General features: G+C 64.8%; 100 protein-coding genes, 4 tRNA genes and 2 pseudogenes (2 of these 106 only partly in view). 53 read left to right on the forward strand and 53 right to left on the reverse strand.

Annotated elements, in window-relative coordinates:
• From murJ to ispH, 6 genes are all read left to right on the forward strand, one after another.
• On the forward strand, positions 1-1227 hold the 3' portion of the coding sequence (gene murJ / locus BLV15_RS07745; protein WP_090226236.1) for a murein biosynthesis integral membrane protein MurJ. Its footprint begins 312 nt before the window's first position; the window shows 1227 of its 1539 coding nt (coding positions 313-1539); its start codon lies off the left edge, out of view; the stop codon is at positions 1225-1227.
• A 105-nt stretch (positions 1228-1332) separates the two neighbouring features.
• Positions 1333-2271 carry a bifunctional riboflavin kinase/FAD synthetase gene (ribF, locus tag BLV15_RS07750; RefSeq protein WP_090226239.1) on the forward strand — a complete coding sequence of 313 codons (939 nt, stop codon included), beginning with the start codon at positions 1333-1335 and terminating at the stop codon, positions 2269-2271.
• Positions 2272-2361: 90 nt separating this feature from the next.
• Positions 2362-5196 carry an isoleucine--tRNA ligase gene (gene ileS / locus BLV15_RS07755; protein WP_090226242.1) on the forward strand — a complete coding sequence of 945 codons (2835 nt, stop codon included), beginning with the start codon at positions 2362-2364 and terminating at the stop codon, positions 5194-5196.
• A 68-nt stretch (positions 5197-5264) separates the two neighbouring features.
• A complete protein-coding gene (lspA, locus tag BLV15_RS07760) occupies positions 5265-5768 on the forward strand; it encodes a signal peptidase II (RefSeq protein WP_090226244.1) in 504 nt (167 codons plus the stop codon).
• Positions 5761-6198 carry an FKBP-type peptidyl-prolyl cis-trans isomerase gene (locus BLV15_RS07765; protein ID WP_090226246.1) on the forward strand — a complete coding sequence of 146 codons (438 nt, stop codon included), beginning with the start codon at positions 5761-5763 and terminating at the stop codon, positions 6196-6198. Before lspA ends, BLV15_RS07765 begins: the two co-directional genes overlap by 8 nt.
• A 114-nt stretch (positions 6199-6312) precedes the next feature.
• A complete protein-coding gene (gene ispH / locus BLV15_RS07770) occupies positions 6313-7257 on the forward strand; it encodes a 4-hydroxy-3-methylbut-2-enyl diphosphate reductase (protein ID WP_090226248.1) in 945 nt (314 codons plus the stop codon).
• Positions 7258-7278: 21 nt separating this feature from the next.
• On the opposite strand, the gene BLV15_RS07775 is transcribed toward ispH, so the two are convergent.
• The 7 genes from BLV15_RS07775 to BLV15_RS07805 all read right to left on the reverse strand — a co-directional run bounded on the left by BLV15_RS07775 (position 7279) and on the right by BLV15_RS07805 (position 15795).
• Positions 7279-7746 carry a type IV pilin protein gene (locus BLV15_RS07775; RefSeq protein ID WP_090226250.1) on the reverse strand — a complete coding sequence of 156 codons (468 nt, stop codon included), beginning with the start codon at positions 7744-7746 and terminating at the stop codon, positions 7279-7281.
• Positions 7746-12764, reverse strand: a complete 5019-nt coding sequence (locus BLV15_RS07780; RefSeq protein ID WP_139210694.1) for a PilC/PilY family type IV pilus protein — start codon at positions 12762-12764, stop codon at positions 7746-7748. Before BLV15_RS07780 ends, BLV15_RS07775 begins: the two co-directional genes overlap by 1 nt.
• A 23-nt stretch (positions 12765-12787) precedes the next feature.
• Positions 12788-13339, reverse strand: a complete 552-nt coding sequence (locus BLV15_RS07785) for a pilus assembly PilX family protein (protein ID WP_090226255.1) — start codon at positions 13337-13339, stop codon at positions 12788-12790.
• Positions 13336-14127: a PilW family protein gene (locus BLV15_RS07790; RefSeq protein ID WP_090226258.1), complete on the reverse strand. Its 792-nt coding sequence runs from the start codon at positions 14125-14127 to the stop codon at positions 13336-13338. Before BLV15_RS07790 ends, BLV15_RS07785 begins: the two co-directional genes overlap by 4 nt.
• Positions 14128-14137: 10 nt before the next feature.
• Entirely contained in the window at positions 14138-14686 is a 549-nt protein-coding gene (gene pilV, locus BLV15_RS07795) for a type IV pilus modification protein PilV (RefSeq protein WP_139210696.1), read from the reverse strand.
• Positions 14683-15171 carry a GspH/FimT family pseudopilin gene (locus BLV15_RS22270; RefSeq protein WP_090226260.1) on the reverse strand — a complete coding sequence of 163 codons (489 nt, stop codon included), beginning with the start codon at positions 15169-15171 and terminating at the stop codon, positions 14683-14685. Before BLV15_RS22270 ends, pilV begins: the two co-directional genes overlap by 4 nt.
• A 108-nt stretch (positions 15172-15279) precedes the next feature.
• Complete coding sequence (locus BLV15_RS07805) at positions 15280-15795, reverse strand: GspH/FimT family pseudopilin (RefSeq protein WP_090226262.1); 516 nt, start codon at positions 15793-15795, stop codon at positions 15280-15282.
• 116 nt (positions 15796-15911) lie between these two features.
• Between BLV15_RS07805 and thiO the strand changes: the two genes are divergently transcribed.
• Positions 15912-17003 (forward strand): glycine oxidase ThiO, encoded by a 1092-nt coding sequence (thiO, locus tag BLV15_RS07810; RefSeq protein ID WP_407072442.1) that lies wholly within the window; start codon positions 15912-15914, stop codon positions 17001-17003.
• Positions 17004-17039: 36 nt separating this feature from the next.
• On the opposite strand, the gene BLV15_RS07815 is transcribed toward thiO, so the two are convergent.
• Genes BLV15_RS07815 through BLV15_RS07825 form a run of 3 tightly spaced genes read right to left on the reverse strand, consistent with a single transcriptional unit; the run spans position 17040 to position 20189 of the window.
• Complete coding sequence (locus tag BLV15_RS07815; protein ID WP_090226266.1) at positions 17040-18377, reverse strand: sigma-54-dependent transcriptional regulator; 1338 nt, start codon at positions 18375-18377, stop codon at positions 17040-17042.
• A 2-nt stretch (positions 18378-18379) separates the two neighbouring features.
• Positions 18380-19927: a sensor histidine kinase gene (locus tag BLV15_RS07820; RefSeq protein WP_245728163.1), complete on the reverse strand. Its 1548-nt coding sequence runs from the start codon at positions 19925-19927 to the stop codon at positions 18380-18382.
• A 34-nt stretch (positions 19928-19961) separates the two neighbouring features.
• Positions 19962-20189, reverse strand: a complete 228-nt coding sequence (locus tag BLV15_RS07825) for a PP0621 family protein (protein ID WP_090226272.1) — start codon at positions 20187-20189, stop codon at positions 19962-19964.
• A 192-nt stretch (positions 20190-20381) separates the two neighbouring features.
• On the opposite strand from BLV15_RS07825, the gene BLV15_RS07830 reads away from it, so the two are divergent.
• Together BLV15_RS07830 and BLV15_RS07835 are read left to right on the forward strand one after the other, a co-directional pair.
• Entirely contained in the window at positions 20382-22013 is a 1632-nt protein-coding gene (locus tag BLV15_RS07830) for an NAD+ synthase (protein WP_090226274.1), read from the forward strand.
• Between the two features lie 124 nt (positions 22014-22137).
• The gene (locus BLV15_RS07835) at positions 22138-23430 is read left to right on the forward strand and encodes an MFS family transporter (protein WP_090226277.1); all 1293 of its coding nucleotides are present in this window, start codon (positions 22138-22140) and stop codon (positions 23428-23430) included.
• 144 nt (positions 23431-23574) lie between these two features.
• Here BLV15_RS07835 and BLV15_RS07840 read toward each other — a convergent pair whose 3' ends face one another.
• Positions 23575-24585, reverse strand: coding sequence for an outer membrane protein assembly factor BamD (locus tag BLV15_RS07840; protein ID WP_090226280.1), 1011 nt, complete (start codon positions 24583-24585; stop codon positions 23575-23577).
• A gap of 144 nt (positions 24586-24729) precedes the next feature.
• On the opposite strand from BLV15_RS07840, the gene rluD reads away from it, so the two are divergent.
• Together rluD and pgeF are read left to right on the forward strand one after the other, a co-directional pair.
• Positions 24730-25701: a 23S rRNA pseudouridine(1911/1915/1917) synthase RluD gene (gene rluD / locus BLV15_RS07845; RefSeq protein WP_090226283.1), complete on the forward strand. Its 972-nt coding sequence runs from the start codon at positions 24730-24732 to the stop codon at positions 25699-25701.
• Entirely contained in the window at positions 25698-26420 is a 723-nt protein-coding gene (gene pgeF, locus BLV15_RS07850; protein ID WP_090227410.1) for a peptidoglycan editing factor PgeF, read from the forward strand. Before rluD ends, pgeF begins: the two co-directional genes overlap by 4 nt.
• Positions 26421-26489: 69 nt before the next feature.
• Here the strand turns inward: pgeF and yacG are convergent, their stop codons facing one another.
• The 5 genes from yacG to pilB all read right to left on the reverse strand — a co-directional run bounded on the left by yacG (position 26490) and on the right by pilB (position 31200).
• The gene (gene yacG / locus BLV15_RS07855) at positions 26490-26690 is read right to left on the reverse strand and encodes a DNA gyrase inhibitor YacG (RefSeq protein ID WP_090226285.1); all 201 of its coding nucleotides are present in this window, start codon (positions 26688-26690) and stop codon (positions 26490-26492) included.
• Entirely contained in the window at positions 26687-27295 is a 609-nt protein-coding gene (gene coaE / locus BLV15_RS07860) for a dephospho-CoA kinase (RefSeq protein ID WP_090226288.1), read from the reverse strand. The genes yacG and coaE overlap by 4 nt, the downstream gene beginning before the upstream one ends.
• A gap of 115 nt (positions 27296-27410) precedes the next feature.
• Positions 27411-28283: a prepilin peptidase gene (locus tag BLV15_RS07865; protein WP_090226291.1), complete on the reverse strand. Its 873-nt coding sequence runs from the start codon at positions 28281-28283 to the stop codon at positions 27411-27413.
• A complete protein-coding gene (locus BLV15_RS07870; RefSeq protein ID WP_090226293.1) occupies positions 28283-29497 on the reverse strand; it encodes a type II secretion system F family protein in 1215 nt (404 codons plus the stop codon). The genes BLV15_RS07865 and BLV15_RS07870 overlap by 1 nt, the downstream gene beginning before the upstream one ends.
• Before the next feature lie 2 nt (positions 29498-29499).
• Complete coding sequence (gene pilB, locus BLV15_RS07875; RefSeq protein WP_090226296.1) at positions 29500-31200, reverse strand: type IV-A pilus assembly ATPase PilB; 1701 nt, start codon at positions 31198-31200, stop codon at positions 29500-29502.
• Positions 31201-31421: 221 nt separating this feature from the next.
• On the opposite strand from pilB, the gene BLV15_RS07880 reads away from it, so the two are divergent.
• From BLV15_RS07880 to BLV15_RS07890, 3 genes are all read left to right on the forward strand, one after another.
• Positions 31422-31892 (forward strand): pilin, encoded by a 471-nt coding sequence (locus BLV15_RS07880; RefSeq protein ID WP_090226298.1) that lies wholly within the window; start codon positions 31422-31424, stop codon positions 31890-31892.
• A 58-nt stretch (positions 31893-31950) separates the two neighbouring features.
• Complete coding sequence (locus tag BLV15_RS07885) at positions 31951-33636, forward strand: PglL family O-oligosaccharyltransferase (RefSeq protein WP_175534314.1); 1686 nt, start codon at positions 31951-31953, stop codon at positions 33634-33636.
• 77 nt (positions 33637-33713) lie between these two features.
• A tRNA-Thr gene (locus BLV15_RS07890) sits at positions 33714-33789 on the forward strand.
• A gap of 52 nt (positions 33790-33841) precedes the next feature.
• Here the strand turns inward: BLV15_RS07890 and nadC are convergent.
• Positions 33842-34690 carry a carboxylating nicotinate-nucleotide diphosphorylase gene (nadC, locus tag BLV15_RS07895; RefSeq protein ID WP_090226302.1) on the reverse strand — a complete coding sequence of 283 codons (849 nt, stop codon included), beginning with the start codon at positions 34688-34690 and terminating at the stop codon, positions 33842-33844.
• A gap of 295 nt (positions 34691-34985) precedes the next feature.
• On the opposite strand from nadC, the gene BLV15_RS07900 reads away from it, so the two are divergent.
• From BLV15_RS07900 to BLV15_RS22485, 5 genes and pseudogenes are all read left to right on the forward strand, one after another.
• Positions 34986-37292: a DUF1631 domain-containing protein gene (locus BLV15_RS07900; protein WP_090226305.1), complete on the forward strand. Its 2307-nt coding sequence runs from the start codon at positions 34986-34988 to the stop codon at positions 37290-37292.
• A gap of 181 nt (positions 37293-37473) precedes the next feature.
• Positions 37474-38034: a 1,6-anhydro-N-acetylmuramyl-L-alanine amidase AmpD gene (gene ampD / locus BLV15_RS07905; RefSeq protein WP_090226307.1), complete on the forward strand. Its 561-nt coding sequence runs from the start codon at positions 37474-37476 to the stop codon at positions 38032-38034.
• Positions 38031-38864, forward strand: coding sequence for a regulatory signaling modulator protein AmpE (gene ampE / locus BLV15_RS07910; RefSeq protein WP_090226311.1), 834 nt, complete (start codon positions 38031-38033; stop codon positions 38862-38864). The genes ampD and ampE overlap by 4 nt, the downstream gene beginning before the upstream one ends.
• Positions 38865-40035: 1171 nt before the next feature.
• Positions 40036-40239, forward strand: a pseudogene (locus BLV15_RS22480) (HAMP domain-containing protein); the annotation flags it as partial.
• A 153-nt stretch (positions 40240-40392) separates the two neighbouring features.
• The gene (locus BLV15_RS22485) at positions 40393-41097 is read left to right on the forward strand and encodes a methyl-accepting chemotaxis protein (RefSeq protein WP_407072445.1); all 705 of its coding nucleotides are present in this window, start codon (positions 40393-40395) and stop codon (positions 41095-41097) included.
• Positions 41098-41132: 35 nt separating this feature from the next.
• Here BLV15_RS22485 and BLV15_RS07920 read toward each other — a convergent pair whose 3' ends face one another.
• The gene (locus tag BLV15_RS07920; protein ID WP_090226315.1) at positions 41133-41915 is read right to left on the reverse strand and encodes a TatD family hydrolase; all 783 of its coding nucleotides are present in this window, start codon (positions 41913-41915) and stop codon (positions 41133-41135) included.
• Positions 41915-42916 (reverse strand): catabolite repressor/activator, encoded by a 1002-nt coding sequence (gene cra / locus BLV15_RS07925; RefSeq protein ID WP_090226318.1) that lies wholly within the window; start codon positions 42914-42916, stop codon positions 41915-41917. Before cra ends, BLV15_RS07920 begins: the two co-directional genes overlap by 1 nt.
• 140 nt (positions 42917-43056) lie before the next feature.
• On the opposite strand from cra, the gene ptsP reads away from it, so the two are divergent.
• The 3 genes from ptsP to BLV15_RS07940 all read left to right on the forward strand — a co-directional run bounded on the left by ptsP (position 43057) and on the right by BLV15_RS07940 (position 48681).
• Positions 43057-45942 (forward strand): phosphoenolpyruvate--protein phosphotransferase, encoded by a 2886-nt coding sequence (gene ptsP / locus BLV15_RS07930; protein ID WP_090226320.1) that lies wholly within the window; start codon positions 43057-43059, stop codon positions 45940-45942.
• Positions 45942-46886 carry a 1-phosphofructokinase gene (gene pfkB / locus BLV15_RS07935; RefSeq protein ID WP_090226323.1) on the forward strand — a complete coding sequence of 315 codons (945 nt, stop codon included), beginning with the start codon at positions 45942-45944 and terminating at the stop codon, positions 46884-46886. Before ptsP ends, pfkB begins: the two co-directional genes overlap by 1 nt.
• A 61-nt stretch (positions 46887-46947) precedes the next feature.
• Positions 46948-48681 carry a fructose-specific PTS transporter subunit EIIC gene (locus BLV15_RS07940; protein ID WP_090226325.1) on the forward strand — a complete coding sequence of 578 codons (1734 nt, stop codon included), beginning with the start codon at positions 46948-46950 and terminating at the stop codon, positions 48679-48681.
• 66 nt (positions 48682-48747) lie between these two features.
• On the opposite strand, the gene BLV15_RS07945 is transcribed toward BLV15_RS07940, so the two are convergent.
• The 4 genes from BLV15_RS07945 to BLV15_RS07960 form a co-directional block, all read right to left on the reverse strand.
• Positions 48748-48963, reverse strand: coding sequence for a hypothetical protein (locus BLV15_RS07945; protein ID WP_090226327.1), 216 nt, complete (start codon positions 48961-48963; stop codon positions 48748-48750).
• Between the two features lie 109 nt (positions 48964-49072).
• Positions 49073-49762 carry an energy-coupling factor ABC transporter permease gene (locus BLV15_RS07950; RefSeq protein ID WP_090226330.1) on the reverse strand — a complete coding sequence of 230 codons (690 nt, stop codon included), beginning with the start codon at positions 49760-49762 and terminating at the stop codon, positions 49073-49075.
• Positions 49759-50226, reverse strand: a complete 468-nt coding sequence (locus BLV15_RS07955; RefSeq protein ID WP_090226333.1) for an FAD/FMN-containing dehydrogenase — start codon at positions 50224-50226, stop codon at positions 49759-49761. Before BLV15_RS07955 ends, BLV15_RS07950 begins: the two co-directional genes overlap by 4 nt.
• Positions 50223-50648, reverse strand: coding sequence for a GNAT family N-acetyltransferase (locus tag BLV15_RS07960; RefSeq protein ID WP_090226335.1), 426 nt, complete (start codon positions 50646-50648; stop codon positions 50223-50225). Before BLV15_RS07960 ends, BLV15_RS07955 begins: the two co-directional genes overlap by 4 nt.
• 173 nt (positions 50649-50821) lie before the next feature.
• Between BLV15_RS07960 and BLV15_RS07965 the strand changes: the two genes are divergently transcribed.
• From BLV15_RS07965 to BLV15_RS07975, 3 genes are read left to right on the forward strand one after another with little or no spacing between them, the layout of a single operon-like run.
• Positions 50822-51256 (forward strand): thermonuclease family protein, encoded by a 435-nt coding sequence (locus BLV15_RS07965; RefSeq protein WP_090226338.1) that lies wholly within the window; start codon positions 50822-50824, stop codon positions 51254-51256.
• 27 nt (positions 51257-51283) lie between these two features.
• Positions 51284-51793, forward strand: coding sequence for an MOSC domain-containing protein (locus BLV15_RS07970; RefSeq protein ID WP_090227415.1), 510 nt, complete (start codon positions 51284-51286; stop codon positions 51791-51793).
• 26 nt (positions 51794-51819) lie between these two features.
• A complete protein-coding gene (locus BLV15_RS07975; RefSeq protein WP_090226340.1) occupies positions 51820-51993 on the forward strand; it encodes a DUF3094 family protein in 174 nt (57 codons plus the stop codon).
• A 74-nt stretch (positions 51994-52067) separates the two neighbouring features.
• Here the strand turns inward: BLV15_RS07975 and BLV15_RS07980 are convergent.
• From BLV15_RS07980 to BLV15_RS07990, 3 genes are all read right to left on the reverse strand, one after another.
• Positions 52068-52143 (reverse strand) — tRNA-Lys (locus BLV15_RS07980).
• A 6-nt stretch (positions 52144-52149) separates the two neighbouring features.
• Positions 52150-52226, reverse strand: a tRNA-Pro gene (locus BLV15_RS07985).
• Positions 52227-52239: 13 nt separating this feature from the next.
• Positions 52240-52315 (reverse strand) — tRNA-Asn (locus tag BLV15_RS07990).
• Between the two features lie 204 nt (positions 52316-52519).
• Between BLV15_RS07990 and BLV15_RS07995 the strand changes: the two genes are divergently transcribed.
• Together BLV15_RS07995 and BLV15_RS08000 are read left to right on the forward strand one after the other, a co-directional pair.
• Positions 52520-54820 carry a DUF1631 domain-containing protein gene (locus BLV15_RS07995; RefSeq protein ID WP_090227418.1) on the forward strand — a complete coding sequence of 767 codons (2301 nt, stop codon included), beginning with the start codon at positions 52520-52522 and terminating at the stop codon, positions 54818-54820.
• The gene (locus BLV15_RS08000; RefSeq protein WP_090226343.1) at positions 54813-55142 is read left to right on the forward strand and encodes a PilZ domain-containing protein; all 330 of its coding nucleotides are present in this window, start codon (positions 54813-54815) and stop codon (positions 55140-55142) included. The genes BLV15_RS07995 and BLV15_RS08000 overlap by 8 nt, the downstream gene beginning before the upstream one ends.
• Positions 55143-55200: 58 nt before the next feature.
• Here the strand turns inward: BLV15_RS08000 and clpB are convergent, their stop codons facing one another.
• From clpB to BLV15_RS22490, 3 genes are all read right to left on the reverse strand, one after another.
• On the reverse strand, positions 55201-57765 hold the full coding sequence (clpB, locus tag BLV15_RS08005; RefSeq protein ID WP_090226346.1) for an ATP-dependent chaperone ClpB: 2565 nt from the start codon (positions 57763-57765) through the stop codon (positions 55201-55203).
• A 201-nt stretch (positions 57766-57966) separates the two neighbouring features.
• Positions 57967-59550, reverse strand: a complete 1584-nt coding sequence (locus tag BLV15_RS08010; protein WP_090226349.1) for a peptide chain release factor 3 — start codon at positions 59548-59550, stop codon at positions 57967-57969.
• Positions 59551-59657: 107 nt separating this feature from the next.
• Positions 59658-60884: a methyl-accepting chemotaxis protein gene (locus BLV15_RS22490; protein WP_090226352.1), complete on the reverse strand. Its 1227-nt coding sequence runs from the start codon at positions 60882-60884 to the stop codon at positions 59658-59660.
• Positions 60885-61326: 442 nt separating this feature from the next.
• Between BLV15_RS22490 and BLV15_RS08020 the strand changes: the two genes are divergently transcribed.
• Positions 61327-62490, forward strand: coding sequence for a type III PLP-dependent enzyme (locus BLV15_RS08020; protein WP_090226355.1), 1164 nt, complete (start codon positions 61327-61329; stop codon positions 62488-62490).
• Positions 62491-62649: 159 nt separating this feature from the next.
• Here the strand turns inward: BLV15_RS08020 and BLV15_RS08025 are convergent, their stop codons facing one another.
• Positions 62650-63357: a tetratricopeptide repeat protein gene (locus BLV15_RS08025; protein WP_090226358.1), complete on the reverse strand. Its 708-nt coding sequence runs from the start codon at positions 63355-63357 to the stop codon at positions 62650-62652.
• The gene (locus BLV15_RS08030; RefSeq protein WP_090226361.1) at positions 63354-64034 is read right to left on the reverse strand and encodes a Fe2+-dependent dioxygenase; all 681 of its coding nucleotides are present in this window, start codon (positions 64032-64034) and stop codon (positions 63354-63356) included. The genes BLV15_RS08025 and BLV15_RS08030 overlap by 4 nt, the downstream gene beginning before the upstream one ends.
• A 255-nt stretch (positions 64035-64289) precedes the next feature.
• Between BLV15_RS08030 and BLV15_RS08035 the strand changes: the two genes are divergently transcribed.
• Positions 64290-66542 carry a TonB-dependent receptor gene (locus BLV15_RS08035; RefSeq protein ID WP_245728150.1) on the forward strand — a complete coding sequence of 751 codons (2253 nt, stop codon included), beginning with the start codon at positions 64290-64292 and terminating at the stop codon, positions 66540-66542.
• Positions 66543-66765: 223 nt separating this feature from the next.
• On the forward strand, positions 66766-69309 hold the full coding sequence (locus BLV15_RS08040; protein WP_090226366.1) for a sulfite reductase flavoprotein subunit alpha: 2544 nt from the start codon (positions 66766-66768) through the stop codon (positions 69307-69309).
• 103 nt (positions 69310-69412) lie between these two features.
• Here BLV15_RS08040 and BLV15_RS08045 read toward each other — a convergent pair whose 3' ends face one another.
• The 6 genes from BLV15_RS08045 to BLV15_RS08070 all read right to left on the reverse strand — a co-directional run bounded on the left by BLV15_RS08045 (position 69413) and on the right by BLV15_RS08070 (position 76325).
• Positions 69413-70384 (reverse strand): peptide ABC transporter ATP-binding protein, encoded by a 972-nt coding sequence (locus BLV15_RS08045; protein ID WP_090226369.1) that lies wholly within the window; start codon positions 70382-70384, stop codon positions 69413-69415.
• Entirely contained in the window at positions 70381-71349 is a 969-nt protein-coding gene (locus BLV15_RS08050; protein WP_090226372.1) for an ABC transporter ATP-binding protein, read from the reverse strand. Before BLV15_RS08050 ends, BLV15_RS08045 begins: the two co-directional genes overlap by 4 nt.
• A gap of 400 nt (positions 71350-71749) precedes the next feature.
• Positions 71750-72661, reverse strand: a complete 912-nt coding sequence (locus tag BLV15_RS08055; RefSeq protein ID WP_090226375.1) for an ABC transporter permease subunit — start codon at positions 72659-72661, stop codon at positions 71750-71752.
• 120 nt (positions 72662-72781) lie between these two features.
• Positions 72782-73792 (reverse strand): ABC transporter permease subunit, encoded by a 1011-nt coding sequence (locus BLV15_RS08060; RefSeq protein ID WP_090226377.1) that lies wholly within the window; start codon positions 73790-73792, stop codon positions 72782-72784.
• 79 nt (positions 73793-73871) lie between these two features.
• Complete coding sequence (locus BLV15_RS08065) at positions 73872-75488, reverse strand: ABC transporter substrate-binding protein (RefSeq protein ID WP_090226380.1); 1617 nt, start codon at positions 75486-75488, stop codon at positions 73872-73874.
• A gap of 129 nt (positions 75489-75617) precedes the next feature.
• Positions 75618-76325, reverse strand: a complete 708-nt coding sequence (locus BLV15_RS08070) for an SIMPL domain-containing protein (protein WP_090226382.1) — start codon at positions 76323-76325, stop codon at positions 75618-75620.
• Between the two features lie 255 nt (positions 76326-76580).
• Here BLV15_RS08070 and BLV15_RS08080 point away from each other — a divergent pair, with 255 nt between their 5' ends.
• The 3 genes from BLV15_RS08080 to BLV15_RS08090 all read left to right on the forward strand — a co-directional run bounded on the left by BLV15_RS08080 (position 76581) and on the right by BLV15_RS08090 (position 79513).
• On the forward strand, positions 76581-77840 hold the full coding sequence (locus BLV15_RS08080; RefSeq protein ID WP_090226387.1) for an ATP-binding protein: 1260 nt from the start codon (positions 76581-76583) through the stop codon (positions 77838-77840).
• Between the two features lie 31 nt (positions 77841-77871).
• Positions 77872-78432 (forward strand): response regulator transcription factor, encoded by a 561-nt coding sequence (locus BLV15_RS08085; protein ID WP_090226390.1) that lies wholly within the window; start codon positions 77872-77874, stop codon positions 78430-78432.
• A gap of 139 nt (positions 78433-78571) precedes the next feature.
• Complete coding sequence (locus BLV15_RS08090; RefSeq protein WP_090226391.1) at positions 78572-79513, forward strand: AEC family transporter; 942 nt, start codon at positions 78572-78574, stop codon at positions 79511-79513.
• A gap of 6 nt (positions 79514-79519) precedes the next feature.
• Here BLV15_RS08090 and BLV15_RS08095 read toward each other — a convergent pair whose 3' ends face one another.
• The 5 genes from BLV15_RS08095 to gatC form a co-directional block, all read right to left on the reverse strand.
• Positions 79520-79897 carry a carboxymuconolactone decarboxylase family protein gene (locus BLV15_RS08095; RefSeq protein ID WP_090226393.1) on the reverse strand — a complete coding sequence of 126 codons (378 nt, stop codon included), beginning with the start codon at positions 79895-79897 and terminating at the stop codon, positions 79520-79522.
• Positions 79898-79926: 29 nt separating this feature from the next.
• Entirely contained in the window at positions 79927-80325 is a 399-nt protein-coding gene (locus BLV15_RS08100; protein ID WP_090226395.1) for a septal ring lytic transglycosylase RlpA family protein, read from the reverse strand.
• A gap of 144 nt (positions 80326-80469) precedes the next feature.
• Entirely contained in the window at positions 80470-81918 is a 1449-nt protein-coding gene (gatB, locus tag BLV15_RS08105; RefSeq protein ID WP_090226398.1) for an Asp-tRNA(Asn)/Glu-tRNA(Gln) amidotransferase subunit GatB, read from the reverse strand.
• A 129-nt stretch (positions 81919-82047) separates the two neighbouring features.
• Entirely contained in the window at positions 82048-83499 is a 1452-nt protein-coding gene (gene gatA / locus BLV15_RS08110; protein ID WP_090226400.1) for an Asp-tRNA(Asn)/Glu-tRNA(Gln) amidotransferase subunit GatA, read from the reverse strand.
• Positions 83500-83508: 9 nt separating this feature from the next.
• Positions 83509-83796, reverse strand: a complete 288-nt coding sequence (gene gatC, locus BLV15_RS08115; RefSeq protein ID WP_090226403.1) for an Asp-tRNA(Asn)/Glu-tRNA(Gln) amidotransferase subunit GatC — start codon at positions 83794-83796, stop codon at positions 83509-83511.
• A 261-nt stretch (positions 83797-84057) separates the two neighbouring features.
• On the opposite strand from gatC, the gene mreB reads away from it, so the two are divergent.
• The 8 genes from mreB to tldD all read left to right on the forward strand — a co-directional run bounded on the left by mreB (position 84058) and on the right by tldD (position 95057).
• Entirely contained in the window at positions 84058-85098 is a 1041-nt protein-coding gene (gene mreB, locus BLV15_RS08120; protein WP_090226406.1) for a rod shape-determining protein MreB, read from the forward strand.
• Between the two features lie 100 nt (positions 85099-85198).
• Positions 85199-86197: a rod shape-determining protein MreC gene (gene mreC, locus BLV15_RS08125; RefSeq protein WP_090227420.1), complete on the forward strand. Its 999-nt coding sequence runs from the start codon at positions 85199-85201 to the stop codon at positions 86195-86197.
• The gene (gene mreD, locus BLV15_RS08130; protein WP_090226408.1) at positions 86197-86685 is read left to right on the forward strand and encodes a rod shape-determining protein MreD; all 489 of its coding nucleotides are present in this window, start codon (positions 86197-86199) and stop codon (positions 86683-86685) included. Before mreC ends, mreD begins: the two co-directional genes overlap by 1 nt.
• A gap of 41 nt (positions 86686-86726) precedes the next feature.
• Positions 86727-87335, forward strand: coding sequence for a Maf family protein (locus BLV15_RS08135; protein ID WP_090226411.1), 609 nt, complete (start codon positions 86727-86729; stop codon positions 87333-87335).
• A gap of 70 nt (positions 87336-87405) precedes the next feature.
• Entirely contained in the window at positions 87406-88863 is a 1458-nt protein-coding gene (gene rng / locus BLV15_RS08140) for a ribonuclease G (protein ID WP_090226413.1), read from the forward strand.
• A complete protein-coding gene (locus BLV15_RS08145) occupies positions 88860-92705 on the forward strand; it encodes a YhdP family protein (RefSeq protein ID WP_407072446.1) in 3846 nt (1281 codons plus the stop codon). The genes rng and BLV15_RS08145 overlap by 4 nt, the downstream gene beginning before the upstream one ends.
• Positions 92706-92751: 46 nt before the next feature.
• The gene (locus BLV15_RS08150; protein WP_090226419.1) at positions 92752-93600 is read left to right on the forward strand and encodes a carbon-nitrogen hydrolase family protein; all 849 of its coding nucleotides are present in this window, start codon (positions 92752-92754) and stop codon (positions 93598-93600) included.
• Positions 93601-93602: 2 nt separating this feature from the next.
• Positions 93603-95057, forward strand: a complete 1455-nt coding sequence (tldD, locus tag BLV15_RS08155) for a metalloprotease TldD (protein WP_090226421.1) — start codon at positions 93603-93605, stop codon at positions 95055-95057.
• An 18-nt stretch (positions 95058-95075) separates the two neighbouring features.
• On the opposite strand, the gene yjgA is transcribed toward tldD, so the two are convergent.
• Positions 95076-95597 (reverse strand): ribosome biogenesis factor YjgA, encoded by a 522-nt coding sequence (yjgA, locus tag BLV15_RS08160; RefSeq protein ID WP_090226424.1) that lies wholly within the window; start codon positions 95595-95597, stop codon positions 95076-95078.
• A 104-nt stretch (positions 95598-95701) separates the two neighbouring features.
• Between yjgA and pmbA the strand changes: the two genes are divergently transcribed.
• The 3 genes and pseudogenes from pmbA to BLV15_RS08175 form a co-directional block, all read left to right on the forward strand.
• Positions 95702-97048, forward strand: a complete 1347-nt coding sequence (gene pmbA / locus BLV15_RS08165; RefSeq protein WP_090226427.1) for a metalloprotease PmbA — start codon at positions 95702-95704, stop codon at positions 97046-97048.
• A gap of 1 nt (position 97049) precedes the next feature.
• Positions 97050-98108 (forward strand): J domain-containing protein, encoded by a 1059-nt coding sequence (locus tag BLV15_RS08170; RefSeq protein WP_090226429.1) that lies wholly within the window; start codon positions 97050-97052, stop codon positions 98106-98108.
• Positions 98109-98283: 175 nt separating this feature from the next.
• Positions 98284-98713: pseudogene (locus tag BLV15_RS08175) on the forward strand (ZIP family metal transporter); the annotation flags it as partial.
• A 15-nt stretch (positions 98714-98728) separates the two neighbouring features.
• Here the strand turns inward: BLV15_RS08175 and BLV15_RS08180 are convergent.
• The 10 genes from BLV15_RS08180 to BLV15_RS08225 form a co-directional block, all read right to left on the reverse strand.
• A complete protein-coding gene (locus BLV15_RS08180) occupies positions 98729-99001 on the reverse strand; it encodes an HPr family phosphocarrier protein (protein WP_090226432.1) in 273 nt (90 codons plus the stop codon).
• 10 nt (positions 99002-99011) lie between these two features.
• On the reverse strand, positions 99012-99869 hold the full coding sequence (gene rapZ / locus BLV15_RS08185; RefSeq protein ID WP_090226434.1) for an RNase adapter RapZ: 858 nt from the start codon (positions 99867-99869) through the stop codon (positions 99012-99014).
• Between the two features lie 9 nt (positions 99870-99878).
• Entirely contained in the window at positions 99879-100343 is a 465-nt protein-coding gene (gene ptsN / locus BLV15_RS08190) for a PTS IIA-like nitrogen regulatory protein PtsN (RefSeq protein WP_090226437.1), read from the reverse strand.
• 9 nt (positions 100344-100352) lie between these two features.
• On the reverse strand, positions 100353-100661 hold the full coding sequence (gene hpf, locus BLV15_RS08195; protein ID WP_090226441.1) for a ribosome hibernation-promoting factor, HPF/YfiA family: 309 nt from the start codon (positions 100659-100661) through the stop codon (positions 100353-100355).
• A gap of 134 nt (positions 100662-100795) precedes the next feature.
• Positions 100796-102295, reverse strand: a complete 1500-nt coding sequence (locus tag BLV15_RS08200) for an RNA polymerase factor sigma-54 (RefSeq protein ID WP_090226443.1) — start codon at positions 102293-102295, stop codon at positions 100796-100798.
• Positions 102296-102428: 133 nt separating this feature from the next.
• The gene (gene lptB / locus BLV15_RS08205) at positions 102429-103154 is read right to left on the reverse strand and encodes an LPS export ABC transporter ATP-binding protein (protein ID WP_090226447.1); all 726 of its coding nucleotides are present in this window, start codon (positions 103152-103154) and stop codon (positions 102429-102431) included.
• Positions 103154-103711 (reverse strand): lipopolysaccharide transport periplasmic protein LptA, encoded by a 558-nt coding sequence (lptA, locus tag BLV15_RS08210; protein WP_090226450.1) that lies wholly within the window; start codon positions 103709-103711, stop codon positions 103154-103156. The genes lptB and lptA overlap by 1 nt, the downstream gene beginning before the upstream one ends.
• Complete coding sequence (lptC, locus tag BLV15_RS08215) at positions 103698-104267, reverse strand: LPS export ABC transporter periplasmic protein LptC (RefSeq protein WP_090226452.1); 570 nt, start codon at positions 104265-104267, stop codon at positions 103698-103700. The genes lptA and lptC overlap by 14 nt, the downstream gene beginning before the upstream one ends.
• 9 nt (positions 104268-104276) lie before the next feature.
• On the reverse strand, positions 104277-104804 hold the full coding sequence (locus BLV15_RS08220; RefSeq protein WP_090226455.1) for a KdsC family phosphatase: 528 nt from the start codon (positions 104802-104804) through the stop codon (positions 104277-104279).
• Positions 104804-105778, reverse strand: a complete 975-nt coding sequence (locus tag BLV15_RS08225) for a KpsF/GutQ family sugar-phosphate isomerase (protein WP_090226457.1) — start codon at positions 105776-105778, stop codon at positions 104804-104806. Before BLV15_RS08225 ends, BLV15_RS08220 begins: the two co-directional genes overlap by 1 nt.
• 231 nt (positions 105779-106009) lie before the next feature.
• On the opposite strand from BLV15_RS08225, the gene BLV15_RS08230 reads away from it, so the two are divergent.
• The 9 genes from BLV15_RS08230 to hisD all read left to right on the forward strand — a co-directional run.
• On the forward strand, positions 106010-106819 hold the full coding sequence (locus BLV15_RS08230) for an ATP-binding cassette domain-containing protein (protein WP_090226460.1): 810 nt from the start codon (positions 106010-106012) through the stop codon (positions 106817-106819).
• Complete coding sequence (gene mlaE, locus BLV15_RS08235) at positions 106819-107616, forward strand: lipid asymmetry maintenance ABC transporter permease subunit MlaE (protein WP_090226462.1); 798 nt, start codon at positions 106819-106821, stop codon at positions 107614-107616. Before BLV15_RS08230 ends, mlaE begins: the two co-directional genes overlap by 1 nt.
• Complete coding sequence (gene mlaD / locus BLV15_RS08240) at positions 107616-108083, forward strand: outer membrane lipid asymmetry maintenance protein MlaD (protein ID WP_090226465.1); 468 nt, start codon at positions 107616-107618, stop codon at positions 108081-108083. Before mlaE ends, mlaD begins: the two co-directional genes overlap by 1 nt.
• An 11-nt stretch (positions 108084-108094) precedes the next feature.
• Positions 108095-108739 carry an MlaC/ttg2D family ABC transporter substrate-binding protein gene (locus BLV15_RS08245; RefSeq protein WP_090227423.1) on the forward strand — a complete coding sequence of 215 codons (645 nt, stop codon included), beginning with the start codon at positions 108095-108097 and terminating at the stop codon, positions 108737-108739.
• Positions 108736-109053: an STAS domain-containing protein gene (locus BLV15_RS08250; protein WP_090226467.1), complete on the forward strand. Its 318-nt coding sequence runs from the start codon at positions 108736-108738 to the stop codon at positions 109051-109053. The genes BLV15_RS08245 and BLV15_RS08250 overlap by 4 nt, the downstream gene beginning before the upstream one ends.
• A gap of 107 nt (positions 109054-109160) precedes the next feature.
• Positions 109161-109400 carry a BolA family protein gene (locus BLV15_RS08255; RefSeq protein WP_090226469.1) on the forward strand — a complete coding sequence of 80 codons (240 nt, stop codon included), beginning with the start codon at positions 109161-109163 and terminating at the stop codon, positions 109398-109400.
• 109 nt (positions 109401-109509) lie between these two features.
• The gene (gene murA, locus BLV15_RS08260; RefSeq protein WP_090226472.1) at positions 109510-110775 is read left to right on the forward strand and encodes a UDP-N-acetylglucosamine 1-carboxyvinyltransferase; all 1266 of its coding nucleotides are present in this window, start codon (positions 109510-109512) and stop codon (positions 110773-110775) included.
• 12 nt (positions 110776-110787) lie between these two features.
• Entirely contained in the window at positions 110788-111420 is a 633-nt protein-coding gene (gene hisG, locus BLV15_RS08265) for an ATP phosphoribosyltransferase (RefSeq protein WP_090226474.1), read from the forward strand.
• A 242-nt stretch (positions 111421-111662) separates the two neighbouring features.
• A protein-coding gene (gene hisD, locus BLV15_RS08270; RefSeq protein ID WP_090226478.1) for a histidinol dehydrogenase crosses the window boundary here: on the forward strand, positions 111663-112897 show its 5' portion. Its footprint extends 73 nt past the window's final position; the window shows 1235 of its 1308 coding nt (coding positions 1-1235); the start codon lies at positions 111663-111665; its stop codon lies beyond the right edge, outside the window.

Consider the following 112897-nt stretch of genomic DNA (forward strand, 5'->3'; position numbering starts at 1 on the left):
GCCGCGCCCTGGGTGGTGTGGATCAGCGCGCCAGGGTTCGCCGATGATGCGCAGCGCTTCGAGCTGACCAGCTCGCTGCTGCGGGTGACCTTTCCCTACATCCTGCTGATCTCGCTGTCCTCGCTGGCCGGAGCGATCCTCAATACCTGGAATCGCTTCGCCGTACCGGCCTTCGTGCCGACGCTGCTCAATCTGAGCATGATCTTCTTCGCCGTGTTCCTCACGCCGTACTTCGATCCGCCGGTCATGGCGCTCGGCTGGGCGGTGCTCGCCGGCGGCCTGTTGCAACTGCTCTACCAACTGCCGCACCTGAGGAAGATCGGCATGCTGGTGCTGCCGCGCCTGAACCTTCGCGACAGCGGCGTGTGGCGGGTGATGCGGCAGATGGGGCCGGCGATCCTCGGGGTGTCCGTGGCGCAGGTCTCGCTGATCATCAATACGGCATTCGCCTCCTTCCTGCCGACCGGGTCGGTGTCCTGGATGTACTACGCCGATCGCCTGATGGAGCTGCCCACCGGCGTGCTCGGCGTGGCGCTGGGTACCATCCTGCTCCCTGCACTTTCCAAGACGCATGCGCTGGGCGATCGCGGCGAGTATTCGCGGCTGCTCGACTGGGGCCTGCGCCTGTGCCTGTTGCTGGCGCTGCCGTGCGCGCTGGCGCTGGCGATCATCGCCGAGCCGCTGACCGCCTCGTTGTTCCAGTACGGCGCATTCAGCGCCCACGACGCCGCAATGACGCAGCGCGCACTGATCGCTTATTCGATAGGACTGGTCGGTCTCATCCTGATCAAGATTCTTGCGCCGGGCTTCTACGCGCGGCAGAACATCCGCACGCCGGTGCGCATCGCCATCTTCATTCTGGTCGTCACGCAGTTGATGAACCTGGCGTTCGTCGTCCCGTTGCAGCATGCCGGGCTGGCCCTGGCGATCAGCCTGGGCGCCTGCCTGAACGCCGGCTTGCTGTATTGGCAGATGCGCAAGCAGCGGATGTTCGACCTGCAGCCTGGCTGGCTGCCGTTCCTGGTCAAGCTGGTGGTGGCGGTGGGGGTGATGTGCGGGGTGCTGTTCGCGGGCATCCAGCTCCTGCCTGGCTGGGACCAGGGCGACATGCTGGTGCGCTTGGCGCGCCTCGGCGTACTGGTCGCCGCCGGGGTGCTGGCCTATTTCGGTAGCCTGGCGCTGCTCGGCTTTCGCCTGCATCACTTCGCGCGCCGCTCGCTGCACTGAAGCGTTGTCGTCCCGCGTGGCGAGCCGGCCGAATGCCGCCGCTGCGCCTGTCACCCGGCGCCCGCTGTGCGTATAATCGACCACTTTGTGAGCAAGATGCGCGCTATGCAGCTGGTTCGAGGCCTACACAATCTGCGGCCCCAACATCGGGGTTGCGTCGCCACGATCGGGAATTTCGACGGTGTCCACCGCGGCCATCAGGCCATCCTGATGCGTTTGCGCGAGCGCGCCGCGGAATTGTCGCTGCCTAGCTGCGTGGTGATTTTCGAGCCGCAGCCGCGTGAGTTCTTCACCCCGGATACCGCGCCGCCGCGTCTGGCCCGCCTGCGTGACAAGCTCGAGCTGTTCGCCGCGGAAGGCGTGGACCGCGTCCTGTGCCTGGCCTTCAACCCGCGTTTGCGCGAGCTGAGCGCCGAGGCGTTCGTCCGCCAGGTGCTGATCGACGGGCTCGGCGTGCGCCATCTGGAGGTCGGTGACGATTTCCGTTTCGGCTGCGATCGCGCCGGCGACTTCGCGTTTCTCCAGCGTGCTGGCGCGGCGGCCGGTTTCACCGTGGAGGCGGCGACCACCATCGAGGTGGACGGCCGGCGGGTCAGCAGCACGCGGGTTCGCGAGGCGCTGGCCGACGGCGACTTCCCGCAGGCCCAGCGCCTGCTCGGGCGCCACTACGTCATCGACGGTCGCGTGCTGCACGGGCAGAAACTGGCCCGGCAGTTGGGCTGGCCGACGGCGAACGTGCAGCTCAAGCGCGTGCGTGCGCCGTTTTCCGGGGTTTATCTTGTCAGCGCCTACGTGGACGGGCGCAAATGGCCGGGCGTGGCCAACATCGGTACGCGGCCCAGCGTTGACGGCGACGGCCGCGCGCATCTGGAGGTACATCTGCTGAATTTCGCCGGCGACCTCTACGGCAAGCGCATGCGCGTGGCCTTCCACCACAAGCTGCGCAACGAGCGCAGGTTCGCCTCGCTGGACGAGCTCAAGGCGGCTATCGCCGCCGATGTCGCCGCCGCCCAGGTTTACTGGCTGGGCGCGCCGCTGCAGTGAGCGCGCCGGCATCCGCAATACACACGATCAGCAGCACCGGCGGGGCCGCGGCCCCGCGCAAGCAGAACTGAATTTGAACAGGCCGATGACATGACCGATTACAAAGCGACGCTGAACCTGCCGGAAACGGCATTCCCGATGAAGGCCGGCTTGCCGCAGCGCGAACCCCAGATCCTGCAGCGCTGGGACGAGATCGGCCTGTACCAGAAACTGCGCCAGATCGGCGCCGGGCGTCCTAAGTTCGTGCTTCACGACGGCCCGCCGTACGCCAACGGCAGCATCCATATCGGTCACGCGCTGAACAAGATCCTCAAGGACATCATCACCCGCTCCAAGACGCTGAGCGGTTTCGATGCGCCCTACGTGCCGGGCTGGGACTGCCATGGCCTGCCGATCGAACACAAGGTCGAGACCACCTTCGGCAAGAACCAGCCGGCCGACCTGACCCGCGAGCGTTGCCGCGCCTATGCCAGCGAACAGGTCGCCGAGCAGAAGGCCGGCTTCATCCGCCTTGGCGTTCTGGGTGAGTGGGACAACCCGTACCTGACCATGAACTTCGCCAACGAGGCCGGTGAGATCCGCGCGCTGGCCGAGATGGTCGGCAACGGCTTCGTGTTCAAGGGCCTGAAACCGGTCAATTTCTGCTTCGATTGCGGCTCGGCGCTGGCCGAGGCCGAAGTGGAATATCAGGACAAGAAGTCCGATGCCATCGACGTGGCCTTCCCGGTCGAAGACGCCGACAAGCTGGCCGCCGCTTTCGGCCTGGAAAGCCTGTCGAAGCCGACCAGCATCGTCATCTGGACCACCACGCCCTGGACCATTCCGGCCAACCAGGCGCTCAACGTGCACCCCGAATTCACCTATGCGCTGGTGGATGTCGGTGATCGTCTGCTGCTGCTCGCCGAAGAGCTGGTCGAGAGCTGCCTGCAGCGCTATGGCCTGCAGGGTGAGGTCGTCGCCACGGCTCCGGGTTCCGCGCTGGAGCTGATCCGCTTCCGCCATCCGTTCTACGATCGGCTGTCGCCGTTGTACCTGGCCGATTATGTCGAGCTGGGCGCCGGCACCGGTGTGGTTCACTCGGCGCCCGCCTATGGCGAGGACGACTTCTACAGTTGCAAGCGCTACGGCATGAGCAACGACGATATCCTCAATCCGGTGCAGAGCAACGGCGTGTACGTCGACTCGCTGCCGTTCTTCGGCGGCCAGTTCATCTGGAAGGCCAACCCGGCGGTCGTCGCCAAGCTGGAGGAAGTCGGCGCGCTGCTCAGGCACGACGTGATCAATCACAGCTACATGCACTGCTGGCGGCACAAGACGCCGCTGATCTACCGCGCCACCGCGCAGTGGTTCGTCGGCATGGACACCCAGCCGAAGGAGGGCGGCACCCTGCGTGAGCGCTCCCTGGCGGCCATCGAGCAAACCAAATTCGTCCCGGCCTGGGGCCAGGCGCGCCTGCACAGCATGATCGCCAGCCGTCCTGACTGGTGCATCTCGCGCCAGCGCAACTGGGGCGTGCCGATCCCGTTCTTCACCCACAAGGAGAGCGGCGAGCTGCACCCGCGCACCGTCGAACTGATGGAGGAGGTCGCCAAGCGCGTCGAGCAGGAAGGCATCGAGGCCTGGTTCAAGCTCGACGCCGCCGAACTGCTCGGTGACGAAGCTGCTCAGTACGACAAGAGCCGCGACACCCTGGACGTGTGGTTCGACTCAGGCACCACCCACTGGCACGTGCTGCGCGGCTCGCATGCCGACCTCGCGCACCGCGACGGTCCGGCGGCCGACCTCTACCTGGAAGGCTCCGACCAGCACCGCGGCTGGTTCCATTCCTCGCTGCTCACCGGCTGCGCCATCGACGGCCACGCGCCGTACAAGGAGCTGCTGACCCACGGCTTCACCGTCGACGAGCAGGGCCGCAAGCAATCCAAGTCCCTGGGCAACGTGGTCGCGCCGCAGAAGGTCATCGACAGCCTGGGCGCCGACATCCTGCGCCTGTGGGTCTCGTCCACCGATTACTCGGGCGAGATGGCGGTGTCCGACCAGATTCTCCAGCGCAGCGCCGACGCCTACCGGCGCATCCGCAACACCGCGCGCTTCCTGCTCTCGAACCTCAATGGCTTCGACCCGCAGCAGCACCTGCTGCCGGCCGAGGACATGCTCGCGCTGGATCGCTGGGCGGTCGACCGCACGCTGTTGCTGCAGCGCGAGATCGTCGAGGCCTACGACGAGTACCGGTTCTGGAACGTCTACCAGAAGGTGCACAACTTCTGCGTGCAGGAGCTGGGTGGCTTCTACCTCGACATCATCAAGGACCGCCAGTACACGACTGCGGCGGACAGCGTGGCGCGGCGTTCCTGCCAGACCGCGATGTACCACATCGCCGAGGCGCTGGTGCGCTGGGTGGCGCCGATCCTGTCCTTCACCGCCGACGAGATCTGGCAGTACCTGCCGGGCGAGCGCAACGAGTCGGTGATGCTCAACACCTGGTACGAGGGCCTTGCCGAGTTGCCGCTGGGCTTCGACCTGGACCGTGCCTTCTGGGAGCAGGTCATGGCCGTGAAGGTCGCAGTCAACAAGGAACTGGAAAACCAGCGCAATGCCAAGACGATTGGCGGCAACCTGCAGGCGGACATCGTGCTGTTCGGCGAGGCGGCGCTGGTCGAGGTGCTGAACAAGCTGGGCGACGACCTGCGCTTCGTGCTGATCACCTCGCGCGTCGAGGTACAGCCGCTGGAACAGGCGCCCGCCGAGGCGGTGCAGAGCGAACTGCCGGGTCTCAAGCTGCTGGTGCGCAAGTCGACCTTCGAGAAATGCCCGCGCTGCTGGCACTTCCGCGACGACATCGGCGTCGACCCGGCGCATCCGGACATCTGTGGACGCTGCGCAAGCAATGCGTTCGGTTCGGGTGAGATCCGGCACTTCGCCTGATCGAACATCGTCCGATAGACGGGGCGCGCACGCGTGCCCCAGTACCCTTGGTTGCATCTGGAGACTGTATGACGTCCCGCTTCGGCAAACTTCCCTGGCTATGGATCAGCGTGCTGGTGTTCGTTCTGGACCAGGCGACGAAGTTCTACTTCGAGGGAACCCTGCGGCTGTACCAGCAGATCGTGGTGATCCCTGACTATTTCAGCTGGACCCTGGCCTACAACACCGGCGCCGCGTTCAGTTTCCTCGCCGACGAGTCCGGCTGGCAGCGCTGGCTGTTCGCGCTGATCGCGGTCGGCGTCAGCGCCGTGCTGGTGGTCTGGATGAAACGCCTGAAACGCGACGAAACCTGGCTGGCGATCGCGCTCGCGCTGGTGCTGGGTGGCGCGCTGGGCAACCTGCTCGATCGCATGCTGCTCGGCCACGTGGTCGACTTCATCCTGGTGCACTGGCAGAACCGTTGGTACTTCCCGGCCTTCAACCTCGCCGATAGCGGGATCACCGTGGGCGCCATCATGCTGGCGCTGGACATGTTCAAGACCAAGAAGTCTGGAGAAACCGTACATGACTGAGCAGCGTATCGGCTCGGACACCCGCGTCACCCTGCATTTCGCCCTCAAGCTGGCGAGCGGCGATGTGGTGGACACCACCTTCGACAAGCAGCCCGCCACCTTCAGAGTCGGCGACGGCAACCTGTTGCCGGGCTTCGAGCAGGCGCTCTACGGTCTCAAGGCGGGCGACAAGCGCAGCCTGACCGTGGAGCCCGAGCATGGCTTCGGCCAGCCCAACGTGCAGAACGTGCAAGTCATGCCGCGCGGGCAGTTCGAGGGCATGGAGCTGTCCGAAGGGCTGCTGGTGATTTTCAACGACGCCGCCAACACCGAACTGCCAGGCGTGGTGAAAGCCTTCGATGACCAGCAGGTGACCGTCGATTTCAACCATCCGCTGGCCGGCAAGCAGCTGACCTTCGATGTCGAGATCATCGACGTCGTCGCCCTGTAAGATCTATCGAGACGGTGGGTCGCGCGTAGCCTCGATCCACCGCAGCCCCTTTGAACCCAGGGGGAGCAGAGGCAGTTAAACTGCCCGTCCAAGCCCCGTGCGCCGAGATTCGTCATGCTCATCAAACTCGCCAATCCCCGCGGCTTCTGCGCCGGTGTCGACCGCGCCATCGAGATCGTCAATCGTGCCCTCGAGGTGTTCGGTCCGCCGATCTACGTACGCCATGAAGTCGTGCACAACAAGTTCGTGGTGGAAGATCTGCGTTCGCGCGGGGCGATCTTCGTCGACGAGCTGGATCAGGTGCCGGACAACGTGATCGTCATCTTCAGCGCCCACGGCGTATCCCAGGCGGTGCGCCAGGAAGCCGAAAGACGCGGCCTGAAGGTGTTCGATGCGACCTGCCCGCTGGTGACCAAGGTGCATCTTGAGGTCGCCCGCTACAGTCGCGACGGCCGCGAGTGCATCCTCATCGGTCACGAGGGGCACCCGGAAGTGGAGGGCACCATGGGCCAGTACGACACCGCCAACGGGGGCTCGATCTACTTGGTTGAGGACGAGGAGGACGTCGCCTCCCTGACCGTGCGCGATCCCGAGTCGCTGGCGTTCGTCACCCAGACCACGCTGTCGATGGATGACACCAGCCGGGTGATCGACGCCCTGCGGACGAAGTTTCCCGCCATCGGCGGCCCGCGCAAGGACGACATCTGCTACGCCACGCAAAACCGCCAGGACGCGGTCAAGCAGCTCGCCGCCGACTGCGATCTGGTGTTGGTGGTGGGTAGCCCCAACAGCTCCAACTCCAACCGCCTGCGCGAGCTGGCAGAACGCATGAGCACCCCGGCCTATCTCATCGATGGTGCCGAAGACCTCAAGCGCGAGTGGTTCGAAGGTTGCCAGAAGATCGGCATCACCGCCGGCGCCTCGGCACCGGAAGTGCTTGTGCGCGGGGTAATCGAGCAGCTCCATGCGTGGGGCGCCAGCGGCGCCGAGGAATTGCTCGGCAGGCCGGAGAACATCACGTTCTCCATGCCTAAGGAGTTGCGGATGAAGGCTATCTAAGCGCTTTACCCGCCTCGAAGATTATTTCCAGCAGTTCTTCGGGTCGGCACCGGAGGCACTGACGCCACGGGTGCCGATTGCATTCAGGGTTAGGTTCCCGCATGCGGTGTCGGCGGTCTGGGAGCCCTGCGGGGTGGCGGTCAACAGATAGCCACCGCTGCCGTTGGGGTTGCTCACGGTGAGCTTGTACTTGTCGGTTTCGGACTTGACGACGGTGTCGTTCCCCGAACCAGTCGTATTCTTGAGTTGCAGCTTTCCAATGTCGGATTGCGCCGTCACGTACGTATTGTTCTGTGCGAAATAACGCTCCTGGCGTGCGGCGGCATCGTTCAGCAGAGCCTGTGCCTCCGTCCGGTTGGCCCTCAATACATATTGCTGATAACTCGGATAGGCGATGGCCGCCAGGATGGCGACGATCGCTACCGTGATCATCATCTCTATCAGCGTGAAACCCGCATTACGGCGTTTGTTTTGTTCGGTGATCAGCATCAGAGTGCGCTCCCGGGTAATACACGCCAGCTTTGACGGCCGCTGGACCCGCTACCCAAATTGATATTGGTGCATTTGCCTGTTGAGTCGAGCAAACATGGAGCATCCGTTATGTTGGGGCCGGAAATGAGCGTGTTCCCGCCAACGTTGGAGGCACCCACACCGCTAATCGGCGTGCCGGACGAGTCCAGGCTATTCACCACGCCATCTCCGTTCAAGTCGAACACGTTGAATGTCGTACGGCCGCCCGTCGCTGGATTGATTCCGTAGTAGAAACCGTCCATCCCCGATTCGCAGGGGTCCGAGTTTGGCGTGCGGCTGCCGACGATCAACACATCGCCACGCTTGATCGGATCATCGACGATCCTCTCCCCATTGGAGCTGGTGGAGGCCGAGAGATCCAGTCGCCAGCCGTATTTACCCGACGTATTGGTTGTCGAATACCAACTGACTCCGGTGTTGCTCAGGATGCGCACATCCCGGGTTTCACTACCGAAAGTTGCGCCCAGACTCTCGGAGGTAATGGTTTGTTCCTGCAGCTTCGCGCGCGTCAGCGTGGGTGTGCTTCCGGCCTCTTCGCCTTTTGTCTGGCGATCCCACACGCCGTAGAGCGTCTGCATCTTGAACGGGCTGACCTTGTCGGTGGTGCCCAGATAGCGGCCGGTGCCGAACGCCACGATGTAGCCCAGTCGGGAGGGGTGGCGAATCAGCGCGGGAGCCGAAGTGATCGGCTGTGCATTCGAGTCCGAGTCCTTGGCGCTATAGAGCGGAGCCCCACCGAAAGCAACCCTGAATTGGTCGGCAATGCTGGATGCGTCTCCTGATCGATTAAATGGACCTAATGGGTCTGCTGTAGAGGGCGTGGTTTTCAGTAGATCGAATCGCCACATATTGCCCTGCAGATCCCCTGCATAGGCATAGTCCGCTACGCCATCGCTATTGTTGTCCGCCAGTTTCGGCGTCGACAAACCGTTGGTTCCGGTGGCTGCGAACGCATCCAGTTTTTTCAGCAGGGCTCCGGTCTGAATATCGAGGACAAACAGGACCGCCTTGCCTGAACCGTTGTTGGGGCTGTTGTAGCCATTTGGAATGACCGCTGCCCATGAGTTGGAGTGCAATCTCGCTACCACTGGTGTAGCCAGGGTTTGCCCCAGATCGCTTACGCAGTTGTTGGACGCATCGCAGCTTTTGCTTGCCGCCGTGTCGCTGGTGAACTCCCACAACAGTTTTATCGACTCGGGGTCCGTTACATCCAGTGCAAATACGCCCCGGCCGCCGGCCCCAAGCGTGCCCACGAGAACCGTGTGCCAGGCGCTTCCAAAGTAAACGTCGGTCACGCTTAACGAGCCATCCACATAGTAGCGATGGTTGTCGTTGGTTTGGCTCGTGTAGTCGCTGCGGGTAAGTTGATTCAATGTCGGAATAACAGGGGTGGGTATGAATGCAAAAGTTTCCGCACCCGTATTGGCATTGAAGCCATGCAGCATTCCGTCATTCGCGCCGACATAAACTATCGGGGTGCGTGCCGCTTGTGCCGTCTTGAATGACGCATAAGTCCCTGCAGCCCCGTCCAAACTGTCTGCGACATAGTTCAGATACTGAGCTCCGCTGACCAGAACAGGGCTGGAGCCTACGATGTCGCCGATCTTTTTATTGCGTACGCGGAAGGTGCCGCAGCCTGAAAGCCCGGTACAGCTTTCGCCTCTGATGAATTTCACCCTGGCCTGGCCGTATGCGCCGGCGCTATCGCTGTCCGGCTGATTGGTGACGGGGTTTATATTCAGCGAATCCCTCAGGTTGACGCCCGCAAAGGACTTTCCGTCCAATGTTGCCCAACTAAAGGCGCTGAGTTTCGAGCCCGTATTACTTCCATTGTTCATGTATATGTTGCGAGTGGCCGGGATGTTGGCGCTTGCCTTCCATACGCTGGTGATAGTGTTTGCCGAAGTGCGCGTTTCCTTTATCAGGTCGCCGCTCCAGTCGTCCGTGTCGAACTCGGTGCGGTAAGTTGCCTGCGTGGTCGCAGTGCTGTTGGATTGCGGCTCTCTTCCCGCCGCAGGGCGAGTAATGGACTTCTGCCGTTGATCCAGGTCTCCGAAGGCCTTGTCGAGTTGAGCCTTGAGCGTCAGCGCATTGGTCACGAGGAAATAGTTGTCCGGCGTCCCGTCGGAATCCGAGTCCCAGTTGGTTGCGGTCGTTCCGTATTTGGCGGCGTACCACAGTGGATCTTGCAGCAGCGAAGCACTTGGAGTCGCCGATGCTGAAAAGTTCCGGGTTGTGCTTATCGGCAGATTCTTACATTCATTATCATTCGTTCGTCCAACGCAGTAGTTAGGGGCTCTGCCGGGAGGGGTGTTGAGTTTATAGAACGTCGTCGTGCTGTTGCAGGTAGTGGTGCTGTCATTCTGCAGGTCACATATCTCTAAGTAGACGCCATCGTGCGTGGTTCCTGAAATAACATATCCCATATTTTGCAATGCGCTGCCGGCTGCGTACTCCGAGTCCAGGCGTATATCCAACGTACCTTGTGAGTTGACAGAAAGCGTATAGAGCGCAATGGCATCCATATCATGGTCGGCACCCTGCTCTACGTCTTCATAGTTGATTCTGAATTTTGCGTAGGGGCGGCCGCTATTGACCGATATGTTTGCGTTCTGTGTGTCAGTGTTGGCTATTTGTTCGACGTAGAAATCCACGATCTGGTTGGTGGGTGCATAGGAAGTTTGTACGGATTTTGCGAACGGAACGACCGTGACTTTTTTCCCATTTACGGGGAACTCGATCTTCGGCAGTGGTGAGGCAAGGGCGACGGAGTACGTCAGGAGTTTTTTATCGCCGCCAATGTTATGCCTGGCGCCAAATCGAGCCACCCCGGCCGAATAGTATGTACCGCTTTTCGTAGGTTCCTCAGGAGCAAGCCCTCTAACGGTGGAAAGGTTGCTGACCTCTTTCTCTGTGGGTGCTCCATCGCTTACACCATTCGATTCTCCGATAAATATAGACCGCGTGCCGCCACCTTCTGCCTCCCAGATCGCATCGACTTCCTCGGAAACATTGAGGGTGCTGATTGCAGTTGGATTGCCCGTGCTGGAAAACGCTGTGTTGTCCGCCTGCCAGCTTTGTTTCGCGCCTGGCAATTTGACATCGTAGGAGGGGTTGATATCACTGATAACGGTCATGGCGGGAACGGCGCAGCCTGGGTACGCATTTCGACCGCCATTGATGTTTGCGTATGGCGGGGTCCAATCGGGTTTGGGTAGGCCAATGGCGTTGTCGGGGCTTCCGCTGTCCGTATAGTCATAAGCGCTAGTGGGCGTCGTGGCGCCTGCGAAATAGCGCATGGTTTCATACATCATTTCGCCTATGGGGTTTCCCCACATATAGCAAGTGTCGCTCTGAATCATCGCTCGACTGTTTATGAAACCACAGCCGTACTCATGGCTGTTATACAAAAAGTCATAGGTTCTAAATTTATTTATTGTGTCGACGATGCCGGATACATTGCTTCTGAACTGGCCGTTCTGCAGGTCTAACTCGTTGGCGAAACTCTGAATGTTGCTGCGCAACGTCCCACCACTCATGTTCTTCTTGTAGGAGCCGGAAAGGAGCCCGAAATACATCCTGTTGGTTTCGCCGTAGTCATGGAGTATCCCAGTAGGTTTATATGCGCCACTTGGATACGCTTTGCAGTTCGACTCCCTTAACGTTTCATTGCTGGGGCAGGTTTCAACCCTGATAGTGTAGTCGACCATTCTGGATGCTACGGCATCGGCGGGCTTCCAGTAGAAACCCCACTCGTCGTCGCCGCTGCCTTCCTCGTGGCGGAACTTGATTGTGTAGTTCTGGTTAGCTACCAAGTCCATTGTGAAGGAATAGGTGTCGCTGCCGTTATGGTTAGCGCCATGGCCGTTGTACCAGCTTGCTTTAAGCGTTCCATTTATAAAGACATCGACGGCATCATCTCCATCTATGGAAAAGAGATAACTGCCGCTCGTTGTGGGTCTAAGCGTTCCTTCGATAAGAGTGTGATAATTATCGTTACTGCAGTTGCTCTTTACCCCGTTGAATGGGTTGCTATTCTTCGTGCCTGATGATTTTATGGTCGTTACACTCTGGCTGCCGCATTTATTGCTGTTGGCCGAGTTGGTTGCGTTGAACAGCGTATCCATCTGCGCGGTCGAGGTGGGGCTTGCGATATTGTCTGGCCATGTTGTCAGTGTAAGGCCTGAAAACTCGCTGCTCGGCACTACTGCCCAACCCGTCGCCGGTCCCCCGGTGGTGCAAGAAACTGTCGCGCGAGTGCTGCTCACGCATGTGCTGTCCGCAACGGTGCGCTCCTTGGAAACCCAGTTCCAGATTCGGAAGGAGGTGTTATTCAAGACCCGTAGCTTGGGGGCGGTGTTGTCGGTTGTGGAGGTTACGGCAAACAGGTGGTAGAACCCGTTGCTGGGGAGAGCCAGGTTTGTATAGCGCCTGATATCGTAACCATCCCTGGCTACACTCTGATATTCCTTACCCCAACTGTGCGCATCCTGAGGAATGAAGGCGCCTTGGAGGATTGTCTGGCTGCTGCTATCGGTAGAGCGATAGCCGCCATAAAGGACCTTTCTAAGTGCATCCATGCGCGAAGTGGTCAGATAGTTCAGGAAATCCCCACTCCATTGCCCCGAACACTCTTTGCCGTTATCGCCGCCTCCCAGTTGCGCCGGTGCGAAATACGTACCGTTATGGGTGTAACATACTTTTGAATTGAAGTATCCGTAATAGTCGATTCCGCCATTTGCTTTCGTCAGATAGCCCCGATATCCAACATCCAGCTTTCCGTCTCCATTGAGATCGGAAGCGTCGTTGTAGGCTTCGTAATACAGCTTGTGGTCGCGACCCATGACGAGCATGTTGAGCGGAGGTACGGCAGCGCTTACAAATACCGGGCTTTGAGCAATGTCGATATTTGCATGGGCATTCGACGTCAGAGAAAAGATGCCCATGACTGCAACTGCAGAGAAAAGTGCTTTCATTTTGCTCTCCGTTGGAGTGAGGGTCATTTGTTGTAGACCCGCGCTACAACGGAGCGTAAGCACACGACATCCGCAGTACAGGTAGTGGCCGAGGTCGTGCCGGAGGGAGCGTTATAGGCCTGGCTGTTGATTTCGTAGTAATACTTTCCAATCCCTTGTGCATAGGCGCCGTATTCCGGATCCTCGGCTTCGTTGTTGGCCCCGCCAGCATTGATGTTTTTCATGTACCAATGGACATTCCTGTTCATTGACGTATTTCCTTTGAGCCCGCTGTAGGCGTGAGCGCTGGAGAAGTCGGTGCTGTAGTTAGTCACGATTCCTTGTATGCAGGGAATGGAACCGCAGGTTTCCGGAGGAGCGATCGTGGCTGATAGCCTCCTTTCACCTTCTCTCAATCCTGCTTCCGCGCTGCCCATGAGCCGTTTGCTCTCGAGTCGGTTCGCGGTGATTCGGGCCTCCAGCGTCGTTTCTCGCATGCTGGAAACGGCGAGCAATGTGATAACCAGGAGCATGATCAGCGCGATAAAAAGCGCGGCGCCGTTCTGGTTATTCTTTATGCTTGATGGTGTTTTCATGGCATCTGGTTCCGTAATGTCATGGTGCTTTTCGCAATCTGGTAAATCTTCCCGTCGGTCGGCGCTGTAGCGTCTTCGCCATACCACTCTTTATAGGTTTTGAACTGCACGTCCTGACTGATATTTCCCTGGGATGTGGACATCAGTGCGGAGTAACGAACGACTCGAATGAAGTCTCCGCCGGCAGGGGTAACTTTGAAGCTCGTTACCTCTCTGTCCTCGGTCGTATTTACCCCGTAGTCGAAACGTATGTCGGTTATTCCATCGACAAGAACACCCGAGGTTTCGCCTGAAGCGTTCTTACTGGTGCAGATGAGCTGGCCGTTATCATTCACGCCAATTTTTTCGACGAAGTTTTCTACAGGGGAGGTGTAGGGCTGGGCGATGGCGGCGTTGTTTGCGGAGCGGCCGTTACCCAAACAATCCACTTCGGCGGTATCTCGGGGTTGATATCGGATGCATAGCGTTTTCGCGTTCACGCTTTTCACGGCTTCACCTGCAGCGAAAGCGCAGTCCGTTATCCCCGTTTGGGAGGCCGTGACAGCGGGGAAGGCAAAGTCGAGCTGATCATCCGGTCGGCGTCGAAAACCGGCTTTCGCCAATTGCTGCTCAAGCAACTGAAGTGTGAAGCGGCCATTTTCCTGGTTTTCTGACTGCCCCTGCTGAAAGAGGTAGTTGCGTTTGTTATCCAGGTAAATCTGGGTTACGCCAAGGATCAGGAAGCTGCTGATCGCCAATGCCACCATCAGCTCCACCAAAGATAAACCGTCCTGGCTATGTCCTCTCATTTCGGCGTCCTCATGGCTCACTACGCAGTCGGTAGTAGCAAATGGTTGTGTCTTCTGACGGCGTTTCCTCAAGGCATTCACCGCTTTTAACTTTCCACGCCAGTTGGATCTCAATAGCGGAACCGGCGGAGCCACATCCCGAGGGGCCCGGAGATGTAGAGCGGCAGACGTAGAATTCGCTGTTCAGTAAGTCGGAGGCACCCGGAAGCAGCTTGCTGGCCTCCTGCGCCCAGCAGGCGAGTTGCTGCGAGGCGGAAGAGGGTGTCGTGGCGCAGGAACTTGGGGCGCTGGGGAAATCGCTTCCTTTGGCCTTGTAGTAATCGCCAGTGCTCGCCTTCAGATTTCCGTCGGCCGACAGTATGGCGTCGGGATTCGCGCGTATGAGTTCGAATAGATCGTCAGCGAGCATCGCCGCAGTGTTTCGCTGGGAGGAGTCTTTCGTGTAGGCGATCGTCTTTCCCTGCAACGCGACCATCCCGAGAATCCCGATGGTTATCAGAAGAAAGGTCACCAACACCTCGATCATGCTGAAACCAGACTGGCGAGATATGTCATTCATGATGATGTGCAACTCGTGAGGGCGGTCGAGGAGTTGGAGGCGCTCTTGCCTCTGGCGGACATTCGGCTCATGCCTGTGGTTTGAACGATGATCTGAAAGCCGTTGGCCGCTTCATCGTTCGCGCAGATCGTGTAGGTCGCGTTGGCCGCGGTGCCGTCGGGCTTGAATTCGATGCTTGCCGGATTCGCCGATACCGCCACGTAGGTAGGAGTGAAGGTGCGCAAGCTGGTGACCGTCGAACTGCCGATGGTGGCTGACCAGGTGCCGCTGGAGGCGCTGACGGTCACTGGCGTGCGTCTGCTGACGGCGGTGCTCCGAGCGAACTGCAGAAGTGCATGGAATTCTGCACTGGCACCCTGCACGCGATTGTTATTGATCAGGGTGGTAAAGCTCGGCACCGCTATGGCCGCGAAGATGCCGAGTAATGTCACTACCACCATGAGCTCTATCAAGGTGAAGCCTGATAGATGGGCGCGCTTCGGCATGAAAAATCTCCAAGATTACGATTGGATATTCTTGCCTGGGAGGCGCGGCCTGTCGTACCCGTCGGGACAGGCGGGACAGCCAGAGGGATGACTGGTAACGCGTTGATATCAGCCACACAGGGTGCCGTGATTCTGTCCGCTTTCCAGCCCCTCTGCCTGGCGGAAGCGCCCTTGTCTGTTGATCACGATCTGCCAGAGCGCTTTTGAATCCTTGCTGCAGTAAACGAACCGGCCATTGCTCGCCGGGCTGGCACCGTTGCTGTTGTAGACGACGCTTTGGTGGTTGATCGAACCCGTCCACTTCAGGGTGCCGGTTGCCTTCAACGGTTGGAACACCAGGACCTCGCCCGTATCTGCATCTCGTACCATCAACCCGCTCGCCCAGGTGTTGTCGCAGTCGTTGGCTTGGCCGGAGCCGCAAAGCTCGATGTTTCTTCCCCTGAACACGGCCTGCCCACGCGCCGTTTGCAACTGGGCGAGTAGGGTGTTCCGCAATGTTTGCTGTTGGTTGCTTTCGATCAAATGGATAAACGACGGCACGCCGATACTCGCGGCGACTGACAGGACGCTGAGGGTTATCAGCAACTCTATTAATGTGAAGCCGAGCGAATCAGTGCTGTTCATATCGTGTTCTTCCTTGAGAAAATTTCGCAGCACTCCTGGCTGCTCTGTTTTTGTAGTTCGCGATGGAGCGATTTCAATAGGCGCGGGGGTGACCCGTTGACGCGTGGAGGATGGTTTTGAACAAGGTTCTGGTGGTAGGTGGCGGCGCAATCGGCTTGCTCAGCGCGCGCTTGTTGGCCGAGCAGGGTTATGACGTGAGCCTGCTCGAGAAGGGCGATGTCGGGCGCGAGTCTTCATGGGCCGGCGGCGGGATCGTTTCGCCGCTCTATCCGTGGCGCTACAGCGCGGCGGTGACGGCGCTGGCGCACTGGTCGCAGGACTATTACCCGCATCTGGCCGAACGGCTCTTCGAGGAGACGGCGATCGATCCCGAAGTGCACGTCACCGGGCTCTACTGGCTGGACCTTGATGACGAGCCGCTGGCGCTGGCCTGGGCGCGGGAGCAGGGTCGACCGCTGCAGTCGGTGGACATCGCGGCGGTGCACGACGCGGTCCCGCCCCTGGGCTCGGGCTTCTCCAGCGCGATTCACATGAGCGGCGTGGCGAACATTCGCAACCCGCGCCTGGTGCGCTCGCTGCGGGCGGCCGTGCTGGGGATGCCTAATGTCACGCTGCTCGAGCATCGTCCGGTGACCGGGTTTATTCGCGAGAGCGGGCGGATTCGCGGCGTACTGACCGAGCAGGGCGAGATTCGTGCGGACCGGGTCGTGCTCGCCGCGGGGGCCTGGAGTGCCGAGTTGCTGGCGACCCTGGGCGTCCAATTGCCCGTCGAGCCGGTGAAGGGGCAGATGATCCTGTTCAAGTGCGCCGACGACTTTCTGCCGAGCATGGTCCTGGCCAAGGGGCGCTATGCGATTCCACGCCGTGACGGACACATCCTGGTCGGCAGCACGCTGGAGTACGAAGGCTTCGACAAGACGCCCACCGACGAAGCGCTGGCGAGCCTGAAGGCATCGGCCATCGAAATGCTGCCGGCGCTGGCCGATGCCGAGGTTGTGGGGCACTGGGCGGGTTTGCGTCCCGGTTCGCCGGAGGGCATCCCGTTCATCGGTCCGCTGCCGGGGCACGACGGGCTCTGGCTGAACTGCGGGCATTTCCGTAACGGCCTGGTGCTGGCCCCGGCTTCGTGTCAGCTATTGGCGGATCTGATGGCGGGGCGCGAGCCGATCATCGATCCCACCCCCTACATGCCTGCCGGGCGCATCTGAGGACAGCCGATCGATGGGCGCGTGCCTATCGATCGCTCAATCCAACCCGAGCTTCTTCAGCCGATAGCGCATCGAACGGAACGTCAGGCCGAGGCGCTGCGCCGCGGCGGTGCGATTCCAGCGCGTTTCCTCGAGTGCCTGCATGATCAGCTTGCGCTCGATCTCCTCCAGGTGGTCCTCGAGGTTGTCCACCTGCGCCAGGCTGCCGTCGGCCGTATCGCCGGCGACCGGGGCCTCGGCAAGGCGAAGGTCCTCGGGCCTGATCTGATCGTCCTCGCACAGTGTGTAGGCCCGTTCGAGCATGTTCTCCAGTTCGCGGACGTTGCCGGGAAAACGGTAGCTCTTGAGCTTTTCCAGGGCTTCGCCGTGCAGCGTGGCGGGCTGGCTGCTGGCCGCCGCCAGTTGGTTGAGCACGTTCGTCGCCAGCTGCGGAATGTCCTCGCGGCGTTCGCGCAACGAGGGCACGCGCAGTTCGATGACGTTCAGCCGGTAGTACAGGTCCTGGCGGAAGCGTCCGGCGGCGACCTCGGCGGCGAGGTCCTTGTGGGTGGCGCAGAGCACGCGCACGTCGAGTACCACTTCCTGCTGGCCACCCACGGCGCGCACGGCTTTTTCCTGGATCGCGCGCAGCAGCTTGACCTGCATCGGCAGCGGCAGGTCGGCCACCTCGTCGAGGAACAGCGTGCCGCCGTTGGCCGTCTGGAAGAGCCCCAGCTTGTCCTCGATGGCGCCGGTGAAGCTGCCTTTCCTGTGGCCGAAGAATTCGCTCTCCATCAGCTCGGAGGGGATCGCGCCGCAGTTCACCGGGACGAACGGCTGCTCGCCGCGCGGGCCGCGTTCGTGGATCAGCCGTGCGACCAGCTCCTTGCCGGTGCCGGATTCGCCGCTGATATAGACCGGCGCCTGGCTGCGCGCGAGCTTCTCGATCTGCTTGCGCAAGGTGCGCATCGGCGGCGAGTCGCCGATCAGTCGCTCGTCGACGCTGGCCGGGTCGTTGCCCGGTGCATGCAGGCGCAGCGCGGTGGCGACCAGTTCGCGCAGGCGGGCGAGGTCCACGGGTTTGGTGAGGAAGTCGAAGGCGCCGGCCTTCAACGCGTTGATCGCGGTATCCAGGCTGCCGTAGGCGGTGATCATCGCCACCGGGACCTGCGGGTGGCGCTGCTGGATGTACTGCACCAGATCCTGGCCGGTGCCGTCGGGCAGGCGCATGTCGGTGAGGCACAGGTCGAAGGGCTCGCGCGCCAGCCATTCGCGCGCCTCCTTGACGTTGCGGGCGCTGCGCGTGTCGAGTTTCATCCGCCCCAGGGTGATCTCCAGGAGTTCGCGGATATCGGGCTCGTCGTCGACGATCAGGGCTCTCTGTCGAGCGGTCATGGTCAGCTCAGTTTGCGCGGGTGGGCGAAGGTGACGCGGAAGCAGCTGCCGCCCTCTTCGCGGGGTTTGTAGTCGAGGCGCGCCTGGTTGCTCTCGCACAGCTCACGGGAAATATACAGCCCCAGGCCGGTGCCCTTGTTTTCGGTGGTGTAGAACGGCTCGAAAATATGCTCGATCTGCTCCTGGGGCACGCCGGGCCCGTCGTCCAGCACTTCGAGGACGGGCAGGTCGCTGTCGGCATCGCGGAACAGCCGCAGCCAGACCTGGCCCCGATCGTTGTTCTGTGCACTGTAGCGCAGTCCGTTCTCGATCAGGTTGGTCAGCACCTGGGTCAGCTGGTGAGGGTCCATGCGCGTTTGCAGGCTGCTGCCGTGGGTCTCGATGTGCAGAGTCTGGTTCGGTCCGGACGCGCTGCGGTATTCGCCGACGAAACGGTGCAGCCAGTACTTCAGGTCGAGCAGTTGCGGCTCGGCTTGGCGCCGGCGAGACAGTTGCAGGACGTTCTCGATCACCAGGTTCATCCGTCGCGAATGGTCCTGGATGATCTGCGCCAGGCGTTTGTCCGGCGCCTCCAGGGCTTCCGACTCCTGCAGCAACTGCGCGGCATGGCTGACGGCGCCAAGCGGGTTGCGGATCTCGTGGGCGATGCCGGCGGTCAGGCGGCCGAGCGATGCCAGCTTGAGCTGCTGCGCCTGCTGGGCGATCTGCGAGATGTCCTCGAGGAACACCAGCACCTGCTGCTCTTCGCCGCGCTGCAGGGCGATGAAGCTCGGCTGCAGGATCGGCCCGCCGGGCACCGCGACGATGCTGCGCGGCAGCATCGTCGGGTTGTCGCGCCATTGCTGGAGGCGCTCGACCAGCGTCGGGCAGCGTGCCGCCAGGGGTTCGCCGGCGAGGTGGTCGCTGCCGAGCAGGTTCAGCGCGCCCTGATTGGCCAGCAGCACCTGGCGCTGTTCGTCGAGCACCAGAATGCCGGTACGCATGCGCTGCAGGATCAGGGCGTTGAGCGTCTCCAGGCTGGCGACGTCGCTGGCGCGCTGTTCGGCCAGGGTTTCGGAATGGCGCAGGCGCTTGCTCAGGGTCTGGACGAACAGCGCGGCGGCGAAGCACAGCGCGCCGAGTGCGCCTACCTGGACGAACTGCGAGGCTGCCGCGGGGCGGGCGAGGCTCAGGTAGAAGGTCAGGTAGATCATGCCGATCGAGGCCACGGCCGCGATCAGCAGGCCGATGCGCCCGCGCAACAGGATGTTGGCGATCGCCACCGCGACGATCATCAGGTTGCCGATGCCGCTTGGCGTACCGCCGGCGGCGTAGAACAGCGCCGACAGCATGGTCACGTCGAACATCGCCAGGCTGAACACCTGCAGCAGGTGGCGCGGGCGTTGCAGCAGTACCGCGATGACGATGTTGACGATCAGGTACAGCCAACTGCCGTAGCGGAACAGCGGCCCCTGGGCCAGGTCGAGCAACTGGTCGTCGAGGTCGCTGGAGATGAGCAGCACCAGTACCAGGCCGATGGTCAGCCGGTACAGGTGATAGAGACGCAGCATCCGTGGGCTGGCGGCGCTGCTCAGCGGCAGGGAACTATCGGGCACCGGGCTTGGCGCCTTGTTCCAGGTGTTTCTGGCTGCAGTACCAGCGTTCGCCCTGTGCCAGTGCATGTTCGCGCGGAAGGTGGATGTCGCAGTGCGCGCAGCGGACCATCGGCGTGGCGCTTTCCGGCTTTTCAACCGGACGGGCAGGGCGTGTGGCCCGTCGCCACAACCAGTAAGCCGCCGCGATCAGCGCGGCCCAGAGCAGCAGACGAAACATGCGATGACGCTCGCTTGGTGAGGAAAGGCAGGCAGTTTAGCCAAGCCCGCAGGGCGAGCACAGCGATGAACGCATCGCCGGCGGCGGTTGTGGCCGAAGCGCTGTTACCGGCTGGCGGGATACGGGAGAATACGCCCAGCGGGTGCCTCTTTTCGCAGCGGCATGCAAGATCAATGGAATCGTGGAGGCGGCATGAGCCAAACCCTGCGGGTCGTGATGGCCCAGATGAATCTGCCGGTGGGCGACATACACGGCAATGTCGAGCGGATCATCGCCGCCGCGCTCGAGGCGCGCGACCGGATGAAGGCCGATCTGATCGTCTTTCCCGAGCTGGCCATGTGCGGCTATCCGCCGGAAGACCTGCTGCTGCGCTCGAGCATGCAGGCACGCATCGAGCAGGGGCTGCAGCGCATCAAGGACGAGGTCAGCGGCATCTACCTAGTGGTCGGTTACCCCTGGCAGGTGGGCGAGACCCGCTACAACGCCTGCGGGGTGCTCGCCGATGGCGTGCTGCTGGCGCGTTACTACAAGCAGAAGCTGCCCAACTACCGGGTCTTCGACGAGAAACGCTATTTCGAGTCCGGCGCGCGGCCCTGTGTGATCGAAGTCAAAGGCGTGCCGGTGGCGGTGACGATCTGCGAGGACATCTGGTTCCCCGAACCGATCGCCCAGGCCAGGGCGGCGGGCGCCAAGCTGATGCTCAGCCTCAACGCCTCGCCTTTCCACCTCGACAAGCAGGCCGAACGCGAGCGCCTGCTGGCCGGTCGTGCCACCGACTGCTGCATGCCGATCATCTACGTGAACCAAGTCGGCGGGCAGGACGAGCTGGTGTTCGACGGCGGCAGTTGCGTGATTTCCGCCGACGGGCAGGTGACCCAGCGCGCCGAACCTTTCGCCGAGGTGCTACTGCCGGTCGAACTGGCGTTCGATGGCGAGCGCCTGCAACCGCTGCCGGCCGCCTGCGCAGCGTTGCCCGGCATCGAAGCCAGCGTCTATCAGGCGCTGGTCGTCGGGGTGCGCGACTATGTGCGCAAGAACGGCTTCAAGGGCGTGGTGCTCGGCCTCTCCGGCGGCATCGATTCGGCGCTGACGCTGGCGGTGGCGGTGGATGCGCTCGGCGCGGCGCAGGTCGAGGCGGTGATGATGCCGTATCACTACACCGCGCAGATGAGCCTGGAAGATGCCGAGGAAGAGGCCGACGCGCTCGGCGTGAAGTACAGCGTGCTGCCCATCGCGCCGATGGTGGAATCGTTCCTCGCCACCCTGGCGCCGGTATTCGAAGGCCTCGGCCGCGACACCACGGAAGAGAACCTGCAGGCGCGCTGCCGCGGCACTTTGCTGATGGCGATCTCCAACAAGAAGGGCTATCTGGTGCTGACCACCGGCAACAAGAGCGAGATGGCAGTCGGTTACGCGACGCTCTATGGCGACATGGCCGGCGGCTTCGATGTGCTCAAGGACGTGCCGAAGACCCTGGTGTTCCGCCTCTGCGAGTACCGCAACACGCTCGGGCCGGTGATCCCGCAGCGGGTCATCGACCGTCCGCCGTCCGCCGAACTGGCGCCGGACCAGAAGGACGAGGATTCGCTGCCGCCGTATCCGGTGCTCGACGAGATCCTGCGTCTGTACGTCGAGCATGACCTATCGGCCAACGCGATCATCGCCGAGGGTTTCGACGAGCAGACGGTGCGCCGGGTGCTGCGCCTGGTCGATCTCAACGAGTACAAGCGGCGCCAGGCGGCCGTTGGCGTGCGCGTGACCCAGCGCGGCTTCGGCCGCGACCGCCGTTACCCGATCACCTCGGGCTGGCAGATCGGCGACTGAGCCCTCGGAACGGTCCATGGCGGCGGAAGATATCCGCCGCTGCGGACCGTACGTCCACTTCTGCGTTGAACGACATATCCCGTTACAGGTCAGGGTAAGAACACTCTCGCAAAGAGACTTCCCGATGACCGACACCCCGCATTACTCATCAGAGGAGCGCCGCAAGCGCATTTTCGCCATCGTCGGCGCCTCGTCCGGCAACCTGGTCGAATGGTTCGACTTCTACGTCTACGCCTTCTGCGCGATCTACTTCGCCCAGGCGTTCTTTCCCAAGGACGACCCGACGGTCCAGTTGCTGAATACCGCCGGGGTGTTCGCCGCGGGCTTCCTGATGCGTCCCATCGGCGGCTGGCTGTTCGGCCGCATCGCCGACAAGCGCGGGCGCAAGACCTCGATGATGATCTCGGTGCTGATGATGTGCGGCGGCTCGCTGGTGGTCGCCTGCCTGCCGACCTACGAGACCATTGGCGCGCTCGCGCCCTTCCTGCTGCTGCTGGCGCGCCTGTTCCAGGGGCTGTCGGTAGGCGGCGAGTACGGCACCACCGCGACCTACATGAGCGAGGTGGCGCTGCGCGGGCAGCGTGGTTTCTTCTCCTCGTTCCAGTACGTCACCCTGATCGGCGGCCAGTTGCTCGCCGTGCTGGTGGTGGTGATTCTCCAGCAGGTGCTGAGCGAGGATGAACTGCGGGCCTGGGGTTGGCGGATTCCCTTCGTGGTCGGCGCGCTGGCGGCGGTGATCTCGCTGTACCTGCGCCGCTCGCTGAATGAAACGGCGAAGACCGAAGACCTCGGGCGCAAGGAGGCCGGCACCCTCGGCGAACTGTTCCGGCACCACAAGGCAGCGTTCTTCACCGTGCTTGGCTATACCGCCGGGGGCTCGCTGATCTTCTACACGTTCACCACCTACATGCAGAAGTATCTGGTCAACACCAGCGGCATGAGCGCGAAGACCGCCAGCGCCGTGATGACCTTCGCACTGTTCGTCTACATGCTGATGCAACCGTTGTTCGGCATGCTGTCGGACAGGATCGGCCGGCGCGCCTCGATGCTCTGGTTTGGCGCCCTCGGAGCGCTCTGCACCTATCCGATCCTGACCGCGCTAAAGGGCGTCAGCAGCCCGTTCGCGGCATTCGGCCTGATCATCCTGGCGATGGCCATCGTCAGCCTGTACACCTCGATCGCCGGTCTGGTGAAGGCCGAGATGTTCCCTGCCGAAATCCGCGCGCTCGGCGTCGGCCTGTCCTACGCGGTGGCCAACGCCCTGTTCGGCGGCTCGGCGGAATACGTCGCCCTCGGGCTGAAGAGCATCGGCATGGAGGAGACGTTCTACTGGTACGTGTCGGGCATGCTGGTACTGACCTTCTTCGTCAGCCTGCGTCTGCCGAAGCAGGCGAGTTACCTGCATCACGATCACTGAGGCCGAGGGGCGCGGGCGTTCTCGCTGGCGGGAAAACTCAGGACTCCGCTGCTCCGCGAGAGCCCGCGTCCGGCAGTCCGGGCGCTAATGACAGGAAAAGAAAAAGGGCCCTCGCGGGCCCTTTTTCATTTCAGCGCAGTCGACTCAGTCGAACAGGCCGAAGGTCAGGCGGCTGAACCACGAGCGCTTCTTCGGCGCGTCGGCTTCAGTGGCTTGTGCATCGGCGCCGTCCTGATTGATCAGTTCCTGCGGAATCGATTCCTGGGCGTCCTCGTACTGCTTGATTACGTCCTGGCTGGCGCGGGTCTCGCCCGGCGGCAGCGGCGTGTCGCTTTCGATGAAGCCGAGGGTGGCCTTGGCCAGCCAGGAGCGGTTATCGGCCTCCTCTTCGCGCGGCACGAACTTGCCATCGACCAGGCTGGCGTTGTCCGGATAGTTCAGCTTCAGGGTTTCCAGGCTGGTGGCAGCCAGGTCGTCCAGGCCGAGGCGCTGGTAGGACTCGACCATGATCGCCAGGCCATCGCCCACCGACGGGGTTTCCTGGAAGTTCTCCACCACGTAACGACCGCGGTTGGCGGCGGCCACGTAGGCCTCGCGGGTCAGGTAGTAGTGGGCGACGTGCACTTCGTAGGCGGCCAGCAGGTTGCGCAGGTAAATCATGCGCTGCTTGGCGTCGGGCGCGTAGCGGCTGTTCGGGTAGCGGCTGGTCAGCTGGGCGAACTCGTTGTACGAATCGCGCGCGGCGCCGGGGTCACGCTTGGTCATGTCCAGCGGCAGGAAGCGCGCCAGCAGGCCGCGATCCTGGTCGAACGAGGCCAGGCCCTTGAGGTAATAGGCGTAGTCGACGTTCGGGTGCTGCGGGTGCAGACGAATGAAGCGCTCCGCCGAGGACTTGGCGGCTTCCGGCTCGACGTTCTTGTAGTTGGCGTAGATCAGCTCCAACTGCGCCTGCTCGGCATAGCGGCCGAACGGGTAGCGTGACTCCAGGGCCTTGAGTTTGGCGATTGCGCTGTTGTAGCTGTTATCGCTGAGGGCTTCCTGGGCCTGCTGGTACAGCTCGGCCTCGCTCAGATTCTCGTCGACCACTTCCTTGTTCGAGGAACAGGCTGCGGTGAGGGCGAGGGTGGCGATCAGCAGCAGGTGTTTCACTTGCATATCGGCTTGCGTCCCTGTGACGGCTGGCTGTCTCGTGCGCGGCCGTCCTGTTATAGTGGACGCCCCGGTTGTGCCGGGGCAAAGACGCCGTATTTAACCACAAGCGCGCAGCCGAACCAAAGGCTACGCCCAGCCTTTCCGAGCATGTCTCCCATCAGCAAGCAAGCCATCCAACTGCACGCTTCGGTCCCCACCGAACTCGGCGGGCAACGTCTCGATCAGGTCGCAGCCCAGGTCTTTACCGAACATTCGCGTTCGCGCCTTTCCGCCTGGATCAAGGACGGCTCGCTCACCGTGGACGGCGGTGTGCTGCGTCCGCGCGATATCGTTTACGGCGGCGCCGTGCTCGAACTCAACGCCGAGCAGGAAGCTCAGGGCGACTGGGTGGCGCAGGACATCGCGCTGAACATCGTCTACGAGGATGAGCACCTGCTGGTGCTGGACAAGCCCTCCGGCCTGGTCGTTCACCCGGCGGCCGGGCACGCCGATGGCACGCTGCTCAACGCGCTGCTGCACCATGCGCCGGACCTGGTGAACGTGCCGCGTGCTGGTATCGTCCATCGCCTGGACAAGGACACCACGGGCCTGATGGTGGTCGCCAAGACGCTCGAGGCGCAGACCAAACTGGTCGCGCAGCTGCAGGCGCGCAGCGTCAGCCGCATCTACGAGGCCATCGTCATCGGCGTGATCACGTCCGGCGGGAAGATCGATGCTCCGATCGGGCGCAGCTCCGCGCAGCGTCAGCGCATGGCGGTAATCGACGGTGGCAAGCCGGCGGTCAGCCACTACCGCGTGCTGGAACGCTTCCGCTCGCACACGCATGCCCGCATCAAGCTGGAAACCGGGCGCACTCACCAGATCCGCGTACACATGACCCACGTCGGTTTCCCGCTGGTGGGCGATCCGGTGTACGCCGGCCGCTTCCGCATTCCGCCGGCCGCCAGCGCGACCCTGGTGGAAACCCTCAAGCAGTTTCCGCGTCAGGCCCTGCACGCGCGCTTTCTTGAGCTGGATCATCCGGTCACCGGCACGCGCATGAAGTGGGAGTCGCCACTGCCCGACGATCTTGTCTGGCTGCTGACCCTGCTGCGTCAGGACAACGAGGCGTTCGTCTGAACGACTGGCTGACGCCCGGCTGGCCGGCACCCGCCGGCGTTCGCGCCTGCGTCACCACCCGCTCCGGCGGCTTCAGTCCTCCCCCGTATGACGGCTTCAACCTCGGCGATCACGTCGGCGACGATCCGTCTGCGGTCGCCGCGAACCGCGATATTTTGAGCCAAACGCTGGGCTGCGCGCCGGCCTGGTTGTCCCAGGTGCATTCGGTGCGTGCGGTGGAGGCCGACCTGCAGACCGTCCACCGCGCCGACGCCAGCTGGACTGCCCGCCGCGGTGTCGCCTGCGCCGTGCTTACCGCCGATTGCCTGCCCGCGCTCTTCTGCGACCGCGCGGGCAGCCGCGTGGCGGCGGCTCACGCCGGCTGGCGAGGCCTGGCTGGCGGCGTGCTGGAGGCGACTCTGGATGCACTCGAGGTGGGCGGAGACGAGTTGCTGGTCTGGCTCGGTCCTGCGATCGGCGCAGAGGTGTTCGAGGTGGGGGGCGAGGTACGTGAGGCGTTCATCGGGACTCACAGCGAGGCCGAGCGGGCCTTCGTGCCGAGCGCCAACGCCGGGCGCTATATCGCCGACATCTACCAACTGGCGCGTATCCGCCTGGCTGCCCGTGGCGTGACCGCGGTGTATGGCGGCGGCTTCTGTACCTTCAGCGATCCGCGCTTCTACTCCTACCGCCGCGCCAACCCTACCGGTCGCTTCGCCAGCCTGGTCTGGCTGGAGTAGGGGAGACGCGCTGCCCGAGAGGTTTCCGCTTGCGATCGACGGCTGCCTTTCGGCGGTATCCCGCGGTACTCAATGCGCACTCGGCGGCAATTCCCCGGAAAACAGCTCGTCATCCACCTGGTCTCCGGGGATCGCATGCTCCTCGGACGCCCATGCGCCTAGGTCGATGAGCTTGCAGCGCTCCGAGCAGAACGGGCGGGACGGGCTCTTCGCACTCCACTCGACGGGCGCTCCGCAGGTGGGGCATTCGACGGTCATCGGGTTGCTCATGGCTGGCCTCCGCGCAATGTCAGGTAAAAATGGTGCAGACGCTCGACTTCCGAGCGCAGCCAGGGCAGATCCCTGTCGTTGATCAGCACGTCGTCCGCGTGGCGCAGTCGCTCTTCGCGATGGGCCTGGGCCTGCAGAATGGCGCGGACCTGCTCCTCGGACGCCTTGTCCCGCCTCATGGTGCGCTGCAGTTGCAGCTGTTCGGGCGCATCCACGACCAGCACCCGTTGGGTAAGACGGTGTTGGCCGGACTCGATCAGCAGGGGCGAAACCAGGATCGCGTAGGGCGACTTGGCCTGCGCGAGATAGCTGACGATCTCCTCGCCGATCAGCGGATGCAATAGGCTCTCCAGCCAGCGTCGCTGCTCGGCGTCCTGGAAAACCCTTGAGCGCAGCGCGCCGCGGTCCAGTGTTCCGTCGGCCTGCAGAACGGTCGGGCCAAAATGCTCGGCGATTCGTGCCAGCGCCGGGCGCCCAGGCTCCACGACCCAGCGTGCGGCGTGGTCGGCGTCGATCAAATGGACGCCCAGGTCGACGAAATGCTCGGCCACCGCACTCTTGCCGCTACCGATGCCGCCGGTAAGTCCGAGGATCCAGGGTTTCATCGGCTGGCCGTGGCGTCGTCGAAGGCACGCGGGGCAAGGGCCGGCGCCTTTGCCTTGCGTACTTCGTCATCGTAGGTGGACATGGCCTTGAAGAGAGCCAAGGAGAGCGGGGAAGTCATCGGAACCCGGCGAATTGCAGATAGGAGTCGGTTATTTGATCACCCCAGAGCAGGGCAATCCAACCGGCAATCGCGAGATACGGACCAAAGGGAATCGGCGTACTGGCCTCGGATTTGCGCAGGCGCAGCGTGATGATGCCCAGAATGGCGCCCACCAGCGACGACAGGAGAATGGTCAGCGGCAGTATCTGCCAGCCACCCCAGGCGCCCAGCATCGCCAGCAGTTTGAAGTCTCCGTAGCCCATCCCTTCCTTGCCGGTGACGAGCTTGAACAGCCAGTACACCGACCACAGGCTCAGATACCCGGCAATTGCGCCCCAGAGCGCATCCGTTGCGTTCGCGAAGAGTCCGTAGTTGTTCGCGATAAGGCCCAGCCACAGCAAGGGCAGAACGATCACATCCGGAAGGAGCTGGTGATCGGCATCGATCAGGCTCATCGCCAGCAGGCCCCAGGTCAGCAGCAACATCCCGCCGGTTTGCCAGGACAGTCCGAAGAGCCACGCCACGTAGCCCGACAGTAGACCGCAAGCCAACTCCACCAGGGGGTAGCGCTTGCTGATCGGCGACTTGCAGTTGGAACACTTCCCCCCCAGCGTCAGATAACTGAGCAGTGGAATGTTTTCCCAGGCCTTTATTTCGTGCTCGCAGTGAGGGCAGTGGGAGTTCGGCAGCACGAGGTTGAAGGGTTTTTGTGGCGTTTCGGTGGGCAATTCCAGGATTTCCCGGGCCTGTACCTTCCACTCCCGCTCCAGCATCAGGGGCAGGCGATAGACCACTACGTTGAGAAAGCTGCCCACCAGCAGCCCCAATACCCCGGCGCACAAAACAAAGGCCAGCGGATGGCTGGCCAGGAAGTCGAGCAACGGCATCAGACGACGGAGCCCAGTTGGAAGATCGGCAAATACATCGCAATGATCAAGCCACCTACCAACACGCCCAGCACGGCCATGATCATGGGTTCCATGAGCGCCGTCAGGCCGTCGACCTTGTTGTCGACCTCTTCTTCGTAGAAGGTCGCAACCTTGTCCAGCATCGAATCAAGCGCGCCGGACTCTTCGCCAATGGCGGTCATCTGAACTGCCATCGCGGGAAACACACCTGTGGTGCGCATGGCGAAGTTGAGCTGCATGCCGGTGGAGACGTCGGCCTTCACCTTGTTCACCGCATTTTTGAACACCACGTTGCCGGTTGCGCCGGATACGGAGTCCAGAGCATCGACCAGCGGAACGCCTGCAGCGAAGGTCGTGGCTAGGGTGCGCGCGTAGCGAGCAAGAGATGACTTGTAGAGAATGTCCCCGACGATGGGAAGTTTAAGTACGCCGCGATCAACACTGTCTCGAAATTTTTGCGAGCGTTTATGGGCTTCCTTGAATGCAAAGCCCAATCCGAACATAGCGATCAAGATCAGGAACCACCATTCCTGCAATGCTTCGGAAAGCCCGATAACCATCAAAGTAAATGCCGGTAATTCTGCGCCGAAGTTAGCAAACACAGACTGGAACTGCGGGACGACTTTGATAAGGAGAATGGCGGAAACAATGATGGCGACCGCTACGACTGCAATGGGGTAGTTCATTGCCTTCTTGATTTTCTTCTTCAGCAGTTCGGTTTTTTCTTTATAGGTGGCAACGCGGTCAAGTAGGGTTTCCAGTGCGCCTGACTGTTCGCCCGAGTCGACAAGGTTGCAATAAAGATCATCGAAATACTGAGGTTTCTTGCGCAGCGAATTGGCAAAACTGTTGCCCGCTGCCACTTCCTGTTTTATCTCGTCGATCAGCTTGCGCATGTTCGGATTTTCTTGGCCGTCCATGATGATGTCGAAGGACGACAGCAAGGGAACCCCTGCCTTCATCATGGTCGCCATTTGCCGGGTGAACAGGGCGATGTCCATCGGCTTGATCTTCTTGCCAGCTCCGAAGGAAAAGCCTTTCTTGCGTACCTTGGTGGGACTGATGCCCTGCTTACGAAGCTGGGCTTTGATCAGCGCAGGGTTTACACCACTCAACTCCCCTTTGACCTTTGTACCCTTCCTGTCCGTCCCTTCCCAGGTGAACAGGCTGGTCTTGATTGCTTTCTGCGCCATGATTAATCCTTGGTCACGCGGTTGACTTCCTCAAGGCTGGTTACGCCTTGCATGGCCTTGTGCAGGCCCGAGGTGCGCAGGTCGTTGAAGCCGTCCTCACGCATCTGCGCGGCAATATCGATGGAGTTGCCTTCCTCCATGATAATTCGCTGCAAGGATGGCGTGTTTTTAACCACTTCATAAATACCGACACGGCCCTTGTAGCCGTGCTTGCAATTGTCGCAGCCAACTGGCGCATAGATCTTGAAAGTGCCGATCTTGTCTTCCGGGAAGCCTTCCGCAATCAGCGTGTCTCGCGGTACTTCCACTTCCTTCTTACATACGGGGCACAGCTTGCGGGCCAAGCGTTGAGCGATGATCAGGTTGACTGAGGTGGCGATGTTGAAGGCGGCCACACCCATGTTGCGCAGTCGAGTGAGGGTTTCTGCGGCGCTATTGGTGTGTAGCGTGGACATAACCATGTGTCCGGTCTGCGCGGCCTTGATGGCGATCTCGGCCGTTTCCAGATCGCGGATCTCGCCGACCATGATTACGTCAGGGTCCTGGCGAAGGAATGCACGCAGTGCCTGAGCGAAGTCCATCCCTTGGCGTGGATTGACGTTGACCTGGTTGATGCCCTCGAGGTTGATTTCCACCGGGTCTTCCGCCGTGGAGATATTGATGTCCACGGTATTGAGAATGTTGATGCCGGTATAAAGCGAAACCGTCTTGCCCGAGCCCGTGGGGCCGGTCACTAGGATCATGCCTTGCGGCTGCGCCAAGGCTTTCAGGTACAGCTCTTTTTGGTCTTCTTCGTAACCGAGCGCATCGATACCCAACTGCGCACTGGTCGGGTCGAGGATCCGCATCACGATCTTTTCGCCCCACAGCGTGGGCAGCGTGTTCACTCGAAAGTCGATGGCCTTGGTCTTGGAGATGCGCATCTTGATGCGGCCGTCTTGCGGCTTGCGACGTTCGGAAATGTCCAGGCCAGCCATGACCTTGAGCCGCGCGGAAATCCGGCTGGCCAGTTGGATCGGCGGGCGCGCGGCTTCATGCAGGATGCCGTCGGTGCGTAGCCGTACCCGGTAGGTCTTCTCGTAGGGTTCGAAGTGCAGGTCGGATGAGCCCCCCTTGATCGCATCCAGCAGCATCTTGTTTACGAAGCGGACCACTGGGGCATCGTCGGCATCGCCGCCTTCGGTAATGGGCTTGTCTTCGTTGGCATTTTCGATGTCAAGGGCTTCCATATCCATGTCGGCAAGGCCGTCAAGCGCATTGCTCGCGGCCTCGAACATTTGGTCAATGGCGTTCCCTAGCTTGTCGTCTTCGACAAGGATCGCTTCGGTGGTCAAACCTGTACTGAACTGGATGTCAGTAATTGCCTGATGATTAGATGGGTCCGATACCCCTACGAACAGCTTATTCCCTCGTCTCCAGAGTGGAAGCGCGCGGTGTTGGCGCACAAGTTTCTCGCTGACCAGATCCTTGGGCTGGCCCTCTCTATCTATAACGCTAAGATCGAACAAGGAGATACCGAACTGCTCAGCAGCCAGTTCCGCTACTTCCCGGCTTTTCGCAAGCCTGTTCTGCACCACATAGGTGACCAGCGACAGCTTGTTCCGCTGTGATTGCTGTTGTGCCTGCTGCGCGGCTTTTTCGCTAAGGATCTCTGCCAGCACCATCTGCTTAGCTAGGCCGGAAAGTTGGATGATGTCGTTCATAGGGGCGCCTCACATAATGCCTGCCCTTATAGCGCAGACGAGGGGGGCTGCCAAATGAAGGTGGTGGGGGCTGACGAAAATCGTCACTTTGGGACGCTTTACATGGAGAGTTGCAGTGGGCGGCGCGCGATCAATAGGCACCAGCAGTGCGCTGTGCCCTCTGGCATGGAAGCTGCTACTGCTTGCGCAGGTCTTCAGGCCTGACAACTACGGAGAGAAACATGAAAGCTCAAAAAGGCTTCACCCTCATTGAATTGATGATCGTCGTGGCGATCATCGGGATTCTGGCTGCTATCGCTCTGCCTGCTTATCAGGATTACACCGCTCGGGCGAAAATTTCTGAAGCTGTTTTGGCGGTATCGGGTTGCCGTACGGCAATCACCGAGGCATCTCAGACCGGTTTCAGTTCGAACCCGACTGCTAACGGCTTTGGGTGTGGCGAAAGCACTAGCCCGAAATCGCGCTATGTTGCGTCCCTTACCACGTCGGAGGCTGGTGTTGTTACCGCCACTATCCAGGGCATTGGTACTGGGATTAACGGCCAGAACATTACACTTACTCCGTACGTTAATGCTGATGCGACCACTGCCGCCACTTCGGCAAGTTTTGTGTCAGGTACTAATGAGCCCATCGTTGCTTGGAAATGCGGCTCCAACCTCGAATCCAGATATGTGCCGTCTAGCTGCAAATAATTAGATTGGTTTCGATAACCCTGCTTTTGCAGGGTTTTTTTTGGATGTAAATATGTGTATGAAGCATTTCTCCTCCGATTTGATAGGCGCCAAGTCAATTCTTGTGTTTTTTTCCAGTTTGGCTTTTTTGCTTTCTTGGTTATTGCCAAATCACAGCCCGCCCTGGCTTGGCTTCTGTCAGGATTCTTTTTCATTTTTAGGTGTTTTGCTTTTGGCATTCTGTATTCGTGGGGTAGTTCGTTTTACAAGATTTGAAGTTGTTATTTTTTTTGTCGCTTTTATTTCTATGGTGCAGTGGTTGGGAGGGGTTATTTGGTTTCGCGGTGATGCAATGGTTTGTTTCTTTTATGTATTTGCATTTTTTCTCTCTATTTTTATTGGTCGCCATCTGGTAGAGGGTTTTGGTGGTTCGCAAAGGCTTTTAATATTTTTTTTTTCGTTGACCGTTTTTGCTTCGGTTGTCGCTGTATGGATTTCTCTTCGTCAGTGGTTGCAATTTGGCAGTAGTCTCTGGGTGGTTGATCTTCCTCCAGGTGGGAGACCATTTGCGAATTTTGCGCAGCCAAACAATTACGCTTCCTGCTTGCTCTTGGGGCTGGTTGGGGTTGGCTATCTTTTTGAAAGAAATCGCCTTAGTACTTTTGTTTCCTGCCTATTGGCCTTTTTCTTTTTGTTCGGAGTCGCGCTGAGTCAATCGCGTACTCCTCTTTTGGGAGGGCTATTCGCCATTGTTTGGGTGTTCTGGGCGAGAGGGAGGGTCCGTCTAACGGGATGGGCGGTATGCCTACTTTTCGCCGCTTATTCAGGGCTTTTCTTGGCTATCCCCATTATCTCGGAGTCGCTAAATATAGCGATGTCCAATCTATCAGATAGAGCTGGGGGAGGGGCCAGACTGGACCTGTGGGTGCAAATGTGGGCAGCCATAATCAATGGGCCATTTTGGGGGTATGGCTGGGGGCAAGCGAGCGTCGCGCAGACGTCGGTTTCGATTCTATATCCTGGTGTGCCGATAACCGAATACAGTCATAATATCGTTCTCGATATTCTCGTATGGAATGGGCTGATTCCAGGGGCTTTATTGCTTGCGGTGGCGGCGCTTTTTTTCGCAAGATTTGTAATTATGGGTAGAAGTTCAGAGGCGCTTTTTTGTTTGCTGGCTGTGGGATTCTTTTGCATTCATTCAATGCTTGAATACCCGTTTGCCTACGCCTTTCTTCTGTTTCCCATCGGAATTCTACTGGGTGTTTTGGAGTTTGAAGTAGCCGAAGCTCCAGTGTTGTCAGTAGCGGTTAAGTATGTGTATGGCCTCGTTTTGATTTCGCTGGTTGTTTTGTTGGTCTTTGTAGTTGAATACATTCGGGTTGAGGAGGATTATCGCCTGATGCGTTTTGAAAGTGCGAGGATAGGGACGGTTGTGCATGATAAGATTTCTCCTGATGTTTTTTTTCTCGATCAGCTTGGTGGGTATATACGTTTTGCTAGAACTCCAGCTACACAAGGGATGTCGGAGGGCGACATTGAGTTTATGAAAAGGATTTCTCATCGATATCCCTACTCTTCAAGCATTTTCAGGTATGCATTGGCTCTTGGTCTAAACGGTCGGCCGGTAGAGGCGGCGCATGAAATGCTGATCTTGCGGAATATCCACGGTGAAGGGAGTTACGGAGAGGGCGTCGTAGCGTTAAGTGAAATGGGGCGTCGTTATCCTCAGCTCCGGGAGTTAATAGACCGCCTTCCCAAATAGTGATTTTTGGGCCGGGCCTAACCGCTCTCCATTTGTTGTTGAAAACCTTTTCCTTCGATGCTAATTTCCCGCCCGCTGCCGGTGTAGCTCAGTAGGTAGAGCAGCGCACTCGTAACGCGAAGGTCGCAGGTTCGATTCCTGTCTCCGGCACCAGTCACTCTGCAAAGCCCCGAATAGCGGGGCTTTGTCGTTTCTGTGGTTTGGATTACAGGCTCAGGCGCATCGACAGGTCGACGGCTTTGATGTCCTTGGTCAGCGTGCCGAGGGAGATGTAGTCGACGCCGGTTTCGGCGATGGCGCGCAATGTGGTGTCGTTGATACCGCCCGAAGCTTCGAGCTTGGCTTTGCCATCGGTGAGGCGTACCGCGGTGCGCATGTCGTCCAGGCTGAGTTCGTCGAGCATGACGATGTCGGCACCGGCATCGAGCGCTTCCTTCAGTTCTTCCAGGTTTTCCACTTCTATTTCCACCGGTTTGCCCGGGGCGATCTTGTGCGCGGCGGAAATGGCGGCGGCGATTCCTCCGCAGGCGGCGATGTGGTTTTCCTTGATCAAGAACGCATCGTAAAGGCCGATACGGTGGTTATGGCAGCCGCCGCAGGTGACGGCGTACTTCTGCGCCAGGCGTAGGCCCGGAAGCGTCTTGCGGGTATCCAGCAACTTGACCTGGGTGCCCGCGACCATGTCGGCATAGGTGCGGCTGCGGGTCGCTACGGCGGAAAGAGCCTGGAGGAAGTTCAGCGCACTGCGTTCGCCGCTGAGCAGGGCGCGGGCGGGACCTTCGAGATGGAAGAGCGCCTGGTTGGGCTGGACGCGTTCCCCGTCGCTGACCTGCCAGTGTACTGCGACGCGCGGATCGACCAGGCGGAAGACCGCATCGACCCAGGCGCTGCCGGCGATGACGGCGTCGTCGCGGGTGATGATGGTCGCATGCGCCATACGTTCGGCAGGGATCAACTGTGCAGTGATGTCGCCATTGCCGATGTCTTCACTCAGTGCGCGTCGCGCGTTGGCTTCGATTTCGGCGGTGAGATCGGCGAGGACGAGGTTCGGCATGGGTGGCTCCGGTGCGGGAATGGCCGGATTATAGGGGCGCGGAGCGATGCGGACTATGTGCATGACCTTACGGCATTTTTTTGTATTTCAATGGTCGTATAAAGATTGCCGTCCAGCTGTAAACAGCTTACATCTGTGACAGAGGTCCGTATCTGAGAAGACGGTGCTTGGTTGCGTCACCTGGTGTCGATAAGCTGTTGTTACATTGACGCCATGAGATTGACGTTACGGATGACGCCAGTTCCACGCCGGGCAAATGCGCACTTACCGGTGCCTTGTCCGCAGGAGAGACGTAATGAAGAACGACGCGAAGGTAGTACAACTCGGCAAGACCCTACCTGAGGCCTCCCAGTCTGCAGGGCGGCTGCCGTTCGCGCTCGCCAAGGTCCGCGACAAGTCTGCGCAGCAGTTGAAGGTCGCGCTGCAGGCATTGTTCGATAACGCCGACGACACGCTGTTCGAAATGGCCGATCGGGCTACCAGCAATGCCGAACAGAATTCCTTCTTCGAGGCCATGCGTGACCTTCGTCTGAAGCGAAAGAGCATCGAGCGGGGCTTCCTGGAGAAGCTCTTCGCGGCCTTTGCCAATCTCAATCAGTATGAAATCGGCAAGGCGCCGCAGCTCGATTCGGTATCTTTCGACAGCCTCACGCTCGTGCAGAACGATGAACTGGAAGAGTCCGTGGCGATCGACACGATGGTGGCCAAGGTCATCAGCCGCGCCAGTCGGCCGCTCGGGCACCTCACGACGCGTCTGAATACCCAGGTCAGCAAGAAGCTCGAGGACAAGACCAATCCGCTGGGGCCCGCGGCGCTGTGCGAGTTCTTCCTCGACGCCTGCCGCAGCCTCGGCGTGGAAATCCGCGTCAAGCTGATCGTCCTCAAGCTGTTCGAGAAGTACGTGCTGAGCAGTCTCGATGAGCTCTATGTCGAGGCCAACGATTCGCTGGTGGCCGCTGGCGTGTTGCCGGATCTGAAGAACGCCTCGCAGCAACGCCGCCAGCAAACCCGTGGTTCGTCCAGTCGTGGCTATCTGGCCGACGGCGATGCGCGCCCGTTCACCAGCGGCGAAGGGTTCTCCGGCGATGTTCAGGAGGCGTTCGGCGTGCTCCAGGAACTGCTCTCGCAGACTCGCGGCAGCATCAGCTACCACCGCGAAGTGCCCGCGGACGCGATGCCGATTTCCAGTCATGACCTGACACGCCTGCTTTCGCACCTGCAGCACCAACAGCCGGCGCAGCAGGTGACCGATGAGTTCGACCTGCGCCAACAGCTCGAGCAACTGCTCAGCCGCGCCAGTGCCAAGAGTGGCCGGGCGCGGGTGGTGGGCGAGGTGGACGAGGACGTCATCAACCTGGTTTCGATGCTCTTCGAATTCATCCTCGACGACCGCACCCTTCCCGATTCGCTGAAGGCGCTGATCGCGCGCCTGCAGATTCCGATGCTCAAGGTCGCCGTGCTGGACAAGACCTTCTTCAGCCGCGGCAGCCACCCGGCGCGCCGGCTGCTCAACGAGATCGCTTCGGCGTCGCTCGGCTGGGGCGATCAGGATGATGCCCAGCGCGACAGCCTGTACCAGAAGATCGAGAACATCGTGCAGCGCCTGCTGAACGACTTCACCGATGATCCGGTGATCTTTTCCGAGCTGCTTTCCGAGTTCATCGCCTTTACCGGTGACGAGCGCCGCCGCAGCGACCTGCTCGAGCAGCGCACTCGCGATGCCGAGGAAGGGCGTGTGCGTGCCGAGCTGGCGCGTCATCAGGTCGAGCGCGCGCTGAACGACCGGCTGCTTGGCAGGACCCTGCCGGAAGTCGTGGTGCGCTTGCTGCAGGAGGCGTGGAGCAAGGTCATGCTGCTCACCTACCTGAAGAGCGGCGGCGAGTCCGAAGAGTGGAAGGCCGTGCTGTCGACCATGGATGACCTGGTCTGGAGCGTGGAGTCCCACGAGGAACCCGAAGACCGCCTGCGCCTGCTCGAGCTGGTTCCGGGACTGCTCAAGTCGCTGCGGGACGGGCTGACCAGCGCCGCGTTCGATCCGTTCTCCACCGGCGAGTTTTTCAGCCAGTTGGAAGCTCTGCATGTCCAGGCGTTCCAGCGCTTCAAGCGGCCGGAGCCGGAAGGTGAAGGCGAGGGGGAAAGCGCGCTGGCAGAGGCGGGCGAGCACAACATTCTCGACCTCGATGCGGCGGCCCAGGATAACGCGGAGGAGGACCTGATCCTCGCCGAACTGCCGCAGATGGTCGAAGTGGTCGAAGAGATCGTGCTGCTGGCGCCGGGCGAAACCCGTGCGCCGGAGCCGGAGATGATCCTGCCCGACCACGACGAAGCCTTTATGCAGGTGGACAATCTGCGGGTGGGCAGCTGGGTGGAAATCCAGGAAGACTCCGACCACAAGCTGCGTTGCAAGCTGGCCGCGATCATCAAGCCGACCGGCAAGTACATCTTCGTCAACCGTACCGGCATGAAGGTGCTGGAGAAGACGCGGATGGGCCTGGCCGTCGAGTTCCGTCGTGGCGCGGTACGTCTGCTGGACGACGCCCTGCTGTTCGACCGGGCGCTGGAGTCGGTGATCGGCAACCTGCGGCGGCTCAAGGGCGCCTAGTTTTCTCGCGCTTGAATCAAGGCCCGGATGAAGGGCACCCAGGGAGGGACTCTCCGAGCGGTGCGATTCTTCCGGGCTTTTGCGTTTCTGGCCTTTGGCCATGCGCGGGGCGCTTCCACGCGCCAGGCTTTGCGCGGGTCCGGAGCCTGCTCTAGAGTGGCGACTCGTCGAGGAGTACCCCATGCACCTGGATCCGCACAGCGGCTGGTTCGAAGGCGTCCGGCATTGCCCTTCGCCCAACTTCAACGCCCGCCCGTCCGGCGAAATATCCCTGCTGGTCATTCACAACATCAGCCTGCCGCCGGGCCAGTTCGGAACCGGCAAGGTGCAGCAGTTCTTCGCCAATCAACTGGTCGCGGACGAGCATCCCTATTTCGCCGATATCCGCTCCCTGACGGTTTCCGCGCACTTCCTCATCGAACGCGATGGCGCGGTGTTCCAGTTCGTCTCCTGCCGCGACCGGGCCTGGCATGCCGGAGTGTCGCTCTTCGAGGGGCGCGAGAACTGCAATGATTTCTCCCTCGGCATCGAACTCGAAGGCACCGACGACCTGGCCTACAGCGACGCTCAGTACGCCACGCTGGCGACACTGATCGGTGAGCTGCGACGGGCCTATCCGGCCATCCGCCCGGAGCGCATCGTCGGCCACAGCGACATCGCGCCCGGCCGCAAGACCGACCCTGGCGGCGCCTTCGACTGGCCGCGGCTGCGCGCGGCACTGACAGAGGAGTCAACGCAATGAGCTTTCTGGTACTGCTGCTCGCGCTGCTGGTGGAAAAGCTGTCCGGCGTGCGCCACCGCATCCAACGCGATGGCCTCTGGTTCACGCTGCTGGCGCGGATCGACTCCGGCACCGACGCGGGCGCGCCGTGGCTGCGGCTGATCCTGCTGGTCCTGCCGCCGCTGCTGGTTCTGGCGCTGGTGCTGCTGATCCTGCAACCGCTCGCCTATGGATGGCTGGCTCTGCCGGTGCATCTGCTGGTGCTGATCTATAGCCTGGGGCGCGGCGACGTGCAGAAGTCCTGCGGCCCGTTCCGCGATGCTTGGCGCCGTGGCGACGCCGTGGCGGCAGAGCTGGTGGCCGAGCGCGACATGGGCATCGAGGCCTGCGAGCCGGGTTCGCTGCTGCGGCGCGTGCAGCGCTACCTGTTGTGGCAGGGCTATCAGGGTTTCTTCGCCGTGATCTTCTGGTACGCGCTGCTGGGGCCGGTGGCGGCGCTGGGTTACCGGCTGGTGGCACTGCTCGCCGAGCAGGCGCAAGGCCCGGCGCTGCGCGAGCGTGCCGTGCAGCTGCGCCACGGCCTCGATTTCGTCCCCGCGCGGGTGCTGGTGGCCAGTTTCGCGCTGGTCGGAAACTTCATTGCCGTCAGCCGTGAACTGCTGCACGAGCTGCTCAACTGGAACCTTCCTGCCGAGCAGTTGCTGGAGCGGGCGGGGCGGGCGGCCGGCGATCTCGGCGAGCCGTTGGTCGGCGACCCGGGCGTCGCCAGCCTCGACCTTCTCTGGCAACTGCTGGTGCGTTCGGCCGTGCTTTGGTACGCCGCCCTGGCGATCCGCGCGCTGCTCCTGTGAGCCTGAGTTACGAGGTGCAACCTGCGTCTGGTGAATGATGGCAAAACGCTTAACCTTAAGTTACAAATCGCAACGCCGATATCAGGTATACAGGCTCCGCGGCTGCCGGCTGCGCCCCTGAAAGTGCCTGGGTAGCTGCAGCGCCCATTCAGCGAAAACTGCTGTTTCTCCGCCGACCATAAAAATAATCGGGAGAATTCGATTGAAGACCATTCTGTACCCGGCGATCGCCCTGATGAGCCGGCTGAGTTTCGCGATGAAGTTCAGCCTGATCAGCGTGATGTTCTTCCTGCCGATGCTCGTCACGAACTTCTATCTGGTGCGCGACTCCTACGATCAGTTCATCGGTACCCGCATAGAGCTGGACAGCCTCGACCTGCTGGGCAGGACCCTCAACATCCAGCGCGACACCGAGTCGCTGAGCAACCTCGTCGAAATCAATTCGCTGATCGGCCAGTCCGGCAACGCGGGCGATGTCGAGCGGCGCATCAGTCAGCTGCAGGACACCTTGGTGGAAACCATCGGCGCGCTGCAGTCGGCGGGTGGAACCACCCAGCAGGTCGAGGACTTCAACGCCAAACGCGATGAGCTGCTGGCCGGCTTGAAGTCCGCCCAGGCGGAAACCTCGTTGCAGAACAAGTCGGCGCTGGTCGACCAGCAGCTCGGGCGCGTGCAGGCCTTCATCGCCTTCGTCGCCTCCGATGCGGGGCTGAGCCAGGACCCGGACCGCTCGGTGCGCCAACTCACCGAACTGGTCACCACCTCCACGCTGAAAGTCACCGATACCTTGGGCGCGGCCCGCGCCACCGGCAGTTATTCCCTCGGTCTGGGCTTCCTCAATTCGGCGGCCAGCAACCGCATGGACGACCTGATCGCGGTCCTGGAAAAACTCGACGGCGAATACGCCGTGGCGCTGGAAAACGCGCTGTCCACCAGTACCGGCGCGCGCGCGGCCCTTCAGGGCCTGGCGCAGGCGAGTCGTGGCAGCCTGAAGGAGTCCAGCACGCTGATCGAAGACAAGATCACCGTGGCCGATACCCTCGATACGCCGTGGCCGGAATACTACGAAGACCTCAGCGCGCAGATGGCCAAGTCGTACCAGTTGAGCGATGCCGCGCTGGGCTTTCTCGAGAGCGAACTGCAGCAGCGCCTGGCCGAGCATCGCCGGCAGATGGTGCTGCTGGTGGTGGCGCTGATCGCGGTGTTCCTGCTGATCGGCTACCTCTACGGCGGCTTCTACGTGTCCACGCGCAGCACGCTCAAGAGCCTCGGCCGGGTGATGGACAAGGTGGCCTCCGGCGACATGACCGCCAGTTTCAAGGCGCAGACCTCCGACGAGCTGGGCGAGCTGGGCCAGGTGTTCAACGGTACCGTGGTGAAGATTCACGACCTGATCCAGCGGGTCGGGCTGACCGTCGTGGAAGTCGAGCGCCAGGCCGATCGCGTGGAAGTGGTGTCCGGCGAAAGCAACCAGGCGGTGGCGGGGCAGCGCAGCCAGATCGAGCAGGTCGCCACGGCGATGAACCAGATGTCGGCCACCGCCCAGGAGGTCGCGCGCAGCGCCGCCGCGGCGGTGGACAGCGCCCACAGCGTCAACGAGGAAACCGTCAGCGGGCGCGAACTGGTCGAATCCCAGGTCGGCAGCATCCAGCGCCTCGCCGGCGAGATCGATCAGTCGGTGCTGGTGATCAACCAACTGGCCAGCGACAGCCAGTCGATCAGCCGCGTGCTGGATGTGATCAAGGGCATCGCCGAGCAGACCAACCTGCTGGCGCTGAATGCCGCCATCGAGGCGGCGCGGGCGGGCGAGCAGGGGCGCGGCTTCGCGGTGGTCGCCGACGAGGTGCGCAACCTCGCCAAGCGCACCCAGCAGTCCACCGAGGAGATCGAGCAGATGATCGCCCGGCTGCAGGGCGGTGTCGGCGCGGCGGTGAAGGCGATGAGCGCCAGTCACCGCATGGCCGACGGCACCGTGGACGAGTCCGGTCGCGTGCAGCGCGCGCTGGAGAACATCCTCGGCGCGGTGGGCATGATCGTCGATCAGAACCAGCAGATCGCTGCGGCGGCGGAGCAACAGACCGCCGTGGCCCACGATATCGATCAGAACATCGTGCAGATCAACCAGGCCGGCGAGCGCACCGCCGAAGGCGCGAGCCAGACCGAGCGGGCCAGCCGCGAATTGTCCGAGCTGGTCGGCGATCTCAAGCAGCTGATCGGCGCCTTCAGAGTCTAGCGGGCGAGCGTGGCAGGCCCGGCACAGGCCTGCCTTCAGGGCTCCCAGCCGAACAGTTCGCAGCTGTTGCGATAGCTCGCCGCGGCCAGTTCCTCGGGGCTGACGCCTCTGATTTCCGCCAGCGCCACGCAGATGTCCGGGAGGAACTCCGGGCTGTTGCGCTCGCCGGCGTGGGCGTGCGGCGTGATGTCCGGGGCGTCGGTTTCCAGCACGATGCTGTCCAGCGGTAACTGGCGCAGCACCTTGTGCATGCGCAGCGCCTGCGGCCAGGTGCCGGCGCCGCCCAGGCCGAGCCTGAATCCCAGCCTGATGTACTCGCGGGCTTCCTCGTAACTGCCGCTGAAGGCGTGGGCGATGCCGCCGCGTGCCGGCCGGAGGCGCTTGAGCGTGGCCACCACCGCGGCGTGGGCGCGGCGCACGTGCAGCAGCACCGGCCGCTCGAACTCGTTGGCCAGCTCCAGCTGCGCCTCGAAGAGTTCCTGCTGGCGCGGCTTGTCCGGGTTTTCGATGTAGTAATCCAGCCCCACTTCGCCGATCGCGCAGAGCCGGTCGTCGCCGGCCAGACGCTGCAGCCACTCGCGCAGTTCGGCGAGGTGCGCCGGGCGATGCCTATGCAGGAAGGCGGGGTGCAGGCCCAGGGTCGCGTACAGTCCCGGCTCGCGGCCTACCAGATCCCAGAGGCGCTGCCAGTGCGCTTGGTAGACGCCGATGATCACCTGGCGCTCGACGCCGCGGGCGCGGGCGCGTTCGAGCACGGCGGCACGATCGTCGTCGAACGGCGGGAAGTCCAGGTGATTGTGGGTGTCGATGAGGCGCATCAGCGGGCGCCTTCACCGAGGCTGCGCTGCTTCAACACCCGTGGAATCGCTTCCAGGCCCGGTTGGTAGGCGCCGTGTTCGATGGCCTGGAGCGCCCAGTGAAGAATCCGCTCGGCGAGCCGCTCGTGCTGCTGCGAGATCGCATTGACCCGCAGCGGCAGGAAATCCAGCAATCGGGTGTCGCCGAAGGTCGCCAGGCGCGGTGGCGGCACGTCCGGGGAGCCGTGCTGCAGCGCCTCCAGTACACCTTCCAGCAGCACGTAGGCGGTGGTGATCAGGGCGTCCGGCATCGGCCCGTCGCGCAGCAGCGCCTGCATCTGTTCGCACCCGCACGCACGGCTGAACTCCGCGCCGTGCAATACGCTCAGCTTGCCGGCGAAGCCGTCCAGGCCCTCGCGAAAGCCTGCTTCGCGTGCCTGGCTGATCGGCAGCTCGGGACGCGCGCCGATCAGCACCACATGCTCGAGCGAAGGCTCCAGCAGGCTGCGGGTGAGCAGTGCGCCGGCCTGCTGGTCGTCGCTGACCACCGAGCGAATGTGCCGTGGGTCGAGCGCGCGGTCGAGGGCGATTACCGGCAGGCCGGCGTCGACCAGTTGCGCGTAGGTCGGGTCGTCCTGTGGCAGGCAACTGGCAACCACCAGCGCGTCGCAACGCCGCGAACGGAACAGTTCGACCAGTTGGCGCTCGCTGTCCGGCTCGTCGTCGGAGCTGGCGATCAGCAGCTGGTAGCCGACCGCCCGCGCGCGCTGTTCGAGGAACTTGGCGGTGCGCGCGTAGCTGGGGTTTTCCAGGTCCGGAATGATCAGGCCCAGGCAGCGGCTCTGGCCGCGTCGCAGGCCGGCGGCCTGCTGGTCGGGACGATAACCGTAGCGCTCGACCACCTCGCGTACCCGCGCCACGGTGGCGGCGCTGATTCTGCGCTGCACCGCCTGGCCGTTGATCACGTAGCTGGCGGTGGTCACGGAAACCTCCGCCAGGCGGGCGACATCGCTGAGTTTCACGGTGGGCGGGGTCCTTGTGGTCAATACTGAAGCCGGGCGGGCTTCAAAGCTTCCCCCATTCTGGGGTAACGTGCCAACCCTTGATGAAACGATTCAGCAGGCGGCTGGTCTGACATTGGCCGTCGTAGAGGACCCCGTACATGCTCGAATTGAATGCCGCGCAAATCCAGATGCAGCAACGCGCACCGGACAAGCAGGCCGCGCTGCGCAGCCTGGCCGACACGCTGGTCGCGGATGGCCTGGTGATGCCTGGCTATCTGGCGGGCATGCAGGCGCGCGAAGCGCAGGGCTCGACGTACCTGGGGCAGGGCATCGCGATTCCCCACGGTACGCCGGACACCCGCGACCAGGTGATCAGCACCGGGGTGCGCTTGATGCAGTTTCCCTCGGGCGTCGACTGGGGCAATGGCCAGCGCGTCTACCTCGCCATCGCCATTGCCGCGCGCTCCGACGAACACCTGCAACTGCTGCAGATGCTCACCCGCGCCCTCGGCGAGGGCGATCTCAGCGAGGCGCTGCGCGATGCGCCGGATGCCGAGGCGCTGGTCGCCCTGCTGCGCGGGGCGCCACAGGAACTGGCGCTGGACAGCCAACTGGTCGGCCTGGGACTCGTCGCCGAGGATGCCGACGACCTGGCCTGGCAAGGCATTCGCCTGCTGAAGAAGGCCGGTTGCGGCGGTCCCGGATTCGCCGCCGGATTGCTGCGCGAGCCACCGCTGCCGCTCGGCGACGGCCTCTGGCTGCTGCACGGCGAGGAGGGCGTCGGCCGCCCCGGACTGGCTTTCGTCACTCCGGAAACTCCGCTGCAGCATGACGCCCAGCCGCTCGCCGGGCTGTTCTGCCTGGCCAGCCGTGGCGAGGCGCAGCGGCAGACCCTCGAGCGCCTGTGCGACCTGTTGATCGAGGGGCGCGGGCGTGAATTCAGCCAGGCCACCTCCAGCCGCAGCGTGCTCGAAGCCCTTGGCGGCGAGCTGCCGGTGGACTGGCCGTCGCGGCGTATCGTCCTGGCCAACGCCCATGGTCTGCATGCGCGTCCGGCGAAGGTGCTCAGCGAACTGGCGCAGTCCTTCGATGGCGACGTGCGTGTGCGCCTGCCCGGCGATCCCGGCCGCGGCGTCTCGGCGAAAAGCCTGAGTCGCCTGCTGGCCCTCGGCGCGCGCCGTGGGCAGGAGTTGGAGTTCATCGCCGAGCCGTCGATCGCAGGCGACGCGCTGCCCGCCGTCGAGGCCGCGGTGCGTGCCGGGCTGGGCGAAGAGGTCGAGCCGCTGCCGGAAACGCCCTTCGCCCCGCCGCCCATTATCGAGGCGCGGGTGTCGCTGGCGGCCGAAGTGTCGCCGCCGCTGGCGCCGGCGGCCGGTGCGCGCATCCAGGCGGTCGCCGCCGCACCGGGGATCGCCATCGGCCCGGCGCTGGTGCGCGTGCCGCTTAAGATGGATTTCCCGCAGCGCGGCCAGGGCCTGGCGGCCGAGCGCCAGCGTCTGGCGCAGGCGCTGGACGAGGTGGTGGCGCAGATCCAGGCGCTGGTGGAGCGCAGCAGCGAGGCCAGCATTCGCGAAATCTTCATCACCCACCAGGCTATGCTGCGCGACCCCGCCCTGCACGAGGACGTTGGCGTGCGTCTCGACGAGGGCCTCAGCGCCGAGGCGGCCTGGATCGGCGAGATCGAAGCCACCGCCCAGCGCCAGGAAGCCCTGCACGACGCCCTGCTGGCGGAGCGCGCGGCGGACCTGCGCGACATCGGCCGGCGCGTACTCGGGCACCTGCTCGGCGTCGAGGCGCCGGTCGAACCTGAACAACCCTACATCCTGGTGATGGACGAAGTGGCGCCTTCGGACGTCGCCAGCCTGGATCGCGACCGTGTCGCCGGCATCCTTACCGCGCGCGGCGGCGCCACCGCGCATTCGGCGATCATCGCCCGCGCGCTGGGCATTCCCGCGGTGGTCGGTGCCGGCGAGGCGGTGCTCGCGCTGGCGCCGAACACGCCGCTGCTGCTGGATGGCGAGCGCGGCACCCTGCGCGTGGCGCCGGATGCGCAGGCCGTGGAGATCGCCCGGCGCCAGCGCGAAGCCAGCCTCCAGCGCCAGGCCCGCGCCGACGCCGAGCGCCTGCAACCGGCGGTGACCTTGGACGGCCGCGCCGTGGAGGTCGCCGCCAACCTCGGCGACACCGCCGATTCCGCCGCCGCGGTGGAGCAGGGCGCCGAAGGCGTCGGCCTGCTGCGCACCGAGCTGGTGTTCATGCAGCACGCCTCGGCGCCGGATCAGGCCAGCCAGGAGATCGAATACCGCCGCGCGCTGGACGCCCTCGACGGTCGTCCGCTGGTGGTGCGCACACTCGATGTCGGCGGCGACAAGCCGCTGCCGTACTGGCCGCTGCCGGCGGAGGAAAACCCGTTCCTCGGCCTGCGCGGCATCCGCCTCAGCCTGCAACGCCCCGAGGTGCTGGAAACCCAGCTGCGCGCGCTGTTCGCCTCCGCCGAGGGGCGCCCGCTGCGGGTGATGTTCCCGATGGTCGGTTTCGTCGAAGAGTGGCGCGCGGCGCGTGACATGGCGCTGCGCCTGCGCGAGGAAATCCCGGTCGCCGACCTGCAGCTGGGGATCATGGTCGAGGTGCCGTCGGCGGCGCTGCTGGCCCCGGTGCTGGCGCGCGAAGTCGACTTCTTCAGCATCGGCACCAACGACCTGACCCAGTACGCGCTGGCCATCGACCGCGGCCACCCGACGCTGTCGGCGCAGGCCGACGGGCTGCATCCGGCCGTGCTGCGATTGATCCAGATGACCGTCGAGGCGGCGCATGCCCACGGCAAGTGGGTCGGCGTGTGTGGCGAGCTGGCCGGCGATACCCACGCGGTGCCGGTGCTGGTCGGCCTGGGCGTCGACGAGCTGAGTGTCTCGGCGCGCTCCATCGCGCTGGTCAAGGCGCGGGTGCGCGAGCTGGACTTCGCCCGCAGCCAGCTCTTCGCCCAGCAGGCGCTGAACCTGGAAAGCGCCGCCGCCGTGCGCGCGCTGGTGGAGGAGCACTTCTGATGGCACGCGTACTGACGATCACCCTCAATCCGGCGCTGGATCTCAGCGTGCGCCTGGATCGCCTGCAGCCCGGCGCGGTGAACCGCAGCCTGGGCTTCGCCAGCCACGCCGCCGGCAAGGGCCTCAACGTCGCCCAGGTGCTCGCCGACCTGGGGCACAAGGTCAGCGTCGCCGGTTTTCTCGGCACGGCCAACGCGGCGGCCTTCGAGACGCTGTTCTCGCGGCGCGGCTTCGTCGACGCCTTCGTTCGCGTGCCGGGCGAAACGCGCAGCAACATCAAGCTGGCCGAGGCCGATGGGCGCGTCACCGACCTCAACGGGCCGGGTCCGCAGGTCGACGCCGCGCACCAGGCCGAACTGCTCGAAGAGCTCGAACTGATCGCTGCCGGCCACGACGCCGTGGTGGTGGCCGGCAGCCTGCCGCAGGGCGTCACGCCCGAGTGGTTCACCGCATTGCTGCGCACCCTCGGCGCCCGTGGCGTGCCGCTGCTGCTGGACAGCAGCGGCCCCGCGCTGCGCGCCGGGCTGGCCGCCGCGCCCTGGATGATCAAGCCTAACGAGACCGAACTGGCCGAGGCCTGCGGCGGTTCGGCGGATTCGCTGGACGACCTGCAGCGCGCCGCCCTGCGCCTGCGCGGGCAAGGCATCGAGCACGTGCTGCTGTCGCGCGGTGCCGAGGGGGTCTGCTGGATCGGCCCGGAGATCGCCCTGCAGGCGCGCCCGCCGAAGGTCGAGGTGGTCAGCACAGTCGGCGCCGGCGATTCGCTGCTCGCCGGCACCCTGCATGGCCATCTCAGCGGCTGGCCGGCCGAACGCAGCCTGCGCCTGGCCACGGCGATCGCCGCGCAGGCGGTGACGCAGCTGGGCTTCGGCATCCATGACCGCGAGCAACTGGCGCGGCTGGAGCGCGAGGTGACGATCGAAGCGCTGGAGGCTCCGCAATGAGCATGCAGCAGACAGTGGCCGGGCAGTTCAGCCCGCCAACGCAACAGGAATCGAGGTACCCATGAATCTGCTGATCGTCACCGCCTGCCCGAACGGGCAGGTCACCAGCGTGCTCTGCGCCCGCTTGCTGGACGCCGCGGCGCAGCGCCTGGGCTGGACGACGCGCGTCGAAGTGCATGATCCGCGCGCCATCGGCTCGCCGCTGAGCGACGCCGACATCGCCGGCGCCGACCTGGTCGTCGTGGTGCGTACCGGCGAGCTGGCCCTGGGGCGCTTCGTCGGCAAGCGCGTGGTGCAGTCGACGCCCGCCGAGGCGCTGCAGAACCCACGCGAGTTCCTCGAGCGCGCCGCCGCCAGCGCCCAGGTGCTGGAGCAGGCAAGCGCCGCCGGGGTGAGTGCCGGGAAACCGCGCCTGGTGGCGGTCACCGCCTGCCCGACCGGCGTCGCCCACACCTTCATGGCCGCCGAAGCGCTGCAGCAGGCAGCCGGCCAGCTCGGCTACGCGCTGCAGGTGGAAACCCGCGGATCGGTGGGCGCTCGCAACCTGCTGGACGAGGCGGCCATCGCCGCCGCCGACGTGGTGCTGCTGGCCACCGACATCGAAGTCGATACCGCCCGCTTCGCCGGCAAGAAGGTCTACCGCTGCGGCACCGGCGTCGCCCTCAAGCAGCCGCAGCAGACCCTCCAGCGCGCCCTCGCCGAAGGCAAGCCGCTGGCCGCCGCGGCCACCGACGGCGCCGCTGCCGGCAGCGAACAGGGCAAGGCCGGGCCCTACAAGCACCTGCTCACCGGCGTGTCCTACATGCTGCCGATGGTGGTCGCCGGCGGCCTGCTGATCGCCCTGTCGTTCGTCTTCGGCATCGAGGCGTTCAAGCAGGAAGGCACGCTGCCCGCGGCGCTGATGCAGATCGGTGGCGATGCGGCGTTCAAATTGATGGTGCCGCTGCTGGCCGGTTACATCGCCTACTCGATCGCCGACCGTCCGGGCCTGGCGCCGGGGATGATCGGCGGACTGCTGGCGAGCACCCTCGGTGCGGGTTTCATCGGCGGCATCGTCGCCGGTTTTCTCGCCGGCTACTCGGCCAGGGCCATCGCCCGCTGGGTCAGGTTGCCGTCCAGCATCGAGGCGCTGAAGCCGATCCTGATCATTCCGCTGCTGGCCAGCCTGTTCACCGGCCTGGCGATGATCTACGTGGTCGGCAAGCCTGTGGCCGGCATGCTCGCCGGGTTGACGGCGTTCCTCGATACCATGGGTACCTCCAACGCGGTGCTGCTCGGCCTGCTGCTCGGCGGGATGATGTGCGTCGACCTCGGCGGCCCGATCAACAAGGCGGCCTACGCGTTTTCGGTCGGGCTGCTGGCGTCGCAAAGCTACGCGCCGATGGCGGCGACCATGGCCGGCGGCATGGTGCCGCCGATCGGCATGGCCATCGCCACGCTGCTGGCGCGGCGCAAGTTCGCCCAGAGCGAGCGCGAGGCCGGCAAGGCCGCTGGCGTGCTCGGCATGTGCTTCATCTCCGAAGGGGCGATTCCGTTCGCCGCCAAGGACCCGCTGCGGGTGATCCCGGCCAGCGTCGCCGGCGGTGCGCTGACCGGGGCGCTGTCGATGGCGTTCGGTTGCAAGCTGATGGCGCCGCACGGCGGGCTGTTCGTCCTGCTGATCCCCAACGCGATCAACCATGCGCTGCTCTACCTGCTGGCGATCGTCGCCGGTAGCGTGCTCACCGGGGTGATCTATGCGCTGATCAAGCAGCCCGAACCGCAGGCGCTGGATGTGCAGGGCGAAGCGGCGTAGAGACGAACACGTTGCGCGCCGCCCGATCGATCGCGCCGGGCGGTGCCAGGGGCGGTGGAGCGGCGATCAAGGCCGCATGAAGGCGTAGTCGCGTTCCTCGTCGAGGTTGTCGGCGAGAAACGTCAGCTCCTGCGCCAGATCGGCGAGGCTGCGCGTCCGCTTGCTGCGCTCGACCACGGCGCTGAGCAGCGTACGCAGCGCCATCGCCTCATCCAGGCCCGCCGTCCGGGCCAGCTCCAGTTCGCGTTCCAGGGCCTCTCGTGCCCATGCATATCCGCCCATGTCTTCTGCCTCTTGGAGTGAGTGAGGGCTCATCTTCGAGTCCATCGGCTATCGGCGGTTGATGCAGGTCAAACCGCTGCGCGGGATGCGGCGGATGAATCCTGGTCCATCAGCGGGGCCGCTCGTCGTCCTTCCACGGCGCCTGCAGGTATCGGCTGCGGTTGAAGGTTTCCAGCCATTCGGGGCAGAACACCACCAGCGCGGTGACCGCCGTTCCGTTGATGAACGCCTCGGGAAACATGATCAGCCACAGGTAGCCGGCGAAGTCGTCCAGCCAGGGCGGCATCGGGAACAGCCCGTCGACCCAGAGCACGCCGAGCGCGGCGAGCATGCACAGCAGCGCGGCCAGTGCCGCGGGAAAGAACCCGGAGAAGAAGATGTAGACGAACAGGTTGCGCGGCTGCGCGCGCTCCACGCGCAACGCGCAGAACTCGGTGACCAGCACCGGCAGCGCCACCAGCAGGACGCCATTCATGCCCAGCGCCGCCAGGTCCTGGCGCCCCATCGCGACCAGCGCGAGCTGGGCGACCAGACCGCAGAGCAGCGCCAGCGGCCAGTCCAGCAACAGGGTCACCGCGGTCATGCCGAGAAAATGGAAGGACAGCCCTGAGTCGAAATCGCGTCGCACCAGCCAGAGCAGGAACAGCCCGAGCACGGTGCCGAACAGCAGATGCTGGCGCCGGGCATCGCTGAACAGTTCCAGCCACGGCGCCCGCCATATCGCCCAGGCGATGACCGGCGCGTAGATCGCCCATCCCAGCAATGCGCTCTCCGGCGACAACAGCGCCGCGCTGATCATGGCGTGAGCCGCTGCAGCGCCGCGCTCAACTGCCCCGCGTCGGTGAATGACTGGCGACTCAGCACCCGCCGGCCATCGAGCTGCAACCAGAGCACGGCATCGGCCGCAGGCTCGTAGCGCGGGACGATGCGCGCCTCGCGGTCGAGCACCACGCGGTACGGGTAGTCGCGCATGGCCGGCACGGCGAACAGCTTCGCGACCAGCGAGGGCATGCGGCTGATATCGGCGAGGAACACCGCCCGGCGCTGCTCCAGGTAGCCCTTGGGTTTATCCGCCAACGCCATTTCGACCAGCTTGGCGCCGGCCATGTCGCGGGCCACCAGCAGCACCCGCAGATCGTCGGAGAGGGTGTAGGGCTGCTCGTACTGATCGAGCAGCGTCCAGGGCGCCAGAGGCTGCGTTTCCTCGGCGGCCTGCAGCAGGGCGGGAAAGAGTGCGGCGCAGAGCAGAATCCAGACTTTCATGGGGGATGTCCTTGCATGGAGTAAACCTCGATATCGTCGCGCCGTTCCCAGCCTTCCTGCGCCTGCCAGAACGCCAGCGCCTGCGGCGCATCGCGCAGGACGAAGACATGGCTCTTGTGGATGCCCAGGCGCGCCAGGCGGGCGAGCGTCTCATTGAGCAGCGCTTTCGCCAGCCCGCGACCGCGGTACGCCTCGTCCACCACCAGGTGCTGGAGGTAGCCACGGCGGCCGTCGTGCCCGGCCATCAGGCAGGCCACCGGTCGCCCTTGCGCTTCGACCAGCAGACTCAGGCCGGGGTTGCGTGCAAGGTAATCGGTGAACGGTTGCAGCGCGTCCTCGGGGCGAATCCGTATGCCCGGCGTGCGCTGCCACAGCGAAAGCAGCGCCGGGTGATCGGACGGGACGGCGGAACGAGGTTTCATGGGGGCTCCAGGACTTTTCGCGATGGTCGGGAGGGCTGCCGGCCACGGCTCATCGGGTGGGCGTGGGGCGCCAGTTTACTGCGTTGGCGCGCGCGCCACTGCGACCACCGGCCGCTGCTTTTGCCGGCGCAGTCGATTAGAGTCGCCTTCCTTCTGGCAGTCCCGTTGTCGCCATGCGTTCGTTGTTGTTGTGCTTCATGCTGTTGTCCGGCCTGTGCTCCACCCTTTCATCGATCGCCGCGGAAGGTCCTTACGGCAAGGTCCGCCTGGACGAGATCACCAGCATCTACGATGGCGATACCTTTCGCGCGACCATCCGTGACTGGCCCGCCGTGATCGGCCACCGGGTGCCGGTGCGCATCGCCGGCATCGATACCCCAGAGCTGCGCGACAAGCGTCCCGCCGTGCGCGCGCTGGCGCTCAGGGCCAAGCAGTTCAGCGTGCAAAGGCTGCGCGCGGCGCGCTACGTCGAGTTGCGCAACATTCGCCGCGACAAGTATTTCCGCCTGCTCGGCGATGTCTGGGTCGACGGCAGCGACCTGGGCGCGATGCTGATTCGCGCCGGCCTGGCGAAACCCTACGATGGCGGCACCAAGAGCGTCTGGTGAGGCCCCTGACCCATGGAGCACATGACGATGCGTGAACGCAGCCCGCTGCACACCCTGCTCGCCGCGGTTCCCCAGCAGGGGCGCGTGCGCTGGATCGGCGTGCGCCCGCTGTCGCGCGGCGAGGTTCTGCAGCCGGACGTCGTCGAGGCGCGGCGCGATGCCGGCCTGACCGGCGACCATGCGCGCCCGGGCCCGCGCAACGCGCGGCAGGTCACTTTCATCCAGTGGGAGCATCTGGCGGTGATCGCCAGCCTCATCGGGCGCGACATCGCGCCGGCCGAGCTTCGACGCAACATCGCGGTGAGCGGGATCAACCTGTTCAGCCTGAAGAACCGCCGCTTCCGCATCGGCGAAGCGGTTTTCGAGACCACCGGCTGGTGCCAGCCGTGCGCGCGTCTGGAGGAGAACCTCGGGCCTGGAACCTTTCAGGCCGTGCGTGGCCACGGCGGCATCACCGCGCGGGTGCTGCACAGCGGCATCATTCGTCTGGGTGACACGCTGATCGTCGAGCCGTTGCAGGAAGCGCAGCTAGACTGAAGGCGAACCCGAGCGAGGCCGGCAGCATGTCCAAGCGATTGAGCGACGAAGACCAGCGCCGCGTAGACGAATACCTGAGCGCGCCGCAGCATCGCGTCGAGCGCAAGCCGTTCCGGCCGTGGTTGCTGCTGGCTGTGGTACTGATCAGCGTGATCGGCATGGGCCTGATCAGTCGCTTGCTCAGTCTGCTGGTGCTCTAGGAGGGGCGTGGCGAGCGAACGGTGGGGTTGCCCGGTGTGGGCGTCTCATCGCTCGAGAGGTGCGGAGAAGAAAATGGTGGGTCGTGTAGGATTCGAACCTACGACCAATTGGTTAAAAGCCAACTGCTCTACCAACTGAGCTAACGACCCAAAAGGTGGTCGGGGTAGGGGGATTCGAACTCCCGACATCCTGCTCCCAAAGCAGGCGCGCTACCGGGCTGCGCTATACCCCGATCTGGAAGAAGTTGGCTCCGCGACCTGGACTCGAACCAGGGACCCAATGATTAACAGTCATTTGCTCTACCGACTGAGCTATCGCGGAACTACGAGCTTCCAATCTCTTTTACGGTGCCGGTGAACCGGAATCCCGTATCAGAGGCGCGCCATTTTACGTTTCCCGAAGCGCCTGTCAACCCTTAAAATTCTTCCTGAGACAATGTCTTGCAGTCGGCGGGGTGGCTGCTATATCTGTGCTGAAGATCACCGTGTGGAGTGCGCTCGTCAGTCGAGCACCGGCAACTTGATGATGGACGAACGCGACTCACCCCTGCCTCCCTCCACCCACGGCACGCTCGCCAGCCGCGTCATCCAGCCGCGTTTCAGTGAACTGGTGCAGCGCTGCCGCAAACGGGTGATGAACGCCCTCGCCGAACACCTCACCGCCACCTTCGGGCAGGTCGACGACACCCTCTTCGAGTGCGCCGAGAAGGCCGAGAACAATCAGGTCCAGACGCTGTTCTTCGACAGCATGCGCGACATCCGCCGGTTGCGGCCGCTGATCGAGCGGACCTATCACCAGCAGATCGCCCGGCAGTTCTCCGATTTCCTCCAGGGAAAACCGTCCGCCACGAACGACGACGCGCTCGAGGCCGACGACCTGCGTCTGGTGCAGAACGAGGATTACGAGGAGACCCTGCAGATCATCAACATGGTCAGCCGGGTGAAGGCCCGCTGCGCGCAGAGCCTGTTCGCGCTGGATCGTCGCCTGGCCCTGCTGAACAACGGCCAGAAGCTCGACGAGGACGGCAACCCCTTCGGCCCGCACGCGATCGCCCAGGCGTTCCGCGAGGCCTTGCAGCCGACGCCGTTGCCGCTGCGGATACGGATCATCCTCTACATGCTCTTCGACCGGCACCTCATGCAGAACCTCGACGGTCTCTACGAGGCGCTCAATCGCGAACTGATCGAGGCCGGCATCCTGCCCAACATGACGTACCAGGCGCAGCCGCGGGTCGAGGCCACGCGCGCCGTGCCCGCCTCCGGCGCGCCTTCCTTCGCCAGCTCGCCGGATGCCCGCTCGGGCTATTCCGAGGGCCACGATCCATCGGCCGAGCAGGCCGAGCGGCTGTTCGACGGGCTCACCCGGCTGTTCATCGCGCTACGCAAGCGTGAGGGCACGACCCTGCTCGGCGGCAGGCGCAGCATCGCCAGTTACGCGCCGCCCACCGCCACGCGCACCTTCGAGGCGCGCGAACTGCTGGAGGCGCTGAACCAGTTGCAGAAGCAGGCCGCCGAGGATTTCGCCCGGCGCATGCAGCGGCCGCAGCAGGTCGACGGCGTGAAAGCCGACCTGCACCGTCAGCTCGAGTCGCGCGGCGCTGCGGCGGACCCGCGGCGGATTTCCGACCAGGAAGCCGACGTGATCGATCTGGTCGGCATGCTCTTCGACTTCATCCTCGATGACGCCGACTTGCCGGATACCTGCAAGACCGCGCTATCGCACCTGCATACGCCCTATCTGCGGGTGGCGATGCAGGACAAGGCGCTCTTCACCCAGTACAACCACCCGGCCCGTTTGCTGCTCAATGCCATGGCGCGCGCCGGGGGGCTGTACGACGCCGAGGGCGAGGAGCGCGAACTGCTGGCGAAGATCCAGTGGGTGGTTGAGCGGGTGATCCAGGGCTTCACCGGCGATCTGGCGCTGTTCGAAACGCTGCTGGACGAGTTCAACGAGTTCGTCGCTACCCTCAGGCACCGCGTCGAACTGCGTGAAAAGCGCTCCATCGAGGCGGCCAAGGGCCGTGACCGCCTGCTCGATGCGCGGCAGAGGGCCGGCGCCGCGATCGCCGAGGCGCTGCGCGGGCCGAGCCTGCCGAAGATCCTCCAGGATTTCCTCGAGCTGACCTGGACCGACGTGCTGGTGTTCGTCCAGCTTCGGCATGGCGAGGGCAGCGCCGAATGGAACCGCTCGCTGGAACTGGCCGAGCAACTGGCCTGGAGCGGCAGGCCGCAGGACGCCGACGGCATCGAAGAATTGCACCGCGTGCGCGCCGGCATGCTCGACGAGGTGCGCAAGGGCCTCGAATTGCTCGGCGGCTATCACGAGGACGGCATCGCCCGGCTGTTGCGGGACATCGTCGCCAGCCAGGACGCCGTGCAGGCCAAGCGCCCCGAACGGGTGGAGCCTCTCGCGCCGTCGCTGATCGAAAGCCCGCTGGCGAACATGCTCGGCGAGGACGCGGTGTTGCTGGCGGACCGCCGCGCAGCCAGGCCGCCGCGCACGCCGCGACTGGAAGCGCTGATCCGCCAGTTGCAAACGCTGGAGTTCGGCACCTGGTTCGACTTCGTCGAGGGCACGCAGCGGCGCCGGCTCAAGCTGTCCTGGTTCAGCCCGACGACGAACAACTACATGTTCGTCGACCAGTTGGGCCAGCGCGCCGCGACTCGCCTGCTGGAAGACCTCGCCGAGGAGATGGACCGCGGCCTGGCGCGCATCGTCATCGAGGAACGCAGCCTGCCCCTGGTGGATCGCGCGATGAACGCGATCTATCGCGCCCTGCAGCGTGTCAGCGGACGCTCCACCCACCCAGGAAACGACCATGGATAGCGAGCGTCGCCAGTACGATCGATACCGCCCCACACTCACCCTGGAAGTCTTCGACCGTCACGGCGGCCAGCGCCTGGGACGCATCGTCGACCTGTCCCGCGATGGCTTCATGCTTGTCACCGAACAGCTGCTGTCCGTCGATTCCGTCTGGGAGTGCCGGCTGACGGCGGCCAGCGGCGAGGTCCGCGAGGTGAGCTTCGGCGCCGACTGCCTGTGGGCCCGGCCGGGCACCGACGAACACCACGGCTGGGCGGGGTTCCACATCATCGACATGGCCGAGGACCAGGCGGCTCGGCTGGAGCTTCTGCTGCAGGCGCTCTGAGCGAAAAAAACCTCCCTCCCGGCAGGCGGAAGAGAGGTTTCGTACGGCCTGTGTCCGATTAGATAAAGACGATCTCGTCGTTTTCCACGCGCGCCTTGACGGTATCGCCCGGTGCGAACTTGCCGGCAAGGATCTGCTGCGCCAGCGGGTTCTCGATCCAGCGCTGGATCGCGCGTTTCAGCGGACGTGCGCCGTAGACTGGGTCGTAACCGACCGACACCAGCTTGTCCAGCGCCTCGTCGGTGAGCTCGAAGGTCAGGTCGCGCTCGGCCAGGCGCTGGCGCAGCCGGCCCAGCTGGATGTCGGCGATGCCGGCGATCTGCTCGCGGCCCAGCGGCTCGAACACCACCACCTCGTCGATGCGGTTGACGAATTCCGGACGGAAGTGGTTGCCCACCGCGTCCATCACCGCCGCGCGCTGCGCCTCGCGGTCGCCGACCAGTTCCTGGATCTGCGCCGAACCGAGGTTCGAGGTCATCACGATCACCGTGTTGCGGAAATCCACCGTGCGCCCGTGGCTGTCGGTCAGGCGGCCGTCCTCGAGCACCTGCAGGAGGATGTTGAAGACGTCCGGATGGGCCTTCTCGACTTCGTCGAGCAGCAGCACGGAGTAGGGTTTGCGCCGCACCGCCTCGGTCAGGTAGCCGCCTTCCTCGTAGCCGACGTAGCCCGGAGGCGCGCCGATCAGGCGTGCCACGGAGTGTTTCTCCATGAACTCGGACATGTCGATGCGCACCATGGCGTCCTCGGTGTCGAAGAGGAACTCCGCCAGCGCCTTGCACAGCTCGGTCTTGCCGACCCCGGTCGGGCCGAGGAAGAGGAACGAGCCGCTCGGCCGGTTCGGATCGGCGAGGCCGGCGCGCGAGCGACGCACCGCGTTCGCCACGGCCACCACGGCTTCGTGCTGGCCAATCACGCGGGTGTGCAGCATGTCTTCCATGCGCAGCAGCTTGTCGCGCTCGCCTTCGAGCATCTTGCTCACCGGGATGCCGGTCCACTTGGAAACCACTTCGGCGATTTCCTCCTCGGTGACCTTGTTGCGCAGCAGCTGGTTTTCCGATTTGCCGTGCTGGTCGGCCATCTGCTGGCTGCGTTCCAGATCGGGAATCACGCCGTATTGCAGTTCCGCCATGCGTTGCAGGTCGGATTTGCGTCGCGCGGCCTCCAGATCAGCCTTGGCCTGCTCGATTTTCTGCTGGATCTGCGCGGAGCCTTGCACCTCGGCCTTCTCCGACTTCCAGACTTCCTCGAGGTCGGCGTACTCCCGCTCAAGGCGATTGATGTCTTCCTTGAGCTTTTCCAAGCGTTTGAGCGCAGCGTCATCGTCTTCTTTCTTCAGCGCCTCACGTTCGATCTTCAACTGAATCAATCGGCGCTCGAGCTTGTCCAGCGCCTCGGGCTTGGAGTCGATCTCCATGCGGATGCGGCTGGCCGCTTCGTCGATCAGGTCGATGGCCTTGTCCGGCAACTGGCGGTCGGTGATATAGCGGTGGCTCAGCTTGGCCGCGGCGATGATCGCGCCGTCGCTGATGGTCACCCCGTGGTGCACCTCGTAGCGCTCCTTGAGGCCACGCAGGATGGCGATGGTGTCTTCCTCGCTGGGCTCGTCCACCTGGACCTTCTGGAAACGCCGCTCGAGCGCCGCATCCTTCTCGATGTACTGACGGTACTCGTCCAGCGTGGTGGCGCCGACGCAGTGCAGCTCGCCGCGTGCGAGTGCCGGCTTGAGCATGTTGCCGGCGTCCATGGCGCCATCCGCCTTGCCGGCGCCGACCATGGTGTGCAGTTCGTCGATGAACAGGATCACCCGGCCTTCCTGCTTCGACAGCTCGTTGAGCAGCGACTTCAGGCGCTCCTCGAACTCGCCGCGGAACTTGGCGCCGGCGATCAGCGAGCCCATGTCCAGCGACAGCAGGCGTTTGTCCTTCAGCCCGTCCGGCACTTCGCCGTTGACGATGCGCTGGGCCAGCCCTTCGGCGATGGCGGTCTTGCCGACGCCGGGCTCACCGATCAGCACCGGGTTGTTCTTGGTGCGCCGCTGCAGGACCTGGATGGTCCGGCGGATTTCGTCGTCACGGCCGATCACCGGGTCGAGCTTGCCTTCCTCGGCGCGCTTGGTCAGGTCAACGGTGTACTTGTCCAGCGCCTGGCGCGATTCCTCGGCGTTGGGGTCATTCACCGCCTCGCCACCGCGCAGGTTGTTCACCGCATTCTCGAGGGCCTTCTTCGACACGCCCTGGCCGAGCAGCAGCTTGCCCAGGCGGGTGTTGTCGTCCATCGCCGCGAGCAGCACCAGCTCGCTGGAGATGAACTGGTCGCCCTTCTGCTGGGCGAGGCGATCGGCCTGGTTGAGCAGGCGCGCCAGGTCCTGGGACAGGTTGACGTCGCCGGTGGGGTTCTGGATTTTCGGCAGCTGATCCAGTTCCTTGGTCATCGCCTGCTTGAAGGCGTTGGTGTCGAAACCGACCTGGCGCAGCAGCGGCTTGATCGAGCCGCCCTGCTGGTCGAGCAGCGCCTGCATCAGGTGCAAGGGCTCGATGGCCGGATGGTCGAGGCCGACAGCGATGGACTGGGCGTCGGAAAGGGCAAGTTGCAGCTTGCTGGTCAAACGATCGATACGCATGGAATCACCTCGGTTGGCGCAGGCCGGTGCGACGAACTGCACCTCGAACGAAAGCCTGCGGGATGCAGCTTAGATGAGGTCGAACGGCCGGGATTCAAGCGTGACGTGATTGACGCAGGTCAGCCGGAGGCTGGGCGCGACGAGGGACGCCGCTGGAGAGGCGATCCCCGCGTGGGCGCACGCGGGGATGCTTGGCGGGTTTCAGTGATGCTCGCGGGTGGCGCGGAAGCGGATTTCCGGCCAGCGCTCCTCCATCAGGCTGAGGTTGACGCGGGTCGGCGCCAGGTAGGTGAGGTGGCCGCCGCCGTCGATGGCGATGTTCTCGAAGGCCTTGACCTTGAAGTCCTCGAGCTTCTTCTTGTCGTCGCACTCGATCCAGCGTGCCGACCAGACGTTGATCGCCTCGTAGGCGCACTCGACCTTGTATTCACCCTTGAGACGGCTGGCGACCACGTCGAACTGCAGCACGCCGACCGCGCCGAGGATGATGTCGTTGCTGCGCTCGGGGAAGAACACCTGGGTGGCGCCTTCTTCGGCGAGTTCCTGCAGGCCCTGGCGCAATTGCTTGGATTTCAGCGGGTCCTTCAGGCGCACGCGGCGGAACAGTTCCGGGGCGAAGTGCGGGATGCCGGTGAAGCCCAGCGCTTCGCCTTCGCTGAAGGTGTCGCCGATCTGGATGGTGCCGTGGTTGTGCAGGCCGATGATGTCGCCGGCGTAGGCTTCTTCGAGCATCTCGCGCTCGGAGGAGAAGAAGGTCAGCGCATCGGCGATCTTCAGGTCCTTCTTCGTGCGCACGTGGCGCAGCTTCATGCCCTGCTCGTACTTGCCCGAGCAGATGCGCATGAAGGCGATGCGGTCGCGGTGTTTCGGGTCCATGTTCGCCTGGATCTTGAACACGAAGCCGCTGAATTTTTCCTCGGTCGGCTGCACCACGCGCTCGTGGGCGGCGCGCGGCAGTGGGCGCGGAGCCCAGTCGACCACCGCGTCGAGCACCTGGTCGACGCCGAAGTTGCCCAGCGCGGTGCCGAAGAACACCGGGGTCAGCTGGCCGTCGAGGAATTCCTGCTGGTCGAATTCGTGGCAGGCGCCCTGCACCAGCTCCAGCTGTTCGACGAAGCGCTCGTACTCGTCGCCCAGGTGTGCGCGGGCCTCGGCCGAATCCAGCTGCTCGATCACCTTGGTTTCGGTGCGCTCGTGCCCGTGGCCCGGCGTGTAGACGATGATGCGGTCTTCGGAGAGGTGGTAGACCCCTTTGAAGTCGCGGTACGAACCGATTGGCCAGGTGATCGGCGCGGCCTTGATCTTGAGGACCGCCTCGATCTCGTCGAGCAGCTCGATGGGGTCGCGGATGTCGCGGTCGAGCTTGTTGACGAAGCTGACGATGGGCGTGTCGCGCAGGCGGCAGACGTCCATCAGGGCAATGGTCCGCGGTTCGACGCCTTTACCGCCGTCGAGCACCATCAGCGCCGAATCCACCGCGGTCAGGGTGCGGTAGGTGTCTTCGGAGAAGTCCTCGTGGCCGGGGGTGTCGAGCAGGTTGATCATGTGTTCGCGGTAGGGGAACTGCATCACCGAGGTGGTGATGGAGATGCCGCGCTGCTTCTCCATTTCCATCCAGTCGGAGGTCGCGTGGCGGTCGGACTTGCGCGATTTCACGGTGCCGGCCACGGCGATGGCCTTGCCCATCAGCAGGAGCTTCTCGGTAATGGTGGTCTTGCCGGCGTCCGGGTGGGAAATGATGGCGAACGTGCGGCGTTTGGCGACTTCGGCGGCCTGGGTGGTCATGCAAGAACCTGGGTGCGGAGCGATAAAAGAGGGCGCGAAGTATACAGGAGCGCGCCCCCCGGTTGTCGCCGGCCGCGACGAACATCCTGGTGCGACTGCCAGGGCGGCTACTGCGCCTCTAGCGCCGCCGCCAGGCTGAAACCGATCATCAGCGACCAGGGCATGCGCTCGACGCCGGTGGCGACCGGGGCGAACAGGCGCACGCGGTCGTTGCCTTCCAGATAGACGTACGGCTTGCCGCTCTTCACCGCCTGGCGCGCCTCGGCGCTCAGGTCGTCGGCCGACTTGCCGAGGCGGGCGGCGTCCGGGTGGGTGACGTAGGACGCCGCGTTGGAGAGCAGCGCGAGGAAGCCCACGCCAAGCGGTTTGCGCTGCGACAGGTCCTGCTGCAGCGCATCGAGGGAGAAGTCCGCGCCGAGGGTTCCGGCGAAACGCTCGCTGAACTTGAGCACCACCATCAGCGAGGTCATGCGTACCGTGCGGCCGTTCACCCGGTAATCGTAGGGCTCCATCATCACGTCCTGGCCGGTGCGCCGCGGCAGCTCGTACCAGTCGTTGAGCCCGGCACTGTCGTAGTCGGCCAGCGGTTCCAGGCCGACGCTGCCCTGGCCACGGTTCCAGTAGGGGATGAAGCGGCCGCTGGCGTCATGCCCCGGGGTGTTGGCGAACTCGGCGTCGCGGCCGTCGAGGGCGCCGGGCTCGATGCAGCAGGAATAGGCGAGCACGTCCCTGTCGGCGCGCAGGTAGGCGGCCATCACCGTGTTGATCGCCTGACGCTCAGGGCCCTGGCGGGCGTTCTTCAGGCTTTCGATGAAATGCTTGAGGCCGTACAGGGTCGCCTTCAGACCGGCGAAGCGCGTCTCCAGTCGCGCCGCTTCCTGCGCCGCCAGCAGTTGCGCGGTTTCCAGCAGCGACTCGCGCTCGGCCTTCTCCACGCCCTTAACGGCGTTGCCGGTTTCGTCGCTGATGGCCTTGACCATCAGCGCGATGTCGCTGGTGGCGCTGGTGGTCCGCGAGGCCAGGGCGCGCACCTCGTCGGCGACCACGGCGAAACCGCGTCCGGCGTCGCCGGCGCGCGCCGCCTCGATGGCTGCGTTGAGCGCCAGCAGGTTGGTGTGCTTGGCGACGTCGCGGATGACGTTGACGATGCTGTTGATCTTGTTGGCGTTGTCTTCGAGATCGGTGACCAGCTTCTTGATCTGGTTCATCGTGTTGTTCAGGGCGTCCTGTTCCGCTGGCGCACTGCCGGGGCGTACGGAGGGTCTTTCCACGAGCATCTCCAGGAGGCGGCTTGGGGCCGACGAACGTCGGCGCAATCCCCAAGCAGCGAGCATGCCAGAGCCCGCTGGCCTGCGGCGCCAGGCTCACACCGCGTTCGCCGGGCCCTGGCGAGCCCCGTGGCGGCATCGGCGGGCGTGGCGCGTGAGCCGTTTCGGTGCAGGCGCCGCCGCACGGTCTCGTCCCGCGCCGTGCAGCATTTCGGGGCGTTGCGTGCGGAATAAAACACGTTTGCCGCCGGGGCTCTTAAACGGGCAATTTCCGATTGATCTCCCCCGGTCGTGGTCTTAAAGTTCGCGCCCGAACGTCCATGCTGGAAACGATCCATGCGGCTCAAGTACTGACGACGAGAGATTGCAGGCCGATAACACCGGCCAACGATACTCGGCGACATGCCTTGGGAAGTAGGCGAACCAAAGTGGGGAAACGGATTAGGCGTTCGGGCTTCTAAGGAAGCCATCCCTTCGTACTTTTGTTGCTCTGCCAGTGGAGTTCCGCATGCCGATCCAGATCGAAGACTATTACCCGCGCGAAACCTTCAACAAGATGAAGGCGTTCGCCGACGGCCAGGAAACCCCGTTCGTGGTGATCGACACCGCGATCATCAGCAAGGCCTACGACGACCTGCGCGCCGGTTTCGAATTCGCCAAGGTCTACTACGCCGTCAAGGCCAACCCGGCCGTGGAGATCATCGAGCTGCTGCGCGACAAGGGCTCGAACTTCGACATCGCCTCGATCTACGAGCTGGACAAGGTGATGGCCACCGGCGTCTCGCCGGACCGCGTCAGCTACGGCAACACCATCAAGAAAGCCCGCGACGTGCGCTACTTCTACGAGAAGGGCGTGCGCCTGTTCGCCACCGATTCCGAGGCCGACCTGCGCAACATCGCCAAGGCCGCGCCGGGCTCGAAGATCTACGTGCGCATCCTCACCGAAGGCTCGACCTCGGCCGACTGGCCGCTGTCGCGCAAGTTCGGCTGCCAGACCGACATGGCCATGGACCTGCTGATCCTCGCCAAGCAGCTCGGCCTGGTGCCCTACGGCATCTCCTTCCATGTCGGTTCGCAGCAGCGCGACATCGACGTGTGGGACGCCGCCATCGCCAAGGTCAAGGTGATCTTCGAGCGTCTTAAGGAAGAAGACGGCATCACCCTGCAGATGATCAACATGGGCGGCGGCTTCCCGGCCAACTACATCACCCGCACCAACAGCCTGGAAACCTACGCCGAGGAAATCATCCGTTTCCTCAAGGACGACTTCGGCGACGACCTGCCGGAAATCATCCTCGAGCCGGGCCGTTCGCTGATCGCCAACGCCGGCATCCTGGTCAGCGAAGTGGTGCTGGTGGCGCGCAAGTCGCGCACCGCCGTGGAGCGCTGGGTGTACACCGACGTGGGCAAGTTCAGCGGCCTGATCGAAACCATGGACGAAGCCATCAAGTTCCCGATCTGGACCGAGAAGAAGGGCGAGATGGAAGAAGTGGTGATCGCCGGCCCGACCTGCGACAGCGCGGACATCATGTACGAACACTACAAGTACGGCCTGCCGTTGAACCTGGCGATTGGCGATCGCCTCTACTGGCTGTCCACCGGCGCCTACACCACCAGCTACAGCGCGGTGGAATTCAACGGCTTCCCGCCGCTGAAGGCGTTCTACCTGTAAGGCGCTGACGCTCGCTCGAAAGCCCCGCCTTGGCGGGGCTTTTTGTTGGCCGTGGGTGCGGTGCGCATGGCGCACCCTACGGAAGCCGCTCATCCGGCGTAGGGTGCGCCGCGCGCACCGCCGGTCCCCAGGCAGGCGGCGTTGCGTAACCACGCGGTTTCAGGCGTTTTCCATCTGCCGCTGCATGGCCTGGTATTCCCCGGCAACTTCGCGGATGCCCGGCAGCGTCGAGTTGAGGAGGACTTGCCTCGCGCTCTCGATGAACCCTGGCGTGGCCGTGGTCAACGCCTTGCGCAGCCAGGCGATGGCTTCATCCAGCCGGCCTTCCTCGGCCAGGGCGGCGGCGTGGTTGTACTGGCCGCGGAAATCGCCGCCCAGGGCGGCGCGCTCGTAGAGTTCGCGCGCCTTGGCCTGGTCGGCCGGCACCACCACGCCCTCGGCGTAGAAGCGCCCGAGCAGGTTCATCGACTTCGCGTGGCCCATCTCCGCCGCCTGGACGAACAGACGGAAGGCCTGCGCCATGTCCTGCGCAACGCCACGGCCACGGGTCAACAGCTGCGCGTAGTTGTAGAGGCCCCAGTCCAGGCCGAGCGCGGCGGCCCGCTGGAAGTGCCGCGCCGCTTCGACCAGGTCGATATCGCAGCCCCAGCCGTTTTCCAGGCAGCGGCCGACCATGTTCAGGGCCATCGGATTGTTCTGCGCGGCGGCGATGCGGAACCACGTCAGCGCCAGCTTCGGGTCGCGGGCGATGCCGCTGCCATCGAGAAGGATCTGTCCCAGATGGGCCTGCGCATCGGCGTCGCCCCGTCCGGCGGCCAGCAACAGCAATCGCGCACGCTGGCGCAGCTCGCTCTGCTCGGAACTCATACTTCGGCCCAGCGGCGCAGCAGGTTGTGGTAGGTGCCGGTGAGGGTCAGCAGTGACGGATGATCGGGCATGTCCGCGGTCAGCCCCTGGATCGCCTGGTCCATCTCGAACAGCAGGGTGCGCTGGCTGTCCTCGCGAATCATGCTCTGGGTCCAGAAGAACGAGGCGTAGCGCGTGCCGCGGGTCACCGGCATGACCTTGTGCCGGCTGGTGCCGGGGTAGACCACCAGGTCGCCGGCGGCGAACTTCACCTGGCGCACGCCGTAGGTGTCCTCGATGACCAGCTCGCCACCCTCGTACTCGTCGGGGTCGCTGAAGAACAGCGTGGAGGACACGTCGGTGCGCACCTGTTCCGCGCTGCCGCGCACCTTGCGAATGGCGTTGTCGATGTGAAAACCGAAGGTGCCGCCGTCGCGGTAGCGGTTGAACATCGGCGGGTAGGCCTTGTTCGGCAGCGCCGCGGAGAAGAACAGCGGGTGCTGCCAGAGCCGTTGCAGCATCGCCTCGGCGATTTCCCGGGCCAGCGGATCGTCTTCGGCCAACTGTTCGTTGGATTTCGCCTTCACCGACTGGTAACCGGCCGTGACACGCCCGTCGATCCATTGGGCGCCTTCCAGTGCCTGGCGAATGCGGGTGACTTCGTCACGGGTGAAGACTTGGGGAATGTGCAGCAGCATGGTGGCCGATCCAGAAAATTGAGTAAGGCGGAGCCGCATGTCGTCATGCTTTGATGGCGCTCCAGACGCGAACGGAAGGCAGATGTGATTTTTTGCTAAATGGGAAAGAATTTCAATTGAAAACGTTTCAACTCTGAAATAAATTGCGCCCCTTCAACAACGGGGGGGTAGACAATGAAGTCTCAAAGCGCCAACGACGCCAACGTTTCAACGCAGCGGGTTCTCGCATCCGCGATCGGAGTTGCCATCACCGCCATGTCGGGGGGCCACGCGTTCGCCGCTGACGCGCCGAAGAAAGGCGAGGCGATCACGCTGGAAAGCGCCACTGCCGTGGGCGAGCAGGAGCAGGAGCAGAACTACAAGGTCGACGAGGTCTCCTCGCCCAAGTACACCGCTCCGCTGCGCGATACGCCGCAGACGATCACCGTGGTGCCCCACCAGGTCATCGAGGATCAGAACCTGCTGACCATGCGCGACATCCTCAGCACCGTGCCGGGCATCACCTTCGGCGCGGGCGAGGGCGGCGGCGGATACGGCGACAGCATCAACCTGCGCGGTTTCTCGGCGAACAACGACATTCAGGTCGATGGCGTGCGCGACAGCGCCCAGTACAGCCGCACCGATCCCTTCAACCTGGAACAGATCGAAGTCGTCAACGGCGCCAGCTCGGTGTACTCCGGCTCGGGCTCGGTGGGCGGTACGATCAACATCGTCACCAAGTCGCCTCAGCAGCGTGACTTCACCACCCTCAGCGGCGGGCTGGGCACCGACAACTACACGCGTGCCACGCTCGATACCAACCAGCACCTGAACGACACCACCGCGTTCCGCCTGAACCTGATGGCGCATGCCAACGACGCCCCCGGCCGTGACCACGAGGACTTCGAGCGCTGGGGCATCGCGCCGTCCATCGCGTTCGGACTCGGCACGCCCACCCGTGTGACGGTCAGCTACGAGCACCAGAAAGACGACAACCTCCCGCAGTTCGGCGTGCCCATCTACAACGGCAAGCTGCTACCCGGCGTCGACTGGGACAATTACTACGGCTATCGCAACGCCAACAAGCAGGAAATCAGCACCGACGCCCTCAGCCTGAAACTCGAGCACGACTTCAACGACGCGGTGTCGATTCGCAACTTCAGTCGGGCGGCGCGCGTTCGTCAGGAAACCTGGGTTTCCGGCCCCGAAGGCGCTTCGACGGCGTGTCTGGCCACTGGCGTGACGCCTGCCGGTGGCGCTTGCGCCGGTACGCTTGCGCCCGGTTTCTTCCAGCCGAGCGGCGGTTCGCTGGGTAACGCGCGAGACACCGAAAACAGGATCTTCACCAACCAGACGGACGTGACCAGCAACTTCTCCACCGGCTTCATCGACCACACTCTGGTCACCGGGGTGGCCTTTACCCGCGAGGAATACGACGCGAAAACCGGCAACTGGATGCGCAACGCCGATGGCAGCTCGACCGGAATCGTGATTCCGCCCGTCAGCATCAGCGATCCCGAATCCTACTGGGGCGGCCCGATCAACTTCACCCGCACCGCGAAGATCGACGGCGAGCTGGACAACCGCGCGGCCTACGCCTTCGACACGCTGAAGTTCAACGAGCAGTGGGAGCTGAACGGCGGCGTGCGCTACGAGCGCAACGAGGGCAGTTCGAAGTCGGACGCCATCAATGCCACCACCGGTGCGGTCACGCCGGGCACCCGCTACCACAACAGCGACGACCTGACCTCCTATCGCCTCGGCCTGGTCTACAAACCGGCGGAAAACGGCAGCATCTACGTGGCCTACGGCAACACCAAGACGCCGTCGCAATCCTCGGTAAACGGTGGTTGCTTCAGTGCCGGCCGTGGCACCACCCCGTCCAGCAACAACTGCGACGCCGATCCGGAAAAATCCATCAGCTACGAAATCGGCACCAAGTGGGACTTCTTCCAGGACGCGCTGTCGCTGACTGCCTCGGTGTTCCGTAACGATCGGACCAACTACAAGGTGGCCAGCAACGACCCGAGCAACCTGTCCGGCGAGCAGGCGCTCGATGGCCAGGCACGCGTCGACGGCATCGCGTTGGGCGTATCGGGCTTGATCACCGAGAAGTGGAAAGTCTTCGCCAACTACACCTACCTGGACACCGAAGTGCTGCAGAGCGTCAGCGACTACACCCAGGAAACCACCGGCATCGACGCCCAGAAAGGCAATCCGCTGACCTTCACCCCCAAGCACGCCGCGAGCATCTGGACGACCTACGATCTGCCGTACAACCTGCAGCTCGGCTACGGTCTGACCACCCAGAGCAAGCAGTACCTGGCCAGCACCGACAATGCTCCGACGGCCTCCGGGTATACCGTCCACCGCGCGATGCTCGGCTACAAGGTCAACCGCAATCTCGACCTGCGGCTGAACGTCAACAACCTGTTCGACAAGCACTACCTCACGCGCATCCGCAACAACGGCTGGGCAACCCCGGGTGATGGCCGCGCCGCGATCCTGACCGCCAACTACAGCTTCTAGAGAGCTCCACGCCAAGCCCCGCTGCAGTTCGCTGCACCGGGGCTTCGTCGTACCCGGGCGGTAATGACGGATAGGTAAGCAACAGGTAAATAGCGCGAGAAAACCTGCCTTTGAAAGTTTTTCTCAAATAGAATTTACTCCCGTTTGGCGCTGCCAAACGAATCATTCAATTCCACGCAGGGATGCGCGCGTCGCACTGCCCAGCCGCGCGAAGGTGACCCAGGTGTTCAAGAAAACGATCTTCCAGCTGCACTGGTTCTTCGGCATCAGCGCCGGCCTCGTGCTGGCGCTGATGGGGCTGACCGGGGCGATCTACGAGTTCCAGGACGAGATTCTCGAGCTGATCAACCCGCAGATGCAGGTCGAGCGCCGCGATGCGCAGGTGCTGCCGCTGGGCGAGCTGGCAGCCAGGGCGCAGGCGTTGGAAGGCAAGACGGTGTCGGGCGTCTACCTGATCCTCGGCGACGGCGATCCGGCGCGGGTGTTCTTCACCCCGCCGCCGGGCGAAAGGCGTGGCGCCATGCGTTTTCTCGATCCCTACACCGGCGATGCGATGGGCGAGCCGCGCGGCATGGGCTTCTTCGCCTTCGTGCTGCAGTTGCACCGCTTCCTCGCGGCTGGCGAGGTCGGCAAGCAGATCACCGCCGCCAGCACCCTGGCGCTGGTGTTCTTCTGTCTCTCCGGCCTCTACCTGCGCTGGCCGCGCAAGGCGCTGAACTGGCGCGCCTGGCTGACCCTGGACTGGGCGAAGAAGGGCCGCGCCTTCAACTGGGACCTGCATGCCGTGGCCGGCACCTGGTGCCTGGTGTTCTACCTCTGCGCGGCGCTGACCGGGCTCACCTGGTCCTACGACTGGTTCCGCGACGGCGCCAACCGCCTGCTCGGCGACGCGCCGGCCGGGCAGCAGGGCAAGCGCGGTGAAGGCCGCGGCCGACCGGGCGGGCAAGCGCCGGGGAGCGTGCCGACAGCGGCCCCGGTGGTCGACTTCGACCTGCTCTGGAACAGCATCCGGCAGACCGCCGGCGACCGCCTGGCGGGCTACAACCTGCGCCTGCCGCCGGCGGCGGGCCAGCCGGCCACGGTGTTCTACCTGCTCGAGGATTCGCCGCACCCGCGCGCGCTGAACCAGATCCAGCTGGATACCGCGACCGGCAAGGTGCTGCGCCACGAGCGCTATGCCGACAAGAACCTCGGCCCGCAACTGCTGATCAGCATCTACGCGCTGCACACCGGCGAGTATTTCGGCCTGCCCGGCCGCATCCTGATGATGCTGGCCAGCCTGGGCATGCCGCTGTTCTTCATCACTGGTTGGCTGCTCTACCTCGACCGCCGCCGCAAGAAACGCGAAATTCGCGCGGCGCGTGTCGGCGTGGCCGGCGATTCGTCGGCGCAGGGCTGGCTGATCGGTTTCGCCAGCCAGAGCGGTTTCGCCGAACAGCTGGCCTGGCGCGCCGCCGGGCAGTTGCAGGCCGCCGGCGTCCCGGTGCAGGTGCAACCGCTGATGCGCATCGACGAACAGGCGCTGCGCCAGACGCGCAATGCGCTGTTCGTGGTCAGCACCTTCGGCGACGGCGAGGCGCCGGACAACGCCCGTAGCTTCGAGCGCAAGATGCTCGGCCAGCGTATCGACCTGGGCAGCCTGCATTACGCGGTGCTGGCGTTGGGCGATCGCCAGTACCAGCAGTTCTGCGGGTTCGCCCGCCGCGTCGACGCCTGGCTCAGCGGCGCCGGCGCCCGCGCGCTGTTCGACGCGGTGGAGGTGGATGACGGCGACAGCGCGGCCATCGCCGATTGGCAGCTGCGCCTGAACGAAGTCACCGGCACCCGTGGGCCGCTGGAGGTCGCGCCGGTGCCGTTCGACAGCTGGCCGCTGCAGCGCCGCGTCTGCCTCAACCCCGGCAGCCAGGGCGCGCCGACCTTCCTCGTCGGCCTGGCGCCACGCGCGGACTGGTGCGCCGGCGACATCCTCGAAGTGTTGCCGCGGCATCCGCCGGAGAGGGTGCGGCGTTGGCTAGACGGCCACGGCCTGGTCGCGGATGCGCCGGTGACGCTGGACGGGCTCGGCCTGTCGCTGCTCGACGCGCTGTGCACGCGGCAACTGCCGGACAGCTTCGTCCATCTGGTCGGGCTGCACCCACAGGCGCTGCTGGACGCGCTGGTGCCGCTGGGCATGCGCGAATACTCCATCGCCTCGCTGCCTTCGGACGGTGTGCTCGAGCTGATCGTGCGCCAGGAATTCCACCCCGACGGCAGCCTCGGCCTCGGCTCCGGCTGGCTCAGCGAACATGCGCCGCTGGACGCCGGGGTGCGTGCGCGGGTGCGCCGCAACAGCGCCTTCCATGTTCCTGAGGATGACCGCCCGCTGATCCTGATCGGCAACGGCAGCGGCCTGGCCGGTCTGCGCAGCCTGCTGAAGGCGCGCATCGCCGCCGGGCAGCGGCGCAACTGGCTGCTCTTCGGCGAGCGCAACCGCGCCCACGACTTCTACTGTGCCGAGGAAATCCAGGCCTGGCTGGCGAGCGGCGAGCTGCAGCGGCTCGACCTGGCGTTCTCCCGTGACCAGGAGCGCAAGCGCTATGTGCAGGATGCGCTCGGGGAAAACCTCGACGAGCTGCGCCGCTGGCTGGAGCAGGGTGCCTCGATCTACGTCTGCGGAAGCCTGGTGGGCATGGCCGGTGGCGTCGATGCGCTGCTGCTGGAGGCGCTCGGCGAGCAGGGCCTGGCCGACCTCACCGAAGCCGGGCGCTATCGGCGGGATGTGTACTGAGGCGGCGGTACACCGTGCGCGTTTGGATGACGGTGGGTGAGTGAATGGTGGGCTGAAGCCCACCCTACAACCCGGAGCGGCGGCGTGCAGGGGCGATACACCGTTACGCGACGCCAACCTCTCCGGCGTAATGGCAGGCGACCAGGCGCTCGTCCAGCGGGCGGAATGCCGGGACTTCCTGGCGGCAGCGTTCGGTCGCGTAGGGGCAACGCGGGTGGAACACGCAGCCGGACGGTGGATCGAGCGGGTTGGGCAGCTCGCCGCCGAGCCTGATCTTCGGCCTGTTCGGGTCCGGGTGCAGGGTCGGCGTGGCCGACAGCAGCGCCTGGGTGTAGGGGTGCAGCGGTCGGTCATGAACCCGTTCGCTGGGTCCCAGCTCCATCGGCCGGCCGAGGTACATCACCAGCACCCGGTCGGCGACGTGCTGCACCACCGAGAGGTTGTGCGAGATGAACACGTAGGCGGTGCCGAATTCTTCCTGCAGGTCCATGAACAGGTTCAGCACCTGCGCCTGGATCGACACGTCCAGCGCCGAGGTCGGCTCGTCGGCCACCAGCACCTTGGGCCCCAGCATCATCGCCCGGGCGATGGCGATGCGCTGGCGCTGGCCACCGGAAAACATGTGCGGGTAGCGCGGGTAGTGCTCGGGGCGCAGGCCGACCTGGCGCATCATCGCCTGCACCCGCTCCTGACGTTCGGCGCGCGACAGCCCGGTGTTGATCAACAGAGGCTCGGCCAGCTGGTCGCCGATCTTCTGCCGCGGATTGAGCGAGGCGTAGGGACTCTGGAAGACCATCTGTACGTCGCGGCGCAGCTGTTTGCGCTCGGCCTTGCTGGCGCCAGTGACTTCCTGCCCGGCGATCTGCAGTGAGCCGGAGGTGGGCTGCTCGATCAGCGTCAGCGCGCGCGCCAGAGTCGACTTGCCGCAGCCGGATTCGCCGACCACCGCCAGGGTCTGCCCGGCTTCCAGCGCGAAGGAGATGCCGTCCAGCGCACGGACCACGGCGTTCTCCCTGAACAGCCCGCGCGACACCTGGTAATGGCGGGCCAGGTCGCGGGCGACCAGAACGCTCATACGAGCCCCTCCTGATTACGCGGATGAAAGCAGCGCGCCAGGCTCTGCGCCTTGGCCTCCAGCGGCGGGCGCCGTGCCCGGCAATCGTCCTGCACGTAGGGACAACGCGGCGACAGCAGGCAGCCGTGCGGGCGGTCGTAACGGCCGGGGACGATGCCCGGCAGCGTCGCCAGCCGCCGCGCGCCGCGGCTGTGCTCGGGAATCGCCGCCAGCAGCGCCTCGCTGTAGGGGTGCGCCGGCCGCTCGAACAGCGTCGGGATGTGGCCGACCTCCACCGCTTCGCCGGCGTACATCACGCACACCCGCCGGGCGGTTTCGGCGACCACCGCGAGGTCGTGGGTGATCAGGATCAGCGCCATGCCGCGGTCGCGTTGCAGGTCCAGCAGCAGGTGCATGATCTGCGCCTGGATGGTCACGTCGAGGGCGGTGGTCGGTTCGTCGGCGATCAGCAGCTTGGGTTCGCCGGCGATCGCCATGGCGATCGCCACGCGCTGGCTCATGCCGCCGGAAAGCTGGTGCGGATAGGCGTCTAAGCGGCTCGCCGCGGCCGGTATTTCCACCCGTTCGAGCAGCGCCAGCGCGCGCTGGCGGGCGGCGCGGCCCTTGAGGCCGAGGTGCTGGCGCAGCACTTCCTCGATCTGGAAACCCACCGTGTAGCTGGGATTGAGGGCGGTCATCGGGTCCTGGAAGACCATCGCCAGGTCCTTGCCGACGATGCGCCGCCGCTGCCGTGGCGTGAGGCGCAGCATGTCGCTGCCGTCGAAGCGCAGAACATCCGCGCCGACGATGCCGGGCGCATCGACCAGGCCCATCAGCGCCAGCATGGTCACGGATTTGCCCGAGCCCGACTCGCCGACGATCGCCAGCACCTCGCCGGCCTCCACCGTGAGGTCCAGCGCATCGACCACCGGTGGCGCGTCGGCGCCGAAGCGCACGGAGAGGTTGCGGATTTCCAGCAGGCTCATGGGGCGGCCTCCGTCATCAGGCGTGGCGCCCCTCGCAGGCTGGACGATTCATCCGCCCACCGTCGTGGGGCCTCGGCGAGGAGGTATCGGTGCGCGTGGAGCATCCTACGGGGACAGGTGTTGCACGGTGCGCCGTGTGCACCGGAGCCTCGCAGGATGGACGACGCTTCACCCGTCCACCGTGGTGGGGCCTCGGCGAGGGGGTATCGGTGCGCACGGCGCACCCTACGGATATCGGCGCTGTAGGGTGCGCCGCGCGCACCGGAGCCTCGCAGGATGGACGACGCTTCACCCGTCCACCGTCGTGGGGCCTTGGCGAGGGGGTATCGGTGCGCACAGCGCACCCTACGGATATCGGCGCTGTAGGGTGCGCCGCGCGCACCGGCGAGGATTCTTTTCATCAGGCGGCGTTCTTCAGTTTCGGGTCCAGCGCGTCGCGCAGCCCGTCGCCCATCAGGTTGATCGCCAGCACGCTGAGCAGGATGGTCAGGCCTGGCAGCGAGACCACCCACCAGGCGCGCTCGATGTAATCGCGCGCCGACGCCAGCATGGTGCCCCACTCGGGCGTCGGCGGTTGCACGCCGAGGCCGAGAAAGCCCAGCGCGGCGGCGTCGAGGATCGCCGAGGAAAAACTCAGCGTCGCCTGCACGATCAGCGGCGCCATGCAGTTCGGCAGCACGGTGACGAACATCAGCCGCGGCAGCCCGGCCCCGGCCAGGCGCGCGGCGGTGACGTAGTCGCGTTGCACTTCGACCATCACCGAGGCGCGGGTCAGGCGCACGTAGGCGGGCAGCGAGACGATGGCGATCGCGATCACCGTGTTGATCAGTCCGGGCCCGAGGATGGCGACGATGGCCACCGCCAGCAGCAGCGACGGCAGTGCCAGCATGATGTCCATCAAACGCATGATCGAAGGGCCGAGCAGGCGCGGGGAGAAGCCGGCGAGCAGGCCGAGGAGCACGCCGGGGATCAGCGACATCGCCACCGAGGCCAGGCCGATCAGCAGCGACAGGCGCGCGCCGTGTATCAGCCGCGAAAGCAGGTCGCGGCCCAGCTCGTCGGTGCCTAGGAGGAACTGCGCCTGGCCGGCGTCCAGCCAGGCCGGCGGGGTGAGCAGGAAGTCGCGGTACTGCTCGCTGGGGTCGTGGGGCGCGACCCAGGGCGCGAACAGCGCGCAGAAGACGATCAGCAACAGGAACGCCAGCCCGCCCAGCGCGCCCCGGTTGCTGGCGAACGCCTTGCAGAACTCGCGAAACGGCGAGGGGTAGAGCAGGCTCGGGTCGGTGGCCGCCAGCGGCGTTGGTTCAGCCATGCAGCACCTCGCCCGCGGTTTGCCCTGTTCGTAGGGTGGATGACGTTCCACCCATCCACCGTCGCGGCGTTACGAGGGTGGGCGAACAACGTGTCATCCACGCTGCGTGTTTAACGCTGTTCATCGTTGATGCCTTATCCGCGGATTGACCAGCCCGTAGAGGATATCCACCACGAAGTTCACCAGGATCACCAGGCAGGCGATCAGCAGGATGCCGTTTTGCACCACCGGGTAGTCGCGCGCGCCGATCGCCTCGATCAGCCACTTGCCGATGCCCGGCCAGGAAAAGATGGTTTCGGTGAGCACCGCGCCGGCGAGCAATGCGCCAACCTGCAGGCCGAACACCGTGAGCACCGGGATCAGCGCGTTACGCAGCGCATGCACGACCACCACGCGGGTCGGCGACAGGCCCTTGGCGCGCGCGGTGCGCACGTAATCCTCGCGCAGCACCTCGAGCATCGCCGAGCGGGTCATCCGCGCGATCACCGCCAGCGGGATGGTGCCGAGCACGATGGCCGGCAGGATCAGGTGGCGCAGTGCGTCGAGGAACGCGCCGTCCTCGTCGCTGAGCAGGGTGTCGATGAGCATGAAGCCGGTGACCGGCGGGACGTCGAAGAGCAGGTCGAGGCGGTCCGACACCGGCGTCCAGCCCAGGTACACCGAGAAGAACATGATCAGGACCAGCCCCCACCAGAAGATCGGCATCGAATAGCCGGTGAGCGCCAGGCCCATCACCCCGTGATCGATCGCCGACCCGCGCCTGAGCGCGGCGACCACCCCGGCGCCCAGGCCGAGCACGCTGGCGAAGATCAGCGCGGCGAACGCCAGCTCCAGGGTCGCCGGGAACAGCGCGAGGAACTCGCGCCAGACGCTCTCCTGGCTGCGCAGCGACTGGCCGAGATCGCCGTGGGAGAGGGCGCCGATGTAGTCCAGGTATTGCGCATAGAGCGGCTTGTCCAGGCCGAGGCGGTGCATGGCTTCGGCGTGCATCTGCGGGTCGACGCGGCGCTCGCCCATCATCACTTCCACCGGATCGCCGGGGATCAGGCGGATCAGCGCGAAGGTCAGCAGGGTGACGCCGAAGAACGTCGGTATCAGCAAGCCCAGCCGGCGGGCGATGAAGGACAGCATGCTAGGTAGGCGCTCTCATCAGGTCGGGCATCGGTCAGGCGCTCCGGTTGCAATCGCGGTGATGACGCGGGAGCGCTGCCTAAGGTGCATAGCGCACCTTGGCGTAATTGTTCGAGCCCAGCGGGCTGAGGACGAAGCCTTGCACATCCCCGCGCTGCACGGCGAACTGTTTGGGGTAGGCCAGCGGTAGCCAGGGCGCCTGCTGGGTGAAGATCCCCAGCGCCTGGCGATACAGCGCGGCGCGCTGGGCCTGGTCGCTCAGGCCGCGGGCGCGGGCGATCAGCGCGTCGAATTCGGCGTTGCACCAGCCGGCCTGGTTCTCCCCGGACTTCGCCGCAGCGCACGACAGGTTCGGCGTGAGGAAATTGTCCGGGTCGCCGTTGTCGCCGCTCCAGCCCATGAACACTAGGTCGTGCTCGCCATTCTTCGCGCGCTTGATCAGCTCGCCCCACTCGAACACCCGCACCTCGGCCTGCACGCCGATGGCGGCCAGGTCGGCCTGCAGCATCTGCGCGCCGATGCCCGGATTGGGGTTGGTCGGGCCGCCGCCGGGGCGGGTCCAGATGCTCAGCCTGAAGCCGTCGGCGTGGCCGGAATCCGCCAGCAGCTGCCGTGCGCGCTGCGGATCGTACGGCCAGCCGGCGAGCGTTTCGTCCTGGCCCCAGAGCGTCGGCGGGTACGGCGCCACCGCCGGGCTGGCATTGCCCTCGCCGAACTGCGCGCGCAGGTAGGCCGGCTTGTCGAAGGCCAGGTTGATCGCCTGGCGCACGCGCGGATCATCGAGTGGCGGATGGCGCACGTTGAGGGCGATGTAGGCGACCATCAGCGAATCCAGCTCGAGCACTTTCAGGTCGGGCTCGCTCTTCAGCTGGGCGATATCGGTGGGCCGCGGGTACACGGCGATCTGGCAGTCGCCGGCCTTGAGCTTCTGCTGGCGCACGTTCGGATCAGGCGTGATGGCGAAGATCAGCCGGTCCATCGGCGGCGCGCCGTCCCAGTAGTCCGGGTTGCCGCGAAAGCGGATCTGCGCGTCCTTGGCGTAGCGCTCGAAGATGAACGGTCCGGTGCCGATCGGCTCGCTGTTGAGCTTCTCCGGCGTGCCGGCGGCGAGCAGTTGCGCGGCGTATTCGGCCGAGTAGATCGATGCGAAACCCATCGCCAGGTCGGCGAGGAAGGGCGCTTCCGGGTGGCGCAGGACGAAGCGCACCTGGTAGTCATCGAGTTTCTCGATGCGCTCGATCAGCTCGCCAAGGGCCATCGATTCGAAATACGGGAAGCCGCGCGGCGACAGCGCATGCCACGGATGCTGCGGGTCGAGCTGGCGCTGGAAGCTCCAGAGCACGTCGTCGGCATTGAAGTCGCGGCTCGGGGTGAAGGTCTTGCTGCGGTGGAACTTCACCCCGCGACGCAGCTGCAGGGTGTAGCTCAGGCCGTCGTCGGAGACCTGCCAGCTCTGCGCCAGCCCCGGTTCCAGCTCGGTGCTGCCCGGCACGAAGCGGATCAGCCGGTCGAACAGGGTTTCCGCCGAGGCATCGGCGGTCACCGCGGCGGTGTACTGGACGATGTCGAAGCCTTCCGGGCTGGCCTCGCTGCACACCACCAGGCTGCTCGGCGCCGCACTGGCCGCCGCCCCAGCCGCCGCACCGAGCAGGCAAACCACGAACAGGGCGGCGCGGGAGCGGCGGCGTGGGGACATGGATGATTCTCTCCGGAGCGCTGTACGAACGGCCACTCTACCTGGCGACGCCACCGGCGTCGCAGTCATGCAGCGTGCCGAGTGGTTTGTCCGCGTCGCCGTTGCACCCGGCCGCCAGGCAATGCCGGATCAGGGCATCTGCACTTCGATGACGCCGTCGGCGCTGACGGTCACCTGGCTGGTGCCGGCTTCGATTTCAGGCGTCGGCGCGGCGTCGCGCATCGCGCTTTTCATCGCCATCGCATACATCGGCCGCGGCGACTGGAAGCCGTTGCTGCTCAGGTTGAGGCTGACGATCTTGTAGGAGGAGCCGCCCAGCGCTTCGCTGGTCAGTTGGGCGCGCTCGCGGAAGGCGGCGACCGATTCCTTGAGCAGCGCGTCTTCGTTCTTCTTGCGCAACGGATCGGAGATGCTGAAGTTCATTCCGGCCATCTTCAGGTCTTTCAGCAGCTCGCCGGTGAGCTTGGACAGGGCGGCGAAATCCGAGCTTTCCAGGCGCAGTTCGGCACGTTCGCGCCAGCCGGTGATCTGCTGACCCTTATCGTCATAGATCGGGTAGCTGTTGCGGCTGCCCAGGCTGGTCTCCACGGCCTTGACCTTGCGCGCCTCGGCCAGCGAGGCGTTGATCGAGGTGGTGATGCCGGCGGCCAGCTTGGCCGGGTCGCTGTCCTGGGCTTCGCTGTAGAGCGTCACCAGCATGCGGTCGTGGGCGACTTCGCTGCTCACCTCGGCATGCAGGGAAACCTGGTTGTAGTGCAGTTCTTCGGCGTGCGCGGGCAGCGCCACCAGCGCACCGAGCAGGGCGAACAGCGCGACGGGGGAGGAAACGGCAGACATGCATGACTCCTTGAAGGATTGGCGCCAGCGGCACCTTGACGACGGTTCAGACCATCGATGCGCCGCCATGTTCTGGCTTGCTGTGCGCAGCGGCGGTGGCGTCAGCATGCCGCAGGCAGGCGTCGGTTCCAACCCGCGGCGCCGGGGGATTCGTTTCAGCGAATGCCTCAGGTTCCGGCAAATCTGCGGTGCGTTGCCGCACGCAGTGGGCACCAGGTCGGGCTTGGTATACTCCGCCGCTCATCTGGAGTGACCATGCTAGCCCCTGTCCAATTGCTCTCCGCCAGCCGCCAGAACCTCTGGCGCCTGATCCTGATCCGGGTCCTCGTGCTGGCGGCCCAGGCCGGCTCCGTGGGTTTCGCCTACGCCACCGACATCCTTCCGCTGCCCTGGGTCGAGCTCAGCATCACGCTGATGATCTCCGCGGCGTTCTGCGTCCTGGCCGCCCTGCGCCTGCGCGCGCCCTGGCCGGTGACGGAGCTGGAATACGCCGTCCAGCTGGCCTGCGACATGATCATCCACAGCCTGCTGCTGTTCTATTCGGGCGGCTCGACCAACCCCTTCGTGTCCTATTACCTGGTGCCGCTGACCATCGCCGCGGCGATCCTGCCGTGGGCCTACTCGATGGTGCTCAGCGGGCTGGCGCTCAGTTGCTACACGGTCCTGCTGATCTGGTACGAACCGCTGCACCTGAATGTCGAGCACGAGGCGATGATCATCAGCCTGCACCTGTTCGGCATGTGGATGAACTTCGCGCTGTCGGCGGCGTTCATCACCTTCTTCGTGGTCAAGATGGCGGGGGCGCTGCGTCGTCAGGACCAGTTGCAGGCAGAACGGCGCGAGGAGGGCATGCGCGACGAGCAGTTGCTGGCCGTCGCCACCCAGGCCGCCGGCGCGGCCCATGAGCTGGGCACGCCGCTGGCGACCATGAGCGTGCTGATCAAGGAGCTGCGCATCGAGCACAAGAACCCGCTGTTGCAGGAAGACCTGGCGGTTCTGCAGGAGCAGGTCCAGCTGTGCAAGGACACCCTGCAGCAACTGGTTCGCGCCGCCGAAGCTGACCGCCGTCAAGCCGTCCAGGAGCAGACTGCGCTTGAATGGCTCGAAGCGGTGCTGCGTCGTTGGCACCTGATGCGCCCGGAGGCCAGCTATCGCTTCCAGTGCATCGGCCAGGGCGCCGCGCCGCGGGTGTTGCCGCCGCCGGATCTGACCCAGGCGCTGCTCAACCTGTTGAACAACGCCGCGGATGCCTGCCCGGACGACCTGGATATCCAGCTCGGCTGGGACATCCAATGGATCGAGCTGAGCATTCGCGACCATGGTGCCGGCGTGCCACTGGCCATTGCCGAGCAACTGGGCAAGCCCTTCTTCACCACCAAGGGCAGGGGCTTCGGCCTCGGATTGTTCCTCAGCCAGGCCAGCGTCACCCGTGCCGGCGGCACGGTTAAACTTTACAACCATGAAGACGGCGGCACGCTCACCGAGCTGCGCCTGCCGCGCCGCTACAGCCTGTGACGAACGGGCGCCAGCATTTGAGGAGTGGAAGATGAGCGAGGAATCCCTGTTCGACGGCGAGGAGCAGCCCCACCTGCTGTTGGTGGACGATGACGCCACCTTCACCCGTGTGATGGCGCGTGCCATGACGCGACGCGGCCTGCGCGTCAGCGTTGCAGGTTCCGCCGAAGAAGGCCTGGCCATCGCCAAGCAGGACCTGCCCGACTACGCGGTGCTCGACCTGAAGATGGAAGGCGAATCCGGCTTGGTACTGCTGCCGAAGATGCTCGAGCTGGACCCGGAAATGAAGGTGCTGATCCTCACCGGCTATTCGAGCATCGCCACCGCCGTCGAGGCGATCAAGCGCGGCGCCAGCAACTACCTGTGCAAACCGGCGGATGCCGATGACGTGCTCACCGCGATGCTCTCCGAGCATGCCGACCTGGAAAACCTGGTGCCGGAAAACCCGATGTCGGTCGACCGCCTGCAGTGGGAGCACATCCAGCGCGTGCTCGCCGAGCACGACAACAACATCTCCGCCACCGCACGGGCGCTAGGTATGCACCGGCGCACCCTGCAGCGCAAGCTGCAGAAGCGTCCGGTTCGACGCTGAACAGCCTGCAACACCGAAGAGCGCCGCGAGGCGCTCTTTTCATTTGTACGCCCCGGGCGGGGTGAAACGACGCACGGGAAAGGCTGGAGAAGGGTGCGGGCATGTATCATTAGCCGCCTAAGCACCTGCGTGAGCCGCCATGTTCGCACTCCTCCATGAAACCCTGAACATCACCGCACCGGTGTTCGCCATGCTCTTCGTCGGTGTACTGCTGCGGCGTGTGCAATTGATCGACGCCGCGTTCGTCAACACCGCGTCCTCCCTGGTATTCAACGCGACGATGCCGACCCTGCTGTTCCTCGGTATCGTCGAGGCCGACCTGAGCCAGGCGATGCAGCCCAAGCTGCTCGGCTATTTCGCCGCCGCCACGCTGGGCGGGTTCCTGCTGGCCTGGGGCTGGGCGATCCTGCGCTGTCCGCGCGAGGATCGCGGCGTGTACACGCAGGGAGCGTTTCGCGGCAACAACGGCATCATCGGCCTGGCACTGGCCACCAGCATGTACGGCGACTACGGACTGTCGCTGGGCGGCGTGCTAGCCGGCGCGGTGATCCTGTTCTACAACAGCCTCTCGTCGGTGGTGCTGGCGGTCTACAGCCCCGTGGCCAAGGCCGATGTCTGGAGCCTGACCAAGAGCATCCTGCGCAATCCGCTGATCATCGGCGTACTGGCCGCGATCCCGTTCGCCTACTTCCATATCCGCCTGCCGGCCTGGGCGATGACGTCCGGGCACTACTTCGCGCAGATGACCATGCCGCTGGCGCTGATCTGCATCGGCGGCACGCTGTCGCTGGATTCGCTGCGCGCGAGCAGCCGCCTGGCGATCGGTTCGAGTTCGCTGAAGATGATCTGGGTGCCGTTTTTCAGCACCCTGGGCGCCTATCTGTGCGGCTTTCGTGGCGCCGATCTGGGCGTGCTGTTCCTCTACTTCGCCAGCCCCACCGCCGCGGCCAGCTTCGTCATGGCCCGCGCCATGGGCGGCAACCATGAACTTGCCGCGGCGATCATCGTCATCACCACGCTGGCGGCGGTGGTGACCACCAACGTCGGGCTGCTGATCCTGCAGTCGGCGGGAGTGATCTGAGACGGATCAGGCCTTGGGCACGTAGTCGTCGATGACTTCCTGGGCGGCGCGGAACGCGTCTATGGCCGCCGGGACGCCGGCGTAGACCGCGCAGTGCAGCAGCGCTTCGCGAATTTCTTCCACCGTACAGCCGTTGTTCAGTGCGCCGCGGACGTGGCCCTTCAGCTCCTGCGGGCATTTCAGGGCGGTGAGCGTGGCCAGGGTGATCAGGCTTCGCGTCTGCCGCGACAGGCCGTCGCGAGCCCAGACCGAACCCCAGGCGTTCTGGTTGACGAAGTCCTGCAACGGCTGGCTGAACTCGGTGGCGTTGTTCAGCGCGCGATCGACGAAGGCGTCGCCCATCACTTCGCGGCGAATGCGTTCGCCATTGTCCCGTTCGTTCATGTGGCTCTCCGGTTGGCTCGATGAAACGCTCAGTCTAGGGCTTCGACGCGGACCTTGGCGACGCCGCTGTCGAGCATGCCGAGGGCTTCGGCGGCTTTCTTCGAGAGGTCGATCAGGCGCCGCCGGGAAACCGGGCCGCGGTCGTTGATGGTCACCACCACCTGGCGCTGGTTGGCCAGGTTGGTTACCCGCACCTGGGTGCCGAACGGCAGACTGCGGTGTGCGGCGGTGAGGGCGTTCTGGTCGAAGGCGTCGCCGCTGGCGGTGCGTTTGCCGTGGTGGCGCGCGCCGTAGTAGGAGGCCTGGCCGGTTTCGCTGTAGCCGGTGGCGCTGGTGGCGGATGATCCGGGGCGAGTGACGCCGCGATCGAGGCTGGAGCAGCCGGCGAGCAGCAGAGCGGAGATCATCAGGCAGGCGGTTCGGCGCATCGGTCGCTCCATGCGGCGGGCGCTGCCCGCGATCCGTTGGGATACCCGACTGCGCGCCGGGCTTCGCACTATGACCGCTGCGCGATGAGACAAATTCCGCGAAGCCTCTCGGGGCGCTGCGACACGCCCGGAGAGGCCGCGTTTTCAGCCTTCCAGCTTCTTCTTCAGCAGTTCGTTGACCTGGCCGGGGTTGGCCTTGCCCTTGCTCGCCTTCATCGCCTGGCCGACGAAGAAGCCGAACATCTTGCCGCGCTTGGCTTCGTCGCTGGCGCGGTATTGCTCGACCTGCTCGGCGTTGGCGGCCAGCACTTCGTCGAGCATCTTCTCGATGGCGCCGGAATCGGTGACCTGCTTGAGACCCTTCTTCTCGATCACTTCATCGGCGGTGGCGCCCTCGCCGGCCGCCAGGGCCTCGAAGACCATCTTGGCGATCTTGCCGCTGATGGTGTTGTCCTTGATGCGCAGGATCATGCCGCCCAGTTGCTCGGCGGAAACCGGCGACTGTTCGATTTCCAGGCCATCCTTGTTGAGCAGGCTGGACAGCTCGCCCATCACCCAGTTGGCGGCCAGCTTGGCGTCGCCGCTGACCTGCTGTACCTGCTCGAAGTAGTCGGCCAGTTCGCGGCTGGCGGAGAGCACGCTGGCGTCGTACACGGAGAGACCGAAGGCGGCTTGGAAGCGCTCGCGCTTCTGCGTCGGCAGTTCCGGCAGGGTGGCCCGCACGGCAGCGAGGAAGCTCGGCTCGATGACCACCGGCAGCAGGTCCGGATCGGGGAAGTAACGGTAGTCGTTGGCTTCCTCCTTGCTGCGCATGGAGCGGGTCTGATCCTTGTTCGGGTCGTACAGGCGGGTTTCCTGGACCACCTTGCCGCCGTCCTCGATCAGTTCGATCTGGCGCTGCACCTCGTGATTGATCGCCTTCTCGATGAAGCGGAACGAGTTGACGTTCTTGATCTCGGCGCGGGTTCCGAACTCGGCCTGGCCCTTGGGCCGCACCGAGACGTTGCAATCGCAGCGCAGCGAACCTTCGGCCATGTTGCCGTCGCAGATGCCCAGGTAGCGCACCAGCGCGTGGATCGCCTTGGCGTAGGCCACGGCTTCCTTGGGCGAGCGGATGTCGGGCTCGGAGACGATTTCCAGCAGCGGCGTGCCGGCGCGGTTGAGGTCGATCCCGCTCATGCCGTGGAAGTCTTCGTGCAGGCTCTTGCCGGCGTCTTCCTCGAGGTGCGCGCGGGTGATGCCGACGCGCTTGAGGGTGCCGTCCTCAAGGGTGATGTCGAGGAAGCCCTTGCCGACGATGGGCAGTTCCATCTGGCTGATCTGGTAGCCTTTGGGCAGGTCGGGATAGAAGTAGTTCTTGCGTGCGAAGACGTTACGCGCGCCGATCTCGGCGTCGATCGCCAGGCCGAACTTGCAGGCCATGCGCACCGCTTCCTCGTTGAGCACCGGCAGCACGCCGGGCATGCCGAGATCGACCAGGCTGGCCTGGGTGTTCGGCTCGGCACCGAAGGTGGTGGGGCTGGCGGAGAAGATCTTCGATTGGGTGGCGAGCTGTGCGTGGATTTCCAGCCCGATCACGGTTTCCCATTGCATGTTCAATATCCCTCAAATGTTTTGCGGTCTGCCCCCTCTCCCGCTTGCGGGAGAGGGTTGGGGAGAGGGTGGCGGGCCGTACCCTTTCCCCCGGCCCCTCTCCCATGAATGAGAGAGGGGAGGGCTGTTTCAGAACCCGGCGGGCGTTGCCTTGTGCCAGTCGCTGACCTGCTGGTACTGGTGCGCGACGTTGAGCAGGCGACCTTCCTGGAAGTACGGAGCCAGCAGCTGCACGCCCACCGGCAGGCCATCGACGAAGCCCGCGGGCATCGACAGGCCGGGAATTCCCGCCAGGTTGGCGGTGATGGTGTAGATGTCCTGGAGGTACTCGGCGACCGGGTCGTTGCTGTTCTCGCCGAGCTTCCAGGCCGCGCTGGGCGTGGTCGGGCCGAGGATCAGGTCGACTTCCTCGAAGGCCTTGACGAAGTCGTTCTTGATCAGCCGGCGGATCTTCTGCGCCTTCAGGTAGTAGGCGTCGTAGTAGCCGGCGGAGAGGGCGTAGGTGCCGACCATGATCCGTCGCTTGACCTCGGCACCGAAACCTTCGGCGCGCGAGCGCTTGTACAGGTCGGTAAGGTCCGCCGGGTTCTCGCAGCGATAGCCGAAGCGCACGCCGTCGAAACGCGACAGGTTGGAGGAGGCTTCGGCCGGGGCGATCACGTAGTACGCCGGAATCGCATGCTGCATGTTCGGCAGGCTGATGTCCTTGACCGTGGCGCCGAGCTTCTTCAGTTCCTCGACGCAAGCCAGCACCGCGTCGGCGATGCGTGCATCGAGGCCGGCGCTGAAGTACTCCACCGGCAGGCCGATGCGCAGCCCGGCGAGCGGCTGGCCGAGGGCGGCGAGGTAGTCGTCCAGCGGCTGGTCGACGCTGGTCGAGTCCTTGGCGTCAAAACCGGCCATGGCGCCGAGCATCAGCGCGCAGTCTTCGGCGGTGCGCGCCAGCGGGCCGCCCTGATCGAGGCTGGAGGCATAGGCGATCATGCCCCAGCGCGAGACGCGGCCGTAGGTCGGCTTGATCCCGGTGAGGTTGGTGAAGGCCGCCGGCTGGCGAATCGATCCGCCGGTGTCGGTGCCGGTGGCAGCCGGCAGCAGGCGCGCGGCCACGGCGGCGGCGGAACCGCCGGATGAGCCGCCCGGCACGCGGCTGGCGTCCCAGGGGTTCTTCACCGGGCCGTAATGGCTGGATTCGTTGGCCGAGCCCATGGCGAACTCGTCCATGTTCAGCTTGCCGAGGGTCACGCTGCCGGCGCTGGCGAGCTTAGTCACCACGGTCGCATCGTAGGGCGCGGCGAAGTTGCCGAGGATCTTCGAGCCGCAGCTGGTGAGAACGCCCTGGGTGCAGAACAGGTCCTTGTGGCCGATCGGTGCGCCGAGCAGCGCGCCGTTTTCGCCCGCGGCGCGGCGCGCATCGGCGGCTTGCGCCTGGCCCAGCGCGAGTTCTTCGGTGACGCTGATGAAGGCGTTGAGCTGCGGATCGAGCCGGGCGATACGGTCGAGCAGGTGGCGGGTCAGTTCTTCGGCGGAAAACTGCTTGGCGGCCAGGGCGCGGCCGATTTCGGCAAGGGTCAATGAATGCATCGGGGTTCCTTACTCGATCACTTTCGGCACGAGGTAGAGGCCCTCGGCCACGGCCGGGGCGATCGCCTGGTAGGCGTCGCGGCGATTGCTTTCGCCGACCACGTCCGCGCGCAGGCGCTGGGTGGCTTCCAGCGGGTGCGCCAGCGGCTCGATGCCGTCGGTGTCGACCGCCTGCATGCGGTCGACCAGGCCGAGAATGCTGTTGAGGGTTTCGGTGGTGCGCGGAATGTCGGCTTCATCCAGGCCCAGGCGGGCGAGGTGAGCGATCTTTTCCACATCGGAGCGTTCAAGCGCCATGGGCGTCTCCTGAGGGGCGGCGGGTGACGTGGAGAGGTATCCGGAAAAGGCGGAGGAACCGAATCCCGGAGGGGCGGTCGAAAGCCGCGTTTTCCGGCTGTGCGGGCCCGCCGAAACGCGTTCGACGCGGCCTGCGTTGCGGGTCCGTAGGGCCCGGTAAAACGGCCAATCTACCACAGCGCGCGGGTTGCCCAAAATCCCTGTCGTTGTTAGAGTCTGCGCACTTTTTTACCCACGCGTCGCCCCAGGGTCTCTCTCCTCATGTTCAAGAAATTACGTGGCATGTTTTCCAGCGATCTGTCGATCGACCTGGGAACTGCCAACACCCTTATTTACGTGCGTGAACGCGGCATCGTCCTGAACGAGCCCTCTGTCGTCGCCATTCGTACCAGCGCCAACAACCAGAAGAGCGTGGTTGCCGTCGGCACCGAAGCCAAGCGCATGCTCGGCCGTACGCCGGGCAACATTTCGGCCATTCGTCCGATGAAGGATGGCGTCATCGCCGACTTCAGCGTCTGCGAAAAGATGCTCCAGTACTTCATCAACAAGGTTCACGAGAACAGCTTCCTGCAGCCCTCGCCGCGCGTGCTGATCTGCGTGCCGTGCAAGTCGACCCAGGTCGAGCGCCGGGCGATCCGCGAATCCGCCCTCGGTGCCGGCGCGCGTGAAGTGTTCCTCATCGAAGAGCCGATGGCCGCTGCCATCGGCGCCGGGCTGCCGGTCGAGGAAGCGCGCGGCTCGATGGTCGTCGACATCGGCGGCGGTACCACCGAAATCGCGCTGATCTCGCTCAACGGCGTGGTCTACGCCGAATCCGTGCGCGTCGGCGGCGACCGCTTCGACGAGGCCATCGTCACCTACGTGCGCCGCAACTACGGTTCGCTGATCGGCGAATCCACCGCCGAGCGCATCAAGCAGGAAATCGGCACCGCCTACCCGAGCGCCGAAATCCGCGAGATCGACGTACGCGGCCGCAACCTGGCGGAGGGCGTACCGCGCAGCTTCACCCTCAGCTCCGCCGAAGTGCTCGAAGCGCTGCAGGAATCCCTGGCGACCATCGTCCAGGCGGTGAAGAGCTGCCTGGAGCAGTCGCCGCCCGAGCTGGCCTCGGACATCGCCGAGCGCGGCCTGGTGCTGACCGGTGGCGGTGCGCTGCTGCGCGATCTGGACAAGCTGCTGTCCCAGGAAACCGGCCTGCCGGTGATCGTCGCCGAGGACCCGCTGACCTGCGTGGCCCGTGGTGGCGGCCGTGCCCTGGAAATGATGGACCGTCACGCCATGGATCTGCTGTCTACGGAGTAAGCGGCGGACTGCAGGCCACTCGCTGCGGGCGGAACTCCGGCCGGTCCGGTATCCGCCCCGCGGCAAAGCGCTTGAAGCTTGCGGCTGCGAGGTGCCGACCATCAAACCGTTATTCGCCAAAGGACCTTTGCTCGGTGTACGCCTGCTGGTGTTCGTCGTGCTTTCGGCTGCCTTGATGGTGGTGGACGCGCGGTTCGATTTCCTCAAGCCGGCGCGCGGCCAGATGGGCCTCGTGCTGACCCCGTTCTACTGGCTCACCGAGCTGCCGGTACGCACTTGGGAAGGCCTCACCCAGCAGGTCGCCAGCCGGGGCGAGCTGGTCGCCGAGAACGAGAAGCTCAAGGCCGAGGCGCTGCTCATGCAGCGTCGCCTGCAGAAGCTCGCCACGCTGACGGAGCAGAACGTGCGCCTGCGCGAACTGCTGAACTCCTCCGCGCTGGTGGATGACAAGGTGCTGGTCGGCGAACTGATCGGCGTCGATCCGAACCCCTTCACCCATCGCATCATCATCGACAAGGGCGGCCAGGACGGCGTGTTCCTCGGCCAGCCGGTGCTCGATGCGCGCGGGCTGATGGGCCAGGTCGTCGAAGTGATGCCCTACACCTCGCGGGTGTTGCTGCTCACCGACACCACCCACAGCATTCCCGTGCAGGTGAACCGCAACGGCCTGCGCGCCATCGCCAGCGGCACCGGCAATCCCGAGCGCCTTGAGCTTCGCCATGTCGCCGATACCGCCGACATAAAGGAAGGCGATCTGCTGGTCAGTTCCGGCCTCGGCCAGCGCTTCCCGGCCGGTTATCCGGTAGCGACGGTGAAGGAAGTCATCCACGACTCCGGCCAGCCGTTCGCCATCGTCCGCGCGGTGCCCACCGCGGCGTTGAACCGCAGTCGCTACGTCTTGCTGGTGTTCACCGACACCCGTTCGCCGGAAGAGCGCGCCAATGCCGCCGCCGAGGCGCAGGTGGCCGCTGACCAGAAGGCCGCCGGCGACGATGGGCAGAACCCTGCCACGCCGCCTGGCACACCGGCTCCGGCCGCGCCGCCGACCCAGGCGCCGCCCGGGCAGGTCCCGCCCAACCCCGATCAGGGAGATCGCTGATGGTCGCGCGGCGTTCCAACAATGGCTGGCTGGTCTGGCTGACCTTCATCCTGGCGATGCTGCTCAGCGTGGCGCCGATGCCGGCATTCATGGAAATCGGTCGGCCGCTGTGGCCGGCGCTGGTGTTGACCTACTGGACGCTGGCGTTGCCGCAGAAGGTCGGGATGACCACCGCCTGGGTCATCGGCATCGCTCAGGACGTGCTCAACGGCACGCTGCTGGGGCAGAACGCGCTGGTCCTGACGCTCATCGTGTTCCTCGTGCTGGCGCTGCACCAGCGCCTGCGGATGTTCCCGATGTGGCAGCAGAGCCTGGTGCTGCTGGTGGTCTTCGGCCTGGCGCAACTGGTCCAGCTGTGGCTCAACGCGCTCACCGGCAACCGTCCGCCGACGCTTGCCTTCGTCCTCCCCGCCCTGGTCAGCGCCTTGCTCTGGCCCTGGGTCTGCGCGGCCCTGCGCGGCCTGCACCTGCGTCTGAACGTCAATTGAGCGGCGGGTCGGCGTGCTTTCCGCACGACAGGAAGCATTCCATGACCACACCCGTCCTCCACCTCGCCTCCGCTTCGCCACGCCGCCAGGAACTGCTGGCGCAGATCGGCGTGCGTTTCGTCAGCCGGGTCGCGCCGATCGATGAAACGCCGTTGCCTGGTGAGGCCGCGGCGGCCTACGTCGAGCGCCTCGCGCTGGCCAAGGCGCGGGCCGCGCAGGCGACCCTCGAGCAGCCGGCCGGCGCCGTGGTGCTCGGTGCCGACACCGCCGTGGTGCTCGACGGGCGCATCCTCGGCAAGCCGCGCGACCGTGACGAGGCGCTGGCCACGCTGGCCGCGTTGTCCGCACGCGAACATGAAGTGCTCACCGCCGTCGCCCTGGTCGACGCGCAGCGCCACGCCACGCGCGTGGTCGCCAGCCGGGTGCGGTTCCGCGCCCTGGAACGCGCGGAGATCGAAGCCTACTGGGATACCGGCGAGCCCTGCGACAAGGCGGGCAGCTACGGCATCCAGGGGTTGGCCGCGGTCTTCGTCAGCGGGCTGCAGGGCAGCTACTCGGCCGTGGTAGGGCTGCCGCTGTGCGAAACGGCGGAACTGTTGGCGAGCTTTGGCATCCGTTGCTGGGGCACGGACGTTGTCCCGGGGTGCTGAGTTGGAAGCCAGCGCGGGAAAGCTGTACAACTCAGCCACTGCCCTTCGGCTTTGCGCCAACGAGAACAATATGAGCGAAGAGATCCTGATCAACATCACGCCGATGGAATCGCGCGTGGCCGTGGTGGAAAACGGTGTGCTGCAGGAAGTGCACGTCGAGCGCACCCAGCGGCGTGGCATCGTCGGCAACATCTACAAGGGCAAGGTGGTCCGCGTGCTGCCGGGCATGCAGGCGGCGTTCGTCGACATCGGCCTGGAGCGCGCGGCGTTCATCCATGCCTCGGAAATCTCCACCCGCGAAGGCAGCGCGGTGGAAAGCATCAGCGCGCTGGTCCACGACGGCCAGGCGCTCGTGGTGCAGGTGACCAAGGACCCGATCGGCAGCAAGGGCGCGCGGTTGACCACGCACCTGTCGATCCCGTCGCGCTACCTGGTGTACATGCCGCGCACCGCGCACGTCGGCATCTCGCTGAAGATCGAGGACGAGGCCGAGCGCGAACGCCTGAAGAAGGTGGTCGCCGACTGCGTTGCCGCCGAAGGCATCCAGGAAAACGGTGGCTTCATCCTGCGCACCGCCGCCGACGGCGCGCGCGCCGAGGATATCCTCGCCGACATCCGCTACCTGCGCCGGCTGTGGGACCAGATTGCCGCGCAGATGCAGGAGGCCAGGGCGCCGACGGTGATCTACGAGGACCTTTCGCTGGCTCTGCGCACGCTGCGCGACCTGGTCAGCCCGCGCACCGAGAAGATTCGCATCGACTCCCGGGAAACCTTCCAGAAGGTCACCCAGTTCGTCGCCGAGCTGATGCCGGAAGTCGCCGACCGCCTTGAGCACTATCCGGGCGAGCGGCCGATCTTCGACCTCTACGGGGTCGAGGACGAAATCCAGAAGGCGCTGGAGCGCAAGGTGCTGCTCAAGTCCGGCGGCTACCTGGTGGTCGACCCGGCCGAGGCGATGACCACCATCGACGTCAACACCGGGGCGTTCGTCGGTCATCGCACGCTGGAAGAAACTATCTTCAAGACCAACCTCGAGGCGGCCACGGCCATTGCCCGGCAGCTGCGCCTGCGCAACATCGGCGGCATCATCATCATCGATTTCATCGACATGGAGGACGAAGAGCATCAGCGCCAGGTCCTGCGCACGCTGGAAAAACAGCTCGAACGCGACCATGCGAAGACCAACATCATCGGCATCACCGAACTCGGCCTGGTGCAGATGACCCGCAAGCGCACCCGCGAGAGCCTCGAGCAGATCCTCTGCGAGCCCTGCGGCCATTGCCACGGCCGCGGCAAGCTGAAGACCCCGGAAACCACCTGCTACGAAATCTTCCGTGAAATCCTCCGCGAGGCGCGTGCCTACCAGGCCGAGGGTTACCGGGTGCTGGCCAACCAGAAGGTGGTCGACCGGCTGCTCGACGAGGAATCCGGCAACGTCGCCGATCTCGAGGCGTTCATCGGGCGCACCATCAAGTTTCAGGTCGAAACCATGTACTCCCAGGAACAGTACGACGTGGTGCTGCTCTGAGCGCGCCGCTCGACGAGGGCCGTGCGGCCCGGCTGCTCGGCGCCCTCGTGCGTGGCGGGCTGTGGGCCTGTGCGCTGTTCCTGGTGCTGGCGGCGCTGTATGTGAGCCTCGGTCGGCAACTGGTGCCGCTGCTGGCGGAGTACCGCGCCGAGGTGCAGGCCAAGGCCGGCGAGGCGTTGCAGATGCCGGTCAGTATCGGCAGCCTGGAAGGTCGCTGGCAGGGCTTTGCGCCGGTGCTGTTCGCCCACGACGTGCTGGTCGGCGATGCCAATGCGCACCTGCGCCTGGAGCAGGTGCGGATCAAGCCCGACCTGCTCGCCAGCCTGCTGGCACGGCAGGTGCGCATCGCCCATCTGGAACTGAGCGGCGTGCAACTCAGCCTGGTCCAGGACGAGGAGGGCAAGTGGGCGCTGCAGGGTCTGCCGCAGCGTCCCGACCAGCCGCCCGTGCAGCCGGCGCAGATACTCGAGCAACTGCGCAAGGTTTCCACGCTGTCCGTACTGGACAGCCAACTGATCCTCAAACCCTCCGGCGCTGAGCCGATCGGCATCAGCTCGGTCGGCCTGACCCTGCGCAGCGGCGCCCGCCAGCGCCTCGACGGTCGGCTGATGCTGCCGGACGGCCAGCCGCTGATGTTCGACCTCAACAGCCGGCTGAGTGCCAGCGGATGGCAGGATACCGAGGCCGAGTTCTACCTGAGCCTGCCGCAGAGCGACTGGGCGCAGTGGCTGCCGGCGCGGCTCACCCGCGACTGGCACATCGGTGCATTGCAGGCCGGTGGCGAAGTCTGGGCCACCTGGGCCAACGGCGGCGTTGCCCGTGCGGTGGCCCGCCTGCACGCGCCGAAGGTGTCCGCCGGTTATGCCGAGCGCGAGCCGGTGACGATGGACGACCTGGCCTTCAACGCCTACTACGACCGCCGCGACGACGGCTTCGACCTGCTGGTCGATTCGCTGGCCGTGAGCCTCGGCGAAACCCGCTGGGGCGAGGTCAAGCTGGCGCTGGGGCAGCAGCGGCGTGGCGCGGCCGACGAAGTCTGGAAGCTCGCCGCCGACCGGCTCGACCTGACCCCGCTGGCGCCCGCCGTCGAGGCCCTGGCGCCGCTGCCGGACACGCTCGCCGAGATCATCCACGGCCTGCAACCGCGCGGTTCCCTGCACAACGTGCAACTGGCCTGGCAACCCCAGGCGGAGGGCGACAAGCGCGTCCAGTTCGCCGCCAACCTCGAGCGCATCGCCTTCAACGCCGTGCATGGGGCGCCCGCCGCGGAGAACGTCAGTGGCGCCATCTCCGGTGACCTCGGCCAGGGCGAGCTGCGCCTGGATGCCCCGGATTTCGTGCTGCACCTCGACCATTTCTTCCCGCAGCCGTGGAAATACCGCCAGGCCAACGCGCGCCTGACCTGGAGCCTCGATCAGGAAGCCTTCACCCTCGCCAGCCGCTACATGAAGGTCAGCGGCGACGAGGGCGAGCTCGCCGGCGACATGCTGATCCGCCTGCAGCGCGACCCGTCGCGGGAAAGCTACATGGACCTGCGCGTGACACTGCACGACGGCGACGCGCGCTACACCGAGAAGTACTTGCCGACGGTGACGCCGGCCCTCAGCCCTGCGCTGGCCGACTGGCTGAAGACGGCGATCCGCGGCGGGCGCATCGACGAAGGCTGGTTCCAGTACCAGGGCTCGCTGATGCACGGCGCGCAGGACGGCGCCCGGTCCATCGACCTGTTCTTCAAGGTGCACGACGCCGAACTGGCCTTTCAGCCCGGCTGGCCGTCGGTGCGCGGGGCGCGGGGCGAAGTGTTCGTCGAGGACAGCGGCGTGCGGGTCGACGTCTCCGAAGGGCTGCTGCTGGACAGCCGGGTGACCGACGTCAGGGCGCGGGTGCCGCACGTGCCGGCGGGGCAGGTGTCGCGCCTGCTGATCGACGGCAAGGTCGCCAGCAGCGTGGCCGACGGCTTGAAGATCCTCCAGGAAACCCCGCTGAAGACCGCCGCCGAATCCTTCGCCGGCTGGCGTGGCGAGGGGCCGCTGGATGGCCGTCTGCAGCTCGACATCCCGCTGAACAAAGGCGGGCAGCCGCTTGTCGTGGTCGATTTCGCCACCCAGGGCGCGACCCTGCGCGTCGACAAGCCGCTGCTTGAACTGAGCCAGGTGTCCGGGGCGTTCCGTTTCGACAGCGCCAAGGGCCTCAGCGCGCCGGACGTGCGTGCGCAACTGTTCGGCAGGCCGGTGCAGGGCAAGGTGTTCGCCGAAGGCAGCGCCCGGCCGCTGACGCGCATCGAGGCCAGCGGCCAGGTGGCGGTGAAGACGCTCGCCGAATGGCTCGGCGTGACCCAGACGCTGCCCCTGACCGGCAGCATTCCCTATCGCCTCGGCGTGTCGATTTCCGACGACAGCCAGTTGCGCGTCGACTCCGACCTCAAGGGCGTCGGCATCGAACTGCCCGCGCCCTTCGGCAAGGGCGTCGACGAGACCCGCAACGCCACCTGGCGGATGAACCTGAGCGGTCCCGAGCGGCGCATGTGGGCCGACCTGCAGGACGCCGGCAGCCTGGCGCTGGCGATGCCGGCGAACGACCAGAAGCAGCTGCGTGGCGAGCTGCGGCTCGGCGCAGGCGCCGCGGTGGCGCCGGTCGACCGCGGCCTTAGGGTGCGCGGGAGCCTCGCCGAGTTCGACCTGGATGCCTGGAAAGCCGCGCTGGAGCGGAGCAAGGCACCGGTACAGCCGAAGGACGCGCAGCAACTGCTGCGCGCCATCGACGTGCGCATCGGCACCTTCAAGGGGTTCGGTCGCGAGGTGAACGATGTCAGCGCGCAGATCCAGCGTGGCCAGCACACCTGGCAGGCGATCATCGACAGCGACCCGCTGTCCGGGCGCATCGACCTGCCGGACGACGACAGCCCGGTCTACGTCGACCTGCGTCGTTTGCGCCTGCCGGCCGCCGATCCCGTGCCGCTCGATCCGCAGGCGCCGGTGGTGGAGAAACCCGATCCGCTGGCCGATGTCGATCCGCGTTCGATGCCGGCGCTCAACCTGCATGTGGACCAGGTGTACCAGGGCGACGTGCTGCTCGGCGCCTGGTCGTTCAAGTCGCGGCCAACCGCCACCGGCGCGCGCTTCAGCGACGTGAAGCTGGGCCTCAAGGGCCTGCAGATCAACGGCGAGGGTGGCTGGGAAGGCCAGGCCGCGCCCGCCAGCTGGTTCAAGGGGAAGCTCGGCGGCGGTGACCTCTCCAACGTGTTGCTGGCCTGGGATTTCGCACCGAGCGTGACCAGCGAGAAGTTCAGCCTGGATGTCGACGGGCGCTGGCCGGGCTCGCCGGCCTGGTTCAGCCTCAAGCGTTTCTCCGGTGACATCGACGCCAGCCTGCACAAGGGCCAGTTCGTCGAGGCCCAGGGCTCCGCCTCGGCGCTGCGTGTGTTCGGCCTGCTCAACTTCAACTCCATCGGCCGGCGCCTGCGCCTGGACTTCTCCGACCTGCTCGGCAAAGGCCTCAGCTACGACCGGGTTAAGGGACGCCTGCTCGGCAGCGACGGCGTATTCACCACCCGCGAACCGATCACCCTGACCGGGCCCTCGAGCAACCTCGAGCTGAACGGCACGCTGGACATGCTCAACGACCAGATCGACGCCAAGCTGCTGGTGACCTTGCCGGTGAGCAACAACCTGCCGATCGCCGCGCTGATCGTCGGCGCGCCGGCCATCGGCGGTGCGCTGTTCGTCGCCGACAAGCTGTTTGGTGACAAGGTGGCGCGGCTGGCCAGCGTACAGTACGACGTGGAAGGCTCGCTGCAGGACCCGAAGATCAGCTTCGACAAGCCGTTCGAGAAGCCGAAGTGAGCGCCCTGTGCGAACCCGCCGCCCTCCCTGCCCGCGCGGAGCGCCCATGAACATTGCGCTGATCCAGATGGTCAGCCAGGACGATGTCCTGGCCAATCTCGCGGCCGCCCAGCGGCTGTTGCGGCAGGCCGCGGACGGCGGCGCGCGGCTCGCCGTGCTGCCGGAGAACTTCGCCGCGATGGGCCGCCGCGACGCGTTGCGCATCGGCCACGAGGAAGCCGCCGGGCGCGGACCGATCCTGCCATGGTTGAAACGCACTGCCCGCGACCTCAGGTTATGGATAGTGGCGGGCACCGTGCCGCTGCCGGCCGATGACGAGCCGCGCGGCAAACCCAATGCCTGCTCGCTGCTGATCGACGAAGACGGCGAGCGCGCGGCGCGTTACGACAAGCTGCATCTGTTCGATGTCGACGTGAGCGACAGCCGCGGTCGTTACCGGGAGTCCGATGATTACCGGCACGGCGGACAACTGGTGGTGGCGGATACGCCGGTCGGCAGGCTGGGGCTGAGCGTCTGTTACGATTTGCGCTTTGCGGAGCTGTACACGCGATTGCGCGAGGCCGGCGCCGAGCTGATCAGCGCGCCCTCGGCGTTCACCGCGGTGACCGGCGCCGCGCATTGGGAAGTGCTGGTGCGTGCCCGCGCCATCGAAACCCAGTGCTACCTGCTGGCGGCGGCGCAGGGCGGCATGCACCCCGGCCCGCGCGAGACCTACGGCCATTCGCTGCTGGTCGACCCCTGGGGGCGCATCGTCGCCGAGCAGGCGGCCGGCGAGGGCGTGCTGTTAGGTCAGCGCGACGCCGAGGAACAGGCGAGCATCCGCCAGCGCATGCCGGTCACTGGCCACCGGCGATTTTCCGTGTCGACCGCCCCGCGGCCGATCACCCTGGAGTGACTATGACGACCATGCTGCACCGCGTAAGCGAACACCTGTTGAGCCCCGGCGGCCTGAGCCTGGACGCCCTGCCGGCGTTGCTCGGTGAACTCGCCGGGCCGGGTATCGACGCCGCCGACCTGTATTTCCACGACCAGATTTCCGAGTCCTGGGTCCTCGAGGACGGCATCGTCAAGGACGGCAGCTTCAACCTCGACCAGGGCGTCGGCGTGCGAGCGCTGTCCGGCGAGAAGACCGGCTTCGCCTACAGCAACGCGATCACCGCCGCCGCGCTGGGTGCCGCTGCCCGTGCCGCGCGTTCCATCGCCCGCGCCGGCCAGGAAGGCCGTGTGCAGGCCTTCTCCAGCCCCGACGTGCCGCGCCTGTATGCGCTGGACAACCCGCTGGACGTGCTCGACCGCGCGCAGAAGGTCGAGCTGCTCAAGCGCATCGACGTCGCCACGCGCGCGCTCGATCCGCGCATCAAGCAGGTCACCGTCAGCCTCGCCGGCGTCTGGGAACGCATCCTCGTCGCCGCGCTGGACGGCAGCCTGGGCGCGGACATCCGCCCGCTGGTGCGCTTCAACGTCAGCGTGATCGTCGAGCAGAACGGCCGCCGCGAACGCGGCAGCCACGGCGGCGGCGGGCGTACCGACTACCGTTTCTTCCTCGACAGCGTGGGCCTCGAAGACCGCGCCACCGGCTACGCCCGCGAGGCGCTGCGCCAGGCGCTGGTGAACCTCGAGGCGATTCCCGCGCCGGCCGGCACGCTGCCGGTGGTGCTCGGGTCCGGCTGGTCCGGCGTGCTCCTGCACGAAGCGGTCGGGCACGGCCTGGAAGGCGACTTCAACCGCAAGGGCAGCTCGGCCTACAGCGGCCGCATGGGCGAGCGCGTGGCGTCGAGCCTGTGCACCATCGTCGACGACGGCACCCTGGCCGACCGCCGCGGCTCGCTGAGCATCGACGACGAAGGCACGCCGACCCATTGCACCACGCTGATCGAGAACGGCGTACTCAAGGGCTACATGCAGGACAAGCTGAACGCGCGCCTGATGGGCGTGGCGCCGACCGGCAACGGCCGTCGCGAATCCTACGCGCACCTGCCGATGCCACGGATGACCAACACCTACATGCTGGCCGGTGAAAGCGACCCGGAAGAAATCATCCGCTCGGTGAAGAAGGGCATCTACTGCGCCAGCCTCGGCGGCGGCCAGGTGGATATCACCAGCGGCAAGTTCGTCTTCTCCACCAGCGAGGCCTACCTGATCGAGGACGGCAAGCTCGGCGCCCCGGTGAAAGGCGCGACGCTGATCGGCAACGGTCCGGAAGTGATGAACAAGGTGTCGATGGTCGGCAACGACCTGGCGCTGGACAGCGGCGTCGGCACCTGCGGCAAGGACGGCCAGTCGGTGCCGGTGGGCGTCGGTCAGCCGACGCTGAAGATCGACGGGATCACCGTGGGTGGAACCGGCGCCTGACGGCGCCGGAGCGGCGGATCAACGAAGCCCGCGCAGGGTTTCGTCGAGTTCGCGGATGTACTTGAAGACCTTGCGCGCGGCGGCCGGCGGTTTGTTGTGGGCCGCCTCGTGCTGGGCATGACGGACCAGGCTGCGCAGGTGCTGGCGGTCGGTTTCCGGGTATTCGGCAACGAAGTTTTCCAGGGTGGTGTCGTCGCCGCCGATCAGCCGGTCGCGCCAGCGCTCCAGGGCGTGAAAGCGCTCGTTGTACTGGCGGGTGGACGAGTCGAGCTGGTCGACCAGGGCGAGAATCGCCTCGACGTCCTGATCGCGCATCAGCTTGCCGATGAACTGGACGTGGCGTTTGCGGGCGACGTTGGCGGTGTGCTTCGGCGCTTCGGCCAGCGCCCGGCGCAGGGCATCGGACAGCGGCATGCGTTCGAGCACGTCGGGCTTGAACTGGGTCAGACGCTGACCGAGCTCCTGCAACGCATGCAGCTCGCGCTTGACCTGGGATTTGCTCTTCTCCTCGGAGAAGGCATCGTCGATAGATTCAGACATGGGGGCGATCCAGTGGAAAACGCCGCCATGATAACAGCAGCCCCACGGCGGGCGCTCGCAGCCCGTCCTTGCGGCGCTGCCAACGAACAGATTGAGGAGTCGCCATGAGTTCTACAGACATCGTCGGGCCGCAGGCCCTGCCGGAATTGCAGGCGAAGGTCGAACGCATCATCGCCGAAGCCCGGCGCCAGGGCGCCACCGCCAGCGAGGTGTCGGTGTCGGTGGAGCAGGGGCTGTCCACCTCGGTGCGTCAGCGCGAGGTCGAAACCGTCGAGTTCAACCGCGACGAAGGCTTCGGCATCACCCTCTACCTGGGACAGCGCAAGGGTTCGGCGAGCACCTCGGCGAGTGGCGACGCGGCGATCCAGGAAACCGTCGCGGCGGCCCTGGCGATCGCCCGGCACGCCTCCGAGGACGAGGCCGCCGGCCTCGCCGACGCCGCGCTGATGGCCCGCGAGCTGCCCGAGCTTGATCTCTACCATCCGTGGGCGATCACCCCGGAGCGCGCCATCGAGCTGGCGCTTGACTGCGAGGCGCACGCCTTCGATACCGATACACGGATTCGCAACGCCGATGGAACCAGCGTCAGCACCCACCAGGGCTGCCGGGTATACGGCAACAGCCACGGTTTCGTCGGCGGTTACGCCAGCACCCGCCACAGCCTCAGCTGCGTGATGATCGCCGAGGCCGACGGGCAGATGCAGCGCGACTACTGGTACGACGTCAACCGCCAGGGCGAACTGCTCGGCGCGCCGGCCTACATCGGCCGCCGCGCCGCCGAGCGCGCGGTGAGCCGCCTCGGTGCGCGCCCGGTGCCGACCTGCGAAGTGCCGGTGCTGTTCGCCGCCGAGCTGGCGACCGGGCTGTTCAGTCATTTCCTCGCCGCGGTGTCCGGCGGCAACCTCTACCGCAAATCCTCGTTTCTCGAAGGCGCGCTGGGCGAGCGGCTGTTCCCCGAGTGGCTGACGCTCGACGAGCGTCCGCACATTCCCCGCGCCATGGCCAGCGCCTCTTTCGACGGCGACGGCCTGGCGACCTACGCCAAGCCTTTCGTGGCCAATGGCGAGCTGGTCTCCTACGTGCTTGGCACCTATTCCGGGCGCAAGCTGGGCATGCCGAGCACGGCGAACGCCGGAGGCGTGCACAACCTGTTCGTCAGCCACGGCGAGGAAGACCAGAAGGCCCTGCTCAAGCGAATGGGCCGCGGGCTGCTGGTCACCGAACTGATGGGCCAGGGGCTCAACCTGGTGACCGGCGACTATTCGCGCGGCGCCGGCGGTTACTGGGTGGAGAACGGCGAGATCCAGTTCCCGGTGCAGGAAGTCACCATCGCCGGCAACCTGCGCGACATGTTTCGCCAGATCGTCGCCGTCGGCAGTGACCTCGAACTGCGCAGCAACATCCGCACCGGCTCGGTGCTGATCGAGAAGATGACGGTGGCGGGTAGCTGACATGGCGAAGAAAAAAACACTGCTGCGCGCCAAGCCGGCGCCGGGGCAGGCGATATCCGGGACCCAGCGCAAGTTCAACGGCCTGGTGGAAACCCTCGAAGGCGAACGAGAGCGTCTGGAGGCCTGGCAGGGCGTGATCGACGACTACGAGCGCTTCTTCGGCGAGACCTACCTGCCGCTGCTGGACGCGCACTGGGCACTCAACCGACAACTCGCCGAGGCACTCGATCGGGCTTCGACCGGCGTGGAGCTGAGCGCCGCGCACCGTCAGCTGGTCGACGAGATCATTCTCGATTCGGTGCTGCCGCTGATCGAGGGCGGCGAGAAGGACGACTCACTGCGCGGCTTGGTCGAACGCCACAGCAGCCTGAATTTCGACACGCTGGTGCAGCAGGCGCAGGCCCTGCAGGACGCCTTGGCGGGCGAAACGACGGATTCCGCCGATGCCGTGGAGGCAGGGGAAGGGGTCGAGTCGCGTGGTCTGTCGAGCGCGGAGCCGCCCCCCGCCGCGGAGCGCCCGCGGCTGCTGCGTGGGCGGCATGATGAAGAAGCGCGGCGTCAGGCCAGTCGCAGCGTGCGCGAGGTCTACCGGCAACTCGCCAGCAGCCTGCATCCGGACCGCGAGACCGACAGCGCCGAACGCGAGCGCAAGACGGCGCTGATGCAGCAGGTCAACCAGGCCTACGAGCGCAGCAATCTGCTGACCCTGCTGCAGTTGCAGCTGGAGATCGAGCAGATCCGGCCGAGCAACCTCGCCGATCTCGCCGACGAAAAGCTCAAGCACTTCAACCGCGTGCTCACCGATCAGCTGGAGGAGGTGCGCGACGAAGTGGCGAACGAGGAGCAGCTGTTCCGCGACTGCTTCGACCTGGACCCGCAGCAGGCGGTGAACCCGAAGATCGTCCGGCGGCTGTCGCGTCAGCAGAGCGCCTTCCTCGAGGAAGACAACGCCTACCTGACCCAGGACATCGAGCAGCTGCAGCAGCCGGAAAACCTCCTCGCCTGGCTCGACGAGCAACTCAAGCGCGAGCAGGAAGCCAAGGAAATGGGGCTCGCCTGAGCCTCCGTCACGCTCCTTGCTCCCCCGGCTGTCAGCGCGACAGCCACCTGTAGCACCACTCCCTTCTTTGCGGTCGCCGGCTCCTTCCGGGCAGGCGACCGTTTCCGTTCGTCCTCGAAAGCTCCTGCAAGTGATCATCGGTACCCACGCGTTGTTCGGCCTGGGTCGTCGGCCGCTGCTGCTGTTCGTCATCGCCGTCGTCCCCACACAACATCCCCCAGGGCATGGCGGTGGGCTTTTCGGCCGGTGCGGGACTGGCCGGAGCGGACAGCCTGGCGTTGGGCATCGCGCTGCAGGATCTACCGGAAGGGCTGATCATCTCGCTGGTGCTGCTGGGGCCGGGATGGGAAGAGGGCGGGCGCTGCTGATCGGTGCGGCTTCCGGGCTGGTCGAGCCGCTGTTCGCGGTGATCTGTGCCTGGTTGGTGGGCGTTTCGATGCTGCTATTGCCCTGGGGACTGGCGGTGGCGGCAGGGGGCGATGCTGTTCGCCGTCGCTCACGAGATCATTCCCGAATCGCACCGGCGTGGCTTCGAAGCCGAGGCGAGCATTGGCCTGGTGCTGGGGTTCTGCTTGATGATGGTGCTGGATACGGCGCTGGCCTGAGCCGTCGCCGGCGCCTCACTCGCCTTCGTCGAAGCGGTTGTTGATCAGTTCGATCAGCGCTTCCAGCGCCTCGTCGCACTGCTCGCCCTCGGTATGCAGGTGGATCGCAGTGCCCAACCCGGCAGCCAGCATCATGACCGCCATGATGCTCTTGCCGTCGACCAGGCTTTCCGGCCCACGGCCCACGCGAACGGTGCAGGGAAAGCGGCCGGCAACGCCGACGAACTTGGCGGCGGCGCGTGCATGCAGGCCGAGTTTGTTGATGATGGTGATTTCACACGCAGGCATCGCGGGTTCCTTAATGAAGGTCGCGGTGGCGAACCTGGACGTTCTTCAATTGTTCTTTGAGGGCGGCGCCTAGGCGTTCCGCAAGGTAGACCGAACGGTGGTGGCCGCCGGTGCAGCCGATGGCGACGGTGACATAGGCGCGGTTGCTGGCGGCGAAGCGCGGCAGCCATTTCTGCAGGTAGGTACTGATGTCCTGATACATCTCCTGCACATCCGGCTGCGCCGAAAGGTAGTCGATCACCGGTTGCTCCAGGCCCGAATGTTCGCGCAGCTCCGGTTTCCAGTAAGGGTTGGGCAGGCAGCGCACGTCGAACACCAGGTCGGCATCTACCGGCATCCCGCGCTTGAAGCCGAAGGATTCGATGAGAAAGGCCGTGCCGGGTTCGGGCTTGTTCAGCAGACGCAACTTGATGGTGTCGCGCAGCTGGTAGAGGTTGAGGTGGGTGGTGTCGATCTTCAGGTCAGCGAGGTCGGCGATCGGGCCGAGCAGCTGGCTTTCATCGTCGATCGCTTCGGCCAGCGAGCGGGTGGCGCTGGTCAGCGGATGGCGCCGACGGGTCTCGGAAAAGCGCTTGAGCAGCGTCTCCGGCTCCGCGTCGAGGAACAGCACGTCGGACTGGATGTGCCGGGCGCGGACTTCGGCGAGCAACTCGGGAAAGCGCTGCAGGTGGCTAGGCAGGTTGCGCGCATCGATGGATACGGCGACCAGCGGCTGGGCGAGTTCGGTGTGGATCAGCGCCCGTTCGGCGAGCTCGGGCAGCAGGCCGGCCGGAAGGTTGTCGATGCAATAGAAGCCGTTGTCTTCCAGCACGTCGAGCGCGGTGCTCTTGCCCGATCCGGATCTGCCGCTGACGATGATCAGACGCATAGGTTGGCCTTAGTGCCCGCTCTGTACGTCCACCACGACCTGATACAGGGCCTCGCTGCTATCCGCCGCACGCAGGCGCTCGCGCACCTCGGCACGGTCGAGCATGCTGGCTATCTGGCGGAGCAATTCGAGGTGTTCATCGGTGGCCGCCTGCGGCACCAGCAGGACGAACAGCAGGTCCACCGGTGCACCGTCGATGGCGTCGAAGTCGACCGCCGTTTCCAGGTGCATGACCGCGCTGATCGGCGATTCGCAGCCGGCAAGACGGCAGTGGGGAATGGCGATACCGTTGCCGAAGCCGGTGGAACCGAGCTTTTCGCGGGCAACTAGGCTTTCGAAGATGTCCTGGGTTTCCAGGGTCGGTAACTCGCGGGCGATCAGTTGGGCGATCTGCTCGAGTACACGTTTCTTGCTGCCGCCCGGCACGCCGACGAGGGCGCGACCGGGGGTCAGGATATTTTCAAGTCGGATCATAGGGGAGGGTCAGCGAGCCGCAGCACCTTGCTGTCGGTTCAGTTGCTTTTCCTTGTGCTTGATCAGCTGGCGATCCAGTTTGTCGACCAGCAGGTCGATGGCCGCGTACATGTCGTCATGCTCCGCATTGGCGACCACTTCGCCCCCGGCGATGCGCAGGGTGGCTTCGATTTTCTGTTTCAGCTTTTCGACTTCCATGATCACCTGGACGTTGGTGATCTTGTCGAAGTGTCGCTCGAGGCGACTGAATTTCTCCTCGATATAGTCGCGTAGGGCGTCGGTCACATCCAGTTGATGGCCACTGATGTTGACTTGCATACCGCTTCTCCTTGTTGCCGCTTAGAAGAGACAGGCTGACGGGCCTGCCACCGAAAATCTGGCGTTTGAGGCTCTTTTGCCGCTCTCCGGCTATCCGGAGCAGGGGAAGGCGGATGCCTTCGTTTCGGGGCTGACTACATCAGTCGCTTGCGTTCGCTCGAAGGCGCTATGCCCAGCGATTCGCGGTACTTGGCGACTGTGCGACGTGCCACCTGAATGCCCTGTGCTTCCAGTAAACCAGCGATCTTGCTGTCGCTCAACGGCTTTTTCGCGTTTTCCGCGGCGACCAGTTTCTTGATGATCGCGCGGATCGCGGTGGACGAGCATTCGCCCCCTTCCGCGGTGCTGACGTGGCTGGAGAAAAAGTATTTCAGTTCGTAGATGCCACGCGGGGTGTGCATGAACTTCTGCGTGGTGACGCGGGAAATCGTCGATTCGTGCATGCCCACGGCTTCGGCGATGTCGTGCAGAACCAGCGGTTTCATCGCTTCCTCGCCGTACTCGAGGAAGCCGCGCTGGTGTTCGACGATCTGGGTCGCGACCTTCATCAGCGTTTCGTTGCGGCTCTGCAGGCTCTTGATGAACCAGCGCGCTTCCTGCAGCTGATTGCGCATGAAGGTGTTGTCGGCACTGGAGTCGGCGCGGCGGACGAAGCCGGCGTAGTGGGGGTTGACCCGCAGGCGCGGCACCGCTTCCTGGTTCAGCTCAACCAGCCAGCGCTCGTTGTGCTTGCGTACGATGACGTCGGGCACCACGTATTCGGGTTCGCTGGCTTCGATCTGCGAGCCTGGCCGCGGGTTGAGGCTCTGGATCAGTTCGATGATCTGCCGAAGCTCGTCTTCCTTGAGCTTCATGCGCCGCATCAGCTGGCTGTAGTCGCGGCTGCCGAGCAGCTCCAGGTAGTCGCCGACCAGGCGTTGCGCCTCGCTCAGCCACGGGGTCTTCGGCGGTAGCTGGCGCAGTTGCAGGAGCAGGCATTCGCTGAGGTCGCGGGCGGCGATGCCGGCCGGCTCGAACTGTTGGATGCGGTGCAGAACGGCCTCGACTTCATCGAGCTCGATGTCGAGCTCCGGATCGAAGCCTTCGGTGATGTCCGCCAGGGATTCTTCCAGGTAACCCTGGTCGTTGATGCAGTCGATCAGCGTCACGGCGATCAGCCGGTCGGTGTCCGACATCGGCGCTAGATTGAGTTGCCAGAGCAGGTGGCTCTGCAGGCTCTCGCCGCTGGACGTGCGCGAGGTGAAATCCCACTCGTCGTCGTCATTGCTCGGCAGGCTGCTGGCGCTGGTCTGGTAGACGTCTTCCCAGGCGGTGTCGACGGGGAGTTCGCTGGGGATGCGTTCGCTGTCGTGCCAGTCGCCCTCTTCGAGGTTCTCCACGGTGGGTACGGTGGACTCCTGGAACGCCACTTCCTGGGTGCCGGGATTGGGCAGCGCGTCGCCGTCGGCAAGCGGGTCGGTGTTGTCGAAGTCCTCGCCTTCCTCCTGACGCTCGAGCATCGGGTTGGATTCCAGCGCCTCCTGGATTTCCTGTTGCAGGTCCAGGGTGGACAGTTGGAGCAAGCGAATGGCCTGTTGCAGCTGAGGAGTCATCGTCAGCTGCTGGCCCATCTTGAGAACGAGCGATGGTTTCATGGCAGACCTTGATTACCGGCGTCTAACGCCTGTGCACTGCTGAGCGCCGGAGCGCCGCCGGAAGCAAATTATATGCCCGATTTTAGAATGATTTTCCAGAGATGGGGAGCCTTTCCGCAGCGAAAAGCCTTCGCTACAGACGAAACTCGTGGCCCAGATACACCTCTTTGACGATCTGGTTGGCCAGGATCGTCTCGGCATCGCCTTCGGCTATCAGCCGGCCGTCGTTGACGATGTAGGCGGTCTCGCAGATGTCGAGGGTCTCGCGGACGTTGTGATCGGTGATCAGGACGCCGATGCCCTTGTTCTTCAGGTGATGAATGATCTGCTTGATATCACCCACGGAGATCGGGTCGACGCCGGCGAAGGGCTCATCGAGGAGGATGAATTTCGGCGAGGTCGCCAGGGCGCGGGCGATCTCGACGCGGCGACGCTCGCCACCGGACAGGCTCATGCCGCGGTTGTCGCGGATGTGGCTGATGTGGAACTCCTGCAGCAGGTCTTCCAGCGCCTTGCGCCGGCCGGCGCCGTCGAGGTCCTTGCGGGTCTCGAGGATCGCCATGATGTTGTCGGCGACGCTGAGCTTGCGAAAGATCGAGGCTTCCTGCGGTAGGTAGCCGATGCCGGCGCGGGCGCGGCCGTGCATGGGCTGGTGGCTGACGTCCTGATCATCGATCAGCACGCGGCCCTGATCGGCCTGCACCAGGCCGACGATCATGTAGAAGCAGGTGGTCTTGCCGGCGCCGTTGGGGCCGAGCAGGCCGACCACCTGGCCGCTTTCGATCGACAGGCTGACGTCACGGACGACCTGGCGCCCCTTGTAGCTCTTCGCCAGGTGCTGGGCTTTCAGTGTGGCCATTACTGGGGTTGCCCCTGCTGCTCTTTTTTCTTCGGCTGGATCACCATGTCCACCCGCGGACGCGGCGCGGTGACGTTGTTGCCGGTCGCGCGGCCGGCATTCACGATCTGCCGCTGGGTGTCATAGACGATCTTCTCGCCCTGGAAGGTGTTGCCCTGCTGCACGACCTTGGCCTGGTCGATCAGGACGATACGTTCGTTGTCGGCGAAATACTGGATGGTCAGGCCATAGGCCTTGACCAGCGGCTTGTCGGCCGCCGGCTTCTGCTCGTAGTAGGCGGGCCGGCCGACCGAGGTGAAGACCTTGATGTCGCCGTTCTTGTCCTGGGTGATGGTCACCGTGTCGCCGGTGATCTTCAGGGTGCCCTGGGTGATCACCACGCCGCCGCGGTAGACGGCCACGCCCTGCTTGTCGTCGAGTTCGGCGCTGTCCGCCTGGACGCGGATCGGCTGGTCGCGGTCGGAGGGGAGGGCCCATGCGCCTGCGCTTCCTAGCGCGCCGCCCAGGCTGATCAACAGGGGAAGAGCACGGAGGGAGAAACTTTTAACGAGCCTCATACTGGCCTCTTACGTTGGACTTCAGGGTCATCCTGTTGTCATTCAGATACGCTTTCATTCCATTTGCCGTGGTCACCCCGTTGGCGGCGTCGATTCTAACGGCTTGCTCGGTCTGCGCATATTGCTGCTTGGGGAATACGGTCAGGCGGCTGGTGGTGAGGACCGTCGGGCGGCCCTTGGCGTCGGTTCGCTCGACGCGCACCGCATCGATCAGTTCGGCCTGAGTGCCGCCGGGCGCGACTTCCGCGCGGTCGCTGCGTACATGCCAGGGCAGGTCCGTGCCGCGATAGAGCATCAGATCCGGGGCGCTGACCAGGGTGATGTCGCTGGTCTTGACGTGTTCCAGCTTGGTCGCGGTCATCTCGTACTGCAACTTGCCATCGGGCTGGTACTGCAGGGTGTGGGCATTGTCCGCGTAGAAATCGATCTCGGTGTCGTCGGCCTTGGTGCTTGGTCGGTCGAGGAAGGTCTCCGGGCGGATGTTCCAGTAACCGAGCGCCACGAGCAGTGCGGCGAACAGGGCCAGGGGGCCGAAGGTGCGCAGTTTACGAAGCATCGCAGGACCTCAGAGGTAGGCTGACTGGGCAGCGTCGAGCGTGCCCTGGGCGGCCATGATGAACTCGCAGAATTCGCGCGCCGCACCTTCGCCGCCGCGGGCGCGGGTGACGCCGTGGGCATGCCGGCGAACGAAGGCGTCGGCGCTGGCCACCGCCATGCCCAGACCCACCCGGCGAATCACCGGCAGGTCAGGGAGGTCGTCACCGAGGTAGGCGACCTGGGCGTAGTCCAGGCCGAGCTGGCCGAGCAGCTCGTCGAGCACCACCAGTTTGTCTTCGCGACCCTGATAAAGGTGCTGGATGCCGAGGTTCTGTGCGCGGCGCTCGACCACCGGCGTCTTGCGTCCGCTGATGATCGCGGTGGTCACGCCGGAGCCGATCAGCATCTTGATGCCGTGGCCGTCCAGCGTGTTGAACGTCTTGAATTCGCTGCCATCGGTGAGGAAGTACAGCTTGCCGTCGGTGAGCACGCCGTCGACATCGAAGATCGCCAGCTTGATCGCCCGCGCGCGTTGCAGCAGGTCGGCATCGCCCATCACATCACCCCCGCGCGCAGCAGGTCGCCCAGGTTGAACGCGCCGATCGGCTTGTCGGCCTCGTCGACCACCACCAGCGCGCTGATCTTGTTGTCTTCCATGATCTTCAGCGCCTCGGCGGCGAGCATGTCGGGGCGCGCGGTCTTGCCATGCACGGTCATGACCTCGTCGATCAGCGCCTGGCGAATGTCCAGGTCGCGGTCCAGTGCGCGGCGCAGGTCGCCGTCGGTGAAGATTCCGGCGAGGTGACCCTCCGGATCGGTCACCGCCGTCATGCCCAGGCCTTTCTGGCTCATTTCCAGCAGCGCCTGGCGCAGCGACGTGCCCTTGGCCACCTGCGGCAGCGCCGCGCCGCTGTGCATCACGTTCTCGACCTTGAGCAGCAGGCGCCGGCCCAGCGCGCCGCCGGGATGGGAGAAGGCGAACTGTTCGGCGGTGAAGCCGCGCGCTTCCATCAAGGCGATCGCCAGCGCATCGCCGAGGACCAGCGCGGCGGTGGTGGAGGAGGTTGGCGCCAGGCTCAGCGGGCAGGCCTCCTTGTCGACGCCGGCGTCCAGGTGCACGTCGGAGGCGAGCGCGAGCAGTGATTGCGGATTGCCGGTCATGCCGATCAGCTTGATCCCGAGGCGCTTGATCAGCGGCAGCAAGGTGACGATTTCGGCGGCGGTGCCGGAGTTCGACAGCGCCAGCACCACGTCATCGCCGGTGATCATGCCCATGTCGCCATGGCTAGCTTCGGCCGGGTGGACGAAGAACGACGTGGTGCCGGTGCTCGCCAGGGTGGCGGCGATCTTGCGGCCGATGTGGCCTGACTTGCCCATGCCGAGCACCACCACGCGACCCTTGCTGGCGAGGATCAGCTCGCAGGCTCGGGTGAACTCGCCGTCTAGGCGGGGCAGCAGGCCCTCGATCGCTTCGATTTCCAGGCGGATCGTGCGTTGGGCCGATTGGATCAGGTCGTTCGATGGAGTCATGGGCGGCGGCGGTTCGATCAAAAGGGAACGATTATACCGGCAAAGGCCGTTGACGCTCACCTGCCTTCGCCCGGGGCGCGCGGGCAAAACATGCAACCGCATGCGTCGCCGTCTTTGGGCGCTGTCGCGGCGGTGCTATAGTGCGCGCCCAAACCGGCTGGCCGCAAAACGCCTGTGCCCTCCCGAGAGCGCACGGCGTCTGCTGCATAGGCTGTGTGGCAAGGAGTATCAATGAGCGGCGATAACGGTTATGCGGTCGAGCTGAAGGGCGTCACCTTCATGCGCGGCACGCGTAGCATCATGAACAATGTCGACATCCGTATTCCGCGTGGCAAGGTCACCGGGATCATGGGGCCGTCCGGCAGTGGCAAGACCACCCTTCTTCGGCTCATCGCCGCCCAACTGAAGCCTTCCAGTGGCGAGGTGTGGGTCAACGGGTACAACCTGCCGTGCCTGTCGCGCCACGAACTGTTCGACATGCGCAAGCAGATGGGCGTGCTGTTCCAGAGCGGCGCGCTGTTCACCGACCTCGACGTGTTCGAGAACGTCGCGTTTCCGCTGCGCGTTCACACCAAGCTGCCCGAAGAAATGATCCGCGACATCGTCCTGATGAAGCTGCAGGCGGTCGGCCTGCGTGGTGCCGTCGAGCTGATGCCCGACGAACTCTCCGGTGGCATGAAGCGCCGCGTCGCGCTGGCCCGGGCCATCGCGCTGGACCCGCAGATCCTCATGTACGATGAGCCCTTCGTAGGCCAGGACCCGATCGCCATGGGCGTCCTGGTGCGCCTGATCCGGCTGCTCAACGATGCCCTCGGCATCACCAGCATCGTGGTTTCCCATGACCTCGCCGAAACCGCCAGCATCGCCGACTACATCTATGTGGTGGGCGACTCCCAGGTTCTCGGCCACGGTACGCCGCAGTCCCTGCGCGAGTCGGATAACCCGCGCATCCGCCAGTTCATGAAAGGCACTCCGGACGGTCCGGTGCCGTTCCACTATCCGGCAGCGGACTTCCGCGACGAACTCCTGGGGGGGCGCTGATGCGCAAGAAGTCTGTCCTCGAACGGGTGCGTCTGCTCGGCAAGGCCGGCATCGACACGCTCGCCGCATTGGGGCGTTCCACGCTGTTCCTGCTACGCGCCCTGTTCGGGCGTAGCGAGCTGGGCGGCGGCATGCAGCTTCTGGTTCGCCAGCTGTATTCGGTCGGCGTGATGTCGCTGGCGATCATCGTGGTGTCCGGCATGTTCATCGGCATGGTGCTGGCGCTGCAGGGCTACAACATCCTTAGCAAGTACGGCTCGGACCAGGCGGTCGGCCAGATGGTCGCGCTGACCCTGCTGCGCGAGCTCGGCCCGGTGGTCACCGCCTTGCTGTTCGCCGGTCGCGCCGGGTCGGCCCTGACGGCCGAGATCGGCAACATGAAGTCCACCGAACAGCTTTCCAGCCTGGAAATGATCGGTGTCGATCCGCTCAAGTACATCATCGCGCCGCGCCTGTGGGCCGGTTTCATTTCCATGCCGCTGCTGGCGATGATCTTCAGCGTGGTCGGCATCTGGGGCGGGGCGATGGTCGCCGTGGACTGGCTGGGAGTCTACGAAGGCTCCTTCTGGTCGAACATGCAGGGCAGCGTCACCTTCACCTCGGACGTGCTCAACGGAGTGATCAAGAGCGTCGTTTTCGCCTTCGTGGTGACCTGGATCGCCGTGTTCCAGGGCTACGACTGCGAGCCGACCTCCGAAGGAATCGGCCGCGCGACGACCCGAACCGTGGTCTACGCCTCTCTGGCCGTGCTCGGGCTGGACTTTATTCTGACCGCTTTGATGTTTGGAGATTTCTGATGCAAATCCGCACCCTCGAAATTGGTGTCGGCCTGTTTCTTCTGGCCGGGCTGCTGGCACTGCTGCTGCTCGCGCTGCGCGTCAGCGGTCTGTCGCCGACGGCGGATACCAATACCTACACGCTGTATGCGCACTTCGACAACATTGCGGGTCTTACCGTAAGGGCGAAGGTGACCATGGCCGGTGTCAACATCGGCAAGATCACCGCTATCGACCTGGACCGCGATACCTACACCGGTCGCGTGACCATGGCGATAGACGAGTCGGTGAACAACCTGCCGACCGATTCGACCGCGTCGATCCTCACGGCTGGCCTGCTGGGCGAGAAATACATCGGCATCAGCGTCGGCGGCGAGGAGGAAGTGCTGAAGGAGGGCGGCACCATTCGCGACACGCAATCGTCGCTGGTGCTGGAAGACCTCATCGGCAAGTTCCTGATGAATTCGGTGAATAAAGAAGCCAAATGAGGATGTGCACCATGATGACTGCCTTGCGCCGCGGCCTGCTGATCCTGCTTGCCGCTCTGCCGCTCTTCGCCAACGCCGCGCCCTCCGCGCAGCAGGTCGTGCAGAAGACCGTGGACGAGCTGCTTTCCGACCTGCAGGCCAACAAGCAGCAGTACAGCACCGACCGTGAGGCCTTCTACAAGGCGCTCAACGACATCCTCGGGCCGGTCGTCGACTCCCAGGGCATTTCTCGCAGCATCATGACCGTGAAGTACTCGCGCAACGCGTCGCCCGAGCAGATCAGCCGCTTCGAGGAGAACTTCAAGCGCAGCCTGATGCAGTTCTACGGCAACGCGCTGCTCGAATACGACAACCAGGACATCAAGGTGCAGTCCGCCAAGGAAGACGGCGAGCGCGCCACCGTCGGCATGAACGTGACCGACAGCAAGGGCACCGTCTACCCGATTTCCTACACCCTGGTGAAGCTCAACGACCAGTGGATGCTGCGCAACGTGATCATCAATGGCATCAACATCGGCAAGCTGTTCCGCGACCAGTTCGCCGACGCGATGCAGAAGAACGGCAACAACCTGGACAAGACCATCGACGGCTGGGCCCAGGTGGTCGAGAAGGCCAAGGAAACCGAGGCCGGCAAGAAGGCGGCGGCCGCGCAATGAGCGACGTCAGCCTTGCCAGCATTCGCGAGGATGCGCCGGGTGAGCTGGCCCTGGTCGGCGTGATCGACTACGGCTCGGGGCCGGCCTTGCGCGAAGCCGGTCGCGAGCTGATCGCGGCAAGCAGCGTCAACCGCCTGGTCATCGACTGCGCCGACGTGGAGAAATCCAGCAGCGTCGGCATTTCCCTGCTGCTGTCGTTCATGCGCGATGCCAGGCAGGCCGGCAAGTCGCTGGTGGTGCGCAATCTGCCCTGCGACATGCGGCAGATCGCGCAGGTGAGCGAGGTGCTCGAGGTCCTGCCGCTGGAAGCCTGAGCGCGTCCGATCTGCGGATTCGCAGGCGCGGGGCTTTTTTTGTATCATTGCCGGCCCGCGAGCCCAGGCTCTGCCGTCAAGTATTCGTGCGTCGATCGAGGTTCAACATGCAGGCCACACAAGTGAAACAATTCCTGGAAGAGAAACTGCCGGGAGCCGTGGTGGAAGTCGAAGGCGAAGGCTGCAATTTCCAGTTGAACCTGATCAGCGACGAGTTGGCCGCGCTCGGCCCGGTCAAGCGCCAGCAGCAGGTCTACAGCCATCTCAATCCCTGGATCGCCGACGGCAGCATCCATGCGGTGACCATGAAGTTCTACAGCCAGAGCGCCTGGGCTGAGCGCGCCTGAGGCGCGCCGTTCACCTCCACACCCCATTCACGAGGCAGCCGCGCACTCCTTCGCCGCGGCGCCCGATTCATCCAACGCGGCCCGCGAGCCTGCTGGCGACGAGATTCCCATGGACAAACTGATCATTACCGGCGGCATTCCCCTGAAGGGTGAAATCCGCATCTCCGGGGCGAAGAACTCGGCGCTGCCGATCCTCGCCGCGACCCTGCTGGCCGATACCCCGGTCACCGTGTGCAACCTGCCGCACCTGCACGACATCACCACAATGATCGAGCTGTTCGGGCGCATGGGCGTGGAACCGGTGATCGACGAGAAGCTCAGCGTCGAAGTCGATGCCAGCAGCATCAAGACGCTGGTCGCGCCCTACGAGCTGGTCAAGACCATGCGTGCCTCGATCCTCGTGCTCGGTCCGATGGTCGCCCGGTTCGGCGAGGCCGAGGTGGCGCTGCCTGGCGGTTGCGCGATCGGTTCGCGTCCGGTCGACCTGCACATTCGCGGTCTCGAGGCGATGGGCGCGCAGATCGACGTCGAAGGCGGCTACATCAAGGCCCGCGCACCGGCGGGTGGCCTGCGTGGCGCCAAGTTCTTCTTCGATACGGTCAGCGTGACCGGCACCGAGAACATCATGATGGCCGCGGCCCTGGCCAACGGCCGCAGCGTGCTGGAAAACGCCGCGCGCGAGCCCGAAGTGGTCGACCTGGCCAACTTCCTGATCGCCATGGGCGCGCAGATCAGCGGTGCCGGCACCGACACCATCGTCATCGACGGCGTCAAGCGCCTCGGCGGCGGACGCTACAGCGTGATGCCCGACCGCATCGAGACCGGCACCTACCTTGCCGCTGCCGCCGCCACCGGTGGTCGGGTAAAGCTCAAGGACACCGATCCGACCATCCTCGAAGCCGTGCTGCTCAAGCTCCAGGAAGCCGGCGCCTCGATCGATACCGGCGACAACTGGATCGCCCTCGACATGAAGGGCAACCGGCCGAAGGCGGTGAACATTCGCACCGCGCCGTACCCGGCGTTCCCCACCGACATGCAGGCGCAGTTCATCTCCCTCAACGCCATCGCCGAAGGCACCGGTGCGGTGATCGAGACGGTGTTCGAGAACCGCTTCATGCACGTCTACGAGATGAACCGCATGGGCGCGCAGATCCTCGTCGAAGGCAACACCGCCATCGTCACCGGCGTGCCGAAGCTCAAGGGCGCTCCCGTCATGGCCACCGACCTGCGCGCCTCCGCCAGCCTGGTGATCGCCGGCCTGGTGGCCGAGGGCGACACGCTGATCGACCGCATCTACCACATCGACCGTGGCTACGAATGCATCGAGGAAAAACTGCAGTTGCTGGGCGCGAAGATCCGTCGCGTGCCGGGCTAGTAAGGAATCGCAATGCTCACCATCGCGCTGTCCAAGGGACGCATTCTCGACGATACCCTGCCGCTGCTGGCCGAGGCTGGCATCGTGCCGACCGAGAATCCGGACAAGAGCCGCAAGCTGATCATCCCCACCACCCAGGATGACGTGCGCCTGCTGATCGTTCGCGCCACCGATGTGCCGACCTACGTCGAGCACGGTGCCGCCGACCTCGGCGTGGCCGGCAAGGATGTGCTGATGGAGTACGGCGGGCAGGGCCTCTACGAGCCGCTCGACCTGCGCATCGCCAAGTGCAAGCTGATGACCGCTGGCGCCATTGGCGCGCCGATGCCCAAGGGCCGGCTGCGCGTGGCGACCAAGTTCGTCAACGTCGCCAAGCGCTACTACGCCGAGCAGGGCCGCCAGGTCGACATCATCAAGCTCTACGGTTCGATGGAGCTGGCGCCGCTGGTGGGCCTGGCCGACAAGATCATCGACGTGGTCGACACCGGCAACACGCTGAAGGCCAACGGCCTCGAAGCGCAGGAGCTGATCGCCACCATCAGCTCCCGGCTGATCGTCAACAAGGCGTCGATGAAGATGCAGCACGCACGCATCCAGGCGCTGATCGACACCCTGCGCGCGGCCGTCGAACGACACCATCACTGACCACCGTGCGGCCCGGCCGCATCCGCCTATCCGCGTCATAGCCATATTCTCAGGTGCCCGCGCGGACGGCTTGGTAGTCTAGCGGCGCCTGAGACCTGTCCACGATCCGCCGCGCCGATCGGGCCGTGTCGAAAGCGTATCCGGGGTGGCTTCATGAACCGCCTCGTGCCGCTTTTGCCCCGCCTCCTCTGCGTGCGCGATGATCTCGACAGCTCATCGAATCGCCAATCAAGAGGCTCGCCATGACCGCTCCCATCGCCATCCGCCGACTCGACGCCACCGATCCGGATTTCGCCACGCATCTGGATCATCTGCTGAGCTGGGAGAGCGTGTCCGACGAGGGCGTCAACCAGCGCGTGCTGGACATCATCCGCGCCGTGCGCGAGCGCGGCGATGCGGCGCTGGTCGACTACACCCGCCAGTTCGACGGCCTCGACGTCGCCAGCATGGCCGACCTGATCCTGCCCCGCGAGCGCCTGGAACTGGCGCTGCAGCGCATCACCCCGGCACAGCGCGAGGCGCTGGAGAAGGCCGCCGAGCGGGTGCGCAGCTACCACGAGAAACAGAGACAGGACTCCTGGACCTACACCGAGGCCGACGGCACGGTGCTCGGGCAGAAGGTCACGCCGCTGGATCGCGCCGGGCTCTACGTGCCGGGCGGCAAGGCCTCGTACCCGTCGTCGGTGCTGATGAACGCGATTCCGGCCAAGGTCGCCGGCGTGCCGGAAGTGGTGATGGTGGTGCCGACGCCTCGCGGCGAGATCAACGAGATCGTCCTCGCCGCCGCCGCCATTTCCGGCGTGGATCGCGTGTTCACCATCGGTGGCGCACAGGCCGTCGCCGCGCTGGCCTACGGCACCGAAAGCGTGCCGCCGGTGGACAAGATCGTCGGCCCCGGCAACATCTACGTCGCTACCGCCAAGCGCCACGTGTTCGGCAAGGTCGGCATCGACATGATCGCCGGTCCCTCGGAAATCCTCGTCGTCTGCGACGGCCAGACCGATCCGGACTGGATCGCCATGGACCTGTTCTCCCAGGCCGAGCACGACGAGGACGCGCAGTCGATCCTGGTCAGCGCGGACGCCGCCTTCCTCGATCGTGTCGCCGAAAGCATCGCCCGGCTGCTGCCGACGATGGAGCGCGAGGCGATCATCCGCGCCTCCATCGAAGGCCGCGGCGCGCTGATCCACGTCGCCGACACCGCCCAGGCCATCGAAGTCGCCAACCGTATCGCGCCCGAGCACCTCGAGCTGTCGGTGGCCGAGCCGGAGCAGTGGCTGCCGCAGATCCGCCATGCCGGGGCGATCTTCATGGGGCGTTACACCGCCGAAGCGCTGGGCGACTACTGCGCCGGGCCGAACCACGTGCTGCCGACCTCCGGCACCGCGCGGTTCTCCTCGCCGCTGGGCGTGTACGACTTCCAGAAGCGCTCTTCGATCATCCACTGCTCGGCCGCCGGTGCCTCCGAGCTGGGCAA

It is taken from the genome of Pseudomonas kuykendallii (assembly GCF_900106975.1).
Taxonomy (GTDB): domain Bacteria; phylum Pseudomonadota; class Gammaproteobacteria; order Pseudomonadales; family Pseudomonadaceae; genus Pseudomonas_O; species Pseudomonas_O kuykendallii.

Excerpts from the sequence above, each read along its gene's own strand:
- ribF (WP_090226239.1), top strand. The coding sequence starts at position 1,333 with ATGCAGCTGGTTCGAGGCCTACACAATCTGCGGCCCCAACATCGGGGT.
- ileS (WP_090226242.1), top strand. The coding sequence starts at position 2,362 with ATGACCGATTACAAAGCGACGCTGAACCTGCCGGAAACGGCATTCCCG.
- lspA (WP_090226244.1), top strand. The coding sequence starts at position 5,265 with ATGACGTCCCGCTTCGGCAAACTTCCCTGGCTATGGATCAGCGTGCTG.
- BLV15_RS07765 (WP_090226246.1), top strand. The coding sequence starts at position 5,761 with ATGACTGAGCAGCGTATCGGCTCGGACACCCGCGTCACCCTGCATTTC.
- ispH (WP_090226248.1), top strand. The coding sequence starts at position 6,313 with ATGCTCATCAAACTCGCCAATCCCCGCGGCTTCTGCGCCGGTGTCGAC.
- BLV15_RS07775 (WP_090226250.1), bottom strand. The coding sequence starts at position 7,746 with ATGCTGATCACCGAACAAAACAAACGCCGTAATGCGGGTTTCACGCTG.
- BLV15_RS07780 (WP_139210694.1), bottom strand. The coding sequence starts at position 12,764 with ATGAAAGCACTTTTCTCTGCAGTTGCAGTCATGGGCATCTTTTCTCTG.
- BLV15_RS07785 (WP_090226255.1), bottom strand. The coding sequence starts at position 13,339 with ATGAAAACACCATCAAGCATAAAGAATAACCAGAACGGCGCCGCGCTT.
- BLV15_RS07790 (WP_090226258.1), bottom strand. The coding sequence starts at position 14,127 with ATGAGAGGACATAGCCAGGACGGTTTATCTTTGGTGGAGCTGATGGTG.
- pilV (WP_139210696.1), bottom strand. The coding sequence starts at position 14,686 with ATGAATGACATATCTCGCCAGTCTGGTTTCAGCATGATCGAGGTGTTG.
- BLV15_RS22270 (WP_090226260.1), bottom strand. The coding sequence starts at position 15,171 with ATGCCGAAGCGCGCCCATCTATCAGGCTTCACCTTGATAGAGCTCATG.
- BLV15_RS07805 (WP_090226262.1), bottom strand. The coding sequence starts at position 15,795 with ATGAACAGCACTGATTCGCTCGGCTTCACATTAATAGAGTTGCTGATA.
- BLV15_RS07815 (WP_090226266.1), bottom strand. The coding sequence starts at position 18,377 with ATGACCGCTCGACAGAGAGCCCTGATCGTCGACGACGAGCCCGATATC.
- BLV15_RS07820 (WP_245728163.1), bottom strand. The coding sequence starts at position 19,927 with ATGCTGCGTCTCTATCACCTGTACCGGCTGACCATCGGCCTGGTACTG.
- BLV15_RS07825 (WP_090226272.1), bottom strand. The coding sequence starts at position 20,189 with ATGTTTCGTCTGCTGCTCTGGGCCGCGCTGATCGCGGCGGCTTACTGG.
- BLV15_RS07830 (WP_090226274.1), top strand. The coding sequence starts at position 20,382 with ATGAGCCAAACCCTGCGGGTCGTGATGGCCCAGATGAATCTGCCGGTG.
- BLV15_RS07835 (WP_090226277.1), top strand. The coding sequence starts at position 22,138 with ATGACCGACACCCCGCATTACTCATCAGAGGAGCGCCGCAAGCGCATT.
- BLV15_RS07840 (WP_090226280.1), bottom strand. The coding sequence starts at position 24,585 with ATGCAAGTGAAACACCTGCTGCTGATCGCCACCCTCGCCCTCACCGCA.
- rluD (WP_090226283.1), top strand. The coding sequence starts at position 24,730 with ATGTCTCCCATCAGCAAGCAAGCCATCCAACTGCACGCTTCGGTCCCC.
- yacG (WP_090226285.1), bottom strand. The coding sequence starts at position 26,690 with ATGAGCAACCCGATGACCGTCGAATGCCCCACCTGCGGAGCGCCCGTC.
- coaE (WP_090226288.1), bottom strand. The coding sequence starts at position 27,295 with ATGAAACCCTGGATCCTCGGACTTACCGGCGGCATCGGTAGCGGCAAG.
- BLV15_RS07865 (WP_090226291.1), bottom strand. The coding sequence starts at position 28,283 with ATGCCGTTGCTCGACTTCCTGGCCAGCCATCCGCTGGCCTTTGTTTTG.
- BLV15_RS07870 (WP_090226293.1), bottom strand. The coding sequence starts at position 29,497 with ATGGCGCAGAAAGCAATCAAGACCAGCCTGTTCACCTGGGAAGGGACG.
- pilB (WP_090226296.1), bottom strand. The coding sequence starts at position 31,200 with ATGAACGACATCATCCAACTTTCCGGCCTAGCTAAGCAGATGGTGCTG.
- BLV15_RS07880 (WP_090226298.1), top strand. The coding sequence starts at position 31,422 with ATGAAAGCTCAAAAAGGCTTCACCCTCATTGAATTGATGATCGTCGTG.
- BLV15_RS07885 (WP_175534314.1), top strand. The coding sequence starts at position 31,951 with ATGAAGCATTTCTCCTCCGATTTGATAGGCGCCAAGTCAATTCTTGTG.
- nadC (WP_090226302.1), bottom strand. The coding sequence starts at position 34,690 with ATGCCGAACCTCGTCCTCGCCGATCTCACCGCCGAAATCGAAGCCAAC.
- BLV15_RS07900 (WP_090226305.1), top strand. The coding sequence starts at position 34,986 with ATGAAGAACGACGCGAAGGTAGTACAACTCGGCAAGACCCTACCTGAG.
- ampD (WP_090226307.1), top strand. The coding sequence starts at position 37,474 with ATGCACCTGGATCCGCACAGCGGCTGGTTCGAAGGCGTCCGGCATTGC.
- ampE (WP_090226311.1), top strand. The coding sequence starts at position 38,031 with ATGAGCTTTCTGGTACTGCTGCTCGCGCTGCTGGTGGAAAAGCTGTCC.
- BLV15_RS22485 (WP_407072445.1), top strand. The coding sequence starts at position 40,393 with ATGTCGGCCACCGCCCAGGAGGTCGCGCGCAGCGCCGCCGCGGCGGTG.
- BLV15_RS07920 (WP_090226315.1), bottom strand. The coding sequence starts at position 41,915 with ATGCGCCTCATCGACACCCACAATCACCTGGACTTCCCGCCGTTCGAC.
- ptsP (WP_090226320.1), top strand. The coding sequence starts at position 43,057 with ATGCTCGAATTGAATGCCGCGCAAATCCAGATGCAGCAACGCGCACCG.
- pfkB (WP_090226323.1), top strand. The coding sequence starts at position 45,942 with ATGGCACGCGTACTGACGATCACCCTCAATCCGGCGCTGGATCTCAGC.
- BLV15_RS07940 (WP_090226325.1), top strand. The coding sequence starts at position 46,948 with ATGAATCTGCTGATCGTCACCGCCTGCCCGAACGGGCAGGTCACCAGC.
- BLV15_RS07945 (WP_090226327.1), bottom strand. The coding sequence starts at position 48,963 with ATGGGCGGATATGCATGGGCACGAGAGGCCCTGGAACGCGAACTGGAG.
- BLV15_RS07950 (WP_090226330.1), bottom strand. The coding sequence starts at position 49,762 with ATGATCAGCGCGGCGCTGTTGTCGCCGGAGAGCGCATTGCTGGGATGG.
- BLV15_RS07955 (WP_090226333.1), bottom strand. The coding sequence starts at position 50,226 with ATGAAAGTCTGGATTCTGCTCTGCGCCGCACTCTTTCCCGCCCTGCTG.
- BLV15_RS07960 (WP_090226335.1), bottom strand. The coding sequence starts at position 50,648 with ATGAAACCTCGTTCCGCCGTCCCGTCCGATCACCCGGCGCTGCTTTCG.
- BLV15_RS07965 (WP_090226338.1), top strand. The coding sequence starts at position 50,822 with ATGCGTTCGTTGTTGTTGTGCTTCATGCTGTTGTCCGGCCTGTGCTCC.
- BLV15_RS07970 (WP_090227415.1), top strand. The coding sequence starts at position 51,284 with ATGCGTGAACGCAGCCCGCTGCACACCCTGCTCGCCGCGGTTCCCCAG.
- BLV15_RS07975 (WP_090226340.1), top strand. The coding sequence starts at position 51,820 with ATGTCCAAGCGATTGAGCGACGAAGACCAGCGCCGCGTAGACGAATAC.
- BLV15_RS07995 (WP_090227418.1), top strand. The coding sequence starts at position 52,520 with ATGGACGAACGCGACTCACCCCTGCCTCCCTCCACCCACGGCACGCTC.
- BLV15_RS08000 (WP_090226343.1), top strand. The coding sequence starts at position 54,813 with ATGGATAGCGAGCGTCGCCAGTACGATCGATACCGCCCCACACTCACC.
- clpB (WP_090226346.1), bottom strand. The coding sequence starts at position 57,765 with ATGCGTATCGATCGTTTGACCAGCAAGCTGCAACTTGCCCTTTCCGAC.
- BLV15_RS08010 (WP_090226349.1), bottom strand. The coding sequence starts at position 59,550 with ATGACCACCCAGGCCGCCGAAGTCGCCAAACGCCGCACGTTCGCCATC.
- BLV15_RS22490 (WP_090226352.1), bottom strand. The coding sequence starts at position 60,884 with ATGCTCGCTGCTTGGGGATTGCGCCGACGTTCGTCGGCCCCAAGCCGC.
- BLV15_RS08020 (WP_090226355.1), top strand. The coding sequence starts at position 61,327 with ATGCCGATCCAGATCGAAGACTATTACCCGCGCGAAACCTTCAACAAG.
- BLV15_RS08025 (WP_090226358.1), bottom strand. The coding sequence starts at position 63,357 with ATGAGTTCCGAGCAGAGCGAGCTGCGCCAGCGTGCGCGATTGCTGTTG.
- BLV15_RS08030 (WP_090226361.1), bottom strand. The coding sequence starts at position 64,034 with ATGCTGCTGCACATTCCCCAAGTCTTCACCCGTGACGAAGTCACCCGC.
- BLV15_RS08035 (WP_245728150.1), top strand. The coding sequence starts at position 64,290 with ATGTCGGGGGGCCACGCGTTCGCCGCTGACGCGCCGAAGAAAGGCGAG.
- BLV15_RS08045 (WP_090226369.1), bottom strand. The coding sequence starts at position 70,384 with ATGAGCGTTCTGGTCGCCCGCGACCTGGCCCGCCATTACCAGGTGTCG.
- BLV15_RS08050 (WP_090226372.1), bottom strand. The coding sequence starts at position 71,349 with ATGAGCCTGCTGGAAATCCGCAACCTCTCCGTGCGCTTCGGCGCCGAC.
- BLV15_RS08055 (WP_090226375.1), bottom strand. The coding sequence starts at position 72,661 with ATGGCTGAACCAACGCCGCTGGCGGCCACCGACCCGAGCCTGCTCTAC.
- BLV15_RS08060 (WP_090226377.1), bottom strand. The coding sequence starts at position 73,792 with ATGCTGTCCTTCATCGCCCGCCGGCTGGGCTTGCTGATACCGACGTTC.
- BLV15_RS08065 (WP_090226380.1), bottom strand. The coding sequence starts at position 75,488 with ATGTCCCCACGCCGCCGCTCCCGCGCCGCCCTGTTCGTGGTTTGCCTG.
- BLV15_RS08070 (WP_090226382.1), bottom strand. The coding sequence starts at position 76,325 with ATGTCTGCCGTTTCCTCCCCCGTCGCGCTGTTCGCCCTGCTCGGTGCG.
- BLV15_RS08080 (WP_090226387.1), top strand. The coding sequence starts at position 76,581 with ATGCTAGCCCCTGTCCAATTGCTCTCCGCCAGCCGCCAGAACCTCTGG.
- BLV15_RS08085 (WP_090226390.1), top strand. The coding sequence starts at position 77,872 with ATGAGCGAGGAATCCCTGTTCGACGGCGAGGAGCAGCCCCACCTGCTG.
- BLV15_RS08090 (WP_090226391.1), top strand. The coding sequence starts at position 78,572 with ATGTTCGCACTCCTCCATGAAACCCTGAACATCACCGCACCGGTGTTC.
- BLV15_RS08095 (WP_090226393.1), bottom strand. The coding sequence starts at position 79,897 with ATGAACGAACGGGACAATGGCGAACGCATTCGCCGCGAAGTGATGGGC.
- BLV15_RS08100 (WP_090226395.1), bottom strand. The coding sequence starts at position 80,325 with ATGCGCCGAACCGCCTGCCTGATGATCTCCGCTCTGCTGCTCGCCGGC.
- gatB (WP_090226398.1), bottom strand. The coding sequence starts at position 81,918 with ATGCAATGGGAAACCGTGATCGGGCTGGAAATCCACGCACAGCTCGCC.
- gatA (WP_090226400.1), bottom strand. The coding sequence starts at position 83,499 with ATGCATTCATTGACCCTTGCCGAAATCGGCCGCGCCCTGGCCGCCAAG.
- gatC (WP_090226403.1), bottom strand. The coding sequence starts at position 83,796 with ATGGCGCTTGAACGCTCCGATGTGGAAAAGATCGCTCACCTCGCCCGC.
- mreB (WP_090226406.1), top strand. The coding sequence starts at position 84,058 with ATGTTCAAGAAATTACGTGGCATGTTTTCCAGCGATCTGTCGATCGAC.
- mreD (WP_090226408.1), top strand. The coding sequence starts at position 86,197 with ATGGTCGCGCGGCGTTCCAACAATGGCTGGCTGGTCTGGCTGACCTTC.
- BLV15_RS08135 (WP_090226411.1), top strand. The coding sequence starts at position 86,727 with ATGACCACACCCGTCCTCCACCTCGCCTCCGCTTCGCCACGCCGCCAG.
- rng (WP_090226413.1), top strand. The coding sequence starts at position 87,406 with ATGAGCGAAGAGATCCTGATCAACATCACGCCGATGGAATCGCGCGTG.
- BLV15_RS08150 (WP_090226419.1), top strand. The coding sequence starts at position 92,752 with ATGAACATTGCGCTGATCCAGATGGTCAGCCAGGACGATGTCCTGGCC.
- tldD (WP_090226421.1), top strand. The coding sequence starts at position 93,603 with ATGACGACCATGCTGCACCGCGTAAGCGAACACCTGTTGAGCCCCGGC.
- yjgA (WP_090226424.1), bottom strand. The coding sequence starts at position 95,597 with ATGTCTGAATCTATCGACGATGCCTTCTCCGAGGAGAAGAGCAAATCC.
- pmbA (WP_090226427.1), top strand. The coding sequence starts at position 95,702 with ATGAGTTCTACAGACATCGTCGGGCCGCAGGCCCTGCCGGAATTGCAG.
- BLV15_RS08170 (WP_090226429.1), top strand. The coding sequence starts at position 97,050 with ATGGCGAAGAAAAAAACACTGCTGCGCGCCAAGCCGGCGCCGGGGCAG.
- BLV15_RS08180 (WP_090226432.1), bottom strand. The coding sequence starts at position 99,001 with ATGCCTGCGTGTGAAATCACCATCATCAACAAACTCGGCCTGCATGCA.
- rapZ (WP_090226434.1), bottom strand. The coding sequence starts at position 99,869 with ATGCGTCTGATCATCGTCAGCGGCAGATCCGGATCGGGCAAGAGCACC.
- ptsN (WP_090226437.1), bottom strand. The coding sequence starts at position 100,343 with ATGATCCGACTTGAAAATATCCTGACCCCCGGTCGCGCCCTCGTCGGC.
- hpf (WP_090226441.1), bottom strand. The coding sequence starts at position 100,661 with ATGCAAGTCAACATCAGTGGCCATCAACTGGATGTGACCGACGCCCTA.
- BLV15_RS08200 (WP_090226443.1), bottom strand. The coding sequence starts at position 102,295 with ATGAAACCATCGCTCGTTCTCAAGATGGGCCAGCAGCTGACGATGACT.
- lptB (WP_090226447.1), bottom strand. The coding sequence starts at position 103,154 with ATGGCCACACTGAAAGCCCAGCACCTGGCGAAGAGCTACAAGGGGCGC.
- lptA (WP_090226450.1), bottom strand. The coding sequence starts at position 103,711 with ATGAGGCTCGTTAAAAGTTTCTCCCTCCGTGCTCTTCCCCTGTTGATC.
- lptC (WP_090226452.1), bottom strand. The coding sequence starts at position 104,267 with ATGCTTCGTAAACTGCGCACCTTCGGCCCCCTGGCCCTGTTCGCCGCA.
- BLV15_RS08220 (WP_090226455.1), bottom strand. The coding sequence starts at position 104,804 with ATGGGCGATGCCGACCTGCTGCAACGCGCGCGGGCGATCAAGCTGGCG.
- BLV15_RS08225 (WP_090226457.1), bottom strand. The coding sequence starts at position 105,778 with ATGACTCCATCGAACGACCTGATCCAATCGGCCCAACGCACGATCCGC.
- BLV15_RS08230 (WP_090226460.1), top strand. The coding sequence starts at position 106,010 with ATGAGCGGCGATAACGGTTATGCGGTCGAGCTGAAGGGCGTCACCTTC.
- mlaE (WP_090226462.1), top strand. The coding sequence starts at position 106,819 with ATGCGCAAGAAGTCTGTCCTCGAACGGGTGCGTCTGCTCGGCAAGGCC.
- mlaD (WP_090226465.1), top strand. The coding sequence starts at position 107,616 with ATGCAAATCCGCACCCTCGAAATTGGTGTCGGCCTGTTTCTTCTGGCC.
- BLV15_RS08245 (WP_090227423.1), top strand. The coding sequence starts at position 108,095 with ATGATGACTGCCTTGCGCCGCGGCCTGCTGATCCTGCTTGCCGCTCTG.
- BLV15_RS08250 (WP_090226467.1), top strand. The coding sequence starts at position 108,736 with ATGAGCGACGTCAGCCTTGCCAGCATTCGCGAGGATGCGCCGGGTGAG.
- BLV15_RS08255 (WP_090226469.1), top strand. The coding sequence starts at position 109,161 with ATGCAGGCCACACAAGTGAAACAATTCCTGGAAGAGAAACTGCCGGGA.
- murA (WP_090226472.1), top strand. The coding sequence starts at position 109,510 with ATGGACAAACTGATCATTACCGGCGGCATTCCCCTGAAGGGTGAAATC.
- hisG (WP_090226474.1), top strand. The coding sequence starts at position 110,788 with ATGCTCACCATCGCGCTGTCCAAGGGACGCATTCTCGACGATACCCTG.